Below are 112,371 nucleotides of genomic sequence, written 5' to 3'. Positions count from 1 at the left end.
GGTGATCCTCCAGCAATACGGCGTCGATCCCGCCAAGGTCGAGGTCATACAGTTCCCGGCCAATGAAGCCGCCGAGGCGATCAAGGCCCAGAAGGCCGATGCCTATCTCGCAGCCGGCCCCGTCAACAGCAAGATCACGTCGGATGCGATCGCGGCTTCCGCCAAGGACAGCGGCACGCCGACCTTCCTCGCGATCGATTCCGCGGACGCGATCGCGCAAAACCATCCCGTCTACGAAGCATCGGAGATTCCCGCCGGCACCTATGGCGGCTCGCCCGATCGCCCCGATGACGAGGTCAAGACCATCAGCTTCTCGCACCACATCGTGGCGCGCAAAGGGGTGTCCGATACCACCATCGCGGCATTCACGCGCCAGCTCTTCGCCGTGCGCCAGCAACTGGTGGCGGAATTCCCGATGGCGGCGAAGATCGAGACGCCCGACACCGACAAGGATGCGGTGATCCCCGTGCATCCGGGCGCCGCCGCCTTCGTCGACGGCGAGGAAAAGACCTTCCTCGACAAATACAGCGATTACATCTGGTGGACCCTGATGGCGCTCTCGGCGATGGGCTCGATCGGCGCCTGGTTCGCGGGCTACCTGAAGAAGGACGAGCGCGACAACAACAGCCATTTGCGCGACCGCCTGTTCGACCTGATCGCGGCGGCGCGCAAGAGCGAGACGACCGACGAGCTCGACCAGATGCAAACCGAGGCTGACGAAATCCTGCGCGACACGCTGCGCTGCTTCGATCACGGCGCGATCGAAGAGGGCGGGCTCACCGCCATCAACATCGTGCTCGACCAGTTCCACGCCGCCGTCGCCGACCGCAAGGCCGTGCTGTTTGCCATGCCGCAAAGCCTGCAGCGCGCAGGCGCGCAATTCAGGGCCGCCGGCAACGCGTAAACGCTTGCCGCGTTATTGCTGCGTCATACTGTCTCAGTATAGCTTTCGCTGTCATTCCGGAGCGCGCGCAGCGCGAGTCCGGAATCTCGAGATTCCGGGTCCGGTCGTTCGGACCGTCCCGGAATGACGACGCGAGATGCGCACGAGACAAAAAGCGAAGCCGCCATGAACATCAAATTCTCCCGCCGCCGCTTCCTCACCACCAGCGCCGGCGCACTCGGCGCGATCGCGATGCCCCATCTCTCGCGCGCGGCCGACCGGCCGGCGGTTACGCATGGCGTGCAGTCCGGCGACGTCACGGTCGACGGTGGCGTGGTCTGGGCGCGCACTGACCGGCCATCGCAGATGCTGGTCGAGGTGGCCACGACCGAGTCCTTCAAGGATGTCCGCGCACTGCCGCCGATCGCGGCACTGCCGGAGAGCGACTTCACCGCGAAGATGCTGATCGAGAACCTGCCGGGCGGACAGGACATCTTCTATCGCGTCCGCTTTCGCGATCTCTCGCATACCGCGATCGAGGGCGAGCCGGTGGTCGGCCGCTTCCGCACCGCTCCGGCCGACCGTCGCGACGTCAGCTTCGTCTGGGGCGGCGACGTCGCAGGGCAAGGCTGGGGCATCAATCCCGATGATGGCGGCATGTTCACTTTCTCCGCGATGCGCAAGCATCGCCCGGATTTCTTCCTGCATTCCGGCGACACGATCTATGCCGACGGTCCGATCGAATCCGAGGTGAAGCTCACCGACGGCAAGACCTGGAAGAACGTCACCATCCCCGAAAAGGCCAAGGTCGCGGAGACGCTGGACGAGTACCGCGCCGCACACAAATACAATCTCACCGACGACAACGTCCGCGCCTTCAATGCCGAAGTGCCGATCTTCGTGCAGTGGGACGACCATGAAGTGACCAACAACTGGTCGCTGTCGAAGGAGTTGCCGGCGTCCTACAAGGTGCGCGACATCTCCCTGCTGGCAGCCCGCGCCGGCCGCGCCTTTCACGAGATGTATCCGATGCGGGAGAGCATCGTTGAGCCGGGCCGCGTCTATCGCCAGATCTCCTACGGCCCGCATCTCGACGTGTTCGTGCTCGACGAGCGCAGCTATCGCGGCCCGAACGGCGCCAATCTCGAAACCGCTTACGGGCCCGCGAGCTATTTTCTCGGCCCGGACCAGGTCGCCTGGCTCAAGCGCGGCCTTCTGAATTCGCGTGCGACCTGGAAAGTGATCGCCTCCGACATGCCTATCAGTCTCGTCGTGTCGGACACGCCGAAGGGCGGATCGGAAGCCATTGCGCAGGGCGACGGCCCGGTGCGCGGCCGCGAGTTCGAGATCGCCGACATCCTGCGCTTCATCAAGATGGCGCCGATCAACAACACGGTGTGGCTGACCGCGGACGTGCACTACGCCGCCGCGCATTATTACGATCCGAACAAGGCGCAATTCCAGGAGTTCGAGCCGTTCTGGGAATTCGTCTCGGGCCCGCTGCATGCGGGCACCTTCGGTCCGAACGCGCTCGACAACACCTTTGGGCCAGAGGTGCGCTTCGTCAAAGCGCCGGGCAAGGACAACCAGAACCTGCCGCCGTCCGCAGGCATGCAGTTCTTCGGTCACGTCAAGATCGACGGCGCATCCGGCCAGATGACGGTGACCTTGCGCGACCGCGCCGACGTCGCGCTGTGGTCGACCACGCTCGATCCGAAATTGGCCTGAAGCCGGGAGAACGCCGACGGGCGATCAGGAGCCGCCCGAGCGCAGCGCGGCCTCCAGCGCTTCGCTCGAACACGGCTTTTGCAGCCGCGGCCGCGTCTTGAATTCGGGAGCGATCCGATCCTCGGCGCCGTAGCCCGTCACGAAGACGAAGGGAATTTGCGCAGCCGCCAGCCGGTCGGCGACGGCAAAGCTTTTCTCGCGGCCGAGCTCGACGTCGAGCAGCGCGAAATCCGGCGCGCGCGCTGCGATCGCCGCCAGCGCCTGCGCCACCGACCCCACGGTGCGCACGCTCCTCACGCCAAATCCGAGCAGGCGATCCTCGAAATCGATCGCAATGATCGGATCGTCCTCAACGATCAGAACATCGGCGGGCATGCCGGTCGAGCCGTCCGGGGGAGCAGGTATCATGATGGTGGATATCGAGGGCTGCATGTTCTTACCGATCGAGGACAGCCTCATCCCGACGCCTGCGCCCAGCGCATCGGAGGGTTCCCGGAACGAAACTCACCACAGAACAGTTTTCACGTCTGTCCACTTGTGCACATAGCCCATGATCGGACCTCGCTAGTGTTGAAAGGAGAGCAGGGGATTTACGATGGACGCGCGTATCAGCAAGACAACCGAAGTCGGCAGCCGGCCGGCCAACAATCTGCTGCGGCGCTTGAGTCCGGCTGACTACGCGCTGCTGGCACCGCACGTCACCCTGGACACCGCCGGGGCCAACGAGCTGCTCTACAGTCCCGGCGACGATGTCCAGGTCGTGCACTTCCCCTGTGGGCCGTCGCTCGCGACATTTCTCGTTCCCAATGAGGACGGCCGCGACGTCGAGACCATCCTGGTCGGCCGCGAAGGCGCAGTGGGCGGCATCGTCAGCGAGGGATTTTTGCCGGCCTATACCCGCATCTGCGTGAAATTCGGCGGACCATTCGCGCGCATTCACGTCGCCAAGCTGGACGCTGCCAAGATGCGCTCGGCCTCGCTGCGCAACATCTTCGCCCGCTATGCCGACTGCATGCTGGCGCAGATGTTCCAGTCCACCGCCTGTAACGCCATCCACTCCATCGAGCAGCGTACGGCCAAGTGGATCATTGCGGCGATGGAGCGGACCGGCGACGAGAGCAGCGTGCCGCTGACGCATGAGCAACTCGCGACGCTGCTCGGGGTCGGCCGCAGCTATGCGAGCCGCGTGCTCCAGTCGTTCAAGGCCGAGGGCGTGCTCGATACAAGACGCGGCGCGATCCTGGTCCGCAATCTCGACGGCTTGCGCCTGCGCGCCTGCCTGTGCAACGACGCGGTGAAGATGCACTTCGAGGAAGTGCTGCGCGGGGTCTATCCGACCGAGGAGACCAGCCCCGGCTCGGCGCAGGGCTGATCGAGGCCCCGTCCCCGAGCAAAGGCCGGTTTGGTGCTGAATTTACCCTAACCCCCGGAGATTCCCTGACAAAATTCAGTCAACCAACTAGCAAAGAACACATTGTTTTTTGGCGGTTTTTGCATATATTGCGCCGCAACGCGTAGGGTGCCTGGTCGAGATGACCGGGCGGCCCTTTTTGGGCGGAAAGCGCCCGTTTCCAGTCTTCCAGCGTTGTTTCGAGAAGAGGTCCCGGTCCGACCGGCGAGATCGCGCTTAACCCATTGTCCGACCGCAAAGAAGCTCACTCATGAACCTTCGTAACGTCGCCATCATCGCCCACGTCGACCACGGCAAGACGACCCTGGTCGACAAACTCCTCCAGCAATCCGGTACGTTCCGCGAGAACCAGAAGGTGACGGATCGCGCCATGGACTCCAACGATCTGGAGCGTGAGCGCGGCATCACCATCCTGGCCAAGGCGGCCTCGGTGCAGTGGAAGGACACCCGCGTCAACATCGTCGACACCCCCGGCCACGCCGATTTCGGTGGTGAGGTCGAGCGCATCCTAAACATGGTGGACGGCGCCCTGGTGCTGGTCGACGCCGCCGAAGGCCCGCTGCCGCAGACCAAATTCGTGGTCTCCAAGGCGCTCAAGGTCGGCCTGAAGCCGATCGTCGTCATCAACAAGGTCGACCGCCCCGACGCGCGCCCGACCGAAGTCATCAACGAGGTGTTCGACCTATTCGCGGCGCTCGACGCCAGCGAGGAGCAGCTCGACTTCCCGATCCTGTACGGGTCGGCCAAGCAGGGCTGGATGGCTGAAAGCCCCGAGGGTCCGCAGGACAAGGGTATGGAGCCGCTGTTCGACCTGATCCTGCGCCACGTCGCGCCGCCGACGGTCGAGGAAGGTCCGTTCAGGATGATCGGCACCATCCTGGAAGCCAACCCCTATCTCGGCCGCATCATCACCGGCCGCATCTCGTCCGGCGTGCTCAAGCCGAACCAGCAGGTCAAGGTGCTGCATGCCGACGGCAAGCTGGTCGAGTCCGGGCGCATCACCAAGATCCTGGCATTCCGCGGTCTCGAGCGCACGCCGCTCGATGAAGCCGAAGCCGGCGACATCGTCGCCATTGCCGGCCTGACCAAGGGCACCGTCGCCGACACCTTCTGCGATCCGACCGTCGAGGTGCCGCTGCCGGCGCAGCCGATCGATCCGCCGACCGTGTCGATGTCGTTCATCGTCAACAACTCCCCGCTCGCCGGCACTGAAGGCGACAAGGTGACGAGCCGCATGATCCGCGACCGTCTGCTGCGTGAAGCCGAAGGCAACGTCGCGCTGCGCGTCGTCGAAGCCTCCGACAAGGACGCGATGGAAGTCTCGGGCCGCGGCGAATTGCAGCTCGCGATCCTGATCGAGACCATGCGCCGCGAAGGTTTTGAGCTCTCGGTGTCGCGCCCGCGCGTCGTGTACCAGAAGGACGAAGCGACCGGCGCCACCATGGAGCCGATCGAGGAAGTCGTGATCGACGTCGACGAGGAGCATTCCGGCGTCGTCGTGCAGAAGATGAGCGAGCGCAAGTCCGAGTTGGTCGAGATGAAGCCGTCCGGCGGCAACCGCCTGCGCCTGGTGTTCTACGCGCCGACCCGCGGCCTGATCGGTTATCAGGGCGAACTGCTCACCGACACCCGCGGCACGGCGATCATGAACCGCCTGTTCCACGGCTACGCCCCGTACAAGGGCGAGATCCAGGGCCGCCGCAACGGCGTCTTGATCTCCAACGACCAGGGCGAAGCGGTGGCCTACGCCATGTTCAAGCTGGAAGACCGCGGCCCGATGATGATCGAGCCGGGCTGGAAGGTCTACAAGGGCATGATCGTCGGCGAGCACACCCGCGACAACGATCTCGAGATCAACGTGCTCAAGGGCAAGCAGCTCACCAACATCCGCACCACGTCCAAGGACGAAGCGGTGCGCCTGACCCCGCCGATCCGCATGACGCTGGAAAAGGCGCTCGCCTATATCGAGGACGACGAGCTCGTCGAGGTCACGCCGAAGTCGATCCGCCTGCGCAAGAAGCACCTCGACCCGAACGAGCGCAAGCGCGCGGAAAAGTCCAAGGAAGCGGTGGCGTAAGCCGCTCCATACCGTAGTGCCGTAGGGTGGGCCAAGCGTAGCGGGCCCACCACTTGAAATCCCGGTCGACAATGGTGGGCACGGCGCAAGAGCGCCTTTGCCCACCCTACGAAGATGGATCACTCGCCCCAGTGCACAACGTGCGCACAAGGCGGGTGATGACACCTCACTTTGTGGTGGCTTCAGCGCTCTTCGCGAACGTGCTAGAGCCCGCTGATGACCTCCCTGCCCTCCTCCGTCAACGTCGCGATCATCGGCGCCGGCGCAGCCGGCCTCGGCGCGGCGCATGCGCTGCATGGCTCCGGCCTCTCCATGATCGTGCTGGAGGCGCGCGACCGGATTGGCGGACGTGCCTGGACCGTGCAGGCCTCGCCTGAGGTGACCTTCGACGTCGGCTGCGGCTGGCTGCACTCGGCCGACAAGAATTCCTTCGTCGACATCGCCAAGCAGCTCGGCTTCGAGGTCAACAAGGACCTGCCGCCCTGGCGCGAGCGCGCCTTCGGCAACGCGTTTCCGCAGACCGAGCGCGACGATTTCATGCGCGCGATGGACGCATTCTACGAGCGGCTGTGGCAGGCCGCGCAAAAGGGCAAGGACGAGCCCGCAAGCCTGAGCCTCGATCCGGGCAATCGCTGGAATCCCATGATCGACGCCGTCTCGACCTACATCAACGGCTGCGAACTGAAGGACATGTCGACACTGGATTGGGACGCCTACGAGGACAGCGATCTCAACTGGCGCGTCCGCCGTGGCTATGGCGCACTGATCGCGGCCTATGGCGCCCCCTGCCCGGTGGCCCTGGGCTGCAATGTCACGCTGATCGATCATTCCGGCCAGCGCCTCCGCATCGAGACATCGCAGGGTACGCTGACCGCCGACAAGGTGATCGTCACCGTTCCGACCAATCTGATCGCCGATGAGGCGATCCGCTTCTCACCGCCGCTGCCCGCCAAGGTCGATGCGGCAGCCGGCCTGCCGCTCGGCGTCGACGACAAGGTGACGCTGGCGCTCGACGATGCAGAAGCCTTTCCGAAAGAGGGCAATCTGCGCGGCGCCACCATGCGCACCGAGATGGGCACCTATCACATCCGCCCGTTCGGACAGCCCTGCATCGAAGGCTTTTTCGGCGGCAGCTTTGCCCGCGGGCTGGAAGACGCCGGCGACGGCGCCATTGCCGCGCACAGCATCGACGAGATCGCAGGCTTCCTCGGCAACGACATCAGGCGAAAGCTCAAGCCGCTCTACGAGTCGCGCTGGGCCCACGACCCCTTCGCGAGAGGATCGTATTCACACGCACTGCCAGGGCACGCTGGAGACCGCGCGGTGCTGGCCGCGCCGGTGGATGGGCGGCTGTTCTTCGCGGGAGAAGCGACGTCGCCAAGCTTCTTCACGACGGCGCATGGCGCCAGGGACAGCGGGGAGCGCGCGGCGAAGGAAGTGCTGGCGGCTTCAGGCAAGCCGTAAGCGCCGGCTACGTCACTCAATCACCCGCGCCCGCAAATCCGCATCGGGAACGAAGCAGGCGTCGTACTTGCCGAAGATGCGGTAGCGATTGCGCGCGATGAGGCTGTACACGGGGTCTCGCAGCAGTTTTGGCACGGCGAACAACGCGCGCACCCAACGCCATCCCGGCAGATGCGACAGCACGATCAGCGCGGCGTCGGACTTCATAAAGACCTCTCCGTCATGAACCACGGCATTGGTGTCGGGATCGTCAGGATCGATGCCAAACGTACGGGCAAGCCGCGCCCCATAATCCGACTGGATCGGCGTGAAGCGAAACCGCTTCGACGTGTCGCGCTTGGCGACGAAGCGGACCCAGCGCGAGCAGAAGATGCAGACGCCGTCGAACAGAATTACGTCATCATCGGGCCATTTGCTCATCAGTCTCTCTATCTTACGCGTTTTCTGGGCGCGAACCGGGATCCACTTCGCGTGAAAACGCTATCGATTATCCAGCATCATAAGCGCGGCCAGCATCAGCACGATCGCGGGGCCTGTCTTCACCAGCGCGCCGAGCGGCTCGATCCAGAGGTCGGGCGTGAGGATTGCCGCGCCGAACATATAGCCGAGCGAGGCGACGATGCCTGCGAGCAGGCCGATCGCCGCGGTGCGGCGGAAGGCGATCAGCGCGCCGATGCTCATGTCCATCAGGCTGGTGCCGATGGTGATGGGATCGACCAGCGCGGGCGAAAAATTGTGCGCGGTCAGGATGCCGGCGGCGGCGCGGTAGGAGACGAACAGCGCGATGAAGCCGGAGACAAGCCAGAACGCAACGAGGCTGGCGAAGATCAGCGCCTTGATCAGGAACAGCCGCGCGAACCATTTGTCCTGGATGGTGGCGGGATGGCGCCCGATCGCATCAGTCAACGTCTTCGGCGCGATGCCCGTGGCGGCGATCCAGGCGGAGGGATCGCCAGTCACGCCGCGGCGCAGCTCGGCGATGGCGGTGGAGCGCATCGGCGGCACCCAGCCGAGATAATTGGCTAGATCGCCGATCTTCGCGCCGAGATCGAGCATGAAGGATGGCATCACGAGGCGCGGCCAGCCGGCTGTGCCGAAGGCGTGGCGGAACTGTTTGATGACGCCCACCATGGTGACCGGCTCGGCCTGCATCAGGTCCCACGTCACGGCTTTGACTGAGGCGTCGTCGATATCGCGCGCGGCGAGCCAGGCGATGGTGGCCGAAATGTCCTCGACTGCGACGGACTGGAATGGCGTCGACATCTCCTTCTGCGGCAGGTCGAGCGGGAAGGCGGCGAGCGCACGCAGCATGGCGCTGCCGCCATAGGCTGACGGTGCGACGACGAAGCCGGGCCGCAGGACAGCGTGGGGAATGCCGGAGGTTGCAATCAGGCGTTCGGCCTCGCGCTTGGTCGTCGCGAAGGCGGTGCGATCCGCCTCCGCGGTCCCGGGGATCGAGATGTGCACCAGCCGGATCGCGCGGCCGCTGTCGGCGATCGCCTCAAGCAGGCGCGCGACGAAATCGCGATGCACCGCGCCGGTGTCGCTGCCGGGACCATCCTGGAGCACGCCAAGACAGTTCACGACGACGTCGACGGCATGCTCGCGGAAGAGGCGCATCAGCGCGGCTGCGTCGAGCGACAAGATCGGCTGCTCGATGTCCCGTGCGCTCATCTTCTGCGCGGGCGACAGGCTGCGTGCGACGCCGACCACGCGAAATCCCCGCACGCGCAGATCGTCGGTGACGAAGCGCCCGATCAGGCCGGAGGCGCCGAGCACCAAAACGGTTGGCTGGGTCATCGCATCTCTCAAAACGGTTTCGCGATCATCAGCCACAGGATCAACATCGTCGCGCCGAAGCCGGGGAAACCGAACGCGAACCAGCGGCGGTAGAGCACGAAGTAGCGTTCAGGCAGAGCGCCGCGCTGCTCGGCCGCCTTGCGCGCGAGATCGCGCATCTCGATCTGCATGAAGACGACGGGGACCCAGAACAGGCCCGCAAAGACGTAGAGCCCAAGCGAGGCCAGCAGCCAGCGTTCCGTGATCGGCATGGCCGAAAGCATCATCAGCAGGCCGCCCGTCACCGGCTGGAGGATCACGGCCGACAGCGTGAAGATCGCGTCCGCAATCACCACCACCGAAGCGGTACGCGCGATGAATTCGGCGTCGCTCGTGCGGTGCGCCATCAGCATGAAGAAGGCGATGCCGGTGCCAGTGCCGAGAATGACGATGGCGCCCAGCACATGGAGGTATTTGACCAGGAGATACAGCGTCATGGCTTCTTGGCCGCCGCAGGTTTGGACTGGTTCAGCGCAAGCCCGAGCTCGCGGCTGGCGGCTTTGACGCCGGCTTCGCTCTCGATCATCCAATGCCCCTCGCTGCCGACGGCCGGCAATGTGCGGAAGTCCACCTTGCCGCCTCCACCGCGAAACGCATCGGCCAATTGGCGCGAGAACGCCGGCGCAAAATAGCTGTCATTGGTCGCCACGAGCCATGTGACCGGAATGCGCGCCGCCTTGCCGAACTCGGCCACCGCGGCGAGAAGCGTCTGCGGCGCGCAGATCCGGTTCGGTTCGTCGTTGGCGTGGCCACCGCGCCCCGGCGCAAGCGCGATGATCGCGGAGATCGCGTTCGGATCGGCGTTCGCGAGCGCCAACGCCCCCCAACCGCCGGCGGAATGGCCGAGCACGACGGCCGAGTCTTGACGAACGAAATCCTGCTTTCGCAAAAAATCCAGCGCGAGCGAAATTTCGGTGGCCGTCGCGCGACCCGAGCGCGCGTAATCCGCCTCGTCGCAGCCGCCCTGGTCCTCGACATAGCGGCCGCCGGTCGCACCATGGCCGAGCCGCTCCGGCACCAGCACGGCGAAGCCGTGCGCGACGAGAAACGCGACCAGCGCGCGGTATTCAGGCTGCGGCATTTGCGCCCGACGCAGCACATTCTGCGTCGAGGCATGCGCGATCACCGCAAGCCGGAACGGACCGGCGCCAACGGGACGAAACAGCAGCGCATGCGCGGCAACGTCGGTATCCGGCGATGGGACGCGCCATTGTTGCCGGCGAAGCGGCTCGCCCTCCTCACCCGATGACCCAAACGTGACCTGCGCGCACAGAGGGGACGCCATCAACAAGGCCAGCACAGGCAGGAGGGCGAAGATGTTGAAGAGGCGCATGAATCGCCGCAGGCGAACACGGACAGCGACGGATCTGCAGGAACGAATCATTTTCGGCGGACTTTTTGCGTTGCCATCGCGGTTCATTGGTTGCCGCAGGGCAGTTTTGCACCGGCAATGGCAGGCCGGTGCCGTTCGAAATGGCGTCTTGTCTTCTTTCGGTACAACATGGTTAAAATACTGATGCACAAAATCCACACGTTAACCGATAATTAACGATAGGTCTTGCCGCCGGCGCGGCGACTTGGTTTGATCGTATCCATGAGCACAACCCTGATCGAGGTCCGGCCGGCCAAAGCTGCAGATGCAACTGCGGTGGCGTCCACCCATGACGAAGCCTGGCGCTCCGCCTATCAGGGCATCATTCCCGGCGGCGAACTGGAAAAGCTGATCAACCGCCGCGGTCCGCAGTGGTGGGACAGTGCGATTCGCAAAGGCAGCCGCGTCAGCGTGCTCGTGTTCGGCGACAAGATCGCCGGCTATGCCAATTACGGCCGCAACCGCGCCCGCAGCCTGCACTTCGACGGCGAGATCTACGAGCTCTATCTGCGTCCGGAATTCCAGGGTCTCGGCTTCGGCCGCCGCCTGTTCACCGCAGCCCGCCGCGACCTGATGCAGAGCGGCCTGAAGAGCATGGTGGTGTGGGCGCTCTCGGACAACGATCCAGCGACCGAGTTCTACCGCGCCTTGGGCGGCCGCATGGTGGCGCGCTCCTCCGAGCGTTTCGGGCCGAAGTCGCTCGACAAGGTTGCCTTCGCTTGGACCAATTGAGCTGCTGAAAGTCTAGCCGGCAGCGCTTCCCATCCGTCGATACCGTTGCCTTTTGAGCCGGTAGTCGCTGGATTCATTATTTCACAAAAACACGATGGATTGGCGCGCCAAGCCCGCGTATGACAGCGCCAAAATCGCTGCCGGGCGCGATTTAACCTCGGCAACAACGGAGCCTTGAATGCGTATCGATGCGGTCTCGATCGGAAAAAACGTACCCCACGACGTCAACGTCATCATCGAAGTCCCCGTGGGCGGCGAACCGATCAAATACGAGATGGACAAGGAAGCCGGCACGCTCGTTTGTCGACCGCTTCCTCTACACGCCGATGCGTTACCCCGGTAACTACGGCTTCATCCCGCACACGCTGTCCGATGATGGCGATCCCTGCGACGTGCTGATCATCAACACCCGCGCCATCATCCCCGGCGCCGTCATGAGCGTGCGCCCGGTCGGCGTGCTGTTCATGGAAGACGAAGCCGGCGGCGACGAGAAGATTCTCGCGGTGCCGTCGTCGAAGCTGACGCAGCGCTACGACAAGGTGAAGTCGTACTCCGACCTGCCCGACATCACGCTGCAGCAGATCCAGCACTTCTTCGAGCACTACAAGGATCTCGAGAAGGGCAAGTGGGTGAAGATTCTGCGCTGGGGCGGCCCGGAAGACGCGCAGAAGCTGATCCTCGAAGGCATCGAGCGCGAGAAGAAAAAGAAGGCGTGAGCTCTGCTCCCTCGCCCCGCTTGCGGGGCCGCGACGAGCTTCGCTCGCGCTGAGAGGGTCGGGGTGAGGGGGGAGTCTCCGCAAGGACGGTGAGACTTAGATTCGCGGACAGTCCCCCTCACCCGGAATTCAGGCTACGCTTGAATTCCGACCTCTCCCCGCAAGCGGGGAGAGGTGAAGAAAACCTAACCCGCCGGCTTCGGCAGCCCTGCGATCGCGCACGCCGCGCGCAGCGTATTCACCAGCAGGCAGGCGACCGTCATCTGGCCAACGCCACCCGGCACCGGCGTGATCGCGCCGGCAACGGCGAGTGCTTCCTGATACGCGACATCGCCGACGAGACGGGTCTTGCCGTCGTCCTTGGGGATACGGTTGATGCCGATATCGATCACGGTCGCGCCCGGCTTCAACCAGTCGCCGCGCACCATCTCCGGCTTGCCGACCGCGGCATAAACAAGGTCGGCGCGCTTCACGAGCCCGGGCAGATCGCGCGAGCGCGAATGCGCGATGGTCACCGTGGCATTCTCGTTGAGCAGCAATTGCACCAGCGGACGGCCGACCAGATTGGAGCGGCCGATCACGATGGCATTCATGCCTTCAAGCGAGGCGTGGACGCTCTTGGTCAGGATGATCGAGCCGAGCGGCGTGCAAGGCGACAGCGCTTCAAAGCCGCCGGCGAGCCGGCCGGCATTGTTCGGATGCAGGCCGTCGACATCCTTGGCGGGATCGATGGCGTTGATGACGGCCTCGGTGTTCAGGCCCTTCGGCAGCGGCAGTTGCACCAGAATGCCGTGCACGGCGGGATCGCGGTTGAGTTTTGCGACGACGGCCAGCAGATCGGCCTGCGACACGTCGGCCGGCAGCTTGTGCTCGAACGAGGCCATGCCGGCCGCCTGCGTCTGGGTGTGCTTGGAGCGGACATAGACCTCGCTGGCGGGGTCGTTGCCGACCAGAACCACCGCGAGGCCCGGCACCAGATTGTGTTCGCGCTTGACGCGGGCAACCTCGTCAGCGACGCGCGCGCGGAGTTCCGCAGCGATGACTTTTCCATCGATGATCTTGGCCGTCATGTCAGTTCCCTTGGTCTGTCGGTTTGGCGTCTGCCGATCTGGCTTGGGCGAGCTTGCGCAGGGCTTCGCCGAGTCGCGCCGGATCGCCGTCGACCGCGATCTGCTTCAGCCGCGAGGTGGCACCGGATAGCAGCTTTACACTGGCCTTGGGGACGCCGAGCGATTTCGCCAATAGCACCAGAACGGCCTTGTTGGCCTCGCCGCCATCGGCGATCGCGCGCACCCGCACCTTGAGCACGCTGCGGCCGTCGGCCAATTGCTCGATCCCGTCGATGTCGTCGCGGCCGCCGCGCGGCGTCACCCGCAGCGCGATGCTGATTCCTGCGACCGAATAGCGCCAGGGTTCCTTGAAGGCCTCTTTCGCAACCAAGGCGCTCCCGCCTGCTTAGATCACGTTCGGGTAGATGTAATACAGGATCACCCGCTCGATGAACATGATGAGCAGGATCAGGATGATCGGCGAGATATCGAGGCCGCCGAGGCTGGGCAGGAAATTGCGAATCGGCGCCAGCACCGGCTCGGTGATCCGGTACAGGAACTCCGCCACCGCCGAAACGAACTGGTTGCGGGTGTTCACGACGTTGAAAGCGATCAGCCAGGACAGGATCGCGGAGGCGATCAGCAGCCAGACGTAGAGGTCGAGCACGATGATGACGATGTCGAGAACGGCACGCATTGAAGACTCTGGCTTTCGGTCGGGATTGACGCTTTTTGCTAGATATCGGTTCCCCCCGGCCCAAACAAGGGAAGTCAGTGCCGGGGATGGTTAAAACCGGGTCACACCCGTCCTTGACTTGACCTTGGCGGGGACTTAAATGGCGCCCGGTTGTCGGCCGCATTCACCAGAGCGGCCGCCAAACGGGGCCATAGCTCAGCTGGGAGAGCGCGTCGTTCGCAATGACGAGGTCGGCGGTTCGATCCCGCCTGGCTCCACCAGCCTTCGCTCGCTTCGCGAGCTACGGCTAGGCAAGCCAGCCGAGCTCCCTCGTAGCGAAGCGAGCGAAGGCTGTCCCGCCATAGCCCGAAGGGCGACGGCGGACCCCATCCACCATCACTGACATTCGCGAGCTACCGCTAGGCAAGCCAGCCAAGCTCCCTCGTAGCGAAGTGAGCGAAGGCTGTCCCGCCATAGCCCGAAGGGCGACGGCGGACCTTTTCCCCGAGTTCAGCCAGCCCCCCTACTTCCCCGTGAACCTCGGCGGCCGCTTCTCCATGAAGCTCGCGACCCCCTCCCGGAAATCGCTGCCGTTCAACGCGACCATCATCTCGCGGTTGGCCTCGATCGTGGCCTCCGCCAGGGTCTGGAACGGCACCTCGTAGAGCTGGCGCTTGATCACGGCCATCGCGCTCGGGGAAACCATGTCGGCGAGGTCGCGCGCATAGGCGTAGGTCTCCTCGCGCAGCTTCTCCGGCGAGCAGAGCCGGTTCACCAGGCCGATCCGCAGCGCCTCCTCGCTCGACACGCGGCGGGCCGAGAGCAGCAGATCCATCGCATTGGCGTGGCCGACGATGCGCGGCAGCATCCAGGACATGCCATGCTCGGCGATCAGTCCGCGCCGCGCGAAGGCTGTCGTGAAGACGGTATTGTCGGCGGCAAAGCGCAGGTCGCAATAAAGCGCGTGCACGAGGCCGATGCCGGCGGTCGCGCCGTTGAGCATGGCGATGACGGGTTTTCCGATCGATGGATAGAAGCCGTAACGCGTCTGCCAGTCCGGCCGGCGATTCATGTCGAAGGGCGGCAGGTTCGAGGCACGCCTGACGTCGTTGGGGTCGAGCCCCTTCAGCGCATCCATGTCGGCGCCGGCGCAGAAGGCGCGGCCCGCGCCGGTGAGCACGATGACGCGGACATCGTCATCGGCGCTCGATGCTTCCATCGCATGGCGCACGTCGCGCTCCATCGTCGGCGTCCACGCATTCATGCGATCAGGGCGATTGAGCGTGATGGTCGCGACCTTGTCGCTCACCTCATACAAAATGTGTTCATAGGCCATGACGCTCTCCCTGTGTCTGCCGGCACGCGTTCGCGCGCGCTCGTTAGGAACGAGCCTAGCATATCCAGGGATCAGGCAAGGCCTTGCGCGAAGGCCTTGCGCAGAGGCGCGATCACTCGGCGGCTTGCGCCAGCACCTGCCGGCGCGCCAGCCAGCCATCGATGAAATGATCGAGCCAGGCCCGCTCCGCAACGTCGTACACGGCACGGTCCGCGAAATGATGATGCCGCTCGCGCGCGCCGGGCGCGCTGAGGCCGTCATAGCCGCGCGTGGTCCAGCAATGCATCATCGCGCAGGTCACGTCAGGATGAAACTGCACCCCGAAAGCATTGCCGGTGCGGAACGCCTGGATCGGAAAATCATCGCCTTCCGCAAGCAGCTCAGCGCCGACGGGCAGTTCAAATCCTTCGCGATGCCAGTGATAGACCTGCGCCGGCCAATTCGGGCAGAGCGCGTGGCCCGCCGCGGTCGGGCGGATCGGATAGTAGCCGATCTGGGTCAGCGCCTGCGCATGCGGTGCGACGCGGGCCCCCAACTGCATCGCCAGCATCTGCGCGCCGAGGCAGATACCAAGGAACGGCCGCTGTTCGCGGAGCGGAATTTCGATCCAGTCGATCTCGCGGCGGATGTAGTCGTCGGGATCGTTGGCGCTCATCGGACCGCCGAAAAAAACAGCGCCGGCATGCTGGTCGAGCGTGTCGGGCAGGGGATCGCCGAAGCGCGGCCGGCGAATGTCGAGGCGATGGCCGAGCGCGCGCAGCCCATTGCCGACGCGGCCGGGCGTCGAGGATTCCTGATGCAGGATGATCAGAACCGGCAACCGGGCTTCGGAGGCGGCGGCGCTCGGCGTCCTTCTTGGGAAGGGCACCAATTCTGCGCCACCAAACCTGTCCGTCCGGAACGACATGGCCTCTGCGAGTGCTATCGGTTCAGACCGCCAGCATAACTAAGCGGTAGTTAACATCGTGTGAGTTCGCGCACACGCGTCCCGATATTGAAGCAAGCTCCGGGCCACTACGGAGCTCTGAGCTTTCTTTAAAGCGTTTTCGAGCGAAGTGGGTACCGGTTCGCGTAAAGAAAACGCGTCAAAACAAGGAATCAGTGCCTCTGCCTCTGGAACCGGCTGGTGGCGGACAGGATGAAGCCGCGCGGGAAGAAACGCAGCGCGAACGGCACGATCTTGATGCCGAGACCAGGCAACACTGCCCGTTTGTTGGCCATCAGGCCGCGATAAGCTTGTTGCGCAACTTCGGCGGCAGACACGTTGAGAAGAGCCGTATCATGACCGGACCCGACGCCGGCGCGCGCCTGGAATTCGGTGGGCACCGGACCCGGGCAAAGTACGGTGACGCGAACGCCGCGCGGCGCGAGCTCCGCCCGCAAGGCCTCGGTGAGGGAAATCACATAGGCCTTGGACGCGTAGTACACGGCCATGCCGGGGCCGGGCAGAAAGCCCGCGACCGATCCGACATTGAGAAGACCGCCCTTGTTCCTGATCAGCTGATCGGCAAAGCGCAGCGACAGATCCGTCAGAGCCCGGACGTTGACATCGACGATGCCGACCTGTTCGACGCGGTCGCGCTCGATCGCATCGCCGAACACGCCGAAGCCGGCATTGTTGACGAGATGGTCGAGCTCGACGTCTTCGGCGGCAAGCGCGGCGGCGATCTTCTCGCCCGCATCCGCCTCCTGCAGGTCGCAGGCGATCACGATCGGCTTCTTGCCACCCTTGGCGGCGAGCTCGTTCGCAAGCGCCTCCAGCCGGTCTGCGCGTCGCGCCGTCAGCGCGAGGCGATGCCCGTTGGCGGCGAACACACGCGCCAGCTCCGTGCCGATGCCCGCCGACGCACCGGTGATCAACGTTACCCGCTCAGTCACGATCGAAGTCTCTTGAATTGAAGTTTTTTGGCCCCGCAATGGCGGAACGAGAGCATAGGCCGAGCGCGACAGGCAAGCGTCACCGGCAGCATGGCTGCTTGAGCGGGCAACAGGGAAGCAGGAAAACCACGGATTTTACGGGGAAATCCGGGGCCGGGCTGGCCGACGGGGGTATATTAAAGTTTCGTCATGTGGTCAGCACAACCGCCGATAATACCGCGTCGAGACGGCTCAACCCCCGACGGCGCCGTCCTTGACCTGACCACCGGCGCGATTTGCGACCGCATGCTTGAGGTCGATCCGGTCGCGCTGGGCGATCCCGAGCAGGTCGGACGCGCGCCAGACGACGTTATCCTCGAACTCGGACACCTGGCCATCGGCATAGACCAGCTCCCACATCATCTGGACGATGCGCTTGCGGCCCTCTTCGTCGAGCGAGCGCATGATGACGCTGGTGAAGTGATAGAGGTCGACGGCCTCGCCCTCGACCTGGGTAGCGTCCGCAATCAGGCGATCGGCGGTACCGCGATCCAGCCCGAAATGGCTTTCGATCAGGCTGTGCAGCTTGCGCTGCTCGGTCGCCGTCGGCTGACCGTCCAGCGAGACCACGTGAACCAGCAGCGCGGTGGCCGCAAGCCGGTAATCGCCATCGCCGAAAGCACGATCCGCGGCATGAGGAGCCACAATGTCAGCGATGAATTGGCGCAGGCCGTCGAGCATAGGATCCTACCGAAAACGATGAAGCCGCGGGGGTGCGGCCGCCACCAGCGTTATATGAGTGGGAAACTCAACCGCCGCAACGTGCGTCAGCTCCGCGCGGGCATTACCTTTCGGCAATCTGTCACGGTATCTCGTACACCACCATCTTGTCGGCGATGCCGCGCAGGGCCGCCTGCTTCTGGATCGGCTTGATCGCGCGCTGCTCGAGCACCTCGGCGACTGCGGGCGCATCGAGCACGGGGCCCGTGATGTGGATCTCCTGCGCCGTCGACAGGCTCTGGACGCGAGCGGCGATGTTGACGGTCTGGCCGAAATAATCCTGGCGTTCGTTGAGCATCACCGCAAGGCACGGGCCTTCATGGATGCCGATCTTGACGATGAGATCGTCGGTGCCGCGCTGCCTGTTGAGCTCGTCCATCGCGGACCGCATGCGCAGGCCCGCGACGATGGCGTGCTCGGGGCGGACGAAGGTCGCCATCACGGCGTCGCCGATCGTCTTCACCACCGCGCCCTTCTCGGAGGAGATGATCTCGAGCAGCGCATGGAAATGCGCGCGCACGAGATCGAAGGCGGCGAGATCGCCGACGCGCTCGTAGAGCGCGGTCGAGCCCTTCAAATCGGTGAACAGGAATGTCAGCGACGTGATCTGGAGCCGCTGGTCGAGGCTGAGATTGTCCGCCTTGAAGACATCGCGAAACGTCTGGTTCGACAGCATGCGCTTGGCGGTGAGGAACGGCTTGCGCTTGCCGATGAGATGATGGAGCGCCTCGGCCGCGATGAACACCGACGGCAACACGCGCACGCCGGCCTGGTTCTCCAGCGACAGCCGCAGCGGCCCCGGCCGCATGGTCGTCGTCCCTGTCGGAGCCTGCACCTTGTTGTACATGATCGCGAACTGCTGGCGCTCCTTGGTCGGCTCGCCCTGGACGTCGATGAAATGGGCTGCGTGCGTCACCGGCTCGAAGATGATGATGAAGTCGCCCGGCAGTTGCAGCGACATGGTCGCTTTCTCGCCCGCCGGAAGCTCGAGTGTATCGAGCGTCACCTCGTTGGCGAGCGTCGCGAAGGATTCCTTGTTGAAGTCGACGCCGGAACTCCAGAATACCTGCTTGAAATATTCCCACACCGGAAGCGTATCGGGATCGTGCGCTGCGATGCGCCGCACGCGCGGATTGACGGTGAAGGAGACCTCGACCTGATCGTCGACCGACGCCTTGTAGCCGCAGGCGCAGAGCGCGCAGTGATAATCGTCCGGCTTGAGCGCCTTCAGCGTCGAATGGGCACCCAGCACGCCGCCGCAGCCCGGACAGAGCACATTCCAGCCGAGATCGAACAGTCCGAGCCGCGCCGCATGCAGGAAGGTGGAGATCGTGTGCTCTTCGTCGAGGCCATGCTGCCTGGAGAAATCGAGGACATTGACGCGGTTGAGCTCGTGATCCTCGCCGTTCTCGATGAGGTGTGCAATCGCGTCGACCACCTTGGCGTCGGCGGTCTGCTTCAGAACGGAAAACTGGGCCTGGATGTCGCTCATGGCGGAGGCTCTATCTGGGGTGGATCGCGCCATCGGGCAGACGAATGTCTGTCACCGACGCGTGATGCGGAACAAGGGTGAGTGGTCCGGCTGGGTCGTCACGACGCCGAGCGGGATCACCGGAACCCTGTCGGCAAGCTCGATACGGAAGGCGCCGATCAACCGGGCCAGCGCCAGCACGGATTCGGCTTGCGCGAACGGCGCGCCGATGCAGACGCGCGGACCCGCGCCGAACGGCAGGTAAGCGAAACGGTCGGGCGCCTCGTTCGACATGAAGCGTTTGGGAATGAAGGCGTTCGGCTGATCCCACAGCTTCTCATGCCGGTGCAGCAGCCAGGGCGCGATCATGATGATGTCGCCCTTGCCGATCTCGACGCCGGCCGGATTGTCCTTCTCGCGCGCGGCGCGCGCGACCAGGAAGGCCGGCGGATAGAGCCGCATGGTCTCCTCGATCACCGCACGGGTGAACTTCTGGCGATCGATGTCGGCCATGCTGTCGAGGTGCTCGCCGTGGGTCTCGGAGGCAACTTCCTCCTGCGTCTCCGGATCGAGCGCGAGCAGATAGAGCGCCCAGAACAGCGCCGTCGCCGTGGTCTCGTGACCCGCCAGGATCATGGTCGCGACCTCGTCGACGAGTTGCGCGTCCGAAAAGCCCTTGCCGGTTTCGGGATCGCGCGCCGCGTCCATGAGATCGAACAGGTCGCGCGGCGGCGCGCCGTCCTTCTTGCCCATCGTGCGGCGCTCGGCGATCAGCATCGCGACGAATTCGGTCCAACGCTTGCGGAAGCGCGCGCGGGCAAAATCCATCGGGGTCGGCCAGGACACCGGCAGCAGCATGTCGAGGAAATAGGGCCGTCCGAGCCGCGCGCCGTATTCCATGACGAAGTTGCGCAAGGTCGGGCCGTGACGGTCCATGCCGAACGAGAACATCGTGCGTCCGGCGATCTCCAGCGTCATACGCTGCATCGTCTCGCGCAGATCGACCGGCTCGCTTGTTCGCGCATCGAGCTTTGTGATGGTCTCGTCGAGCACCGCGGTCATATGCGGGACGAGATTTGCGGTCGCACGCGGCGTGAAGGCCGGCGCGAGCGTACGGCGCTGATGCGCCCAGGCGTGGCCTTCCGCGATCAGAACTCCTTCGCCGAGCACCGGACGCAGCATGCGGATCCCCGCCGGCGTGCGCGTGTAGTTTTCATAATTGCTGAGCAGGACATGCCGAATTGCATTCGGCTGATTCAGAATGAAGCTGTTGTGGAGGAAAAAGCGGCCCTTGATGACCTCTTCTTCGTAGGCACGCTGGCCCCAGGTCGCGATCATGTTCTGCTTGAGGACCGCGACCCGGCCGAGAAACGACATGTCGTCGGGCGCACGCGGCGGGGTCGGAGGGATGATGGGCCGACGCACACTGGCGATGTTCATGGCTCTCTCCCGCAGATATGACCCAAGCCAATAGCTAGTAAGTCAGCTCGGCAATCGCAATCCTGTTCTCGGAGGCGGGCCAGGCACGCGCCACAATTCGTTCTTCGCCGAACTGGGCCACGACGTTACGCCCGGCCTCCGCGGCCGGGAGCCGCAAGGTTGCTGCCGAATCCGTGGGCACACCCGGCTTGACGTCGGCCGGCTCCTTGCCGTCGAGCAGCACCACGTCCCGCGGCAGGCCGAAATAGCCGCGCGGGCGTGACATGATCACGACGGCGCCGGCATCCTTGTCCGCCGGCCCGAGCGGGCGCGCGGCACGCAGATGCACGACATCGGACGAGCGCGGGAAGGGCGTGCGGTAGATATGCGTCGTCGGCGCGTCCGGCGATGTCAGGACGAATTCGAGGAACCAGGAAGGCTCGACCTGCGCCGGACCCCAGCGGCCGTCGGCGCCGGTCTTCGCGCTGTGCACCGCGCTGCCTTTGCGCTCCCCGGTATCAGGATCAACGCGGAAGACATCGACGGTTGCACCTGCCACCGGGCGATTGGTCGACACGCCGCCTGGCGTACCGGTCACAAGGCCGCTCAAACTGACGCTCTGCTCCGGCACAATCGCGATGCGCGCGGGCTCGCGGCCGGCAATGAATTTGTAGATCTCGCGGAAGGCGCGCGGGTGAAACGCCACTTCGCGATGGTCGAGCGCGCCGAGCACGAGATTGGTGGCGCCCTTCAACTCCGGCCCTTCGACGGTAACACCGGTCGGCGTGCCGGGCTTGCCGATGAAGCGGCCATCCGCCTGGGCGTATTTGTCCATGCCGTCGCTGCGCAGCGTAAGGAAGGCAACACCCGGCGTCACCTCGCTCTCGCCCTCGTTGAGACCGCGCAGAAATGTGCCGCGGCCGTTGAACTCGTTGTTCGGCTGGTCATCGGTCGCGAACACGCCGTGATTGGGTGTGCCGCACAGCACGGCATGGCTGACATCGCCGGCACCGCCGTTCCTGATGACGTTGCGAATCGCATAGCCACCGCGCGAGCTGCCGACCAGCGCCACGCGGGCCGCGCCGGCGCGGCGCTTCAATTCCGCGATGGCCGCCGCGAGTTCGCGGCGCTGGTCCTCGGTCGAGGAGCGCCCCGCTTGCTCGACCTTGTCGTCGCTCCGCGCATTGGGATCAGTGAAGTTGATCGCCATCATGCGATCGCGCGCGACGCCGTTGGATTCCATTCGCCACAAGGTCGTCATCCAGAGCGCGTCGTACTCGCCATTGCCGTGGACGAACAGGACCGGCGGCACCTCGGCAGTCTGAGCCGCGGGCACGGTCTGGGCCAGCGCGCCTGTCCGCAAGCTCGCAACCGCGAAAGGCAAGCTGCCTACTCCCAGCAGGATCGACCGTCGCGACAGCTTCATATGTTTCTCCGGAAAAACCATGTCTTTGTGCCGCTTATAGCGGCCTAACCACTGGACAGCGAAGGACTTTCGCAGGCATCACTGGACTTGCCGGAATCACCCAAAGACCATTCCAAGACCACTTCTGCCAGCCCATATGGAAGGGGATATGACCGAGCAGCCGAACCGTCAGAAATTCGCCGGCGACGGCATCGCCGCACCCCTGCGGTACACCGTGTTCCGGCGCATCTGGCTCGCCAGCCTGCTCTCCAATCTTGGCCTCTTGATCCAGGGCGTGGGCGCGGCCTGGGCGATGACGCAGATGGCGGCCTCGGCCGACAAGGTGGCGCTGGTGCAGACCGCGCTGATGCTGCCGATCATGCTGATCTCGATGCCGGCCGGCGCCATCGCCGACATGTATGACCGGCGCATCGTGACCTTGATTTCGCTCGCGATCGCGCTGATCGGCGCGACTGCGCTGACGGTGCTGGCCTGGCTCAAGCTGATCACCCCGGAAACGCTGCTCGTGTTCTGCTTCGTGGTGGGCAGCGGCAATGCGCTGTTCGGGCCGGCGTGGCAATCCTCGGTCAGCGAGCAGGTGCCGCCCGAATCACTGCCGTCAGCCGTCGCACTGAACGGCATCAGCTACAATATTGCACGCAGCTTCGGTCCCGCGGTCGGCGGCGTCATCGTCGCCTCGCTCGGCGCGGTGGCCGCGTTTGCCTGCAACGCGATCCTCTATCTGCCGCTGCTGGTGGTGCTGCTGCTCTGGCGGCGCAACACCGAGCCCTCGCGCCTGCCGCGGGAGAAGCTCAACCGCGCGATGGTCTCGGGCTTCCGCTACATCACCAATTCGCCGCCGATCAAGATCGTGCTGTTGCGCACGCTGGTGATGGGCCTGATCGGCGGCGCCATCATGGCCCTGATGCCGCTGATCGCGCGCGATTTGCTGCATGGCGGCGCGCAGACCTACGGCATCATGCTGGGTGCCTTCGGCATGGGCGCCGTCGTCGGTGCGCTCAACATCCATGAATTGCGCAAGCGCATGAGCGGTGAAGCGGCGATCCGCGCCTGCACCATCTCGATGGCATTTGCGATGGCCGCGCTCGCCGTGAGCACGGAGCCGGTGTTGACGGCGGCGGCGCTTGTGCTCGCCGGTGCGGTCTGGATGGCGGCGGTCGCGCTGTTCAACATCGGCGTGCAGCTCTCGGCGCCGCGCTGGGTCGCGGGCCGTTCGCTCGCGGCGTTCCAGGCCTCGATATCCGGCGGCATTGCGATCGGCGCCTGGGGCTGGGGCCATCTCACCGATTATGCCGGCGTCGAGGTCGCGCTGCTGACGGCCGCCAGCCTGATGCTGATCTCGCCGGTGCTGGGCATTTGGCTGGCGATGCCGCGCGTCGGCGCCCGCAACGAGGACGCGGACGTGCTCGCCGATCCGGAAGTCAAACTGTCGCTCACGGCGCGCAGCGGGCCGCTGGTGGTCGAGATCGAATATAGGGTGAGCCAAGAGAATGCACGCGCCTTCCACAATGTGATGCAGGACGTGCAGCTCTCCCGGCAGCGCAACGGCGCCTATGGCTGGTCGATCGCGCGCGACATCGCCGACCCCGAATTGTGGACCGAGCGCTACCACTGTCCGACCTGGCTCGATTACTTGCGCCAGCGCAACCGCTCGACGCAGTCCGAACGCGCGTTGCATCAACAGGCGATCGATTTCCACATCGGCCCCGATCCGGTGCGGATCCGCCGCATGCTGGAGCGTCCGTTCGGCTCGGTGCGCTGGAAGGAAGAGACGCCGGATCGTGCCGGCGCCGAGGTGCTGCCGGTGGTCGCGAGCGCGGCGGGAAGCAGCACGTAGGTTTTGGCCTGTAGCCCGGATGGCGCGAAGCGCAATCCGGGACGATCTCACCGCGCGGGCAGACCCCGGATTTCGCTCAGCCGGGCTGCGACGGCACGTCTTACTGCCCGTGATCCGTCAACACCTTGTCGCAGGCTTTGCTGAGGCGGGTACGGTTCTGCTTGAGGCAAGCGAGCACGGCGCCATCGCCATTGTTCATCACGGCACGGCAGAAGCGCGTCACATCGCGCGCGCAGGCATCGTGGCCGGGCTGCTGTTGCGCTGAGGCGCTCGATGCGCACAGAATCAAAGAAACAATGAAAAGAAATCTGGTCATCGCGTAATGCCTCTTACCCCAAGGATGTGCGGGCGAAGCTAGTGCGACGATCCTGGAGCCGCAACGGCTTTATTGCCGAGCGGGACTGGCGCGCGTGGCCCCGGCTTGACGCCGGGAGCACATCGCGAGGGGAGCCAACAACGATCGCCGTTGCGCGTTGTCCTACTGCTTGTCCTGGGCGTCAGCGACCTTGCGTGAGGCGCCCTTTGCGAGGTCCTTGTCCATCACCGCGCGGCAGCCGGCGCTCAGATCAGAGCGATGCTTCATCATGCACGCCGTGATCTTCGGGACGTTGGGGATTTCCGAGGAGCACAGGCGGAAGGCATCGCCGGTGCACTGCTGCTGCGCCTCGGCCGAGAAGGCGAAGCTCGCGGTCGTCGCGACGATCGAGACGATCGCGGCAAAGCCCAGAGCCAGGCTGGTGTCGCGGATCCTACTCGTCAGCAATTTCGCAGAGAAAGACTTGGCCGAAGAAGATTTGGTCATTTGAAGCTCCCATTGGCGCCGCTGGAAGCGGGGCCCGTTGTTGGTGGGAACTACGATGCTCCGGCAAAACAGTTTCCACTGTGATGACGGTCACGGGTGGCCATCCATCTGTGACCTCCGTCACATGGCGCACCTCGCTGAAAATCCGGCGCAAACGCCGTCGTGTTGGTGTCACGTTAACTGTTCCTTCGCATTAATGGCTCGTCGCGCGGGAGATTCCGCAGGGTTGGTTGCGTAATTGGAAAGAATAGCGATGCGTAATGCGTTGGGCCTGATGCTGGCCAGTGTAGTTGCGGCGGTCGTGATCGCCGTCGGCGGTTGGTTTTATTATTCCGCGCGCGCCGATCAGGGCGCCCCCAAAACAACGGCCGCCCGTGCCGCCGATCAATTGCCGGCACAGGCGAAGCTCGCCGCCAAGGATGACGTCGAGACCACCGCGGCGATCGCGGCCAGGCCGACGGCAGTTGCTCAGGCAGCGGCGCCTGCGCCCGCTCCGGCCATGCCGGTGCAGCAGCGGTCGACCTGTGCCAATCCGAACGCGCTGGGCGTTGCCCGCGTGGTCGAGATCGACACCACCGGCGGACCCGGCTTCGGCTTCGAGCATTTCAAGCAGTTCGACTTCCTCACCGACAAGGAGGTCGTGCTGACCTTCGACGACGGTCCGTGGCCGGTCAACACGCCCGCGGTGCTGAAGGCGCTCGGGGATGAATGCACCAAGGGTCTTTTCTTCTCGGTCGGCAAGCACGCGACCTATCATCCCGAAATCCTGCGCCAGGTGCTGGCCCAGGGCCACACGGTCGGCACGCACACGTGGTCGCATGTCAACCTGAACAGCAAGAAGATGACGGAGCAACAGGTCAAGGACGAGGTCGAGAAGGGCTTCAGCGCGGTGAGGTTCGCGCTCGGCACCAATCCGGCACCGTTCTTCCGCTTCCCTCAGCTTCAGCACAATCCGGCGATGGTGAGCTATTTCGGCACCCGCAATGTCGCGATGTTCTCGACCGACATCGACTCCTTCGACTTCAGGAAAGGTGCCACGCCGGAGAAGATCGTCGACAACGTGATGACCAAGCTCGACAAGCTCGGCAAGGGCATCATCCTGATGCACGACTTCCAGAAGCACACCGGCGAAGCGATGCCGGCGCTGCTCGCGCGGCTGAAGGCTGGCGGATACAAGGTCGTGCAGATGAAGGCCAAGGCGACGCTCCAGACGCTGCCGGAATATGACGAGGCGCTGCTGAAGGACCTGAAGGTACCGACCTCGAGCGCGCGTCCGATAACGAGCGTGGTGCAGACGGTGTCGCAGTAAGCCCGAACCGCTTCCTCAATACGCGCATGGCCGGGCTCTTGCCCGGCCATTTGCTTTTGCAGCGGGTCGCGGCCTTACCAGTAGATGCCGTGGCGGTGCAGCTCGCTGATGATGCGGCCTTCGGTCCACGTGCGCTTGTGCTTCGGCTTGCCCGCCTTTGCGGTCTTCGTGGCAGTCGCCGCCGGCGCTGAGGTCGTCGTTGTCGCGGTCACGGCAGGAGCCGTCGCCGCGGCGGGAGCAGGGGCCGAGACTGCCGGCGGACGATCGACGTATTTCGGAGCTTCCGTGGCTGGCGCGACTTCGCTGATTTGTGTCATCGGGGCGATGGTCGTGGTGGCCTGCGGAGCGGCCGTCGCCGTGGCCAGCGACAGGCTGCGGTCGGCGGCATGGGCAGATGCAGAAGCCAGGACCATGGCGGCAACCAGAATGATCTTGCGCATGTGAAATCTCCCCGTGTTTGCGTGACCGGGAAATTAGGGGAGATCTGATCTGCGTTATGTGACTGTCATCACGTAGACTGCGCTCGGTCTTGAACCCGCGATCAGCATCCGCGGCGATCAACCCGCAACGTCATGTCGCGTTTGACGATTGTTTCCAAATATTTCTGATTGTGGCAGACGCTCGACACGTATCAAAAGGCGTGCCGAGTCCGCCCGTTGTGACCTTCATCAAGCGAGTGAAGCGTAAGCTGCTGCCGCCGCGAGAGGTTATTCAGGGGTACGAGAACCCGGAACTGGTTGAAACGATTTTCCTGAAGACAATCAACTACAACCCGGACAGCGACTGGCCGCTGGTCGCGGGCATAAACACGGTTCTGGATTTCGGCGGAGGCGCCGGCCTGCATTACAAGGTGGCGCGCCGGCAATGCCCGGACATTCGATGGGCGGTGGTTGAGACGCCAGCAATGGTGCAGCGCGCCAAGGAGCTTGGCACCGATAGGCTGATGTTTTTCGAGCGCATCGACCAGGCCGCCGACTGGCTCGGCACTGTCGATCTCATCCACTCGAATGGGACCATACAGTACGTCCCGGATGCATTGGAAACCGTCAGAACGCTGTGCTCGGTTCGGCCGGCAATGTTGGCATGGTACCGCGTTCCGATCAGCGAAGAGACCCGGCGAGAGGTTCAGACCTCGTACCTGAGCGACAACGGTCCAGGATCGTCGCTCGCCTCCAAGGAGAAGCTCGTCAGATACGAGCGCAACTGGATCTCCGAGCAAGCATTCATCCAGGCTCATGAGGGATTTCGCATCACTGAGCGGAGCCCGGATCCCACCGAGCGCGGCACGCAACAATTCAGGTTCGCGCGGGTCTAGCTTGCGACAATACGGGGGCGATGTGTTTGACAAGTTTGCAGACTGGTTACGTCAGACGGCCTTTTTCTCGACGGCTATCGACATCGCGCGCCAGACGTTACCGGAGCCCGCGCTGATCTGGTTGCGCACGCAGATGGTGCGCAATCTCCGTGGAACGCCTGGCGAGGTGTTCGGCGAGATCTATCGTCGCAACGTCTGGGGCTAAAAGGAAACCGCTTCCGGCGGCGGATCCACGCTGCACAATACCCAGAGGGTGCGAGAAAGCCTTCCTGGTCTGGTTGGCGACCTCGGGATCCGTACCCTGCTCGATTTGCCTTGTGGTGATTTTCATTGGTTGTCGAAGATCGAACTTCCAATTTCTCGCTACATTGGAGGAGACATCGTTCCGGAACTGATTGCGCGAACGGCTGACCAATACAGTCGCCCAGATCGCACGTTCCTCCGGATCGATCTCTGCAACGATCCGCTCCCGGAAGCTGACCTGCTGCTCTGCCGCGATTGCTTCATTCATCTGTCCGAAGAGATGATTTTTCAAGCAATCGACAACATTCGTCGATCCAACATCAAGTATCTCCTGACGACCACTTACCCGGCGGGCCGAAATCGTGCGATCCGCACGGGTGACTTCTTCTCCATCGATCTGAGCGCTCCGCCCTACAACTTCCCGCCGCCGATCAAGGTGCTGGACGACTACGCCCCACCGTTCGACCGGCGGCAACTGGCGCTGTGGGAAATCGAAAGCCTGCGCAAAGTCTGAGGCGATGGCACGCCGTCTCGCGGCGAGGCTGCTTCGGAGGATGAAACAACGGCGCGGAAAACAACGGAAAATCAGAGTGATAAATGGTGCCGCAAGAGGGATTCGAACCCCCGACCCCGTCATTACGAATGACGTGCTCTACCAACTGAGCTATTGCGGCGAACCCTACCGGGACCCGCGCAATGCAGGTCCCGATACGCGCGCTCCTGATATCGGGCATGGCCCGAATTGGCAAGGTGGAGCGGGCTTCGAAATGTGCCTCACGCGCCCCAGCGGGACCAGAATCCGCGCCAGCCGCCGGCCTGGGCCTTTGCATGGGTTCTGGGCGTGCCGATTTGTTCCGCAAATTCATCGCTCGGACCCTCGTCATCAATCCCGGGATCATCGGGGGCGCGGACTATCGGGATGACGGCCTGGATCGGGGCCGGCGCAGGCTTGCCGAGGTCGGCGCGGGTCCGGAACACCGGCGTTGCCGCCTCCGGCGATGATTCGGCCGCCTCAGGGGCGGGATTGACCGGCTCGGCAGCCGGCGTGACCGCAGGCTCTTCTTTGGCGGCCTCCCCGGTCGTTTCCTTGGCCTCAGGGGGCGAATTGTCCTGTGCGGCGGGGACCGGATCCGGTGCAGCCGCGGGCGGTTCCACCGGGGCTTCGCTCGGGGCTGCCGTCACCCGCTTCGGCGGCGGGGCGGCCAGCATGGCTTCCTCGAAGGCCGAGGATTCGATGGTGGCGCCCTTGTCGGAGGGCAGGCTCGCGACCGGCGTTTGCCACTGGAAGGCATCGAGACGGCCGGTGACCGGCGAGACCGGACGCCAGCGGTCGCTGACATAGCCGTCCGCGGTCCAGGCCGGATCGTGACGGGCGCGCACCGCGCGCAAGGTCCAGGCGCGGGCACGGCCGCCGTCGCCGTGCTCGGTGCGCTCGAGCTCGGCCATCAGCAGCGCGACGCGCTGGGTCGGATCATTGACGTAGGGTGCCAGCACCGCGCGCGCACGCGCGAACTCGGAGGCGTCGATCGCGGCGCGCGCGATCGCGAGCTGGCCCTCGACATGGCCCGCCTTGTCGGCGGGCGTCTTGGCCGCCAGCGTCTCGACCCGCTGCAAGCGCTGCCGCGCAGAATCGCCGAGCTTCACATGCGCGTAGGCGTCAGCGAGATCCGGATGCGGATTGGCGAGCCACGCGGCCTCGACCAGCTTCATGGAGCGGCGCACCTGATGCGCTTCGCTCTCGAACTTCGCCGCAAGTACCGCGGCCGGCACCAGCGTCGGCGCGAGCTTGATGGCCTCCATCACGCTCTCGCGCGCCACGTCGCGGTCCATGGTTTCCAATTCCAGCGCGCGGGCCGTGAGCAGCACGCCGCGCTGGCGACGATAGGCCGCCTTGTCGATCAGGCCCGCGGACAGATTCGAATCGAGGATCGCGAGTGCGCCGCTCCAATCGCCGCGCGCGCAGCGGAAGCCGAGCACCGCGTGCGAGGCCCAGGTCGAGGACGGCGACAGCTTGATCGCCTCCTCCGCGATCATCACGGCGCCGACCGCATCGTCGGCACGCTGCGCCTCGATGAACAGGCCGCGCAGGCCGAGCAGCCGGGTATCCTCGCGCTCAGCCATGACGCGGAAGACGCGCTGGGCCTCGTCGCGATTGCCTTCGAGCTGGGCCGACTGCGCGTGCAGCAGCAGTGCGAGCGGATCGTTCGCGGCCAGCCGCCGCGCGGTATCGGCGTGGCGGCGGGCGAGGGCGGTATCGCCATGACCGATCGCGAGCAGGCCGTGGGTGATGGCATGGCGGCCGCGCGCATGGCGTTTCTCGTGACGGCGGCGGCGCAGGCGTCCCGGCGCGCGCCAGATCATCGTCACGATGCTCCAGACCAGCACGACCGCCGCCGCAAAGACGCCGAGCAGAAACACGAACCTCGGAAGCGTCGTTGACGCGCGGAAACCGCCCGCGGTCAGGACGAGATCACCGGGCTGATCGGCAACCCAGGCCGCGCCGGCCGCCGCCAGCGCGATCAGGACGAGGAAGAGGACGATGCGAAGCATGGCGATCCCTATTACGCGCTGATTATTGCGCGAACCTTTACTGAGCAGGCTTGACCAGATCGGGCTTGGCGAGATCCGCCATGGCATCGTCGGCGAATTTGCGGGAGGCGCCGAGCGCGGCGTCGCGCGCATCGGCCTTGTCGAGCCAGGCCTGTGCCGGTGCACGATCGGCCTCGGGCAGCGTCTTCAGCTCGCGCCGCGCTTCCGCGAAATCGTTGCGAAGCGCCGCCGCCGTCACCCGTGCGACGATGGCGCCGCGATCATTGCCGACGCCGTCGGTGCGCTCGATACGAACGAGTTTCGAGGCCCCCGCCTGGAGGCGCTCGACGATGCCGGCACCGGCGGCCGGGGCTTCCGCCGGCGGCGAGAGCTTGGGCACGATGTTGAGCAATTCGCGGCTCAGCGCGACCGGCGTCGGAATGCCTGACGACGCAAAGGTGTCGAGCGGCTTCAGCATATCGGGCTTGGCCGCGAGCGACCGCGCCGTGGCCAATTGCGATTCGTAGGGATCGCCATGCCGAACCGCGACGTCGAGCAGAGCCGCCGCCACGACATGGCGCAGGGGCTTGTCATTCGTCGCCTTGTTGTCGGCAATCTTCTCGCCCTGCTGTGCGAGCTCGGCGCGCTCCGTCTTGCTGGCGCGCTCCAGCTGCGCAATGCGGTCGCTGAGCGCGGCAAGATCGGGCGCTGCAGCGCGCGGTGCCGATTTCACGTCGTTGGCGGTCTTGTCGGACTGTGCGCGCAGATTGGCGATGTCACTGCGCAAGGCATTTGCGGATTTCTCCAGTGCATCGATCCGCGCCACCGTGGCCGGATCGGCGGCGGGCTTGCCCGCCTTGGCTTCGACCGCGGCGACACGTCCGCTGAGCGCGTCGACCGTCGCGCTCGTGACTTGCGGCGCGGCCGGCGGCGCCTCCACGGCGGGCCAGCCCAGCATCCAGCCGACGGCAATCACGATTGCGGCTGCGACCGCGCCGGAGAACGGCGCAATGACCCAGGGCGAAACCGGCGCCGACGCGGGAGCGGAAGCAACCGCGGCCTCCGCATGCGCGGGCTCCGGGTCGGGCCTGGCCTCTTCGGATTTGGACTCTTCGACCGTGGCCTGCTCTGGCGTGGCCTGCTCCGGCGTTGGCTGAACCTCCGGTTCGGCGGCCGCCGTTGGCTGCGGCTGGGTCGAGATTTCGGTTGCCTCAAGGTCGATGGTGGGCGGGGTGCGCTTGGCACGGCCTGACTCGGGAGCCAATCCTGCGTCTTCAGGCTTGTCGTCGGCCATCGTGACGGTTCCTCACACTCAAATGCCCTGAACGGACCCGATCGCGTCGGATTCGGCCCGACCTCTTACGCCAAACGGGTCCGCAAAGCACGCTCCAAGGTATCAAATAGGGCATTTTCGTCCGGCGTCGCAGCCCCCAGAACCTGCGACGCGCCGGCATCGCGCAGCACGCTGGCGACCGTCTCGGACAGGCAGCATTGCGGGATCGCCAGCGCCGAGATTTCGACGCCTTCGTCCCGTGCCGCATCCAGGAAGGCCCGCGCGCTGCGGCGGGAGTAGTGCAGCACCGCCTCGATCCCATGTGCGGCAAAGCCATCGCAGACATCGCGCGGCAGGATCTTGACCGGAGTCATGCGATAGGTGGTCTGCGTCACCACGCTGAAGCCCTCCGCGCCAAGCTCGCCGCCGAGATCGCGCGACAGATCCGCGCCCGCGAGATAGAGCAGCGTGCTTTTCTTCTTCAGCAGCTTCTCGCGCGCGCTCTGCATCACCTTGTCGCGCAAGGCCGCGGCATCGCCGCCGGCGACGATCACCTCGGCGAAGCCGGCGTCGCGCGCCGCAGCAGCCGTGTGCTCGCCGACCGCAAACAGCGGCAGCTCCAAAAGGCCAAGGTTCTTTAAGCCAAGATCCTGCAATTGCGGCGCGACGGCGCGGATCGCGTTGGCCGACGTGACGATGATGGCGCCGTAGTCGGCCTCACTCTCGTCATGGAAGGCGACCGGCTCGAACTTGAGCATCGGGGCGGAGCAGCACCACATGACCCCGCGCCCTCAAATTTTCCGCCGTTGCCTCATTGTCGGGATGCGGCCGTGTGACAAGAATGGACATCGCTTGTGTTCCCGAACCGCGTGGCGGTGACGCATTCACGAAGGCGGCTGCGCGTGACGATTGCGCAAGTGGACCCCGGAATGCTACCGGACGTACCAGAACTCTGCTTTACGGATGAGCGCAAGGGCGCAAATTGGATAACAATTCGCCAATGCTGGTACTGGGCATCGAAACCACCTGCGACGAGACCGCCGCGGCCGTGATCGAGCGCGCGCCCGACGGCAGCGGCAAGATCCTGTCCAACATCGTGCGGTCCCAGATCGAGGAGCATGCCCGCTTCGGCGGCGTGGTGCCGGAGATTGCCGCACGCGCGCATGTCGACGTCCTCGACGGCATCATCGACCGGGCCATGCACGAGGCCGGCATCGACTATGCGCAGCTCAACGGTGTCGCCGCCGCGGCGGGGCCGGGGCTGATCGGCGGCGTCATCGTCGGCCTCACCACCGCCAAGGCGATCGCGATGGTGCACGACACGCCGCTGGTCGCGGTCAACCACCTCGAGGCGCATGCACTGACGCCGCGCCTCACCGACGGAATTGAATTTCCCTACTGCCTGTTCCTCGCCTCGGGCGGGCATACCCAGATCGTCGCCGTCACCGGGGTCGGCCAATATGTACGGCTCGGCACCACCGTCGACGACGCGATGGGCGAAGCTTTCGACAAGGTCGCGAAGATGCTGGGCCTGCCCTATCCGGGCGGGCCACAGGTCGAACGCGCGGCGGCAACCGGCGATACCACGCGCTTCGCCTTCCCGCGCCCGATGCAGGGACGGCCCGATGCCAATTTCTCGCTGTCGGGATTGAAGACGGCGGTGCGCAACGAGGCGAGCCGGTTAACCGAGATCGCGCCGCAGGATATCAGCGATCTCTGCGCGAGTTTTCAAGCCGCAGTGCTCGACTCGACCGCCGACCGGCTGAGCGTCGGCCTGAGGCTTTTCCGCGAGCAGTTCGGCGCTCCGCATGCCCTCGTCGCCGCCGGCGGCGTCGCGGCCAATCAGGCGATCCGCGGCGCCCTGCATGACGTCGCGCGGCAGGCCGGGACGCAACTGATCATGCCGCCGCCCGCGCTCTGCACCGATAACGGCGCGATGATCGCCTGGGCCGGCGCCGAGCGCCTGGCGCTCGGCATGATCGACACGATGGAAGCCCAACCCCGCGCACGCTGGCTGCTCGATGCCAACGCCACGGCGCCGGCCGGTTACGGCAACACGCGGGCGGGATTCTAGCTATGACGGCGTTCCGGTCCGTCGCGGTGATTGGTGCGGGCGCATGGGGCACGGCACTGGCGACGGTCGCGGCGCGCGCCGGGCGGAACGTGACGCTCTGGGCGCGCAACAGCGAACATGCCGCGCGAATCGCCTCGACCCGCGACAATCTGCGGCTGCCCGGCGTGCGGCTGGCGCCGGAGATCGTCGTGACGCACGAGCTTGCGGAGGCCGCGCGCGCGGACATGGTGCTGATCGCGACGCCCGCACAGCATTTGCGCGGCGCAGTCAACATGCTCGCCTCGCATCTGACAAAGCCGGTGCCGATCGTCGCCTGCGCCAAAGGCATCGAGCACGGCACCCATAAATTCATGACCGACGTCATCGCGGAAGCCGCACCTCACGCGCCGCCGGCGATCCTGTCGGGCCCGAGCTTTGCCGACGACGTCGCGCGCGGCTTGCCGACCGCGGTGACGCTGGCGGCGAAGGATGAAGCGCTGGCGAGCGCGCTGGTGCAGGCGCTGGGCTCGGCGACCTTCCGGCCCTATCACACGACAGATGTCCGCGGCGTCGAGATCGGCGGTGCGGCCAAGAACGTGTTGGCGATCGCGGTTGGCATCGCGGTCGGGCGCAAGCTCGGCGCCTCCGCCCAGGCTGCGCTGACGACCCGCGGCTTTGCCGAACTCACGCGCCTCGGCCGTGCCCTCGGCGCGCGCGGCGAGACGCTCACGGGCCTGTCCGGCCTCGGCGATCTGATCCTGACCTGCTCGAGCCCGCAATCGCGCAATCTCGCGCACGGCCTTGCGCTGGGCCGCGGCGAGCAGCCTCCCGCGGGCAAGCTTGCCGAGGGCGAGTTCACCGCACCTGTGTTGATCGAACTCGCAGCTTCGCACAACATCGAGATGCCGGTATCAGAAGCGGTCGCTTCGATCCTGAGCGGCCGGAGCACGATCGACGCCGCGATCTCGGGGCTGTTGACGCGCCCCTTCAAGGCAGAGGAATGACGTCTTTCTCGTCATGCCCGCGCTTGTCGCGGGCATCCACGTCTTGATATTGAATTGGTGGCAGAGACGTGGATGGCCGGGACAAGCCCGGCCATGACGAACGGATAGGACGCGCGATGAACTACTGGCTGGTGAAATCCGAACCGTCGGTATGGTCCTGGGACCAGCAGGTGGCGAAAGGCGCCAAGGGCGAGGCCTGGACCGGCGTGCGCAATTACACCGCGCGCATAAACCTCGTGAACATGAAGAAGGGCGACAAGGCGTTCTTCTATCATTCCAACGAGGGCAAGGAGATCGTCGGCATCGCCGAGATCATCAAGGAGGCCTACCCCGACCCGACCGACAAGACCGAGAAATTCGTTTGCGTCGATATCAAAGCCGACAAGCCCTTGAAGACGCCGGTGACGATGGCCGCGATCAAGGCGGACAAGAAGCTCGCTGATATGGCGCTGGTGAAATATTCGCGCCTGTCGGTGCAGCCGGTGACGGCGGAAGAGTGGAAGCTCGTCTGCAAGATGGGCGGGATGTAATCGACTTCAACGGTAGGGTGGGCAAAGCGTAGCGTGCCCACCAATCGAAACCGGAGCTTGCCGTGAGATGGTGGGCACGGCGCGCAAGAGCGCACTGCGCTTCGCTCCGTCGGGGCTACGATATCCGGGCTTGCGTCGCCGGTAGCGTAAACACCTCGCATGGCGAAGCGATGCCGCGCAGCGGATGCGATCCGAGCGCGACGAGAGGCGTGTCCGTCTCCGCGGCAAGCGCCCCCGATACCAGGACGGTCCGTTCCAAGGGCTTGCACAATCCCTCGAGCCGGCTGGCGAGATTGACGGCGGGACCGATCGCCGTGAAATCGAGCCTGTTGGCGGCGCCGATATTGCCCCAGAGTATTTCGCCGAGATGAAGGGCCGCTCCGAACGCAAGCGGCGGCAGTCCTTGAGCGCCGCGCTCCCCGTTGAGATACGCCATGCCGGCTTCGGCTGCGCCTGCGGCACGCAGGGCGGCGTCGCAGGCGCGGCGCGGTGAGGCCTCGACCACCGGGAAGATTGCGAGCACGCCGTCGCCGATGAATTTCAGCACCTCGCCGCCGAAGGCATGAACGGCACCGGCGATGCGATCGAACCAGGCGTCGAGCGCTGCGATGACGTCGGCCGGCGGTGTGGTTTCCGACAAGGTCGTGAAGTTGCGCAGATCCGCATAGAGCAGCGCGGCTTGAATGGTCTCGCCGAGATCGCGCCGCAGCGGCGCCGCCAGCACCCGCTCCGCGCTGCGCTTGCCGAGATAGGCATCGAGCGGCGCGCGCAACGTGGCGCGCGCGGCGAGTACGGCAAGCGGCGTCGCGGCGAAACGCGCAGCCTGGCGCAATTGCTCGATCTCGTCTGCGGTGAACGGACGCGGCCCGATCCAGCCGAGCTGCGGCCCATCCTGTCGCCCGACCACCTCTTCGTGCACCTCGCCGCCCGCGATGTCGCGCAGCCAGCGGCGGCCGGCATCATCGGGCGGGTCGGGCGCCAGCCCACTTGGTGCGAAGCCGAGCGCCTCGATGACCCGGCCGTTCTCCGCGCGCCACAGCCAGGTCCGCTTCGCGATCAGCGGATGCGGCACCTCCAACGTCAGGCTGCCTGCCGCAAGCGGCACACCGTCGGCGACCAGATGAGCGCCGAGTTCCGCGAGCAGACGGTCGGCCCCGGGGCAGTCCGAGGCGGCATCGACGAGCCAGGCGAGGGTCCGGGAGAGTTGCATGGCCCGATGATGGCGAAGGTGGCCCGTCTTTGTCACGGGCAATCCTTGACGCACCGCTCCACCGCCGCCATGTGGCCAGTGTCAGCCCAGGGATGATCGCCGATGACCGAGCCGTTCGTAGTGCGACGCGAAACCCAGATCGCAGCCCCCCGCGCCACCGTCTTCGCCTATTTGACCGACCCCGAGAAAATCCTGAGCTGGATGGGCTCCGACGCGACCACGGAGCCGCACCCTGGCGGGCTCTATCTCCTCAAGGGCATCGGCCCGCGTGGCGGCGTCGGCCGCGGCACCTTCCGCGAGGTCGTGCCGGTGCATCGTCTGGCCTACACGTTCGGCTGGGAGGGCGGTCAGGAAGTGCCGCCCGGCTCGAGCCTGATCGAGATCGACCTGATCGAGCGCGACGGCGGCACGCTGCTGCGCATGACCCATAGCGGGCTCCCGACCGAGGAACAGGCCGCCGCGCACGCGAAAGGATGGGCGCATTATCTGGGCCGGCTCACGAGCGCAGCCGCGGGCCGCGATCCCGGTCCGGACAAGGGTATCTCAGACAAGATGTAGCTCTCGTAGGGTGGGCAAAGCGAAGCGTGCCCACGCGGCCTATCAACAATGTCGTGAGAATGGTGGGCACGGCGCTTCGCGCCTTTGCCCACCCTACGGCACTCCCGCTTAAACCGCCGCGGTCGCCACCACCTGCTGCAAAAGTTGCTCGCGCCTGGCCTGTGAACGCTGGCCCTTCATGGTCGCGGCGAAGCGTTCGAGGATGCCGTCCTCGAAGGCGGTGACGATGGTGTCGTGGACGTAGCTCTTGCGGCAGATGGCCGGCGTGTTGGAGAGCTTGTCGGCAGCGGCGCGGATCGCGTCCAGCACCTGCTTCTTGCGGCCGCGCTGGCTGGTCGCCGGCGTGATCCGCGACAGCGATTCCACCACGACTGCGGACGCCATCAGCGTGCGAAAATCCTTCAGCGAAATCTTGATGCCGGCGATCTCGCGCAGAAACGCGTTCACCTGCGTGGTGCTGACCGCGCGCACGATGCCGTAGGCGTCGCGATACTGGAACATGCGCTTGCCGGGAACGCCGTTCAGAATGCCGATGGCGCGCACCAGCTTCGCAGCGTCGCACTCTTTCCGCACCGCCTTGCCGCCCTTGGCCTTGAACGTCAGCACGAAGGAGTCGTCCTCGAGCGTAACGTTCGACTTCAGCATCGTGGTGGCACCGCGGGTGCCGTTGAGGCGGGCATAGGATTCGTTGCCGGGACGGATCGCGGTGCGCGCGATCAGCTCAATCACGGCCGAGAGTGCGAATTCACGCGTCGGCTCGTCGCCCGACAGGAACGCGGAGACCTTGCGCCGGATCTTTGGCAGCGCGCCAACAAGCTTTTCCAGCCGGTGCGCCTTGCGGTGCTCGCGGACCTTTTCCCAATCGGCGTGGTAGCGGTATTGCAGCCGGCCCGCGGCATCGCGTCCCACCGCCTGGAGATGCGAGCTCGGATCGGCGGAGTAGCGCACCTGGCGATAGGCCGGCGGCACCGCCATGGCGTGCAGCCGGCGGATAGTGCGGGCGTCGCGGATATGCGCGCCGTTGGGACGGACGAAGGAATAGCCCTTGCCGCGCTTGATGCGCCGGATGGTCAGCTCGTTCTGGTCGCCGAGCCGCAGGCCCAGCTCCTTGGCGATCGCCTCAACCGAGGTCGCAGGCGCGGTGTCGAAGACCTTTTTCGGGCTGAGACGGGCGGAACCGGCCGGTTTCGGCCATTGTCCGAGGGCTTTCGCCAGCGCGACAGCAGCAGGATCGGCCGAAGCGAGCCGCATCGTCCCGAGATTCTGCTGATCCATCATAGTCTTAAGCCTTAGCCCTGTCTGTTATCGGTCAATGCCGCTGTTCTGATTTTTGTTCCAAGGGTCTCTTGGACGGTCTCGTTGGACCCGGGTTGGCCATTTAGGGTGTTCCGAACCGCATTGCGAGTCCCGAATCAGTGAGAGACGGTTTCTAAATACCTCCTGCGGCGCATGGGCGCCCTGCACGGGCCTCTTCCGGCGATTTGGTAAAGACCTGGAAAGCCGCGCCGGCCTGTTTCAGATCTGCGACAGTCGCGCCAGGCGGCGTTGATCTTCCGCATGGCTGGCCGCTCGCCGAAGGTCCAGCTTGTGCTCCTTGTCGGGTCCGGTTAGGCGGACGCATAATCGGTTCAACGATGACGTCGGCTCGCCAGTCGCCTGGGCTCGGCTTGCCGTATCTGGAGGGAAGCATGTCCGAGAAGACCTACGACGTCCCCGCGGAATGGGCCAAGCGCGCCTGGATCGACCAAGCCAAGTACAAGGACATGTACGCCCGCTCGATCGCGGACCCGAACGCCTTCTGGGCCGAGCAGGCCAAGCGTATCGACTGGATGCACGCGCCGACGAAGATCGAGAACGTCTCCTTTGCCCCCGGCAACATCTCGATCAAATGGTTCGAGGACGGCATCCTCAACGTCGCCCATAATTGCATCGACCGGCACCTGCACAAGCGCGCCAACCAGACCGCGATCATCTGGGAGGGCGACGATCCCTCGCAATCCCGGCACATCACCTACAAGGAGCTGCACGACGAGGTCTGCCGGATGGCCAACATCCTGCGCACCCGCAACGTCAAGAAGGGCGACCGCATCACCATCTACCTGCCGATGATTCCCGAAGCGGCCTACGCGATGCTGGCCTGCGCGCGGATCGGCGCAATCCACTCCGTGGTGTTCGCGGGCTTCTCGCCCGACAGCCTCGCCCAGCGCATCAACGACTGCCAGTCCAAGGTGATCATCACTGCCGACGAAGGTCTGCGCGGCGGCAAGAAGGTGCCGCTGAAGGCCAATGTCGATGCAGCGCTCGCCAAGGCCGATGGCGTCGACTGGGTCGTCGTTGTCAAGCGCACCGGCGGCACGGTCGAGATGAATCCGTCGCGCGATCTCTGGTATCACGACGCCGCCAAGATGGTGACGACGGAATGCCGGGCCGAGCACATGCACGCCGAGGATCCGCTGTTCATCCTCTATACGTCGGGCTCGACCGGCCAGCCCAAGGGCGTGCTGCACACCTCGGGCGGCTATCTCGTATTCGCCGCGATGACGCATCAATACGTCTTCGACTATCACGACGGCGACATCTACTGGTGCACCGCCGACGTCGGCTGGGTCACCGGACACAGCTATATCCTCTATGGGCCGCTGGCGAACGGTGCGACCACGCTGATGTTCGAAGGCGTGCCGAATTATCCGGACAATTCCCGTTTCTGGAACGTGATCGACAAGCACAAGGTCAACATCTTCTACACCGCACCGACCGCGATCCGCGCGCTGATGCAGAGCGGCGACGAGCCCGTGAAGAAGACGTCGCGCGCAAGCCTCCGGCTGCTTGGCTCGGTCGGCGAGCCGATCAATCCCGAAGCCTGGGAGTGGTATCACCGCGTCGTCGGCGACGACCGCTGCCCGATCGTCGACACCTGGTGGCAGACCGAGACCGGCGGCATCTTGATCACGCCGCTGCCGGGCGCGACCAAGCTGAAGCCGGGCTCGGCGACGCAGCCGTTCTTCGGCGTCGTGCCTGAGATCGTCGATGCCGACGGCAAGGTGCTGGACGGCGAGACATCAGGCAATCTCTGCCTGACGCGATCATGGCCGGGCCAGATGCGCACGGTCTATGGCGATCACGCCCGCTTCGAGCAGACCTATTTCTCGACCTACAAGGGCAAGTATTTCACCGGCGACGGCTGCCGGCGCGACGCCGACGGCTATTACTGGATCACCGGCCGCGTCGACGACGTCATCAACGTCTCCGGCCACCGCATGGGCACCGCGGAAGTCGAGAGCGCGCTGGTCGCGCATGAGAAGGTGTCGGAAGCCGCCGTGGTCGGTTACTCGCACGACATCAAGGGCCAGGGCATCTACGCCTATGTCACCCTGATGGCCGGCGTCGAGCCGACCGACGAATTGCGCAAGGAGCTCGTCACCTGGGTGCGCAAGGAGATCGGCCCGATCGCCGCGCCCGACCAGATCCAGTTCTCGCCCGGCCTGCCCAAGACCCGCTCCGGCAAGATCATGCGCCGCATCCTGCGCAAGATCGCCGAGGACGAGCCGGGCAGCCTCGGCGATACCTCGACGCTCGCCGATCCGGCCGTCGTCGACGATCTCGTCAAGAACCGGCAGAACAAGAAGTCGGCGTAAGCCACGCTCTCGTGCCCCGGAGTCAGCGCAGCGCTTCTTCAACGGTGCGCTGCAGAGCCGGGGGCCGATCCAACGGCAGAGCGCGTGGCCTCCTGGGTCCCGGCTCTGCGCAGCAGCGCCAAGGCGCTGTGGCGCGTCCGGGACACAGAGCCCCCCTCGAAACAACAGCCATTCACACCCTCACGCACTTGTCAGGGCGCGCGGCGCCGCGCCCGCGTCTTTCCAGCCAAGTGTTGTTTTCTTGTCATTTACTTTATTTCGAACATTTTCTTTGTTCCGCGTGCTGGCGGGCCCTTGGCGGCCGCGCGTGGAAACCATCCGGTTAACAGGCGCGATTAAGAATATCCGGGTAAGCGGGCAATTGCCGGTGCTGCGTAGTTTTGGACGATCCGTTCGGGGCAGAGGAAAAATTGATGTCGGTAAGGATTGCTGTGGCGCTCGCCGCCACCATCGGGGCAGGGGTCTTGATGTCGACGGCCGCAGAGGCGCGGCCGGAAATGGTTGGGACGCACGTCGCCAACTATTCACCCGGTACCATCGTGGTCAAAACCAACGAGCGGCGGCTCTATCTCATCCTCGATGACGGCCACGCCGTGCGCTACCCGGTCGGCGTCGGCAAGTCCGGCAAGCAGTGGGCCGGCACCACCCGCATCGACGGCAAGTATCGCAATCCGGCCTGGTCGCCGCCCGCCGAAGTGAAGCGCGACAAGCCGCAGCTTCCCGACGTGATCCCGGGCGGCTCACCGCATAACCCGATGGGCGTCGCCGCGATGACGCTGGCCGGCGGCGAGTATGCCATCCACGGCACCAATGTGCCGGGCTCGGTCGGCGGCTTCGTCTCCTATGGCTGCATCCGCATGCTCAACGACGACATCACCGATCTCTACAGCCGCGTCTCGGTTGGCACGACGGTGGTCGTGACGCGCTGATCTCCAAACTCGTAACAGAATTGAAAGAGCCGCGTCCATCGACGCGGCCTTTTGTTACCAGAAGCGCCAGCCGCGCGCGCACCAGCCGTCGCGATGGCCGCCATTGTAGCTCCGCGCGTAACCGCCCGCGAGCAACGCGGCAGATACGTCCGCAGTTCGCCTTGTCGCGACATTGGCGAGAACACGGCCGTATTTGTCGGGGCCGAGATTGGTGATCGTCACGCCGCCCTGGCCGAGCAAATCGCGCAGGGCGCCGGTCGCCGCTTGAGCCTTGTCCAATTCATCCTGGCAGGATGCCTTCATCTCCGGCGCATCGATACCGCGCAGGCGAACGCGCGCAACGAGAACGCGTCCGTCGCGCTGGTGCACGCGAGCGAGAAAGGTATCGCCGTCGATCGTGCGAATGACGTCGACCGGCTGACGGATGTCCGGATTGGCCTGCTGCAAAATGATCTGGGCATCTCGCGATTGACCGTCGATCGCATGCGGGAAGGGCCAGTTCATCCCGTGCCGGAACGTAAGCACGACGGCCACCACGATTCCGACCACGAACATCCACGGCAACAGCCCCGAGAAGTGACGGCCGAACGGCGAACCACTGTATGAGGGCCGGTATGGATGGCTAGGATCGAAGCGCGGCATCCGCGCACGCTAGGGCTGAGTCGGGCGATCCGGCAAGATAGCCTCAAAAGACAGCCTCAAAAGTCCGAGGCGATACCTTTGCGCTCCCAATCGCCGTAGCGGGTGGGCTCAGGTCCCTTCGGTCCCTGCAATTCCTTCGGCGCCGCCGCGGCGTGGGCAGCAGCAGCCTGCCGGCGCGCTTCCGCCTCGGCCAGCGCGCGCTGGGCGGCCGGCGGGAGCGGCTTGCGATCGGAAACGGGGGGCTGGTCACTCATCTCGGCGGTTCCTAGCGCAGGATCACGGGGTGTGCGACGTCCAATAACGCATTGCTGAGATGGTCATGGTGGGCTGTAAACGCGAGAGGCCATTCTTACATTTGGCATATTCGCATGCCAAAGATAGGTCTCTCGAGGCATGCGCCCATTGCGGCGGAACTGCCGCTCGCCAAGAACCTTAAGCCGCATGCCATCTCAACGTTTCGCTCCTCCGTCCGAAGTGCCCGGTCTCGCGGCGCGGCGGATCGCCGCTGACATCGTCGACGGCGTGCTGCACAAGCACCGCACGCTTGACGATCAGCTCGACGGCAGCGGTGCCCATCCCGGATTGAAGACGCTCGCCGACCGCGACCGCGCGCTGATGCGCCGCCTGGTCGCGACCGTACTGCGTCGGCTCGGCACGCTCGGCCATGTGCTGTCCCGCTTGCTCGACAAGGGCATTCCGTCCGAAGCGCCGCGCGCGCAGAGCGCGCTCCTGATCGGCGCCGCCCAGATCCTCTGGATGGACGTGCCCGATCACGCCGCGGTCGATCTTTCCGTCCGCCTCGTCCAGTCCGACCGGCGTGCCGCGCGTTATGCCGGCCTCGTCAATGCCGTGCTGCGCCGCTGCGCGCGCGAGGGCAAGGCGCTGGTGGATGAAGTTGCCACGCAATCGCTGGACCTGCCGCCCTGGCTGCTCGCGCGCTGGAGCGCGCATTACGGCGAGGCGACCGCAAGAGACATGGCGTTGGCGCTCGGCCACGAGCCCTCGCTCGACCTCACCGTGAAATCAGACGCCGCGCAATGGGCGAGCCGGCTGCACGGTGAAGTGCTGCCGACCGGATCGGTGCGCACGGTGCTGCACGGCGCCGTGTCCATGCTGCCCGGCTTCACCGAGGGGCAATGGTGGGTGCAGGATGCCGCCGCCGCGTTGCCGGCTCGGCTATTTGGCGACATCAAAGGCAAGTCCATTGCCGATCTCTGCGCCGCCCCGGGCGGCAAGACCGCGCAACTGGCACAGGCCGGCGCGCATGTCACGGCGATCGACCGCTCACCCGCCCGGGTGGCGCGTCTGCGCGAGAATCTGACGCGGCTGTCGCTCCAGGCCGAGACTGTCGTCGCCGACGCCGTGGAATGGGCCGGCCCTGCCGAGGGTTTTGACGGCATCCTGATCGATGCGCCCTGCACATCGACCGGCACGATCCGCCGCCATCCCGACGTCGCCTGGCTCCGGCAGGAATCCGACGTCGCCGCCCTGACCGCGCTCCAGCAGCGGCTGCTGAAGAAATCCGTCTCGCTGCTCAAGCCGGGCGGGACGCTGGTCTACTGCACCTGTTCGCTGGAACCCGAAGAGGGCGAGCAGGCGATCGCGGCGCTGCTGGCCACGGAGGGCGGCCTGCGCCGCGTGCTGATCGAAGCTTCCGAGGTCTCGGGGCTCAGCGAGATCATCACCACGGAAGGCGACCTGCGCACGCTGCCCAGCCACCTGCCGAACGCCGATCCCAAGCTCGGCGGGCTCGACGGTTTCTACGCAGCCCGGCTCGTTAAATCCTGATTTTGCACCGGTTTTTGCGCCAGCGCTGATTCGCGACGCTTCAAGGTGGTGTCAGACGTCCGATTTTGGGATTAAGAAGGATTCGTCGTTCATCCTCTCCCCCTTCAAGGCAAGGCGTGTCGGTCGCTCAACGCAGACGTATCTCGACGCTGGTGATGAACCGCTTCGCGCGGAACATGCTCGCGCGCGCGAGCGGCGGTTCCGTTGCGCTATCGCGGGTCTGGCCCGGCCGTACCGACCGGCTGATCATCGCGCCGCATGACCTGCGCACCGCGGATGCGACCCGCGCCGCTGAGATCTATGCCGGCCGCTTCGTCTTCGCCGGCAAGATCGTCAATTGCCACGGCCGCTCGATCTTCGATCTCGAACCGCCGTCGGAAGACTGGGAGGTCGCGCTGCTCGGCTTCGGCTGGCTGCGCCATCTGCGCGCCGCCGACACCGCGCTGACGCGCGCCAATGCGCGCGCGCTGGTCGAGGACTGGATCGCCAACCCCGCCAACAAGCGCCGCGCCGTCGCGCGGCGTGCCGACGTGCTGGCGCGGCGTGTGATCTCGCTGCTGTCGCAGGCGCCGCTGGTGCTCAACGACACCGACAACAAATTCTACCGCCGCTATCTGCGGGCGCTGGCGCGGGAGATCCGCCTCCTGCGCTACACCATGGTCAACATGCCCGACGGGGTGCCGAAGCTCCAGGTGCTGATCGCACTGTGCTACGCGGCGCTGTGCCTTGCCAACCAGGCGGGACAGATCCGCAGTGCCTCGAAAAAGCTCTCGGACGAGTTGCAGCGGCAGATCCTGCCCGACGGCGGCCACATCTCCCGCAATCCGGGCGCGCTGATCGAGCTCCTGATCGACCTGTTGCCGCTGCGGCAGACCTTTGCCGCGCGCAACATCGCGCCGCCGCCGGCGCTGCTCAACGCGATCGACCGCATGATGCCGATGCTGCGCTTCTTCCGGCACGGCGACGGCAATTTCGCGCTGTTCAACGGCATGAGCGCGACGCCCTCGGACCTGCTCGCCACGCTGCTCGCCTATGACGACACCCACGGCGCGCCGATGGCGAACATGCCGCATACCGGCTTCCAGCGCCTCGACGCCGGCCAGACCACGCTGATCATCGACACCGGTCCGCCGCCGCCGGCCGGCGTCAGCCACGACGCCCATGCCGGCTGCCTGTCGTTCGAATTGTCTTCCGGCATCAGCCGCATCGTCACCAATTGCGGCATGCCGACCACGGGCCGCGACAATTGGCGGCCGTTCGCACGCGGCACCGCGGCGCATTCGACGCTGACCTATCACGAGACGTCCTCATGCCAGTTCGTCGAGATGTCGGCGATGAAGCGCCTCCTGCACGGTTCACCCGTCACCAGCGGCCCCGTCGAGGTCGAGAGCTATCGCGAGACCGTTCAGAACGGCACGCTGCTCACGACCTCGCATGACGGCTATCTCGCGAAGTTCGGCGCGATCCATCGCCGTGTGCTGATGATCGCCAATGACGGCGCACGCATCGACGGCGAGGACACGCTGTCGCCGCCGCAGGGCGGACGCTTCAAGGGCGCGGATGCCGATTTCGCGCTGCGCTTCCATCTGCATCCGGCGGTGAAGGCGAGCCGGCTGTCGGATGCCCGTGGCGTCATGCTGGTGCTGCCGAACCGCGACGTCTGGACCTTCGAGGCGCTCGACGACAAGGTCGACCTCGAGGACAGCGTGTTCCTGGCCGGCAATGACGGCCCGCGCCGCACCGCGCAGATCGTGATCCGGCAGGATGCGCGGCAGGCGCCGTCGATCCGCTGGAGCTTCGTCCGCTCCACTGCATCGCCTGCGGTCACCAATGCCCGCCGCAACGCCCGGCGCGAGCCGGAACTTCCGCTGTAAACGCGCACGATTCGGCCCCATCTCATCGTTGTGAAAACGGCCGAAAGCTGCTATCGAGCCCTCGCTCGCGCGACTGGCGACCTTGGATGGAGCACCATCGGGAAGCGCGAGATATAGAAGCCGCGCGCCTGGGCATAGACACTCCTTAAGACAGAGGATCTTGCTCATGACTGACCATCCCCGCCGCGTCACCCGTGCTCTTCTCTCCGTCTCCGACAAGACCGGCCTGATCGAGTTCGCAAAGGCGCTTGCCGCGCACGATGTCGAGCTGGTCTCGACCGGCGGCACCGCCAAGGCGATCGCCGCGGCCGGCCTCAAGGTGAAGGACGTTTCCGACCTCACCGGCTTCCCCGAGATGATGGACGGCCGCGTCAAGACGCTGCATCCGAAGGTGCATGGCGGCCTGCTCGCGATCCGCGACAACAAGGAACATGCGGAGGCGATGAAGGCGCACGGCATCGCGCCGATCGATCTCCTGGTCGTCAACCTGTATCCGTTCGAAGCGACCGTCGACAAAGGCGCGGGCTTCGAGGATTGCATCGAGAACATCGACATCGGCGGCCCCGCGATGATCCGCGCCGCGGCGAAGAACCATGACGACGTCGCCGTCGTGGTCGAGGCCGAGGACTACAAGGCCGTGCTCGACGAGCTCGCCGCCAACAACGGATCGACGACGTTGAAACTGCGCCGGCGGCTTGCCGCAAAGGCCTATGCGCGCACCGGAGCTTATGACGCAGCGATCTCGAACTGGTTCAACCGCCAGCTCGAGATCGACGCGCCCGATTTCCGCGCCTTCGGCGGCAGACTGATCCAGTCGCTGCGCTATGGCGAGAACCCGCACCAGACCGCGGCGTTCTATGCGACGCCCGACAAGCGGCCGGGCGTCTCGACCGCGCGCCAGCTCCAGGGCAAGGAGCTCTCCTACAACAACATCAACGACACCGATGCGGCCTACGAGTGCATCGGCGAGTTCGACGCCAAGCGCACCGCGGCCTGCGTCATCGTCAAGCACGCCAATCCGTGCGGCGTGGCCGAAGGCTCCGATCTCGTCAGCGCCTATCGCAAGGCGCTCGCATGCGATTCCACTTCGGCGTTCGGCGGCATCATCGCGATGAACCGCGCGCTCGACGCCGAGACCGCGCGCGAGATCACAAAGATCTTCACCGAGGTGATCATCGCGCCCGACGCCAGCGAGGAGGCGATCGCGATCATCGGCGCGCGCAAGAATCTGCGCCTGCTGCTCGCCGGCAGCCTGCCCGATCCGCGCGCGCCTGGCCTCACCGCCAAGACGGTGGCCGGCGGCCTCCTCGTGCAAAGCCGCGACAACGCGGTGGTCGACGACATGACCTTCAAGGTCGTGACCAAACGTGCGCCCACCGACGCCGAGATGCGCGATCTGAAATTCGCGTTCCGGGTCGCAAAGCACGTCAAGTCCAACACCATCATCTACGCCAAGGATCTCGCCACCGTCGGCATCGGCGCGGGCCAGATGAGCCGGGTGGATTCGGCGCGGATCGCGGCGCGCAAGGCGCAGGACGCGGCGAATGAGCTCAAGCTCGCAGAGCCGCTCACCAAGGGCTCGGTGGTGGCGTCGGATGCGTTCTTCCCGTTCGCCGACGGCATGCTCGCCTGCATCGAGGCCGGCGCCACCGCCGTGGTGCAGCCCGGCGGCTCCATGCGCGACGACGAGGTGATCAAGGCCGCCGACGAGCACGGCATCGCCATGGTGTTCACGGGCACGCGGCACTTCCGGCACTAACGCGATTTGCGTAGCCCGGATGGAGCGTAGCGAAATCCGGGTCTCACGTCTCAGCAACAGCGGCCCCGGATTGCGCTTCGCTCCATCCGGGCTACGCCACTAATCTCGCACCCGCATCAACAACCCCAGCCCCGCGACGAAAAACACCACCAGCACGGCCATGCCGGCCTTCTGGCTCGCCGTCACCGCGGTGATCATGCCGATCAGCAGCGGGCCGATGAAGGACGTTACCTTCCCCGTCAGCGCGAACAGGCCGAAATACTGCGCGATGCGATCCTTCGGCGCGAGACGGATCAGCAGCGTGCGCGAGGCGGCTTGAAGCGGGCCGCCGGCAGCGCCGATGAGACAACCCAAAACGAGATAAGCGCGCTCGGCCGCGCTCGAGAACAGGGGCGCGCCCGGAAGAGGCGGCGCAACCTTGACGAACAGGACGCTGTCCTTGTCGACCAGAAGAATCGCCGCCACCGCCAGCAACAGAACAAGCAGGCTGCCTGCGATGACGCGCTTCGGCCCGAGACCATCGTCGAGCTTGCCACCAAGCCATGCGCCAAGGGCGCCGGCAATCGCGAGCATGATGCCGAAGGTGCCGATCTGGATCGTGTGCCAGCCGAAGGTGCCGGCGGCATAGATGCCGCCGAACGCGAACAGCGACACCAGGCCGTCGGTGTAGATCATGTTGGCGAGCAGGAATGCCGCGAGCGATTTCCGCTGCGGCAGGCCCTTAATCGATTGCTTGAGATCCGACAATCCCTCGCGCAGCGCCTCGCGCACCGGATGCTTCGCCGGATAATCCGGCGTGAACAGGAACAATGGCGTCACGAAGATGATGAACCACAGCCCGGTCAGCGGTCCCACGATGCGGTCGCCCTGATGGCTGACCGGATCGAGCCCGAACAGCGGCTTGAAGCCGAGCAACGTGCGGCCGGTCTCGGGATTGGCGGCGAGGAAGCCGAGCACGATGACGAGGCTGACGATGCCGCCGATGTAACCCGTGGCCCAGCCGGTGCCGGAGAGCCGGCCGATCCGCTCAGGCGGCACCAGGGTCGGCATCATCGCGTTGTTGAAGACGGTGGCGAATTCCGCGCCGACGCTAGCGAGCGCGACCGCGGTGAGCAGCGGCGCAATGATGGTGGGATCGCCGGGCTTGCCGATCCACAGCGTGCAGGCCGCCAGCACCAGCAGTGTACCGAATCCCGCGATCCACGGCTTCCTGCGGCCCGAGGCATCGGCAATGGCGCCGAGCACCGGCGACATCAGCGCGATCGCGAGGCCTGCGGCCGCCATCGCAAAGCCCCACAACGACTGGCCGGTGGCGGCATCTGGCGCAATGCTGGTGGCGAAATAGGGTGCGAAAACAAAGGTCGTGATCAGCGTGAAATAAGGCTGCGCGGCCCAATCGAAGAAGATCCAGCTGATAACAGCGGCGCGCGGCGGATAGGTCCGCTGCGCGCCGGCCAAGCGCGCATCCGAGGCGATCGTCGTCATATTCCAGTCCCCATCACGAACAGTTTTGCCTCTGTTGGGGCAAAGCGTATAGCATTGAAGCGACGCGTGGGAACTGGCCTGAGGCCGCGACGGAAGCTTGATGATGTCGTCATATCCGACACGGCGGACATTTTTCGCCTTCATTGCCACTCTGGCGTTTGGTTTTTCGTCTGCCACCGCACAGGATGCGCGGCGAGCCTATGTCCCACCCGCGCTCGACACGGTGCACGCCGTTCCGTCCGAGCACGGCATGGTGGTGGCGCAGGAAAAGATATCGGCGCAAGTCGGCGCCGACATCCTGCGCGGCGGCGGCAACGCGGTCGATGCCGCGGTCGCCACCGGCTTTGCGATGGCCGTAACGTATCCGCGCGCCGGCAATATCGGCGGCGGCGGATTCATGGTGATCCATTCGGCCGAGCGCAACGAGGACATCACGATCGACTATCGCGAGACCGCGCCGGCTGCGACCACCCCGCAGATATTCCTCGGCGCTGACGGCAAGCCCGATGCCGCGAAGTCGCGGGATTCCGCGCTCGGCGTCGGCGTGCCCGGCACCGTCGCAGGTCTTGTGCTGGCCTTGGAAAAATACGGCTCGGGCCGGTTCACGCTGGCACAGCTGCTCGAGCCCGCGATTGGGCTCGCCCGCGACGGTTTTGTCGTCACCGACGACCTTGCCGACACGCTGCCGGGTTGGCACCGGCGGCTGGCGCGCTGGCCGTCGTCGGCCAGGATCTTCTCGCGCCCCGACGGCACACCGCTCGGCGAAGGCGACAGGCTGGTGCAGAGCGATCTCGCCGAAACGCTGTCGGCCGTCGCCGCACAGGGGCCGCGCGGCTTCTATGAGGGACCGGTCGCGGACAAGCTCGCCAAGGCCGTGACTGACGCCGGCGGCATCATGACGCCGGCCGATCTGAAATCCTATCAGGCGATGATCCGTGCCCCGGCGCACGGCACCTATCGCGGCTACGACATTGTCTCGATGCCGCTGCCTTCCTCCGGCGGCGTGGTGCTGGTGGAGACGCTCAACATCCTCGAGGGCTTTCAGCTGGCCGATCTGAAACAGGGGTCGCCGGCCTCGCTGCATCTGCTGATCGAAGCCATGAAGCGCGCCTATGCGGATCGTGCGCGCTATCTCGGCGATCCCGCCTTCGTCAATGCGCCGATCGACACGCTCACTGCAAAGGACTACGCCGCCAAGCTGCGCGCCGGCATCTCCACGGAGCGCGCCACGCCGTCGAAGCAGCTCGTCTCCGCCCCTCCCGCGCCGCGCGAGGGCACCAACACCACGCACTTTTCCGTCGTCGACGCCGGCGGCAATGCCGTCAGCAACACCACCACGCTGAATTTCAGCTATGGCGTCGGCCTGGTTGCCGACGGAACCGGCGTGCTGCTCAACAACGAGCTCGACGATTTCACCGCCGCGGTCGGCGCTTCCAACGCCTACGGCCTCGTCGGTTTCGAGCCCAATCTGCCCGGACCCGGCAAGCGGCCGTTGTCCTCGATGTCCCCGACCATCGTGCTCAAGGACGGCAAGCCGGTGCTGGTGACGGGCTCGCCCGGCGGCAGCCGCATCATCTCGACCGTGCTCCAGGTCATCGTCAACGTGCTCGACTACAAGATGGATGTGGCCGCCGCCGTCGCTGCGCCGCGGCTGCATCACCAATGGCTGCCGGACGAGGTGCGTATCGAGAGCGGCTTTCCCGGCGATGTGCTGTTCGAGCTGAAGGCGATGGATCACCTCATCGTCGAGCCGATGGGACAGACCTCGGCCAATTCGATTCTGGTGACGCCGAACGGTCCACTCGGCGCGCCGGATCCGCGTACCCGCGGCGCGGAAGCCGCGGGACAGTAGTCTCGCCGTTGCATGGCACGGCAGCGCGCGCCTGCTTGCGCGGGCTGCCCTGCGTGCTACCACCGCGCAGCTTTAAGGAACCGCCGGGGAAACGCACATGAGCACAGCCGATCCGACCCAGCGCATTGAGCGCGCGGAGATCGAAGACACCAGCCTTCTCGCCTTCTATCGCGACATGAACGCGCCGGAGCGGCGGACGTTCTGGGCCTGCGCCGCGGGCTGGGCGCTCGACGGCATGGACTTCATGATCTATCCGCTGGTGATCGGCACCATCATCGCGCTGTGGAAGGTCGATGCGGCCTCGGCCGGACTCGCCGGCACCGTGACACTGCTGGCCTCCGCAATCGGCGGCTGGCTCGGCGGCTATCTCTCCGATCATATCGGACGTGTCAGGACGCTCCAGATCACCATCATCTGGTTCTCGTTCTTCTCGCTGGTCTGCGCGGTCGTGCAGAATTTCGACCAGCTCCTGATCGCACGCGCCGTGCTCGGCCTCGGCTTCGGCGGCGAGTGGGCGGCGGGCGCCGTGCTGATGGGCGAGGCGATCCGGCCGCAATATCGCGGACGCGCAGTCGGTTCGGTGCAGTCGGGCTGGGCGGTCGGCTGGGGTCTCGCCGTGCTGTCGCAGGCAATCCTGTTCTCGGCTTTGCCGCCGGAGACGGCGTGGCGCTGGATGTTCGTGATCGGCGCACTGCCGGCGCTGCTGGTGTTCTACATCCGCCGCTCCGTCACCGAGCCGGAGATCGCGGCCGAGGCCCGCGCAAAACAGGCCGCGAGCGGCGATCGTCCGGCGCTCTGGGAAATCTTCTCCGGCCCGATCCTGAAGACCACGATCCTGGCCTCGCTGATGGCGACGGGCTGCCAGGGCGGCTACTACGCCGTCACCTTCTGGGTGCCGCAGTTCCTGACCAAGGAGCGGCATCTGTCGATCGTCGGTTCGACCGGCTATCTCTCGACGCTGATCATCGGCTCTTTCATCGGCTATCTCGTCGGGGCCTGGCTCGCGGATCGCATCGGCAGGCGCAATCTGTTCCTGATCTTCTCGATCGGCGCCATGGCCGTGGTGCTGCTCTACACGCAGCTGCCGCTCACCAACGAGATCCTGTGGGTGCTCGGCTTCCCGCTGGGCTTCTTCGCCTCGGGCTATTTCTCAGGGATCGGCGCGTTCCTGACCGAGCTCTATCCGACGCGGCTGCGCGGCTCCGGCCAGGGCTTCTGCTACAATTTCGGCCGCGGCATCGGCGCGCTGTTTCCGTTCCTGGTCGGCGCGCTCTCGGCGACGACGTCGCTCGCAAATGCGATCGCGATGTTCGCGGTGGTGGCTTACGTGCTGTTCTTCATTGCCGCCTTCGCGCTGCCGGAGACGCGCGGGCGCGTGCTGCACGCGGACTAGTCCGGCGTTATCACCCCGGGGCGGTGAGGAACCTTACCGTCCCACCTGGTACGGCCCGCCCTTTTCCAGCGCTCTGGCGTAGGCCGACCGCGCGTGGATGCGCTCCAGGAATGCCATCGCCTTTGGATGGCCGAGCTCGAGCCCGCCACGCGCTTGCGCGGCTTCGAGCGGGAAGCTCATCTGGATATCGGCGGCGGTGAACTCGCTGCCGGCGAACCACTCGCTCTTGCCGAGCTCGCCTTCCCAATAATCCATGTGCTGCTTGAGCTGCGGATTGACCAGCGCGGTGAGCGCCTGGTTCGAGACCTTGCGCACCAGTGGGCGAAGCAGCGCGGGTGCGCGCTTCGGCATCAGCGTGAACAGCAGCTTGAGCAGCAGCGGCTGCATCGCCGAGCCCTCCGCATAGTGCAGCCAATAAGTGAAGCGCAGCCGCTCCGGCGTGTTCGGCGGCGGAATCAGCCGGCCGTTGCCGTAGGTCGCAATGAGATATTCGATGATCGCGCCTGACTCGGCGATGGTGTTGCCGTTGTCGGTGATGACGGGCGACTTGCCGAGCGGATGGATGGCGCGCAGCTCCTTCGGCGCGCGCATATCCGGCTGGCGCTGATAGCGCACGATCTCGTAGGGCACGCCCAACTCCTCGAGCAGCCACAGCACCCGCTGCGAGCGGGAATTGTTGAGGTGGTGAACGGTCAGCATCGTTGAGGTCCCCAGGCTAGGCGTGGTCGGTCGGCCGCGCCGTTCGTGCCAGCCCGGGAACACAATGTCGAGCCATCCAGACGGATAATTTCACCCGGGTATATTGACGTCAGCAATTTACCCGGATATTAAAAGGCCAACGTCATCAATATGGCAATGATTTCAATGCAACGGACTTTCACTGCGTTCCAGGGCCATCGCCGCCTGGCGTCCGGGCCAGCGGGAGAGATCGCGCTGGTCGTCAAGCGGATCACGCCACCGCCGGACGAGCCCATCATCATCTTCGAGGACAGCACGGGCCGACCGATCGACTTCGATCTGCGCGGCGGGGATCGCGAGGTGCTGGCGCGGGTGGCAAAGCTTGTCCCGCCACCGGTCGAGGAGTCCGCGCCACCGAGCGAGCCGCGCGGGCGCGGCCGGCCGAAGCTCGGCGTGGTCGCGCGCGAGGTGACGCTGCTGCCGCGGCACTGGGAGTGGCTCGGAGCCCAGCCGGGCGGCGCCTCGGTCGCGCTGCGAAAGCTCGTCGACGAGGCAAGACGCGTAAGCGGCGACAAGGACCGCGAGCGGCAGGCGCGCGATGCGGCCTATCACTTCATGTTGACCATGGCGGGTAATCTGCCGCAGTTCGAAGAAGCGTCGCGCGCCCTGTTCGCGGACGACCGGCGGCGCTTCACCGGACTGATCGCCGACTGGCCGGTCGACGTCCGCGACCACATCGTCAAGCTCGCCTACAGCGACCGCGCTTAGGCGCAGCACTTTCTCTCACCCCATCGACGGCCGAGCCGCGCGCGCATCGCGCGGCAACGGCTTCGCACGCCCCGATGAAAGGCCTATCCATGTCCGCGCCAAAGCCGCTCTGGACGACATTCCTCCGCTTCCTCGCGCCGCTGGTGCTGAGCAACGCGCTGCAATCGCTGTTCGGGACCGTCAGCAACGTCTATCTCGGCCAGATGATCGGCGTCGACGCGCTCGCAGCGGTGTCGGCGTTCTTCCCGGTGATGTTCTTCCTGTTCGCCTTCGTCATGGGCCTGAGCACCGGCGCCACTGTGCTGATCGGCCAGGCCTTTGGCGCTGGCGAGCATGGCAGGATCAGGATCGTCGTCGGCACGACGCTCGCGATCGGCCTGCTGCTCTCGCTTTCGGTTGCATTGGTCGGCGGCTTCTTCAGCCGGCAATTAATGACGATGCTCGCGACGCCTCCGGACATCCTCGACCAGGCGAGTGCCTATGCGCGCATCATGCTGCTCACCATGCCGCTCGGCTTCGTCTTCCTGCTGATGACGGCGATGATCCGCGGCGTCGGTGATGCCGTGACGCCGCTGCTGGCGTTGGCCTTGTCGACCACCATCGGACTGATCCTGACGCCGATGCTGATCCGCGGCGCGTTCGGGATACCTGCCGCCGGAATCACCAGTCCGGCCTGGGCGGCAGCGATTTCCAACGCACTGACACTCATCGCACTGGCCGTCTATCTGCTGCGGACGAAGCATGCACTGGCACCGGATGCCGCGCTGCTGCGTCATCTGCGGCTCAATCGTGCCGTGCTCGGAAAGATCCTCGGCATCGGACTGCCGAGCGCGGTCGGCATGGTGGTGATGGCAGTCGCCGAGCTGGTGCTGCTCGGGCTCGTCAATGGCTTTGGATCGGATGCCACCGCCGCGTATGGCGCAGTCAACCAGGTGATGGGCTACACGCAGTTCACGGCAATGTCGATTTCGATCGCGGTCTCGATCCTCGGCGCGCAGGCCATCGGCGGCGGCAACAGGGCGCTGCTCGATGGCATCGTGCGCACCGGCCTCCTGTTCAACATTGTCCTGACCGGCGGGCTGGTGGGGCTGATCTATCTGGCGCCGCGGGCCGTGCTCGGCCTCTTCATCACCGACAGTGCCGTACTCGACCTCGCCGGGGGACTGCTTCACATCGCACTGTGGAGCTCGGTGCCGTTCGGCTTGGCCACCGTGTTTTCCGGAGCCATGCGCGCGGCCGGCGTCGCCTTGACGCCAATGCTGCTCTCGATCTTCGCCATTGTCGCAATCGAGCTGCCGGCCGCTGTGATCCTGAGCCGCACGATCGGCCTGAAAGGTGTGTGGGCCGCCTATCCGATCGTGTTCTGCGCCATGTTCGTTTTGCAGATGGGCTATTACCTCACGGTGTGGCGCAGGCGCGCGATCCAGCGTCTGATCTGACCGGATCATCAAGATATTATGGCCATCATTAAACGGTGGACCCGTGGCGCGCCCTGCGCCACAATGGATGAAAAGCCAGATCAAAAGCCAGGTCAGGGAGAACGATTTTGACCCGCACAGCCCCGCAATTCCTGTTCGATTTCGGCAGCCCGAACGCCTATCTCAGTCATCTCGCGATCCCGGCGATCGAGCAGCGCATCGGCGTCAAATTCGAGTACGTGCCGATCCTGCTCGGCGGCATCTTCAAGTCGACCAACAACAAGTCGCCGGCCGAGACGCTCGCCGGCATCAAGAACAAGCGCGAATTCCAGGCGGTCGAGACCGAGCGCTTCGTCAAGCGCTTCAAGGTCCAGCCCTATGTCATGAATCCGTTCTTCCCGGTCAACACGCTGAACCTGATGCGCACGGCGATCGCGGCACAGGCGGAGGGCGTGTTCGAAAAGTATGTCGAGGCCGCCTTCCACCACATGTGGCGCGAGCCGAAGAAGATGGACGACCCGGAAGTCGCGGCGAAGGCGCTGGCGTCCTCCGGCCTCGATGCCCAAAAACTGTTCGCGCGTGCCCAGGAGCCAGAGGTCAAGGGCAAGCTGATCAAGAACACCGAGGACGCCGTTGCCCGCGGTGCGTTCGGCTCGCCGACCTTCTTCGTCGGTAACGAGATGTTCTTCGGCAAGGAGCAGCTGCGCGAGGTCGAGGAGATGGTGTCGGGAAAGTGAAGCGCGCGAATGGCGCCTAGCGAATAGCGAGTGGAAATCGCGCCTGCTATTCGCTACTTCCTGTTCGCCATCCGCCAAAAATAAAGCCAAGTATAAAGCCAGGAATAAAACGGAGTTCTCCCATGCGTATCCTCGTGGTCGGCGCCGGCGCCATCGGCGGCTATTTTGGTGGCAGGCTGTTACAGGCCGGCCGCGACGTCACCTTCCTGGTCCGGCCGCGGCGCGCCAGCGAGCTCGCGAGCGCCGGCCTCGTCATCAAGAGCCCGAACGGCGACGTGACGCTGAAGAATCCGCCGACCGTTCAGGCCGACGCGCTCAAGGAAAAGTTCGACGTCGTGCTCTTGAGCTGCAAGGCGTTCGACCTCGACGACGCCATCAACTCGTTCGCGGCCGCGGTCGGGCCTGATACGGCGATCATCCCCATGCTCAACGGCATGAAGCATCTCGACACGCTCGACGAAAAATTCGGCAAGGAGCGCGTGCTCGGCGGCCTCTGCGCCATCGCGGCGACCCTGAACGAGAAGCGCGAAGTGGTGCAGCTCCAGCCGATGCAGTCGCTCAGTTACGGCGAGCGCGACGGCAAGCTCTCGGACCGGGTCAAGGCGATCGACGAGGCCTTCAAGAGCGGCATCAATGGCGCCGCCGCCAGCCAGAACATCATGCAGGACATGTGGGAGAAGTGGGTGTTCCTGTCTTCGCTCGCCGCAAGCACCAGCCTGATGCGCACCTCCGTCGGCAACATCCTCGCGGCCCCCGGCGGCAGGGACTTTTTGCTCGGCATGCTGGACGAGACCAGCGCGATCGCCACCGCGTCGGGCTACACGCCGGGCGGCCCGTTCTTCGAGCGCGTGAAGGGCAACCTCACCACCGAGGGATCGCCGATGACGGCATCCATGTTCCGCGACATCAAGGCGGGCCTGCCGGTCGAGGCCGATCACGTCGTCGGCGATCTCATCGCGCGCGCCGACGCCGCCAAGGTGCCGGTGCCGAAGCTGCGCATCGCGTATACGCATCTGAAGGCGTATGAGAGGCAGCGGGCGGGGTAGCTCCAAGCTCCGCTGTCGTCCCGGGGCGCGCAGAGCGCGAGCCCCGGGACGACAGCGGCGCTTGCCGCAACGACTCCGCGTTACTTGAAATACGCGAGATAGTGCGAGACGGCGGTGATTTCCTCATCGCTCATGTGATAGGCGACATCGGCCATCGCAGCACCACCGCCGCCGACGCGCTGGCTGCTCTTGTAGTCGTGCAGCGCCTTGACGAGGTATTCCTCGCGCTGGCCGGCGAGCCGCGCAACCGCCTTGGTGCCGGCGAAGCTATCCGTATGGCACGAGGCGCAGCGGCGGCCGACGGCGACTTGCGCGCCTTTTTTCGACAGGTCCGGATCCCCGTCTTCCGCGGCCTTCGGCGGCGTCATCTGCGCGAAATAGGCGCCGAAATTGCGGATGTCCTCGTTGGTGATCTCCTCGGCGATCGGCTGCATCTGGTCGTTCTTGCGCGAGCCGGCGCGGAAGAACACGAGCTGCCACTGGATGAATTGATCGGGCTGGCCGGCCAGCGAGGGGATGTTCTCCGTCTGCGAAATGCCGTTCTCGCCGTGACAGCCGGAGCAGACGGCGGCCTTCTCCTGGATCGCGGCATTATCGGCCGCCTCGGCTCGGACGAATGCAAGTGCTGCTAGCGAAAGCGTCACAGACAGAATTCCAAACCGAACGGCTCGCATGGTTGATTTCTCCGACTGTCATTGCCGGGCTTGACCCGCCTGCTTGGCGTAGGCCCGGCAATCCATCCTGTTTGCAAAGAGGTTTCTCGTTTGATGGATGCCCGGATCAAGTCCGGGCATGACGAACGCGTTCCGCTGCAAGCCTGTCACAAACAAACGAGGCTGCGACCGTCATCCGGTCGCAGCCTCGTGTCGTCCTACGCTACTTCTTGCTGTAGCTGATGCGATAGATCGCGCCGGCCCAGTCGTCGGCGACGAGGATCGAGCCATCCTTGGCGAGGATGATGTCGTTGGGACGGCCGAGATAGCCCTGGTCGCCCTCGATCCAGCCGGAGGCGAACACCTCCTTCTTGGCGTTCTTGCCGTCGGGGCCGACGATCACGCGCGTGATATTGCCGCCCTGGTACTTGTGACGATTCCAGGAGCCATGCTCGGCGATCAGGATGTTATTCTTGTACTCGGCGGGGAATTGATCGCCGGTATAGAACTTCATACCGAGCGGAGCGACATGCGCGCCGAGGTTCAGCACGGGCGGCGTGAACTCGGAGCACTTGTGACCCATCGCGAACTTCGTATCCAGCAGGTCGCCCTGGTGGCAGTAGGGATAGCCGAAATGCTCGCCGATCTTCGAGATCATGTTCAGCTTGTCTGAGGGCAGATCGTCGCTGATCCAGTCGCGCGCGTTCTCGGTGAACCAGTATTTGCCGGTGCGCGGATCGACGTCCCCGCCGACCGAGTTGCGAACGCCGAGCGCGTAGATCTCGGCGTTGCCGGTCTTGGGATCGACGCGGCGGATCTGCGAGACACTAGTCGGGGGCACGCCGACGTTGAAGGGCGGTCCGAACGGCAGGTAGAACCAGCCTTCCTTGTCGACCGCGATGTACTTCCAGCCATGCGCGGCATAGGAGGGCATGTCGTCATAGACGACCTTGCCGTCGCCGAGCTTGTCGAGATTGGCTTCGGCGTTGTCGTAACGGATCAGCTTGTCGACCGCGATGACGTAGAGCGCGCCATCCCTAAAGGCGAGACCGGTGGGCATGTTCAGCCCCTTCAGGATGGTCTTGACCTCTTTCTTTCCGTTGTTGTCCTTGATGGCATAGACGTTGCCGAGGCCGAACGAGCCAACGAACAGCGTGCCCTTGTCACCCCAGGCCATCTGCCGCGCGGCGAGAACGCCGGGCGCATAGACTTCGATCTTGAAGCCGGCCGGCAGCTTGATCTTCTTCATCATCGCGGCGAGCTCGGCCTCCGACGCGCCGGTCGGCGGGCCTGATGGCGGCGCGAGGCCCTTCTGCGCCTCGGTCTCGTCGCCGAGGAACCAGTCGTCCGGCGGATGGGTCCAGAACTCCTTGGTGCCGGATTCGTATTTCTTCAGCTGGCGGTTCTTGTCCTGCTGTTGCGCGCTGACTGCGCTTGTCCCCGCGAGAAGGGCAACCGCTGCAAGCGCCAGGACGGATTGAAAGACGGATTGATGGAATTTCATCACGTCACTCCCCTAAGGCAGCCGTCAGGGCTGCACGTTATTTTGTTTTGCTAGTCGAGAGGCGAAGTTCGGAGTCTGTCAGGACGACAGACGCAAAAAGGTTAGCACATCTGCGGACGGTGAGAAGCGCGTCGGGAGCACTGCAGTCAGACTCAATAGAAATTGAGACTGAACGCCACGAAGATTTGCACGGCGACGATCACGGTCTCGCTGCAACGCGGAATCAAAAAATGGTGCGTGACTGATTTGCAGGCAGCAGGAAGAGCGGTCGCACAAAATTGCGAAAACAACCCCATGCACAGTAGAACGGCTCACCCCGGTCTGCTCCCGGTGACGCCGGGCAGACATTTGATGCGTCGAGCAAAACGGCAAAGACGGCGATTACGAGGCGACGGGATAGGGTCCGTCGTCGAATACCGTGTCGTGATAGCCTTTCGACCCGATCTCGCGTGCCAGCGTGCTGCGAAAATCCGTCCCATCGCGCAGGCTGTTCAGGACATGCGCGAAGTCGAATTCGGGCCGCCAGCCCAGCTCGTGCCGCGCACGGTCGTTGACATAGACGCGGTCGATCTCGGGGAATAGCCGCCATCCGCGCGCCGCATAGAGCTGCGCGCAATCCGGGTAGAGCTCGCGCACGACACCGGCCGCGTCGCGCGCGAGCGCCGCGAGATGACGGGGCTCGAACGGGCTCGTCGCGGAGATGATGTAACGGGCAAAACCGATCTTCGGCGCGCGCTCGACGCCGAGGAGATGGGCGCTCACCGCGTCCGCTATATCCAGCCGTCTATAGAGCAGCTCGTTGGCCTGTGCGTTGTCCAGCGGGTAAGCCGAGCGCATCGCGGGATCGTCATCGTCCTCAGGGAAGAAGCGCGAGGTCCTCAAGATCACGACGGGCAGGCCGCGCTCGCGAAAGAACAGCTCGCACAGAGTCTCGGCCATCAGCTTGGTCGTGCCGTAGATGTTCTTCGGCACCGGCGCCAGATCCTCGGTGACCCACACCGCAGCCTGTCCGGCTCCGGGTCGAAGCTGCGAGCCGAATGCGCTGGTGGTGCTGGTGAAGACGAAGCTGCGCACGCCAGCGGCTAGGGCCGCCTCGAGCAGATTGAGCGTGCCGGTGACGTTGGTGTCGACAAAATCCTGCTTGCCGTGGGTCGCCACATGCGGCTTGTGCAGCGTCGCGGTGTGGATCACGGCGGTGACGCCCTCCATCTGGCGCCGCACGAAATCGGGATCGACGATCGAGCCGACGGCATCGGTGAAGGGCGATGGCTTCAGATCGATTCCACGCGCGGGGAAACTGCGTCCCCGGAGCATACGGAGAACGGCCTCCCCAAGGTGGCCCGCGCTGCCCGTGACCAGAATTGTCATTTGAGACCCAATACAGCCGCCAGCGGCGTGGAAAACCACGGCCCGACCCGGTTTGGCTGGATGCGTTCGGAAAAATTGGAGCGGGCGAAGGGGCTCGAACCCTCGACCCCGACCTTGGCAAGGTCGTGCTCTACCACTGAGCTACACCCGCATCCTGTGTCGGTCGCATGACGCGCCGGCAACGGCTGTCGTATGCCAAAAGCGGACGGCGAATGCAACAGCTACCGGCAGCATAGATTCGCAATTGAAGGGCCATATGGACCCCGAACGCGGCCAAATCGCCCGAAAACGTCCCGGAACCGGCGAATCGGCCCTGATGGATTGAAATTCGGCCCATTCGGCCCAATCTAGGAGCCGACAACGAAGCATATGATTTGGCGACGTGCTAAAGAGCCGCCATTCCAGACATCAGACGAGGGGATCCCGTGACGATCATCGACCAGGGTAACGGAGCGGCGGGCGCGGCCGCGGCCGATTTGATCAAGGACACCACCACCCAGACCTTCGTGAAGGACGTCATCGAGGAATCGAAGCGCCAGCCGGTGCTGATCGACTTCTGGGCGGAGTGGTGCGGCCCCTGCAAGCAGCTCACGCCCGTATTGGAAAAGGCGGTCAAGGCGGCCAAGGGCAAGGTCAAGCTGGTCAAGATGAACATCGACCAGCATCCGGCGATCCCGGGCCAGATGGGCATCCAGTCGATCCCGGCCGTGATCGCCTTCGTCAACGGCCAGCCGGCCGACGGCTTCATGGGCGCAGTGCCGGAGAGCCAGGTCAACGCCTTCATCGAAAAGGTGACCAAGGGCGTGACGGCGCCGGGCGAGCCCAATATCGCCGAGATCCTGCAAGAGGCCGAGGCGGTGCTCGCCGAGGGGGACGCCGCCGCCGCGGCGCAGATCTATGCCGAGGTGCTGCAGCACGATTCGACCAACATCGCGGCCCTTGCCGGACTCGCGAAATGCTACGCCGTCTCCGGCGCGATGGAGCAGGCCAAGCAGACGCTGGCGATGGTGCCGGAATCCAAGCGCAACGACCCCGCCGTGAAGGCCGTGCAGACCGCGATCGATCTCGCCGAGCAGGCGGAGCAGCTGGGGCCGGTGGCCGAGCTGGAACAGAAAGTCGCCGCAAACCCGCTCGATCATCAGGCACGCTTCGACCTTGCGACCGCGCTGAATGCGCAAGGCAACCGGGCGGCGGCCACCGAGCAGTTGCTGGCGATCATCAAGCGCGACCGCAAGTGGAACGACGACGGCGCCCGCAAGCAGCTCGTGCAATTCTTCGAGGCGTGGGGTGGCACGGATGATGCTACCGTCGAGGGACGAAAGCGCTTGTCGACGATCCTGTTTTCGTAAGGGTTATTGTTGGAGCATGATCTTGTCGGAAAGCCGCTTCACACTTTGCGCTAACGCGGCCCTCCGGGTCCGGATCATGCTCTAGCGGTCTAGCGGGGTCCAGATGCCGATCAACATCGAATATCGCGGCCCCGCCGACCTGCCGGAGATCATTCCGGTATTTCCGCTGCCGGGCGCGCTCTTGCTCCCGCGCGGCCAGATGCCGCTCAACATCTTCGAGCCGCGTTACCTTTCGATGGTCGACGATTCCTTGCGCGACGGCCATCGCCTGATCGGCATGATCCAGCCCGACATCGCGCACTCGCCGAAGAATTCCGACAGGCCGGCGCTGTTCCGCGTCGGCTGCGTCGGCCGCATCACCCAGCTCGCCGAATCCGGCGACGGCCGCTACCTCCTCGAGCTCACCGGCGTCTCGCGCTTCAAGGTGGTCAAGGAGCTCGAAGTGCTGACCGCCTACCGCCAGTGCAAGGTGGACTTCTTCACCTTCGTCGACGACTTCACCGCGCGCATGGGCGAGGACGAGGTCGATCGCGAGGCGCTGCTGACCGTGCTGGCGGATTTCCTGAAGGCCAACAATCTCAAGGTCGACTGGGAAGGCGTCGAGAGCGCGCCTAACGAAGCGCTCGTCAACGCGCTGGCGATGATGTCGCCCTATGGCCCCGCGGAAAAGCAGGCCATGCTGGAGGCGCCGGATTTGAAGACCCGCGCCGAAATCCTGATCGCGGTGACCGAGATGGATCTCGCCAAGAAGCGCACCAGCGGCGATCCGCCATTGCAGTGAGGGGCGCGCTGCCGCGTCACGCTCCGTCATGCCCGGGCATAGCCGTCCGAAGGACGGCGTCGCTTCGCTCGCCGATGACCCGGGCATCCACGTCTGAGAGGCACAAAAGAACGTGGATGGCCGGGACAAGCCCGGCCATGACAAGGAGAGAGCGCCGCCTCAAAAACCCTATTGATGATGGCGGATGCGCTTGCGTCCGGTGAACATCGCGCGGATCAGGTTCTCGCGCTGGAGAAGCCCCATCAGCACGACGCCCAGCACGTGTACCACGGCCAGCACGATGACGGCGTCGGATGCAATCGCGTGGGTATCCTCGACCCACCACAGGCCGAAGAAGGTGACGGTCACCGACATCGCCCCCGTGATGGCCGAGATGGCGATCGCCAGCAGCAGCGCTACCAGCATCAAGGTGCCGGCTGGATTGAGGCCGATATAGCGGCCGGTCATGCCGCGGCGTAGATTCCAGAGATAGTGTGGCGCGACCCGAAGCCGGACGCCGACCATGCGGAAGCGCGAATAGCGGCTTCCCCAAAAACCCCAGACCAGGCGGAAGGCGAGAAGCCCGAGCACCGTATAGCCGACGATGCGGTGAAGGGTATCGTAGACGGAGGGCGTGAACCACGCGGCCAAGATGCTGACCGCGAGGGCCCAGTGCCAGAGGCGTAGCGGGAGGTCCCAGACTGCGACCGTCCGCGAAGCCGTTCGATCCGCGGGGGTCCCGTCGGACGCCCCGCGCGTTTCTGGCACCGCTTCGTCGATCAAGCCGTGACTATCCTCAAGCCTTGCTCAAGCCCTTGCTTGAAACCTTACTTGGCAACCGTCTTCTTCAGGCTAAGATCTTCCGGGCTGTAGAACAGCTCGTAGAGCTTGCCTTCCTTGACGCCGTAGACCTCATAGCACGAGCCTTCGATCTTGGAGCGCCGCACTTCGTAACCCAGCGCCTTGGCCTTGGCTTCGGCTTCGGCGGCCGGCTTCCACGACGCCTTGTCGAGCTTGGTGCAATCCTTGAACCCGTCGGCCATGGCCGCCGAGCTCATACCCATGCCGACCGTCAGTGCAATTGCAACAACACGAATGACCTTCACGAACGTCTCCTCCTCTGTCGTGTGCGCGCGTGGCGCGAAGCGGGAGCGAGGGAAGCAAAGGCGATGATGAAGTCAATCCGGTTTGGACGCGGATGGCTTTAGAGTTATTCTAACGATCCGGAAAAGATCAGTTGGCTCCGTAGGCAGCAGGCATTTGAGCGGCCGCTGCGGCCTTACGCCTCACGGTTTGACGGCCGGCATTCTGGGCGCGGCACCTCAATAGCCGGCAACCGCCATCGCAACGACGGCACTGAGCGCCATCCAGCCGAAATGCCGGCCGCGCGTGGCCCACGCGTTGGCGACAGCCGAGAAACCGAACACACAGACCATGGTGATGACGATCCAGCGGCGCGCCAGCTCCGAGTCCATCCAGGGCGCCGCGATCAGGAGCACACCACCACCGATCCAGGCGACGGTCGAGGCCTGCCAGACCAGGCGAATTAGGGTGCGGAGCCGTTCCGGCTCGATGCGGGCGCGGGCAAAGACCTTGGTCTCGCCGAGAACACCATGGATGAGGGCCACGGCAATGGCCACGACGCCGGAGCACTGGAGCAAGAGATCACGCATCGGCACAGCTCCCTGAAGCTTCGTCCATACAGTTGTGTATAGTGAGATAGGCGCTGGCCCGCCGCCTGTCAATACACTAGTGTATGGCCAATTTCCGGAACCGGTCATGACCGAACAACTCTCCGCCGACGACTGGATCAAACAGGGCCTGAAGGCGCTGGCCAAGAACGGCTTCACGGCCCTGAAAGCCGATCGGCTCGCAAAGGCGATGGGCGTCTCGCGCGGCAGCTTCTATTGGCATTTCGCCGATCTCGGCGCGTTCCACGCCGAAGTCCTGAAGCGCTGGCGCGAGATCGCGGCCGAACAGATCATCGCCGACGTCGAGGCCGCCGGCGACGAGCCGCTGAAGGCGCTGCTGCGGAGATCCTTTGGCGCGCGGCTCGACCTGGAGCGCGCCGTGCGCAGCTGGGCGGCGTTCGATACGGCCGCGCAAGGCGCGGTCCGCGCGATCGACCGCCGCAGGATCGACTATATCGAGACGCTGCTTGCGATGCGGGGCCTTGAGCCGGCGAAGGCGCAGGCCCGCGCGCAGATCCTGTACTGGACATTCCTGGGCTTTGCCTTGTCGGGCACGCCGGTACCGGCGGCACGGCTCCAGGGCCTGCTCGACGAGATCATGCGGATGGTCTCTGCCTAGATTCTTGTTTTGACGCGTTTTCTTTATGCGAGCCGGTACCCACTTCGCTCGAAAACGCTCTGGTGGCGCAATGGGCGGCCGCGATTTTCTGTGCTAGAGGCAAGCGATCTTCGGAGACCCCAATGAACGCGCCCACCGAACGCCCCGAAACCAGCGTCGATCCCAAATTGCTGGAGATCCTGGTCTGCCCGCTGACCAAGGGTCCGCTGGAGTTCGATTCCGCAAAGCAGGAGCTGATCTCGCGCAGCGCCAAGCTGGCCTACCCGATCCGCGACGGCATCCCGATCATGCTGCCGGAAGAGGCGCGCAAGATCGATTGATCAGGCGGCCCTCATGGTGAGGAGGCGCGATAGCGCCGTCTCGAACCATGAAAGCCCGGCTCTCTCACCTCGGCCTTCATCCTTCGAGACGCGCGCAAGCGCGCTCCTCAGGATGAGGAGTTAGAGCTTGCGCGATTGCTACAACGCCTCACCTTTCAGCAACCGCGGGATCTCACCGGTCAAACCAGCGGCCTGGCGGATGAAGAGGTTCTTCAGCGGCGGGGCGCGGTCGACGAGGCCGAGGCCGATGTCGCGCACCGTGCGCAGCAGCGTCGACTGGTTGGAGAACAGGAAGTTCAGCGAGTTGGTGGCAACGCCCATCGCCATGGTGTCGAAGCGGCGCCAGCGCTGATAACGTTCGAGCACGTCGACGCCGCCGAGATCCATGCCGAGCCGCGCGGCATCGACCACGACTTCGGCCAGTGCTGCGACATCCTTCAGCCCCATGTTGAGGCCCTGGCCCGCGATCGGATGGATGACATGCGCGGAATCGCCGACCAGCGCGAGACGCTCGGCGATGAAGGAGCGCGCCACGAAATAGGACAGCGGGAACGCACGCGGCTTGTCGAGCGCCTTGACCTCGCCGAGATGCAGGCCGAACCGGCGCTCGAGCTCGCCGTGGAACTCCTCGTCGCTCAACGCGATGATGCGCGCGGCCTCGCTGCGGCGCTCGGTCCACACCAGCGAGGATCGTTTTCCGGAGAGCGGCAGAATCGCGAAGGGACCCGCGGGCAGGAAGTGCTCCTCGGCGCGGCCGTCGTGATCGCGCTCATGGCCGACGGTGACGACGATGCCGGATTGATCGTACTCCCAGCCATGGGTGACGATACCGGCGCGCTCGCGCAGTTTCGACCGCGCGCCATCGGCGGCGACCAGCAGGCTTGCCGCAATCACGCTGCCGTCGCCAAGCGTCACGTCGACGCCTTCCGGGCGCGCGTCATAAGACGCGACCGTCGTGGCGCGGAGATCGATGCCCTCGGCTTCGGCCCGCACCACCAGCGCGTCGATCAAACGGCGGTTCTCGACCATATGCGCAAACGGTTCGCCCGGCGCGACATCGCCGGCAAAGTTCAGAAAAACCGGACGGGTGGCGTCTTCCAGCTTTGAATCGGTGACGACCATGTCGAGGATCGGCTGCGCCTCGCCCCTGACGGCGTCCCAGGCGCCGATGGCCTCGAACAGGCGGCGGCAGGCGGCCACGATCGCGGTCGCGCGCGGGTCGCGGCTCGGACGGGTCGCGAGCGCGGGGTCGGCGACGATGACGGGAATCTCGGGCCCGAGCCCCTGGCGCAGCGCCAGGGCCAGCGCGAGGCCGGCAAACGCGCCGCCACCAATGACAATGCTACCCTGTACCGGCATACCAAATTCCTGGTTCACACTTCGGCTTTTCCAGGCCTTGCTAGCAGACTTGAGGTGGGCGAAACAGTGCGGTGAAACAAGGGCGGAACTGCCTCATTCCGTCATTCCGGGGCGCGCAAAAGCGCGAACCCGGAATCCAGAGGTTATCGGCTCGGGATTCCGGGGTCATCGCTGTCGCGATGCCCGGGAATGACGAGATGCTTCGAAAGCACCATCATGTCCAAAGGCCTGATCGACCTGATCTCGATTCTCGACCTCGAACAGCTCGAGGTGAATCTGTTCCGCGGCAACAGCCCGAAGACGGGCTGGCAGCGGGTGTTCGGCGGCCAGGTGATCGGGCAGGCGATGGTTGCGGCCTGCCGCACGGTCGAGGGCCGGCTGCCGCATTCGCTGCATTGCTATTTCATCCTGCCGGGCGATCCGCAGATCCCGATCATCTACCAGGTCGAGCGCCTGCGCGACGGCAAGAGCTATTCGACCCGCCGCGTCACCGCGATCCAGCACGGCAACGCGATCTTCTCGATCATGGTGTCGTTCCACACCGACGAGGAGAGCGCGTTCGATCATCAGGACAAGATGCCCGACGTGCCGCCGCCGGAAAAGCTGACGGCGGAGGAGGTGGCGAAGCAGCCGATGTTCAAGGAGATGCCGGAGTTCATCCGCCGCTACTACGAGTCCGATCGTCCGATCGAGCTGCGCCCGGTCGAGCTCGGCCGTTATTTCGGCCAGAAGATCGAGGACGGCCGCATTCACGTCTGGATCAGGACCGCGGCAAAGCTGCCGGACGATCCGGCGCTGCACATGTGCGCGCTGGCCTATGCCTCGGATTTTTCGCTGCTCGACGCGATCATGGCGCGCTACGGCCGCACGCTGTTCGACAAGCGCATGATGCCCGCGAGCCTCGACCACGCGATGTGGTTTCATCGCCCGTTTCGCGCCGACGAATGGCTGCTCTACGCGCAGGATTCGCCGAACGCACGCGGCGGCCGCGGCTTGACCCGCGGCTCGATCTTCAAGCCCGACGGCACGCTGGTCGCCTCCGTCGCGCAGGAAGGTTCTGTGCGCGAGCGGAAGTCCTAGCGCCCAGGCGCGAGTTCGTCGCGCCTGGGATTTGCGATCAAGCTCCGAGCGACCCGCGCGGAGCGAGCTCGGTCTGCGACGCGAACCAGTTCATGATCCAGCGATACACCCACGGGATCGGGATGATGAGGCTGGACAGGATCGCGGCGACGATGCCGCGCCAGAGAATGCCGAGACCGCTGCCCTTGAACACGATCTCACGGCGCGTGCCTTCGATGCTGCGGCAGAACCAGCGCATCTGCGCCGCGGCGACCCAGGCCCAGCCGATGATCGTGATGATCGAGATCGCGAACAACAGATTCCAGCCGATATAGGCCCAAGCTGAGCCGGAGAAGCTGAGCCCGAGCGGCTGCTCGTTGGAGGCGAGGTTCGCGACCATCCATTTGATCAGCAGCCAGTAGAGCACGATCTGCGCGATGAACAGCAGATTGCTGAGCAGCGCACTGCCGATGACGCCGATCGCGATCGCCAGGACGATGAAGCCGAAGAACCAGGGCACCAGCGTCATCGCATTGCCGGTGAAGCTGAGATTGGGCCGGCCGGGCACCTTCACGCAGGACACGATCCATTTCGTGTACCAGACGAACACCCACGGCACCGGAATGATGAGGCACATGCCGATCAGCATCACGATGCTGCGCCAGGTGAACTCGAGGATGCCGAAATCGACCGACAGCGCTCCTCCGCTGCCACCGCCACCACCAGCGTAGCCGGCGCCAGCGTAACCACCGGAGCCCATCATCGGCGGACCGCCGGCCGGCATCATCGGGGGCGCACCGCCACCGCCGATCAGGCCGGGAATTTCGGCGGCCTTCTGCCAGCCGGCCATGCCCTCGGACCACACCAGCGTATCCGGGCGCACAACTCCCTGCGCGACCAGGTCGCGGAATTGCCCTTCCGGATAGGGTCCCTGTTGCTTGCCCTCGGATGCGTAGAACCAACTCGCCATGAAGCGTCCCCCTCAAACATACTTTTGTACCGGCCGGGACGCTTCGGTTCACCGCATCCATGCCAAAAACGCATTGTGAAGGATGAACGGATGCCCTGTACAGAGGCGGCGGTTCACATGGCCAAACGTTTTTCCGCTTCAGTCTGCAAGTTTTTTATGCCATTTGCCCGGAAAGATGCCAGATTGACGCTGCGCCGGGGACATACGGCGTGGCGCATCCCCGGGGAATAGGCCTGACCATGAAACTCGTCGTCGCGATCATCAAACCCTTCAAGCTCGATGAAGTCCGCCAGGCGCTGACCGCGATCGGCGTCCACGGCATGACCGTGACCGAGGTGAAAGGCTACGGCCGCCAGAAGGGTCATACCGAGATCTATCGCGGCGCGGAATATGTCGTGAACTTCCTGCCGAAGCTGCGGATCGAGATCGCGGTCGCCTCCGACGTCGCCGACAAGGCGGTCGCCGTGATCACCGCGACGGCGCGCACCGGGCAGATCGGCGACGGCAAGATCTTCGTCACGCCGATCGACCACGCGCTGCGCATCCGCACCGGCGAAACCGACAGCGACGCGCTTTAAGGCTTTTTGTTTTGACGCGTTTTCTTCACGCGAACCGGTATCCACTTCGCTCGAAAACGCTTTGATCCTTCTTCGATCGCACCGGGCAACGACGCCACAGCGTGCGACGCCAATTGATGCCGGGGGGAATGACATGGCGGGATTGTTGCGCCGCGCAGCTGCTATGGCTGCGCCGCTCGGATTTGTGACGTTCGTTGCGGCGCCCGCATACGCCGCGGGCTCTGAGATCAACACCGCCGACACCGCCTGGATGATCGTCGCCACCGCGCTGGTGCTGATGATGACGATCCCCGGCTTGGCGCTGTTCTATTCCGGCATGGTGCGCAAGAAGAACGTGCTCGCCACCATGGCGCAGAGCCTCGCCGCGGTGACGATGATCTCGATCCTCTGGGTGGCGTTCGGCTATTCGCTCTGCTTCGTCGGCGACGGGCCTTGGATCGGAACGCTCGACCGCTGGTTCCTCGCGGGCATGACGATGGACAGCGTCAACCCGGCGGCGAAGACGATCCCGGAAGCGCTGTTCATGCTGTACCAGATGACCTTTGCCATCATCACGGTGGCGCTGGTCGCGGGCTCGGTCGCCGACCGGATGCGATTCTCCGCCTATCTGGTGTTCTCGGTCGCCTGGTTCATTTTCGTCTACATTCCGCTGGCGCATTGGGTGTGGGGCGGCGGCTTCCTCGCCAGCATGGGCGTGCTGGATTTCGCCGGCGGCCTCGTCGTGCATCTGTCGGCCGGCACCGCCGGCCTCGTCGCCGCCAAGGTGATGGGCCGCCGCCACGGCTACGGCACCGAAAATCTGTCGCCGTTCGATCTGTCGCTCGCGGTGATGGGCACCGGCCTGTTGTGGGTCGGCTGGTTCGGCTTCAACGGCGGCTCGGCGGGCGCAGCCAATTCGCGCGCGGTGCTGGCGATCATCGCGACGCATCTTGCGGCCTGCTCCGGCGCGCTGACCTGGGGCGCGATCGAATGGTCGACCCGGCGCAAGCCGTCGGTGCTCGGCATGATCTCCGGCGCGGTCGCCGGGCTCGGCACGATCACGCCGGCTTCGGGCTTCGTCGCGCCCTGGCATGGCATCGTCATCGGTATTGTCGCCGGCGCCGTCTGCTACTGGGCCTGCACCTGGCTCAAGCACCGCTTCAACTATGACGATTCCCTCGACGTGTTCGGCGTCCACGGCATCGGCGGCCTGACCGGCACGCTGCTGGCCGGCGTGTTCGCGACTTCCGCGATCGGCGGCACCGCCGGCCTGATCGAGGGCCATCCGCAGCAATTGCTGATCCAGCTCTACGGGGTCGCCGTCACCTTCGTCTGGGCGGCCGGCGTGAGTTTCGTCCTGCTCAAGCTGGTCTCCCTGTTCGTGCCCTTGCGCGTATCCCGTGAGCACGAGCTGGAGGGACTGGATATTTCGCAGCACGGAGAAGCGCTTCAGTAATCGGGGGCTTGCGCGACACATAAGCAAATGCTTATGTATTGGCATGATCGAAGCCGACATCTTCAAGGCACTGGCCGACCCGACGCGCCGAAAGGTCTTTGAGAAGCTCGCCGGCGGAAGCCTGAATGCCAGCGCTTTGCGCGACGGTTTGGAGATCAGCCAGCCGGCGATGTCGCAGCATCTTTCGGTGCTGCGCGCGGCAGGCCTCGTACGCGAACAGCGGCAGGGCCGCTTCGTGAACTACGAAGTCGACCCGGACGGAATCGTGGCCATCGGCACATGGCTTGCGCGCTACCGTGCCTACTGGCCGAAGCGCATGGAAGCACTCGCCGATCTCCTCAAGGACATGGATCAATGAGCGACGCAGCGAAACCTGATCCCTCCGACGCAAAACTGGTGCTCGAATATGAATTCGACGCGCCGCCAGCAAAGGTCTGGCGCGCCGTCACCATTCCGGCCTTGCGCGAGCGCTGGTTGCCGGATTGCGACCTTGCAGGCGCCGAGCCTGAATCAACGATCGCAGGCGAAGAGGTGCGCTACCGGCTTCGCGATTCAGAGCCGCCGTTTCGCGAGAGCCACGTCATCTTCCGGATCGAGCCGAACGAGGACGGCGGCACGCGCTTCCGCATCATCCAGCAAGCCTGCGAAGAGCGAACAAAGCTGCCGCAGCCGGCCAACAGCAATTGCTGCCTGATGCGCGCGGCGGCTTAAACACCAACAAGACTTCGTCACCTGCAAACATGGAGGTCGCCAATGCGCGACATGCTTCAGCTCGTCCCTATGGTTGTCGAGCAATCCGCCCGCGGCGAGCGATCCTTCGACATCTATTCGCGGCTCCTGCGCGAGCGCATCATCTTCCTCAACGGCGAGGTCAATGATGCGATGTCCGGACTGGTGTGCGCGCAATTGTTGTTCCTGGAGGCGGAGAATCCGAACAGGCCGATCAATCTCTACATCAACTCCTATGGCGGCGTGGTCACCTCTGGTCTCGCCATGTACGACACCATGCAGTTCATCAAGGCGCCGGTTCATACGCTGTGCATGGGCACCGCGCGCTCGATGGGCTCGTTCCTGCTGATGGCCGGCGAGCCAGGTCACCGCGCCGCGCTGCCCAATGCGAGCCTTCACGTGCATCAGCCGCTCGGCGGCTTCCAGGGCCAGGCGTCCGACATCCTGATCCATGCCAACGAAATGCAGAAGACCAAGCGGCGCATCACCCGGCTCTACGCGCAGCATTGCGGGCGCACCGAGGCGGAGGTGGAACGGACCCTGGACCGCGACCACTTCATGACCGCGCAGCAGGGGGTCGAGTGGGGATTGATCGACCGGGTCTTTGCGGAGCGCGAGGCCGCCTGACGATTCAGGCCGGTTGCGCGCATCCCGTGAGCACGCCGAGGGCCGGTTCGATATTTCGCAGGGCGGCGGGGCCCTTTGTCGGACCCCTTCTGTAATAAAATACCTTCTTGCTGCCCGACACGTGAGCAGCAATTGTGTCGACAGCCTGTCGTGCCCGCTTTTTGATCAGGCGTGACCACGTTTTGAGCGCGACGTATTAGCGCACTGCACCGCAGCACGCGTCAAACGCGAAAACACCCGTTTTCATAGTCCGTTAGGCAACGCGCCCGATCTGGCACGGCATTTGATTCTAAGGGTGCTGGCTGTGCCCGCGTAGTGAACTTCTCCCTCGTGGCGAACCAGTCGAGAAACGCCCGGCCACGTCCGGACCGGGCCAAGCGGGGATAGGACCCATGAAAATTGTTATGGCGATTATCAAGCCATTCAAGCTGGAAGAAGTCCGTGACGCCCTGACCGCCATCGGCGTTCACGGTCTCACGGTGACGGAAGTCAAGGGATATGGCCGCCAGAAAGGCCATACGGAAATCTATCGCGGTGCCGAATACGCCGTGAGCTTCCTGCCCAAGATCAAGATCGAGGTCGCTGTCGCCTCCGACCAGGTCGACAAGACCATCGACGCCATCACGTCCGCCGCGAAAACCGGGCAGATCGGCGACGGCAAGATCTTCGTCATCAACCTCGACCATGCGGTTCGCATCCGCACCGGCGAGGCCGATGCCGCGGCCCTTTGATTTCGCGCTCAACCTTTACCAATCAGGAGTGAATAAAATGACGTTTAAGCGTCCCTATGGCGCGGGATTGGCGGCTCTCGCAGTCGGCATGTTCGCTGCGACCGCGGCCTATGCCGAGCCAACGGTCAACAAGGGAGACAACGCCTGGATGCTGACATCGACAGTGCTCGTGCTGTTGATGACGATCCCCGGCCTCGCGCTGTTCTACGGCGGTCTTGTCCGTTCCAAGAACATGCTCTCCGTGCTGATGCAGGTGTTCTACACCGTCTGCGTCGTCACGGTAATCTGGGCCGTGTACGGCTACAGCCTCACCTTCACCGGCGGCTCCGACTTCATCGGCGGCTTCTCCAAGGCCTTCATGATGGGCGTCACCACCGACTCGAAGGCCGCGACCTTCTCGGTCGACGCCAACATCTCGGAGCTCATCTATATGTGCTTCCAGATGACCTTCGCGGCGATCACGCCGGCCCTCATCGTCGGCGCCTTCGCCGAGCGCATGAAGTTCGCGGCAATCGCGCTCTTCATCCCGCTCTGGGTCACGCTGATCTACTTCCCGATCGCGCACATGGTCTGGTACTGGCCCGGCCCGGACATGATCCAGGACGCTGCCAAGGCACTCGCTGCTGCCACTGATGCGGCTGCGAAGACCGCGGCGCAGGCCAAGCTCGACGAGATCAACGCCGACGCCGGCTGGATCTTCAAGAAGGGCGCGATCGACTTCGCTGGCGGCACCGTGGTGCACATCAACGCCGGCATCGCAGGTCTCGTCGGCGCTCTGCTGATCGGCAAGCGCGTCGGCTACGGCAAGGAGCTGATGGCTCCGCACTCGCTGACCATGTCGATGATCGGCGCCTCGCTGCTCTGGGTCGGCTGGTTCGGCTTCAACGCCGGCTCCAACCTCGAAGCCAACGGCGGCGCAGCCCTCGCCATGACCAACTCCTTCGTCGCCACCGCGGCCGCCGCGCTGTCGTGGATGTTCGCGGAGTGGATCGTGAAGGGTCACCCGTCGGTGCTCGGCGTCATCTCCGGCGCTGTCGCGGGCCTCGTGGCCGTCACGCCTGCCGCCGGCTTCGCCGGCGTGATGGGTGCGATCGTCCTCGGCCTCGTGGTCGGCGTGGTCTGCCTGTTCTTCTGCACCGTCGTGAAGAACGCGCTCGGCTACGACGACAGCCTCGATGTGTTCGGCGTGCACTGCGTCGGCGGCATCGTCGGCGCCCTCGGCACCGGCATCCTCGTCAATCCGGCGCTGGGTGGTGCGGGCATCATCGACTACACCGCGATCCCGCCGAAGGTTGCCGATTACGACTTCGCGGCGCAGATGGTCTCCCAGCTCTGGGGCGTCTGCACCACGCTGGTGTGGTCGGGCATCGGTTCGGCGATCCTCTACAAGGTCGTCGATGTGATCGTTGGCCTCCGCGCCAATGTCGAGACCGAGCGTGAAGGCCTCGATATCACCGAGCACACCGAGCGCGCCTACAACATGTAACTCTCCTCCCGGGCGCGGCCTCCGCGGGGGCCGTGCCCACAACTACGGTTTGGGGCACATACCCGGCAATGTCCCGACCGTTGAGGGGCTCCAGCGCAAGCTGGAGCCCCTTTCTTTTTGCCTTCTTTTGTCCTGCGCGACAAAGAAAGCGATTGCCATTTCAGATTGCCGGCGCAGAAATATCGACCACAACGAAAAACAAACCGGGAGGTCGTCATGCGTTTGGAAGGCGGATGCTATTGCGGCGAAGTGCGCTACGTGGCCGAAGGTGATCCGATGATGCAGGCCCAGTGTCATTGCCGCGAGTGCCAGTACATCTCGGGCGGCGCGCCCAACACCTTCATCGCGATGCCGGCGGCCGGCTTCAGCTACATCACCGGGCAGCCCAAGCAATTCACGCGCAAGGACCTCGAACGCGCCGTCACGCGCGAATTCTGCGCCGAATGCGGCACCCATCTGGTGACCAAGGTTCCGGGCCTGCCGGCGGCGATCCTGAAGGTCGGCACCTTAGACGAGCCCGCGCAGTTCCATCCGCAGATGGCGATCTACACCTGCGACATGCAGGAGTTCCACGCGATCCCGGTGGGCATGAAGACATTCGAGAAGCTGCCGGGGCACTAGGCGCGCCCATATCCGGAAACTCGCCATGCCCGGGCTTGCCCCGCCTGCGCGGCCGAAGCCCGCTTCGGCGAGGCGAAGGCCCGGGCATGAACGTTCTTGGGTACGGTAGAATGGGCCGGGGGATGGCCGGGACAGGCCCGGCCATGACGGGACCCGGGCCCGCCATGCGTCCGCTCTATCCGGCCTCATTATTCCCGCTCCGGACGGACCGGACCTCAAATCCAGGTCACGGAAATGACTCTTGATGGCGCGGAAAGCCGATGGTTAATCGCGTCTTAACCTCGCCCTATCTATGGTGAAGTGAACCGCTTCCCGCCGGCGCCTTGGTGCGACCGGCTGTTCCAAGAGTGCTGGCGTCCAGAATGGCTATAACCGCTTCATCCCGTGCGCCGCAGGACAGTGGAAGCTCCGATAGCGAACGCTCGCCCTTCGTCCGGCTGAACGAGCTGCTGGCACCCCATCAGCCGGGTAAGCCATTGATTACGCTTGCAGTCGGCGAGCCCCAGCATCCCGTGCCTGACTTCGTCGGCCCGGTGCTGGCCAAGCACATCGCCGATTTCGGCCGTTACCCCGCGAACAAGGGCACCGACCCGTTCCGCATGGCAGCGGGCGCCTGGCTGTCGTCGCGCTTCAAGCTGCCGCGGCCGCTCGACCCCGAGAACGAGATTCTCGTCCTCAATGGCAGCCGCGAGGGGCTGTTCCTCGCCGCGATCGCGGCCGCGCGCTATGTCGGCCCGCGCCCCGGCAAGCCCGCCATCCTGATGCCGAACCCGTTCTATCCGGTCTATGGCGCCGGCGCCCGCGCCGCGGCCTGCGAGCCGGTCTACCTGCCGACCACCGTCGAAAACGGCTTTCTGCCCGATCTCGATGCCATCGACGAAGCGACGCTGGCGCGCACGGTGGCGTTCTATCTGGCCTCGCCCGCCAATCCGCAGGGCTCGGTCGCCAAACCCGACTATTTCAGGCGGTTGAAGCAGCTCGCCGACCGCTACGGCTTCGTGATCCTCAGCGACGAGTGCTATTCCGAGATCTACACCCGCGAGGCCCCGGGCAGCGCGCTCGAATGCGCCGGCCCTGATTTCACCCGCGTGGTTGCGTTCCAGTCGCTGTCGAAGCGCTCCAACCTGCCGGGCCTGCGCGTCGGTTTCGCCGCCGGCGACAAGCGATTCATCGGCATGTTCCTCGAGCTGCGCAACATCGCGGCGCCGCAGGTGCCGGTGCCGCTCCAGCATGTCGCGACCGTTGCCTATGGCGACGAGGCGCATGTCGAGGAGAACCGCAGGCTCTACCGGATCAAGTTCGATCTCGCCGACCAGATCATCGGCGATCGTTACGGCTATCGCCGACCTGACGCAGGCTTCTGCGTCTGGCTCAACACGTCCGCGCTCGGCGACGACGTGTCGATCACGCTCAGGCTCTTCAAGGAAGCAGGCGTACGCGTGGTGCCCGGCAGCTATCTGGCGCGGCTCCAGCCCGACGGCTTCAATCCGGGCGCAGGTTTCATTCGCCTTGCGCTGGTGCAGGATGGCGAGACCACGGCGCAGGCGCTGCACCGCCTGGTCGAGACTCTGGGTTAGGCGGGGCCCATGAGCATGTCGGCAATCGAACGTGTCATTCCACTGGTCGGCCATCTGCCACCGTCGATCCGCGAGGGGCTGGCGCGGCGTATGCGCGAGCTCACCGGTTTCGGCCTGATTGCATTGTCCGGCGTCGCCTCGGCCGCGCTGATGACCTGGTCGGTGCAGGATCCAAGCCTCAGCCACGCGACCTCACGGCCGATCCGCAACATTCTCGGCTATGCCGGCGCGATCGGCGCCGACCTTGCGATGCAGATCCTCGGGCTCGGCGCGATTATGCTGGTCCTGACGGTCGCGGTCTGGGGCTGGCGCATGATGACCCATCGCCCGTTCGACCGCGAGGCGCTGCGGCTCGGTTCCTGGACTCTCTGCACCGTGATCGCTGCGGGCTTTGCCAGCTGCTGGCCGCATGGCGGCGCCTGGCCGCTGCCGACCGGCCTCGGCGGCGTGGTCGGCGATGCGCTGGTGCGCGCGCCCGCGGTGATTTTCGGACCGGCGGGCACGATCTATCGCATGGTGCTGGGCACGATCCTGTTCGCCGCGATCGGCGCGACCTTCCTGATCGCCTGCGGCCTCGGCGCGCGCGCGCATGACGACGAGTTCGCGGAGATCGAGGACGACGACAAGCCGCTCGACGAAGACGAGGAGAGCGATCGCGGCTCGGTGTCGCTGGGGTGGCTGTTCCACGCATTGATGAGCACGAAGGCGCGGCTGATCTGGCTGCTCGGCACCGCTTACCGCTCGCTGGTCTCGAGCGGACCGAAGACCAAAGCCGTTGCGTTCAGCCGCCAGGAGCCGAATCTCGGCGGCGGCCGCGCCGCGCCGTCGATCTCGCCGCAGTCCGAAGACGAAATTGACGAGGACGAGCACGAAGAAGAGGAAGACGAGGAGGAGGAAGAGGAGGAGCCGGCCGCGCGCGCGCCGCGCAAGAAGGCTGCACCAAAGGCCGCCTCCAAGAAATCCTCCGACAAGTTCGAGCTTCCGTCCGTGTCCGTGCTGGCCGCGCCCAAGGCGGGCGATCGCCAGCCGCTCAGCAAGGCTGAGCTGGAAGCCAATTCGCGTTCGCTCGAAGGCGTGCTGCAGGATTTCGGCGTGCGCGGCGAGATCGTGAAAGCCAATCCGGGTCCCGTGGTCACACTGTACGAGCTGGAGCCGGCGCCCGGCATCAAGTCATCGCGCGTGATCGGTCTCGCCGACGATATCGCCCGTTCGATGAGCGCGCTGTCGGCACGCGTCGCCGTCGTGCCCGGCCGTAACGCCATCGGCATCGAGCTACCGAATGCGCATCGCGAAAAGGTCTATCTGCGCGAGCTGCTGGTCGCCAAGGAGACTGTCGATTCGGTTGCGAAGCTGCCGCTCTGCCTCGGCAAGACCATCGGCGGCGACCCCGTGATCATCGACCTCGCGCGCACGCCGCACATGCTGATCGCCGGCACCACCGGCTCCGGCAAGTCGGTCGCCATCAACACCATGATCCTCAGCCTGGTCTACCGGCTGCGCCCGGACCAGTGCCGCCTGATCATGGTCGATCCGAAAATGCTCGAACTCTCCGTCTATGACGGCATTCCCCATCTGCTCACGCCTGTTGTGACCGACCCGAAGAAGGCGGTGGTCGCGCTGAAATGGGCCGTGCGCGAGATGGAAGAGCGCTACAAGAACATGGCCAAGCTCGGTGTGCGCAACATCGACGGCTACAATACGCGCCTGCTCGAATTGAAGGCCAAGGGCGAGGAACCGACGCGCACGGTGCACACCGGCTTCGACAAGGAAACCGGCAAGGCGATCTACGAGGAAGAGAAGCTCTCGCTCGACCCGCTGCCCTACATCGTCATCATCGTCGACGAAATGGCCGACCTGATGATGGTCGCCGGCAAGGACATCGAAGGGGCGGTGCAGCGCCTCGCGCAGATGGCGCGCGCCGCCGGCCTGCACGTGATCCTCGCGACGCAGCGTCCGTCGGTCGACGTCATCACCGGCACCATCAAAGCGAACTTCCCGACCCGCATCGCCTTCCAGGTGACGTCCAAGATCGACAGCCGCACCATTTTGGGCGAGATGGGCGCCGAGCAGCTGCTCGGGCAGGGCGACATGCTCTACATGGCGGGCGGCGGCCGCATCAGCCGCGTGCACGGACCTTTCGCGTCGGACGAGGAAGTCGAGAAGGTGGTGCGTCACCTCAAGACGCAGGGCCAGCCCGAATACCTCGAGGCCGTCACGGCCGAAGAGCCGACCGAGGACGAGGACGGTGGCGCCGTGTTCGACGCCAGCGGCATGGGAGCGGATGGCGGCGGCGATCTCTTCCAACAGGCCGTGGCCATCGTCAAACGCGACCGCAAGGCCTCGACCAGCTACATCCAGCGCCGGCTCCAGATCGGCTATAACCGCGCCGCTTCGCTGATGGAGCGCATGGAACTCGAGGGCATCGTCGGACCCGCCAACCACGCCGGAAAGCGCGAGATTCTGGTCGAGGAAGAAGATAGCCATATGTGAGGCGAGCCGCCTCTGAACATAATTTCACGCAAAATCGATATCTGCAGTAGCGAAATCACGCTAAAAGGGCGCCCAGCCACACAGGACGACGCGTTGATCAGACATCCGGACATTCGATTCGCTGCCACCATCGCTGCGCGAAGCGCGCGCATGGCCGGTGTGCTTCTCGTCACCGCCGCGATGGTGACCGCGGCGTCGTTCGCGCAGACCGTGCCTGTGCCGAAGCCCGCGCCGAAGGGCCGCGATGGCGGTTCGGCCGGTGGGCCCGCCGTCACCGGCGCGACCCAGACGCCGCCGAACCCGGTCATCCCGGATCCGCGCCGCAACGTGCCGACCAGCATCTTCCAGACGTTTGACGCCAACCAGAAGGCGCAGGCGGCCAAGGTCAGCGCCTATCTGTCCTCGTTGTCGACGCTGGTTGGAAATTTCGTCCAGGTCGGCCCCGACGGCAGCAAGACGCAGGGCGACTTCTACATCCAGAAGCCCGGCAAGGTGCGCTTCGAATATGACGCGCCGAGCCCGATCGACATCGTCGCCGACGGATCCTCGCTGGTGGTGCGCGACCGCAAGCTCGCGACCCAGGACGTCTATCCGCTGTCGCAGACGCCGCTGCGCTTCCTGCTGTCCGATCGCATCGACCTGATGAAGGACACCAACGTCGTCAACGTCTCGGCCGACGACGTCTTCGTCAGCGTCACGATCGAGGAGAAGCAGGCGCTGGTCGGCACCAGCCGCCTCCTGCTGATGTTCGGCGCCAAGGACGGCCAGTTGAAGCAGTGGACCGTCACCGACCCGCAGGGCTACGACACCACGATCGCGGTCTACAATCTCGATGCGGGCAAGAAGCTTGATCCTGCCATGTTCAAGATCGATTTCACCAATTACGGCCCATCGCCGGGTTGAAAGCTCTACTGCCGTAGGGTGGGCAAAGGCGCATTAGCGCCGTGCCCACCATCTCTCCTTGCGGCAGGCATTGGTGGGCACGCTTCGCTTTGCCCACCCTACGAGGGCTCGCAACGAACCTTGCACCCACCCCCGAAAAGACGTGGGCACGGCGCTTTGCGCCTTTGCCCACCCTACGAGAGCTTGCTAAGACGCAGGCCTCATGCGTCTTTCCCTGACAACCTGGAACATCAACTCGGTGCGGCTGCGCATCGACTTGGTCGCGAAGTTTCTCAAGAGCGCGCGGCCGGACGTGCTGTGCCTCCAGGAGACCAAGTGCATCGACGATGCCTTTCCCCTGAAGCGTTTCAAGCGGCTCGGCTATGAGCATGTCGCGCTGAACGGGCAGAAGGGTTATCACGGCGTCGCCATCGTCTCGAAGATCCCGTTCGAATCGAAAGACATCCGCACCTTCTGCGACAAGGTGGATTCGCGCCACATCTCGGTCTCGTTCGGCGAGAAGGCCAGCATCGCAAAGCCGCTGGTGCTGCATAATTTCTACGTGCCCGCCGGCGGCGACATTCCCGATCCCGCGCTGAACGAGAAATTCGACCACAAGCTTCGCTTCCTCGACGAGATGAAGGCCTGCGAGCCGCTGCATCCGCGCGGGGAGGATCGCCACATCCTGGTCGGCGATCTCAACGTCGCGCCGCACGAGAACGACGTCTGGTCGCACAAGCAGCTTCTGAAAGTGGTTTCGCATACACCTGTGGAGACAGAGAAGTTGCAAGCCGCGCTGGCAGCCGGTGAGTGGGTCGACGTCGCGCGCGAGCGTTTTCCGATGTCGGAGAAGGTCTATACGTGGTGGAGCTATCGTTCCGCGGACTGGACCGTCGGTGATCGCGGCCGCAGGCTCGACCACATCTGGGTCTCGCGCGCATTGAAGGACGCGGTCAGCGATTTCAAGATCCTGCGCGACGCGCGGAGCTGGGAGCGCCCGTCGGACCACGTGCCGGTGACGGTGACGCTGGAGGTGTAGCGGCGCCGTCCGGGCTACGACGACGTCAGCTTCGCGCCCGCCATCAGGATATCGCTCGCGATCTGGCTGGAGCGCACCGCGAATTCGTCACGCAGGCGCACCGCAGCCGCGGGGTCACTCTCGAGCACACGTTGAAACAGGCTGCGCGCGACGCGGATGACGGAGGCGTGCTCCAGCGCGACCGCGCTCGATGGCCGCTTCATCGGCACCACCAGCGCGAGCTCGCCGATCAGCGCACCGGGACCTGCGATCATCTCCGCGCCGGCGCCGTCGTCGACCCGAAAGGCGCCGCGTTGAACCACGTATCCGGCATCGGCGTCGTCGCCGAGATTGAAGAGGACGTCGCCGCGAACGAAATTACGCTGCTCGGAGCCGATCGCCAGCATGCGCAACGACGCGTCTCCCAACAAGCGCAGTGTCGGGACACGCTCGAGAAGCGCTACGTCGTCGTCGATTGACATTCAGGTCCGGGGCTCAAAGGGCATGCGATCTAAAACGATTCGCACGCCCCTAAAGCGTATCACGGCACCAGCTTGTAGCCACCGGCTTCCGTGACCAGGATCTCCGGATTGGCGGCGTCCTTCTCGATCTTCTGGCGGAGGCGGTAGATGTGCGTTTCCAGCGTGTGGGTGGTGACGCCGGAATTATAGCCCCAGACCTCCTGGAGCAGGGTCTCGCGCGAGACCGGCATCTGGCCGGCCCGGTAGAGGAAGCGGAGGATGGCGGTTTCCTTCTCGGTGAGCCGGACCTTGCGGGCATTGGCCGCGGTCAGCATCTTCGAGCCCGGGCGGAAGGAGTAGGGGCCGACCGAGAACACCGCGTCCTCGCTCGCCTCGTGCTGGCGAAGCTGGGCGCGGATGCGGGCCAGCAGCACGGCGAAACGGAAGGGTTTTGCGACGTAGTCGTTGGCGCCGGATTCCAGCCCCAAAATCGTGTCGGAATCGGTGTCATGCCCGGTGAGCATGATGATCGGGGCCTTGAAGCCGCCCTTGCGCAAGGAACGAACCACCTCGCGGCCATCGGTGTCGGGCAGGCCGACATCCATCAGGACGAGATCGGGGGCATTGGCCTTCGCGGCGCTCGCGCCCTTGGCCCCGGTATCGACGGCGGAGGCCTCAAATTCTTCGTGCAGCGATAATTGCTCCACCAACGTATCGCGCAGATCGGTATCGTCATCCACGATGAGGATCTTGCGGGCATTGGCCATAGGGGGTCATCCTTTTGGAGTCCGGCTCGGCGCGCATGCATGCTGCACCCAGCCGCGAGGGAAAGTTAGGGGGGTCGCCGTTATTATTGTTGTTCGTGTTGAAGTAGTGGGCTGTTACCGATTCACAAGCCAGAAGCACTCTAACTCAAAATCTCAGGCCGTTTTGATGAATGTCCTGTAATGAATTCGACATCGCACGTTCACATGAAAAGCAAAGCGGATTCAGCTAGTTACCCAAAGAATCGAAGCTCCGGACCGCTTCAAGCGATCCGCGTTAAACCTGCTGCCGGGAATCCGCGCCGTGGCTGGCTGACGGCCGGCGCGCTGACGATCCCGGTGGCGCTGGGGCGGGGCGGAATCCTGGCAAACAAGCGCGAGGGCGATGGCGGCACCCCGCGGGGCAGCTTCCGTCCCAGGCAATTGTGGTGGCGGGGCGACCGTCACAGCCGTCCGCGGACCTTTCTTCCGGCCCGGACCATCGGCGACACGGACGCCTGGTGCGAGGACGCCGGAGATCGCCACTACAATCAGGCGATCCGGCTCGGACCGGAGCAGGGCGGTGACCGTCTCAAGCGGACCGACCATCTCTATGACTTCATCATCGAAATCGACCACAACACCAGACCGCGCGTCGCCGGCCGCGGCAGTGCGGTGTTTTTGCATCTGGCGCGCGACAATTTCGGGCCGACCGCAGGCTGCGTCTCGATGACCAAAGCGGCGATGCTGCAATTGCTGCGGCGCCTGGGACCAAGAACCAGAATCATCATCGGGTGAGGGCACATGCTCGACAAGGATCAGATCGCCGCCGCATCGCAGGTCCTGGTCAAACATTGGCGCGACGGCACCAAGTTTGACGCGCTGGAGCCGCGGTTGCGGCCGCAGAGCCGCGCTGATGGCTATGCCATCCAGGCCGCCCTCGAAAACCAATCACTTGGAACACTGTTCGGTTGGAAGATCGCGGCGACAAGCGAGGCCGGACAAAAGCACATCAACGTCGCGGGACCGCTGGCCGGCCGCATCATGAGCGACACCGTGATCGCCGACGGCGGCACGGCGTCGATGAAGGGCAACGAGATGCGCGTCGGCGAGCCGGAGTTCGCCTTCCGCATGGGCCGCGATCTGCCGCCGCGCGCGACGCCGTACAGTGTCGACGACGTGCTCGCCGCCGTCGACACCTTGCATCCCGCGATCGAGATTCCCGACTCGCGCTTTGGCGATTTCGCCGGCGCCGGCGAGGCACAGCTCATCGCCGACAATGCCTGCGCGCATCTGTTCGTGCTGGGCGCCGCGACGACTGCGAACTGGCGCGCCATGGATCTCGTCGAGGAGCGGCCGCAGATCACGCTGCGCGGCCAGCGCTATCTCGGCCACGGCAAGAACGTGCTCGGCGATCCCCGTGTTGCCTTGGCCTGGCTTGCCAACGAGCTGCGCGGGCTCGGCATCACCTTGCGGGCAGGGGAGGTGGTGACGACAGGCACGTGCCATCCGCCGCTGCCGATCCAGGCCGGCGATCATTTCGCGGTGGATTTTGGTGTGCTGGGGCAGGTGTCGGTGGGGTTTGCGTAACCACCGCACACACCGCCGTCGTCCCTGCGGACGCAGGGACCCATAACCCCAGGGAGAAGTTTGGCGAAGACTGGCAGTTACCTCACTTTCGCCGGTACGAAGACCACCCACCAATCAGAGATCACGCGGTATGGGTCCCTGCGCCCCGTGCGCAATTGCGCACTAGGCAGGGACGACAGCAACTACCGGTGCCCGAAGATCGCGCTCCCAACGCGCACATGGGTGGCGCCGAGCATGATCGCGGTGGCGAAGTCCGCGCTCATGCCCATCGAGAGATTCTTCAAGCCATTGCGCGCCGCGATCTTGGCGGTCAGCGCGAAATGCGCCGCCGGCGGCTCGTCGACCGGCGGGATGCACATCAGGCCGGAGATCGTCAGCCCATAGCTGTCGCGGCAGCTCGCGATGAAGGCATCGGCCTCGCCGGGAGCGATGCCGGCCTTCTGCGGCTCCTCGCCGATGTTGATCTGGACGAACAGCTCCGGGTGCCTGTTCTGGGATTCGATTTCCTTGGCTAACGCCTGGCAAATGCTCGGGCGGTCAACCGAATGGATGGCATCGAACAGCGCCACCGCCTCCTTCGCCTTGTTGGACTGCAGCGGCCCGATCAGATGCAGCGCGATGCCGGAATAAGCGGACGTTAACGCCGGCCACTTGCCTTTGGCCTCCTGCACCCGATTTTCGCCGAATACGCGCTGTCCGCCGTCGATGACCGGGATAATTGCATCCGCGGCGAACGTCTTGGACACCGCGATCAGCGTCACGGAGGCGCGACTGCGCCGCGCTTCCTTGCAGGCGCGGGCAATTTCGGCTTCGACCGCGGCGAGCGCGTTTGGTGAATGGCCGGTTACCGGCGCGGCGTTGGTTTCGGTCATGACGTCGGTTCGGACTGGATTGTTGCGGAGCTAGTTCTAATTTTACCGAGTTCAAGAAAGAGTTTTTGAACCCTTCGCTTTACCTTGGCCGATGGGGTGGGCAGCGAAGATGGCAAACGTCAGTTTCAACCGCAAACGAGTGAAACTCAAGCAGGTTCTCGGAATCCGGGCACGGCTTGCGTTGCTCGCGGTGATTCTGGTGACGCCTTTGATGTTCGAGCGCATCCGTTCGCTCGAGGACACGCGCGCGCGGCAGATCGCGCAGGCCGCGACCGAATTCACCACCGTTGCAAGACACAGCGCCGATGCGCAGCGCGAAGTGATCTCGTCGGTCGAAACCATCCTGAAATCTGAAGCCTTCATCCGCGCCTCCGCCGGCGGCATCAGCAAGAGCTGCGACGTGCTGCGCGCGAGCCTGCCGTCGAACCTTCCCTGGATCCGCACGCTGTTGATCGCCGGCCAGGACGGACGCATCCAGTGCGCCACCAACAACATGTATGTCGGCCTCGACCTCAGCGACCGGCCATACTTCCAGCAGGCGCAGGAAACCGGCCGCTTCGTGCTGAGCGACTTCATCCTGTCGCGGCCTGTGCCGTCGCCGACCGTCATGGCGGTTTATCCGGTGTCGGCCTTCAGCGGCGTGGCGGATGCCGTCGTGCTCGCCACCGTCAACCTCGACTGGATGTCGAAGGTCATGAGCAATCTCGGCGGCCGCGCCGGCATCACCGCCGTGCTGGTCGACAGCGCCGGCACCGTGCTCGCCGCGCCGGCTGATCAGCACAGCGCAATCGGCCGTCCGCTCGACAACATGCCGCTGATGTCGGCGATCGCCGACAGGGCGCTGCGTTCGGACCAGGACGAGGGCTCACTCTCTTTCCTCGCCGCTGACGGCTCCCGCCGCGCGGTGAGCTATATCCGCATCGCCGGCACCAACGCCCGCCTGATTGCCAGCATCGACGAGGACAAGGTGTCCGCGGCGGTCAGCCGCGACATCCGCACCGCCTATCTCCAGCTCGCGTTCGTCGTCCTGTTCGTCCTACTCGGCGCGCTGATCGCCGCCGAGAAGCTCGTGATCAAGCCGATCGAGATGCTGGCCGACATGGCCAAGCGCCTCGGCGAAGGCGACCTCTCGGCCCGCGCCGCGCGCAACCGTCTGCCGGCCGAGTTCGTGCCGCTGGCCCGCGCCTTCAACGCGATGGCCGCGCAGCTCAGCCAGCGCGAGCGCGAGCTGATCGCGAGCAACGACCGCCTGACCGTGATGGCCTCGATCGACATGCTGTCGGGGCTGGCCAATCGCCGCGGCTTCCAGAGCCGGCTCGACTTCGAATGGATGCGCGCGCAGCAGTATGACAGCGAGCTTGCGCTCCTGATGATCGACGTCGACCACTTCAAGCTGTTCAACGACACCTACGGCCATCTCGAAGGCGATTCCTGCCTGACCCGGCTCGGCGAATCCTTGTCCGGCATCGCCGCCGACACGATGGGCTTTGCGGCCCGCTATGGCGGCGAGGAGTTCTGCCTGCTGCTGCCGAACACCGATGTGAACCGCGCCGTCGAGATCGGCGAGCAGGTGCGCGCGGCCGTGCTGAAGCTGTGCCTGCCGCACATCACCTCCGCCCACATGATCGTCACCGTCTCGATCGGCGTTGCCGCAACGAAGCCGAACGAGACGCTGCGCCCCGGCGATCTCATCGAAGCCGCCGACGCCGCGCTCTACGCCGCAAAACACCGCGGCCGCAACAATGTCATGGAGCACGGCATCCAGGTGATCGAGAACAGCGCGGCCGCCATGATGCTGGCGGCGAGCGCCTAGCCCGCAGCCGCGGCGCGATCGAGCTCGACCTCCGTCACTACGCGATTGCGGCCGCCGCCCTTGGCGAGATAGAGCGCGCGGTCGCAACGCTCGATCAGATCGGTGATCGCCTCGCCCGCACGATACTGCGCTACGCCGATCGACACGCTGATGCCGGGCAGGGTCTCGCCGGTCGAGCGGCGCGTGATCGTGCATTCGGCGATCGCGCGCCTGATACGCTCGGCGATCTCGGCGCAAGTGGCGAGATCGGCATCCGGCAGCACGGCAATCAGCTCCTCGCCGCCATAGCGGGCCGACAGATCCTGCTCGCGAACTTTTTCGCGCAGCACTTTCGCAATCAGGCGCAGCACCTGGTCGCCGACGCCATGGCCGAAATTGTCGTTGAAGGTCTTGAAGTGGTCGATGTCGAGCATCAGCACGCCGAGCGGCTCGCCCCAATCCGCGGTCGTCTGTGCCTTGCGCAGGAATTCATCGAGCGCCCGCCGGTTTGCCAGCCCCGTCAGCGTATCGGTCCGGGCGCGCTCTTCGGACTTGGAGAGCGAGTCGCGGATCACGTCGAGCTCGCGGGTCTTTTCCGCAAAGCCGGCCTCGAGCCGGGTCGCCCTCGTGGCGGCCCGGGCCAACTCATTCATGAGCTGGGCGACCAGCGCCTTCGGATCGACGCCGGCCCTGCCCTGATCAGCGACTTCGCTGATCGCCTGCATCTGGGAACGATTGTCGGCCATGGCCGTCGCCAGAAACTCCTTCGCCGCCCCCATGAGGGCATGCAGCCGATCGGACGTCTCGGAGGCGACGGCGCCCGCCCGGGGCGCGACATAGGTCTCGAACAGATCCTGGTTGGTCCTGGCGTCGAAGGGACGGTTGTGGTCGATCAGGAGATCGATGGCATTGCGCAGGTCGTCATGGCTGCCTGCGAAATAGTGGAACCGGACGGCAAAATTGGTCGGCGTCGGCGGAATCCGCTGCTCGGCCATGCTCCGCACCGCCCGTCCGGCGACGGACGCGGCATAGTCGTAATCGAGATCGTCGAAGCCTGATTCCATCGCCTGGCGGGGTGCTGTCGGCGGCCAACCTCGCACCGACCCCTTAATCCGATCCCAATGGGCCGTCCGTACTTTAGCGGAGCAGCCTTGCGGGGGGCCGCCGCCAGCGGCAACCCATTGACCCCCTAAGGACTTCTATGGCCTAGTCCGCCGTCTTTAGACGGCCGAATCCACGAAAACCCAACGATTCCATGACCTCCGAACGCTACAACGCCCGCGACGCCGAACCGCGCTGGCAAGCCGCCTGGGACCAGCAGGCGATCTTCGTCTCCAAGAACGACGATTCGCGGCCCAAATACTACGTGCTGGAGATGTTCCCCTACCCGTCCGGGCGCATCCATATCGGCCATGTCCGCAATTACACGCTCGGCGACGTGCTGGCCCGCTTCATGCGCGCCAAGGGGTTCAACGTGCTGCACCCGATGGGCTGGGACGCCTTCGGCCTTCCGGCCGAGAACGCCGCCATCGAGCGCAAGGTCGCGCCGAAGGCCTGGACCTACGACAACATCGCCGCGATGAAGAAGCAGCTCCGCTCGATCGGGCTGTCGCTGGACTGGTCGCGCGAATTCGCGACCTGCGACCCCAGCTACTACAAGCATCAGCAGAAGATGTTTTTGGACATGCTCGCCGCCGGCCTGGCCGAGCGTGAGAAGCGCAAGCTCAACTGGGATCCGGTCGACATGACCGTGCTCGCCAACGAGCAGGTGATCGACGGCCGCGGCTGGCGCTCGGGTGCCGTTGTCGAACAACGGGAAATGAGCCAGTGGGTCTTCAAGATCACGAAGTACTCGCAGGAACTGCTGTCCGCGCTGGATGGGCTCGACCGCTGGCCCGACAAGGTGCGGCTGATGCAGCGCAACTGGATCGGCCGCTCCGAGGGCCTGCTGGTCCGCTTCGCGCTGGATCAGGCGACGACGCCCGCCGGCGAGAGCGAGCTGAAGATCTTTACGACGCGCCCGGACACCCTGTTCGGCGCCAAATTCATGGCGATCTCGTCGGATCATCCGCTGGCTCAAGCAGCAGCCGCGAAGAACCCGAAGCTTGCCCAGTTCATCGCCGACATCAAGAAGATCGGCACCGCGCAAGAGATCATCGACACCGCGGAAAAGCAGGGTTTTGACACCGGCATCCGCGCGGTGCACCCGTTCGACCCGAGCTGGAAGCTGCCGGTCTATGTCGCGAACTTCGTGCTGATGGAATACGGCACCGGCGCGATCTTCGGCTGCCCCGCGCACGACCAGCGCGACCTCGACTTCGTCAACAAGTACAATCTCGGCAACATTCCGGTGGTGTGCCCCGAGGGTCAGGACCCGAAGACGTTCGTCATCACCGACACCGCCTATGACGGTGACGGCCGCATGATCAATTCGCGCTTCCTCGACGGCATGACCATCGAGCAGGCCAAGGACGAGGTCGCAAAGCGGCTGGAAGGCGAACTGCGCGGCAATGCGCCGGTCGGCGAGCGTCAGGTCAATTTCCGCCTGCGCGACTGGGGCATTTCGCGCCAGCGCTATTGGGGCTGCCCGATTCCGGTCATCCACTGTCCGAAGTGCGATGTGGTGCCGGTGCCGGACGCCGACCTGCCGGTGACGCTGCCTGATGACGCGACCTTCGACAGACCGGGCAACGCGCTCGATCATCACCCGACCTGGAAGCACGTCACCTGCCCCAAATGCGGCGGCAAGGCCCAGCGTGAAACCGACACCATGGACACCTTCGTGGATTCGTCCTGGTATTTTGCGCGGTTCACCGATCCCTGGAACGAGAACGCGCCGACGACGCCAGCCGTCGCCAACCGGATGCTGCCGGTCGACCAGTATATCGGCGGCGTCGAGCACGCGATCCTGCATCTGCTCTACAGCCGCTTCTTCACCCGCGCGATGAAGGCGACCGGGCACATTGCGCTGGACGAGCCGTTCGCCGGCATGTTCACCCAGGGCATGGTGGTGCACGAGACCTACCAGAAGGCCGACGGCACCTATGTGCAGCCGGCCGAGGTGAAGATCGAGGTCGGCGGCAACGGCCGGCGCGCGACGCTGCTGACGTCAGGCGAAGACATCCAGATCGGTCCGATCGAGAAGATGTCGAAGTCGAAGAAGAACACGGTCGACCCCGACGACATCATCGAGACCTACGGCGCCGATGTCGCCCGCTGGTTCATGCTGTCGGACTCCCCGCCCGACCGCGACGTGATCTGGAGCGACGAGCGCGTCCAGGGTGCCTCGCGCTTCGTGCAGCGGCTGTGGCGGCTGGTGAACGATGCAGTGGAGCTCGGCCAGGCCGCGCCGGCAGATCGTCCGGGCTCGTTCGGCCCGGATGCGACCGCCTTGCGCAAGGCCGCCCATGGCGCGCTGGACAAGGTCACCACCGGCATCGAGCGGCTGCACTTCAATGTCTGCCTTGCCCATATCCGCGAATTCGCCAATGCGTTTTCGGAGGTGCTCCAGCGCCCCGGCCAGCCCACAGCTGACCTCGCCTGGGCGGTCCGGGAGGCCAGCCAGATCCTGGTCCAGCTGTTCTCCCCGATGATGCCGCATCTGGCCGAGGAGTGTTGGCAGGTTCTGGGCAATAGCGGGCTGGTTTCCGAGGCCGATTGGCCCCAAATCGAACGCGATTTGCTGGTTGAAGACGCCGTGACCCTGGTGGTCCAGGTCAATGGCAAGAAGCGGGGTGAGGTCACAGTTGCAACAGCGGCCCAGAATCCGGAAATCGAGGCTGCCGTTTTGGCACTCGATGCGGTAAAACTGGCCCTGGACGGCAAGCCCGTCCGCAAGGTGATCATCGTCCCCAAGAGGATCGTGAATGTTGTCGGCTAGGATCCGCATCGCAGCCCGCTTGCTGGCGGTCGCCGCATTGGCGGCCCTGACGGCTGGCTGCTTCCAGCCGATGTACGCCGAGCGTGGCGACGGGACACCCGGCCTGCGCGAAAAGCTGATGGGGGTCGACCTTCCGCCGATCAACAAGGCCAATGCCTCCCGCGAGGCCCGTGTCGGCGTCGAGGTCCGCAACGCCTTGGCCTTCAAGCTCTACGGCACGGCCACCGGCATGCCGCCGACCCATCGCCTGGAAATTCGCTTCGCGAGCAGCAAAACGTCGCTGATCGTCGATCCCAATACCGGCCTGCCGAACAGTGAAAACTACGGCATCGACGCCCAGTACAATTTGATCGAGGTCGTCAGCGGCAAGTCGGTCATGACCGGCACGACGTTCGCGCGCGTGTCCTATGACATGCCCGGCTCCTACCAGCGCTTTGCCCGCAACCGGGCCCTTCGCGATGCCGAGGATCGTGCCGCCAACGAGATCGCCGAGAACATCAACACGCGCCTCGCCTCGTTCTTCATCGCCGGCACTTAAGTCATCCCCGTCATTCCGGAGCGCCCGCAGGGCGGATCCGGAATCCAGAGATTATTGATCGAGATTCTCAGGCGCGCAATTGCGCGCCGTAGTTCGCGCTTCGTGCGCCCTGGAATGACAGTCAGGTCCGATGGTCGCGCTGCGCGGAAAAGAGATCGACGCCTTCCTCGCCCGTCCCGACGGGGGCCGACCGATCATCCTGCTCTACGGTCCCGATGCCGGCCTCGTGCGCGAGCGCGCCGATGCACTGATAGCCTCGGCCGTCGACGACCCCAACGATCCCTTCTCCCTCGTCAAGCTCGACGGCGACGAACTCTCCGCCGAGCCGTCGCGGCTCGTCGATGAGGCCATGACGGTGCCGTTGTTCGGCGGCCGCCGCGCCATCCGCGTCCGCGCCGGCTCGCGCAGCTTTGCCAGCGGCATCGATACGCTGGCGGAGATGGGCGTGAAGGATTGCCGCATCGTGATCGAGGCCGGCGAGCTGCGCCCGGAATCGCCGCTGCGCAAAGCCTGCGAGCGCGCCAAGACGGCCGTGGCGATCGGCTGCTATCCCGACACCGAGCGCGACCTTGCCAAGCTGATGGACGACGAGCTCCGCATCGCCAATCTGCGCATCGCGCAGGATGCCCGCGCGGCGCTGATGTCATTCCTCGGCGGCGACCGCCAGGCCTCGCGCAATGAGCTGCGCAAGCTGACGCTCTATGCGCATGGCAAAGGCGAGATCACGCTGGATGATGTGATGTCCGTCGTTGCCGATGCGTCCGAGCTGAAACTCGATCCCATCGTCGACGGCGCCTTCGCCGGCCGGCCCGACATCGTCGAGACCGAATTTGCAAAGGCCATGATCGCCGGCACCTATCCCGGCGTGATCATCTCCGCCGCGCAGCGCCAGGCCGCGTGGCTGCACAAATCTGCGCTCGCGATCGCCGACGGCCAGCCTGCCTCCGCGGTGCTCGAGGGCGGCTATCCGCGCCTGCATTTTTCGCGAAAGCCGGCGGTGGAAACGGCGCTGCGCAATTTCAGCGTGGCGCGGCTCGCCGCAATCATCGAGCAGCTCGCGACCGCCGCGCTCGACACCCGCAAGCAATCGACGCTAGCCGCCGCCATCGCCCAGCGCACGTTGATGGCCATCGCCGTGAATGCGAAGCGGCGCAGCTGAGGCACCGCTCTCTCCACGTCATTGCGAGGAGCGCAAGCGACGAAGCAATCCAGAGTCCCTCCGCGGAAAGAATCTGGATTGCTTCGCTTCGCTCGCAATGACGATGTGGAAACAGATGCGCCCGCAAAGACGGAACGAAGCGCCTACTCCTCATCCTGAGGAGCGCGCCTTGCGCGCGTCTCGAAGGATGAAGGCCCGGGCCCTCGCCCTTCGAGACGCCGCTTTGCGGCTCCTCAGGGTGAGGGAGACAGACTGTGAATGACGTCTACAGCGCGCCCTTCGCCAGCCGCCTCATCACCTCGTCGAGCTGATCGAGGTTGCGGTAGTTGATCTGGACGGAGCCGCCGGGGTCGCGGTGATTGACCGTGACCTTGAGGCCGAGCGCATCGCTGACGCGCCTTTCGAGATCGACCGTATCAGGGTCCTTTTCCTTACCGCCGGTGCTGCGCGCCTTCTGCGGCTTGCGCTCCGGCACACCCTCTTCATGCGCGAGCGCCTCGGCCTGGCGGACGTTAAGGCCTTCCGCGACGATGCGCCTGGCTGATGCGAGCGGATCGGGCACGCCGATCAGCGCGCGGGCGTGGCCGGCGGTCAGCTCGCCGCTCGTGATCAAGGCCTGCACTTCGGCCGGCAGTTTCGTCAGCCGCATCATGTTGGCGATGTGGCTGCGGCTCTTGCCAACGACCTTTGCGATGTCGTCCTGGCTGCGTTTGAACTCGTTGGCGAGCGCGTGATAGCCGAGCGCCTCTTCCATCGGGTTGAGGTCTTCGCGCTGCACGTTCTCGACGATCGCGAACTCCAGCGCATCGCTGTCGCTGATGTCGACCGGCACGATCGGCACCTCGTGCAGGCCGGCCATCTGCGACGCGCGCCAGCGCCGTTCGCCGGCGATGATCTCGAAGCGATCCTGCGCGCCCTTCACCGGACGCACGACGATCGGCTGGATCACGCCGTGCTGTCTGATCGAATCAGAGAGCTCCTTGAGCTCTGTTTCCGAAAAGGCGCGGCGCGGGTTGCGCGGATTGGGCTTGATGAATTCGATCGGCACCTTGCGCTGCGCGCGCGGACGATCGACATGCTGAGCCTCGCCGCCGACATCACCGATCAGACTCGCAAGACCCCGGCCCAGTCGCGAACGCGCTTCGTCGGCCATCGCCAGCTCCCTTGGATTCACGGTGCAACACTCCAGAACTGAATTATCGTAGGGTGGGCAAAGCGAAGCGTGCCCACCAGTTGTGTGCAGAAGATGGTGGGCACGGCGAAGACGCCTTTGCCCACCCTACGGCAGCGTCAATGCGTGGTGCGCAGCTCGCGCTCGCGCTGGATCACTTCCGTGGCGAGCCGCAGATACGCTTCGCTGCCGACGCATTTGAGATCGTAGACCAGGACCGGCTTTCCGTAGGACGGCGCCTCCGAGATGCGCACATTGCGCGGGATCATGGTCTTGTAGACCTTCTCGCCCATGAACTGACGGACGTCGGCGACGACTTGGTTCGAGAGGTTGTTGCGCGAGTCGAACATGGTCAGCACGATGCCGTGGATCGACAGGTTCGGATTGAGCGTCGAGCGCACCTGCTCCACCGTCTGCAGCAATTGCGACAGACCCTCGAGCGCGAAGAACTCGCACTGGAGCGGCACCAGGATCGCATCGGAGGCCGCCATCGCATTCACCGTGAGCAGGTTGAGCGAGGGCGGGCAGTCGATCAGCACATAGGTGTAATCGGCGTCCGGCGAGACGTTGTTGTTGAGCGCGCCGATGGCGTCGCGCAGCTTGAACGCGCGGCCGGGCGTGGTGCCGAGCTCGAGCTCGAGGCCGGAGAGATCCATGGTCGAGGGTGCGATGTGCAGCCGCGGCACCGCGGTCGAGACCACCGCCTCGCGCAAGCTCGATTCGCCGATCAACACGTCATAGGTCGAGCAGGAGCGGTTGCGGCGATCGATGCCGAGGCCGGTCGAGGCGTTGCCCTGCGGATCGAGATCGACGATCAGGACGCGCTCGCCGATCGCAGCGAGTGCCGTGCCAAGATTGATCGCCGTGGTTGTTTTTCCCACGCCGCCCTTCTGATTCGCCAGCGCCAGGATGCGCGGGTGGCCCTGCGGGACTTCGCCGGTCTGTTGCTGCTGCGGTTCGTCAATCACGCTCATCGCAAATTCCCCACTCGACCCCTGAACGCCTCAGCCGCGCTGCTCGACGGACGTCAGCTCGACGATCCAACCGTCGCCGGTACGGCTTTGGTGAAGCTGCGGTTGAATATTCCAATATTTAGCGGCTTCGGTCAATTCAGCCTCTACATCTTGCCCCTTCGGAAACAGCGCTTTTGCACCCTGGCGCATCAGCGGCTCCGCAAAGCCGATGAGTTGATGTAGCGGAGCCAGCGCACGCGCGGTGACGCAATCCACGGGGCCGGTGATTCTATCCACATTATCCCCGATCTCCGCGAGATGTACGAGCCCCGGAGATGCGGTGACGCGAACTGCTTCGCGCAGAAAGGCCGCCTTCTTGGCGATTCGCTCGACGAGGTGGACGCTGGCGCCAGGCGTCCCGGCCATGGCACAGGCGAGGACGATTCCGGGGAAGCCGCCGCCGCTACCGAGGTCGGCCCAGCGTTTGGCCAAAGGGGCGAGATCGACGAGCTGGAGCGAGTCGGCGATGTGCCGGGTCCAGAGCTGCGGCAGGGTCGAGGGCGCGACCAGATTGGTCTTGGCCTGCCACTCCCGGAGCAGCGCGATGTAGCGATCGAGTCGTTCCTCGGTTTCACGTGAAACGGGGGCGAGCCTGAGGGCCGCGAGCTTGTCCGCGGCGATGATCGCGTCCAGCGACCGATCGTTGGCGCTGGCCTTGTCGATCTTCGGCTTGATCGGCGTCGACTCGGATCGGCGACTCGCGCCCTCGCCCGCCGATGGTTTCCCTGATGACGATCTGCCGCCCGGCCCGCGCTGTTTCACGTGAAACGCCTATGCGATCGCCTTTGAGGTCTTCCGTGCCTCGCGCCGGAGGTAGGCCGCGAGGATACCGAGAGCCGCCGGCGTCATGCCGTCGATCCGGCCAGCCTGGCCAACGGTGAACGGCCGCGCCTTCTCAAGCTTGGCCCGCACTTCATTGGAAAGACCAGGGACCTGCTGGTAATCGACGTCCGACAGCACCATCCCCTCGTCTCGCCTGAAAGCTTCGACGTCGGCGCTCTGGCGCTCGAGATAGACGTCGTACTTCGCGTCGATCTCCAGATGGGTGGCGATGACCGGGTCGATCGCCGACAGCTCCGGCCAGATGGTCCGGACCTGGCTCCAGCCGATGTCGGGATAGGCCATCAACTCGAACGCCGAACGGCGCTGGCCGTCCCGGTTCAGGGACAGGCCGTGCTTGATCGCCTCGTTCGGCGTGATGGTCAGGGACTTCGACAGCGCCCTGGCCGCATTCAGAGCGTCCATCTTGGCGCGGTGATGCTGCGTCCGGGCGCTCCCGACGCATCCGAGCTCAATCCCCTTCTCGGTGAGACGCTGATCGGCGTTGTCGGCGCGCAGGGTCAGCCGGTACTCGGCCCTGGAGGTGAACATCCGATAGGGTTCGCTGATCCCGCGGGTGACGAGGTCATCGATCATCACACCGAGATAGCCATCGGCACGGTCGAACACTGTCAGGGCGGCGCCGCTCGCGGCCAAAGCTGCGTTCAGGCCGGCCACGATGCCCTGCCCGGCAGCTTCCTCATATCCGGTGGTGCCGTTGATCTGACCCGCCAGGAAGAGGCCACGCAGACGCTTGGTCTGGAGGGTCGGATCGAGCTCGCGGGGATCGATGTGGTCGTATTCGATGGCGTAGCCCGGGCGAACCATCTTCACCTGCTCCAGGCCAGGAATGCTGGCGAGGATCGCGAGCTGGACCTCCTCCGGCAGCGAGGTCGAGATGCCGTTGGGATAGACAGTGCTATCGTCGAGCCCTTCCGGCTCCAGGAAGATCTGATGCCCGTCGCGGTCGCCAAAGCGGACGATCTTGTCCTCGATCGAGGGACAGTAGCGCGGTCCGGAACTCTTAATCTGGCCGGAGTACATCGGAGAGCGATGGACGTTCGCGCGAATCACCTCATGGGTCGCGGAGGTCGTTCGGGTGATCCCGCACTGGATCTGCGGGGTCGTGATCCGCTCGGTCATCACCGAGAACGGCTCCGGCGGCTCATCTCCGGGCTGCATCTCGACCGCTGACCAGTCGATCGTGGTGCCGTCCAGACGCGGCGGAGTTCCGGTCTTAAGCCGTCCAAGGGTGAAGCCTGCCCGCTCAAAGGAGGCGGAGAGACCCATCGCCGGGGCCTCTCCGACCCGCCCAGCCGGCCAGTTCTTCTCGCCGAGATGGATCAGACCGCGGAGGAAGGTGCCGGTGGTGACGACGACGGCCCCTGCCCGAAGCTCGCGGCCGTCTGCCAGGCGTAGGCCGGTCACCCGGCCCTCGGCCACGATCAGCTCGTCTGCCTCGCCCTCGATGACGGAAAGACCTTCGGTGTCCCGGATCGCAGCCTGCATGGCTGCGGCATAGAGCTTCCGGTCGGCCTGAGCCCGGGGGCCTCGGACAGCCGGTCCCTTGCGGCGATTGAGGACGCGGAACTGGATGCCGCCGGCATCGCCGACCCGGCCCATCAGACCATCCAGCGCGTCGACCTCGCGGACCAGATGGCCCTTGCCGAGGCCGCCGATGGCGGGGTTGCAGGACATCGCGCCGACCGTGGAGAAACGGTGCGTCACCAGAGCGGTCGTCGCACCCATCCGGGCGGAAGCAGCCGCGGCTTCACAGCCGGCATGGCCGCCGCCAATCACGAGGACGTCGAAACTCTCTCGCTCTGTTCGCATGGGCGGACTTCTATCTCAGAGGTGGAGAAGCCGGAAGTAGAAACTGGGTGAGGCGGTTGTTTCACGTGAAACGGTGCGGCCAAGTAGGCGATGCGCATTTTCGCGAAAACAACCCCATGCACAGTAGAAGGGACATTGAGAGGACTGCTGTTTCACGTGAAACAGGATGGGTCTGACCGGGAGAGAACTCCTGGCGAGATCTCGCACGGTTCTGGACGGGGGTAGAGAGGGCACAAGCGATGGGTCTGCTCCGTCATTGCGAGCGGAGCGAAGCAATCCAGAATCCCTCCTTGGAGGCAGTCTGGATTGCTTCGTCGCAAGGGCTCCCCGCAATGACGGGCTTCGGGGACGACCGGCGGCCAAGACCCTCACTGCCCGTCAGGCGATCAGACCGTGCGTACGAACACTGCGACCAGGGCGGTCCAATCGTCCCGCGGTTTCACGTGAAACAGGCCGGAGCCTGCAAGGCACGTGGTCCACGTGAAACGGACCGGAACCGACCCCGCCGCTGTTTCACGTGAAACGCAAGGAGCGTGACAAGCTTGTAGCCTGGATGGAGCGCAGCGAAATCCGGGAAAGGTGTTCCGGCTGCGGAGCCGTCCCCGGATTGCGCTTCGCTTCATCCGGGCTACGAAACGAGCCCCCGTTTCACGGGAAACGCAAGGACTGGAACAAGCTCTAGTTCTACAATGAAGAACTAGTCCTATTTTCCGATGCAGAATTTCTGGAAGATGGCCCCGAGGACGTCCTCGACGTCGACCCGGCCCAACAGCCGACCCAAGGCATAGGCCGCAGCGCGCAGCTCTTCGGCGGCAAGCTCTTCGCCGTCTTCTACAAGCTCCAGGCTCCGGCGCAAGCTGTCTGAGGCCCGGCGCAACAGATCTCGCTGGCGGGCCCGGGTCACCAATGCGCCCTCGGTGGTCCCGAAAAACTCGGCGGCGAATTTCACGAGAGCGTCGATCAGGTCGGGAACGCCGTCCCCCCGGCTCGCCGAGATCCCGAACTCGCCGCGCGGCCCGACCTCCCCCGCCTCGCCCAGATCGATCTTGTTGCGGACGATCCAGACCGCGCCGCTCGATTGATCACGCCCGGGGCCGGACTTCACCAGCGATTGCATCGCGCCCGGATCGACGGCGTGGCCACCCTCGACTAGCCACAGCACGAGGTCGGCGTCTTCGGCTCGGGCTCGCGCTCGGCGCACGCCTTCCTGCTCCACGGGATCGTCGGTCTCCCGGATGCCAGCCGTGTCGATCACCGTGACCGGGTAGCCGTCGAGATCGAGCTGCACCTCGATCACGTCGCGCGTGGTGCCGGCGTAGGGCGAGACGATCGCGACCTCGCGGCGCGCGAGCTGATTGATCAGCGTCGACTTGCCGACATTCGGCTCGCCGGCGATCGCGACCACCAGGCCGTCGCGCAGGCGTTCAGAATGTCCCTGTGCCGCAAGGACTTCTGTGATTTCGTCATACAGCGCTTTGATCGCTTTCACCGCTGGCGCCCTCAACTCGGCTGGCACATCGCCCTCGTCGGAAAAATCGATGCCGGCCTCGATCAGCGCCGACGCCTCGATGATGCGCTCGCGCCAGTCGCGCGCGCGATCGCCGAGCAGGCCCTGCAACTGGCGCAGCGCCTGGCGGCGCTGACGATCGGTATCGGCATGGATGAGATCGTCGAGACCCTCGGCCTCCGTGAGATCGAGCTTGCCGTTCTCGAAGGCGCGCCGCGTGAATTCGCCGGGCTCGGCCGCGCGCGTATTCGGAATAAGGGAAACCGCGGAGAGGAGCGCCGCGAGCACCGCGCGGCCGCCATGGACGTGAAATTCGGCGACGTCCTCGCCGGTCGCGCTGGCCGGCCCCGGAAACCAGAGCACGACCGCGTCGTCGATCGCCTGGCCCGCGCCATCGCGGAGCAGCCGGCGGCTGGCCTGTCTCGGCGCCGGCTGCTTCCCCGCCAGCGTCGTGAGTGCGAGGCCGGCCTGCGGGCCCGAGACGCGCACCACGGCGATCGCGCTGGGCGCACGGCCGGACGACAGCGCAAAGATGGTCTGGTCTCGCGGATGCATGGCCTATTTGTCCGGCTGGCGGGGAAAAGGCAAACGGCCCGTTCTCGCGATGCCGACGCCCCCCCTTTTGCTGCGCTCTGGCCCGCAGCAACGGCTCTATTGCGATGCAACATAAAGCGCAGCATTTTGCTGCAGAGGCAGCCTCGCCCAAGCACCAAATGGTCAGGCAGCGTCAAGTATTATGTAAATATATCAATAACTTACGGAAGATCCGATTTTCCTTTCGTCCCATCGCCATGCTGCATTTCTTCCGCAGCAAAGCCGCACAAACGAAAAAGGGCGCCCGGAGGCGCCCTCTGATCTCATGCTGCATCGCACTCAGGTGTTCATCGAGTCGAAGAACTCTGAATTGCTCTTGGTCGAGCGCAGCTTGTCGAGCAGGAAGTCGATCCCATCCATGGTGCCCATCGGGTTCAGGATGCGGCGGAGCACGTACATTTTCTTGAGCACCTGCGGATCGGTGATGAGCTCCTCCTTGCGGGTGCCGGAGCGCGAGATGTCGATCGCCGGGAAGGTGCGCTTGTCCGAGACCTTGCGGTCCAGGATCAGTTCGGAGTTACCGGTGCCCTTGAACTCTTCGAAGATGACTTCGTCCATGCGGCTGCCAGTATCGACCAGCGCGGTTGCAATGATCGTCAGCGAACCACCCTCCTCGATATTGCGGGCGGCACCAAAGAAGCGCTTCGGGCGCTGGAGCGCGTTGGCGTCGACACCACCGGTCAAGACCTTGCCGGATGACGGCACCACGGTGTTGTAGGCGCGGCCCAGGCGCGTGATCGAATCGAGCAGGATGACGACGTCGCGGCCATGCTCGACCAGACGTTTTGCTTTTTCGATCACCATCTCGGCGACCTGGACGTGACGAACCGCCGGCTCGTCGAAGGTCGACGAAACGACCTCGCCCTTCACCGAGCGCTGCATGTCCGTGACTTCTTCCGGACGTTCGTCGATCAGCAGCACGATCAGATAGCATTCGGGGTGATTGTGCGCGATCGAATGCGCGATGTTCTGCATCAGCACGGTTTTACCCGTGCGCGGCGGCGCGACGATCAGCGCGCGCTGGCCCTTGCCGATCGGCGCGACGATGTCGATCACCCTTGCAGAAAGGTCTTTCCGCGTCGGATCGTCGATTTCCATGCGGAAGCGCTGATTCGGAAACAGCGGCGTGAGGTTGTCGAAATTGACCTTGTGCTTGGCCTTTTCCGGGTCCTCGAAATTGAGTGTGTTGACCTTCAGCAGCGCGAAATAGCGCTCGCCCTCTTTCGGGCTGCGAATGTGGCCTTCGATGGTGTCGCCGGTGCGCAGACCGAAGCGGCGGATCTGCGAGGGCGAAACGTAGATGTCGTCCGGTCCCGGCAGATAATTGGCGTCCGGCGAGCGGAGGAATCCGAAGCCGTCGGAGAGCACCTCGACGACGCCCTCGCCAACGATGTCGGTTTCAGCAATCGCGAGCTGCTTGAGGATGGCGAACAGCAGCTCCTGCTTGCGCATGGTGCTGGCATTCTCGACCCCATTCTCTTCCGCGAACGAGACAAGCTCGGCCGGCGTCTTCGACTTGAGGTCCTGGAGTTTAATTTCCCGCATTGGGGTGGTCCTGTGGGGTAACCTTGGGAGGGGGTGCGAGGAGGCTCTGAAATGCGGACGCGAGAAGGTAAGGTCCGCAGGTCTGGCAAGGAGAGCGCCGGTGAGGCTTCAAACCTGATGCGGTGTCCGGCCTCTGGAAAGCTCAGACAAAACCACATCCGCCTGCGTTGGGTGGGATGTCGCCAATATAGAAAATCGCTTTCCACTCCGCAAGCCGAAGCGCTGAGCGATTCATCGCAAGCCTTGCCTAGAACGGCTTCACGATCACCATGATGACGATCAAAATCATCAGAGCAGTCGGCACCTCATTGATAATTCGATAGAATTTCTGGCTACGCGGACGCCGGTCGGCGGCGAAATCCTTGCACCAGCGTGAAAAAAAGCCGTGGACCCCAGACATCGCCAGGACCAGTGCCAGTTTTACGTGCAGCCAGCCGAAAGAGAACCAGTGGCCGGACCAGGCGAGATAGAGCCCGGCAAGCCATGTGACGATCATGGCGGGGTTGATGATCGCCTTGAGCAGCCGGCGTTCCATCACTTTGAACGTTTCCGACTGCTTCGAGCCGATCTCGGCCTCGGAGTGATAAACGAACAGCCGCGGCAGATACAGCATGCCCGCCATCCAGGAGATGACGGCGATCACGTGCAGCGCCTTGATCCAGAGATAGACGTCTTCGAACATTTTCTGCGCCCGGCTTTCTGTCCAGCGCAGGGAACGCTGGGGATAGTAAGAACTCGTTAAGGTCTCACCCTACACACTTATCCGTCCGTAGCGCCTTCCTCTAATCTAGAATCTTAGATTCTTAAGGTTTGAGTCTATGTGACCGTGAATAGGACTCACACAATTCCGTCCGCACGTTCACGTGCGCTTGTTCACATCCATCAACATATCCCTGATGCTTCCTGCGGCCTTCGATAAGTCGGCCAGCTTCAAAGGCTTGCGCGTTTCTGTCGGCAGCTTATCAAGGGGGTTGTCCGCGCAATCCCGTTTTCCTCTCAACAGGTCGCCGGACTTGTTCCGATGGGCAGTGGTGTGAAGAAAATTGGCACTTGTCCCGCCCCTGGTGTCGCGCAACCCTTTCCGAGGGGTTAAGGTCCACAGAAATCCACAAACCACACCGCCTCCATACAAAGGGCTTTTGTGCCGACCTCGAACAATTATTTCCATCTCCACCTGGTCTCCGACTCCACCGGAGAGACGCTGATCACCGTCGCGCGCGCCGTCGCGGCGCAGTACGCCAACGTCACCCCGGTCGAGCATGTCTATCCCCTGGTGCGCAGCCAGAAGCAGCTCGATCGCGTGCTCGACGAGATCGAGGAGGCGCCGGGGATCGTGCTGTTCACGCTGCTGGAGAAGGATCTGGTCTCTCGGCTCGAGGACAAGTGCAAGCAGATCAACGTTCCGAGCCTGTCGATCATCGGGCCGGTGATGCAGTTGTTCGAAGCCTATCTCGGCGCCGCGACCACGGGCCGCGTCGGCGCCCAGCACGTCCTCAATGCGGAATATTTCAAGCGCATCGACGCGCTGAACTACACGATGATCCACGACGACGGCCAGCATGTCGAAGGCCTCGACGATGCCGACGTGGTGCTCGTCGGCGTCTCACGCACCTCCAAGACACCGACGTCGATCTATCTAGCCAATCGCGGCATCCGCACCGCCAACGTGCCATTGGTTCCGGGCATTCCGGTGCCGGCACAATTGGAGACCCTGACGCGGCCGCTGGTGGTGAGCCTGCATGCGACGCCGGAACGCCTGATCCAGGTGCGCCAGAACCGCCTGCTCTCGATGGGTGCCGATACCAGCGGCGACACCTATACCGACAGGCAGGCGGTCGCCGACGAGGTCGCGTTCGCGCGCAAGCTGAGCGCCAAGCACGACTGGCCGCTGCTCGACGTCACGCGGCGATCGATCGAGGAAACCGCCGCGGCGATCATGAAGCTCTACAGTGACCGCCAGCGCAACCGGCCTACGGGATAGTTTCGGCGATGTCTCTCTGGCGCGGCGAAACTCCGTTGATACTGGCCTCGCAGAGCAGCGCGCGAAAGATGCTGCTGGCTAGTGCCGGACTGGAGTTCAAGGCGATTGCGGCCGATATCGACGAGCGCGGCATTCAGGCCGCCTCGAAACTTTCAGGCCCGCATGACATCGCCCTGCTGCTGGCGCGTGAGAAGGCCAAGGCGGTCTCGGCCGGTCATCCGGGGAGCTATGTGATCGGTGCCGACCAGACCCTGGCTCTCGGCGAGCGTCTCTTCAACAAGCCTGCAGGCCGCGCAGAGGCGATGGCGCAATTGCTCGACCTCGCCGGCAAAAGCCACGCGCTGAATTCCGCGGTGGCCGTGGCGCGAGATGGCAAGATCGTTTTCGAGGATGTTTCGGTGGCCCGCATGACCATGCGGCCGATGACCGAGACGGAGCTTTCCGCCTATCTCGACGCCGCCGGCGATGCGGTGACGACCAGTGTCGGCGCCTATCAGCTCGAAGGTCTCGGCAGCCATCTGTTCGAGCGCATCGAGGGTGACCATTTCACCATTCTCGGGCTGCCGCTGCTGCCGTTGCTTGCGTTCCTGCGGCGCGAACGGCTAGTTGCAGTGTGAACGACAGGAACGGCTGCCTGCTGATGCGGATCCTTGGACTGACCGGCTCGATCGGGATGGGAAAATCCACCACCGCGAAATTGTTCGCGGAGGCCGGCGTTCCCGTCTATGACGCCGATGCCGCTGTCCATCAGCTCTACGAGGGCGAGGCCGCGCCCGCGATCGAGGCCGCCTTTCCCGGCACTACCTCGAACGGCAAGGTTGATCGCCCAAAACTGTCCGCGCGCGTCGTGCATGATCCGGCCGCGATCAAGCAGCTCGAACAGATCGTTCATCCGATGCTCGGCGCCTCCCGGCAAAAATTCTTCGCCGATGCGGAAGCAGCCAAGGCGCCCGTCGTGGTCCTGGATATCCCGCTGCTGTTCGAAACCGGCGGCGAGAAGCGGGTCGACGCCGTCGTCGTGGTGTCGACCTCGCCGGAACTCCAGCGCAAGCGTGTGCTGGAGCGCGGCACGATGGACGAGGCCAAGCTCGACGCGATCATCGCCAAGCAGACGCCGGATGCCGAGAAGCGCAAGCGGGCCGATTTCGTAGTGGATACGTCACACGGACTTGAACCCGTGCGCGCCCAAATCACGCACATTCTGGCCGAGGTCGTTAAGATGCCGCAGCGGCGAGCCTGATTCGCTGCCTCACACGGCCTCTTGATCATGCGTGAAATCGTTCTCGACACCGAAACCACTGGCCTCGATCCGCTCCGCGGCGATCGGTTGGTCGAAATCGGCTGCGTCGAGATTGTCAACCGTATGCCGACGGGCCAGACGTATCACGTCTATATCAATCCCGAACGGGACATGCCGGCGGAAGCCTTTGCGGTACACGGGCTGTCGGCCGAGTTCCTGTCGACCAAGCCGCTGTTCCACGAGGTCGTCGACCCGTTTCTGGAGTTCATCGGCGATGCGCCGCTGGTGATCCACAACGCTTCGTTCGACATCGGCTTCATCAACGCCGAGCTCGACAAGGTCAAGCGCGTCGCGATCCCGCGCGAGCGGCTGGTCGATACGCTGCTGTTGGCGCGGCGCAAGCATCCGGGCGTGTCGAACCGGCTCGACGATCTCTGCTCGCGCTATTCGATCGACAATTCACACCGCACCAAGCACGGCGCGCTGCTCGACGCCGAACTCTTGGCCGAAGTTTATGTCGATCTGGTCGGGGCGCGGCAATCGCAATTGCTCCTCGCTTCGGAAGGCGAGGACATTCGCGCCAATGCGGCTGGCGATGTGCCGCGGCGGCAGCGGACCGTGCCGCTCGCGCCGCGGATTTCCGATGCCGAGCGCGAGGCCCATCGGGCCTTTATCGCAACGCTCGGCGACAAGGCGATCTGGAACGAGTTCCTGCCCGCTCCAGCCGCCCCTCCGGCTGTTTAGGCCTGACCGCTCGTCTGCTGAGCGGCCATTTGCCGCTCCATGTTCTGACGATAGAGACCGACGAAGTCGACCGGATCCAGCATCAGGGGCGGGAACCCGCCGTCGCGCACGGCGGTCGCGATGATCTCGCGGGCGAACGGGAACAGCAGACGCGGGCACTCGATCATGACCAGCGGATGCAAATTCTCCTTCGGCACGTTGGTGATGCGGAACACGCCGGCATAGGCGAGCTCGAACGAGAACATGATCTTACCGGCGGTCTCGGCCTTGCCCTCGACCGACAGCGTCACCTCGAACTCGGTTTCGCTGAGATTGATGGCGCTGACATTGATCTGGATGTTGATCTGGGGCGGCTGGCCCTGCTGCTGGAGCGAGGTCGGCGCGTTCGGATTCTCGAACGAAAGGTCCTTGATATACTGCGCCAGAACGTTGAGCTGGGCAGCCTGGGCCGCCTCGGGAGGGGTGCCGTTGCCGTTGGTCATGAGAGTCTCTCCTTACCCGATTTGGGCTGAATTTCGCGGCGGTTGGCTAACATAGGGCCGCCTCACTCCACAAGGACGAACGGCCCCGGATCGGGTATCCGCGCCGCCCCCGCAATTGTGACGTTCACCCGGCCCTCCTGACGAAATCGCGCGTTAAACGATTGAAGATGCGCGATTTCCGGGCAGGATCGGGTTTCCCCTTAAGCATAAAACGCGCTACACTCGGCGCTGTGCCAAAAGGCGCCATTGGCCGGGCAAGATTTCGTGCCTACATCCCGAGGACCAGACGCGCGGACCTAAAATGGTGATGTAGACTTGCCGTTCCCGTATGGAACGGTCTACTGGCCGGATTGATTTTCCCGGCGACGACCCGAGACGGCCCCTTTCAGCGAAGACCAGAAAGCGAATACGACGTGGACATCTACACCATCATCTTCCTGGCGCTGGCGGTCTTCATCTTTCTGAGGCTGCGCAGCGTGCTGGGACAGCGGACGGGTAACGAGCGGCCGCCGTTCGACCGCACCGCCGCCCGCAATGCGCTGGGGGGTGCCCAGGACAAGAACGTCGTGACCATGCCGGGCAAGGTGATCGACCAGGCCCCGCTGGCGCCGACCGCCGAGCCGGCTCCGCCCTCCGACCGCTGGAAGGGCCTGACCGAGCCGGGCACCGCGCTCGCCCAGGGTCTCGATGCCATCGTCGACAAGGATTCCACCTTCGACCCGCGCCATTTCATCTCGGGCGCCCGCGGCGCTTATGAGATGATCGTGCTGGCCTTTGCCAATGGCGACCGCCGCGCGTTGCGCGACCTGCTGTCGTCGGAGGTCTATGATAGCTTCGACGCCGCCATCAAGGAACGCGAGAAGTATGAGCAGAAGACCGAGACGCGTTTCGTCTCGATCGACAAGGCCGAGCTCGTCGGCGCCGAGCTGCGCGACCGCACGGCTCAGCTCACCATACGATTCGTCTCGCAGATGATCTCGGCCACCCGCGACAAGAGCGGCAATATCGTCGACGGTAGTGCGGACACGGTCGCCGACATCACCGACATCTGGACCTTCGCCCGCGATATCACCTCTCGCGATCCAAACTGGAAGCTGGTTGGCACCGGAAGCGCGAATTAAGAATTTCCTGAAGAACAGCGCGACGGCGCTTTGCGCAGGTGCCGTCGTGCTGTCGTCGTTTTCGCTCGGCGCCGAGGCGGCGCGGCGTCACTATCGCAGCCATCACCATCATCTCCCGGCACTTGCCGCCGCCCCGCCGCGCGCCTTGCCCTATCCGCAGCTCCCTTTGCCGTTCGAAATCCCCGGTGCGCAATATCTGCCGCTGACCTGGACGGACGTGAAAGGCTGGAGCGACGACGACCATCTCGCCGCCTACAAGACGTTCCGCGCGAGCTGCCGGACGATCAACGCGCAGACCGGTGCGGCCGAACCGAAGGCGCTTGGCGGCTCGCTGAGCGAGCCCTGCAGGGCCGCCAAGTCGCTCGAGCTCACCGACGACGGCAAAGCCAGGACCTTCTTCGAGGAGAATTTTGCACCGCTGCGGATCTCGCGCCTCGGCGAGCCCGACGGTTTCGTCACCGGCTATTACGAACCGGTGCTGGAGGGATCGCGGACGCAGACCGACGTCTTCAACGTGCCGGTCTATCGTCGCCCGTCGAACCTGTTCGTGCGCGGCTACAAGCAGGACTCGGTCAGCTTGCCCAACAAGGGCCCGGTCTACCGCAAGATCGGCCGCCGCAAGCTGGTGCCCTATTACGATCGCGGCGAGATCGAGGACGGCAAGATCGCCGGCCGCGGGCTGGAGATCGCCTGGCTGAAGGACCCGACCGATCTGCTGTTCGCCCAGATCCAGGGCTCGGCGCGGATCAAGTTCGACGACGGCGGCACGGTCCGGCTGAATTACGACGCCTATAACGGCTATCCCTACACGGCCGTCGGCCGTGTCCTGATCGAGCGCGGCATCATTCCGAAGGAGGAGATGTCGATGCAGAAGATCAGGGAGTGGATGGCGCAGAACCCCGATGGCGCCAAGGATCTGCGCCGCCAGAACCGATCCTACATCTTCTTCCGCGAGGTCAATCTGTCCGACAAGGAAGAAGCGGTGGGTGCGCAGGGCATTCCGCTGACCGCCGGCCGTTCGATCGCGGTCGACAAGGCACTGCACGTCTACGGCACGCCGTTCTTCATCGAGGGCGAGCTGCCGATCGATTCCGAACGCTCCAAGACGCCGTTCCACCGGCTGATGATCGCGCAGGACACCGGCTCGGCCATCATCGGCCCCGCGCGCGCCGATCTCTATTTCGGCGCCGGCGCGGATGCCGGCCGTGTCTCGGGACGGCTGCGCCATCCCATGCACTTCGTCATGTTGGTACCGAAGGGCCTCGATCCCGCAGTACGCGCCGCGAAGTTGCCGGTGCCGGACCCGCGTCCCTCGGAGAAGATCGCAAGGCTGTTTCCGCAGACCGATCCTGCCAAGGATTCGCCCAAGGATCAGACCAAGCCCGCGGCTCCGGCCGCAGCCGTGGCGCAAGGTAAGGGTGAGACCGTCGCCGTTGCCAATCCGGTCCCGTTGCCGGTGCCGCGTCCCGTGATAGAGCCCGTTCAGGAGCCGCGGCGGCCAGTCAAGAATCGTCCCCATCGGCAGCAATGAAGCGATCGTCCCGTCCGCCCGTGCTGGAGCCTCGTACCTCGCCGCGCCGCCGTGCGCTGAGCGAGGAGGAGCGCGCGCTGTGGGATGCGGTCGCAAAACAGGTCAAGCCGCTGCGGAAGCATCGCGTGGCAAAGACACACGCCCCGCCGCGCACTGAGCCTTCACCGGCAGCGCCGGCTACGCGATCTGCGCCATCGCCACGGCCGATCGCTGCCGCGCCGGCGGTGCGCATGGCAAAGCCGGCCATGCCGCCGCTGGCACCGCTGGGCAAGCGCGAGCGCACAAAATTGTCGCGCGGCCGCAGCGAGATCGAGGCGCGGCTCGATCTGCACGGCATGACCCAGATACGCGCCCACCGGGCCTTGACCGGCTTCCTGCACCGCGCCCATGATGACGGCCTGACCTTCGTGCTCGTCATCACTGGCAAGGGACGGAGCGGCGGCGAAAGCGGCGTGCTCCGCCGCCAGGTGCCGGAATGGCTGAGCCTGCCGGAATTCCGCGCCTTCGTCGTCGGCTTCGAGGAGGCGCATATCGGCCATGGCGGCGAGGGCGCGCTCTATGTGCGGATACGCCGGGCGAGGTATTAGAACGGCCGGACGATTCCGACGCGCGGGATCAGCGTGAGGATCAGGCCGAAGATATTTGTCTTCCGATCCTCCGACGCGATCAGCGGTGCATTGTACTTGGCCGGCAGCATCTTCACCGCGTGCAGGATCAGGAACAGGCAGACCGCCCAGTTCGAGATCCAGCGCGAATAGTCGAACACCATCGCGAACATCACGAGATAGGCGAGACTGATGCCGATCAGCGCCGCGATGACGAGGCGCCGGTGCAGGTCGTTCGCGAGCGCGCCGATCACGCCGGCAAAATAGCGCCAGAGTGGCGTGTGCAGCCAGATCAGCAGGGCAAACACCGGCACGCCGAGGATGTTGTGCGGCAGGCGGCCCCAGGTATCCGAAACCTCCTTCGCCAGCGGCTGGTACCAGATGTAGGCGAATTGCAGCAGGTCGGTCCGCGCCGGATCAGCCATCCGGGTCTTCAGGTAGGCAACGAAATCCGCTTCCGGGATCGGCATCGTTCCCAGGAATTGCGCCGCGAAGAACAGCGCGCTCACGCCAAGCAATGCCACCAAACCAAACGCGACATTCGTCTTGGTGACGCTGTAGGCGAGGTAGTGCCTGATCACGACGATGGCGATGATCGTCGGCACATACATCAGCAGATGAATGTGGTGGATCAGCACGAGGACGATCGAGAACAGCGCGGCCATTGCGACGAACAGCAGCGAGCCCGCCGGCATCAGCAGCAGGATGATCGCCAGCGCGCAGCCATAGATGTCGAAATGGCCGAGCGTGTGCATGAAGTTCTTGAGAAAGAACGGCGAGCCCGCGATGAAGACGAACAGCGGCAGCGTTCTCGCGGTGAAGCCGAACGTTTTCTGGAATAGCCTTGCGTACAGCCCCAGCGTCACCAGCCACGTCGCTCCGCCGAGCGCGAACACCAGCCAAACCGGCACCTTGTCCGTGAACAGCGCGACGATGGCCCCGATCAGCGCGCGCTTGATGAAGCCGAAATGATAGTCGACGAGGAGGTGGATGTAGGGGACGTAAGGCGGCAGCTGGATCTTGTGGACGAACACGCCGACGATGACCGCGGCGTTGATCGCGAGCAGGAGACGCCAGGGATTTTTCTGAATCTGGGCGATCACGCCGCACCCGAACTGACGCGATCTACCTCCGCCGTCGTCCCCGACAAGCGAGCACAGCGAGCGCAGATCCGGGACCCATAACCACAGGAAGTCGTTCGAGCCGGGATCGTGGTCGCCATCTGTTTCAACAAGAGCCGCTGGTGGTTATGGGTCCCTGCTTTCGCAGGGACGACAGCGGCATCCATAGCGTGGCCGCAGCCGAATTACAAAATGAACCGGCTCAGATCGGCGTTCTTGGCGAGGTCGCCGACGTGCTTCTGCACGAAATCCGCATCGACCTTGACGGTCTCGCCGCTGCGGTCGGGGGCGGTGAAGGAGATTTCGTCCAGCACCCGTTCCATCACCGTCTGGAGCCGCCGCGCGCCGATGTTCTCGACGGTGGAATTGACGGCGACCGCGACGTCGGCCAGGGCGTCGATGGCGTCGGCGGTGATGTCGAGCGTCACGCCCTCGGTCTGCAGCAACGCGATATATTGCTTGATCAGCGAGGCCTCGGGCTCGGTCAGGATGCGCCGCATGTCGTCGCGGGTCAGTGCCTGCAGTTCGACGCGGATCGGCAGGCGGCCCTGCAATTCCGGCAACAGGTCGGACGGTTTCGCGACGTGGAAGGCGCCGGACGCGATGAACAGGATGTGATCGGTCTTCACCGCGCCGTGCTTGGTCGAGACCGTGGTGCCTTCGATCAGCGGCAACAGGTCACGCTGCACGCCCTCGCGCGAGACGTCGCCGCCGACCCGGCCGTCGCGTGCGCAGATCTTGTCGATCTCGTCCAGGAACACGATGCCGTTGTTCTCGACCGCGCTGATCGCCTCCAGCGTGAGCTGGTCGGTATCCAGCAGCTTGTCGGATTCCTCATTGACGAGGATCTCGTGCGAGTTCTCCACCGTCAGTCGCCGCGTCTTGCTGCGCCCGCCCAGCTTGCCGAAGATGTCGCCGAGCGACACCGCGCCCATCTGCGCGCCGGGCATGCCCGGGATCTCGAACATCGGCATGCCGCCGCCCGAGGACTGCGTCTCGATCTCGATTTCCTTGTCGTTGAGCTCGCCAGCGCGCAGCTTCTTGCGGAACGATTCGCGCGTTGCCTGGCTGGAATTGGCGCCGACCAGCGCGTCGAGCACGCGCTCCTCGGCGGCGAGCTGCGCGCGTGCCTGCACGTCCTTGCGCTTGCGCTCACGCACCTGGGCGATCGCGACCTCGACGAGATCGCGCACGATCTGCTCGACGTCGCGGCCGACATAGCCGACCTCGGTGAATTTCGTCGCTTCCACCTTCAGGAACGGCGCGTTCGCGAGCTTGGCGAGCCGTCGCGCGATCTCCGTCTTGCCGACGCCGGTGGGGCCGATCATCAAGATGTTCTTCGGGAGTACCTCTTCGCGCAAGGAGCCGGAGAGCTGCTGCCGGCGCCAGCGGTTGCGCAGCGCGATCGAGACCGCGCGCTTGGCATCGGCCTGGCCGACGATGAAACGGTCGAGTTCGGAGACGATTTCGCGGGGAGAGAAGTCTGTCATGGGACCTTAGCTAGGATCAGATGCGGGTCGGGACAAGCCGCATTTTACGTCAGATGATGGGCGGGCCCGATTGCCACTGTTTCACGGCGTCGATCGGATGGATCAGCATCAGGATATTGAGCGTCAGATTGTCGCGAATGTGAAGCGCGAGCATGATCTCGAAGGCGAGCCCGAGCAGGACGGTCACCGAGACTGGCAGCACGCGCGCGGCGAGGAACCCCATCATCATGGCCAGATTGTCAGAAATCGAATTGACGATGCTGTCGCCGAAATAATCCAGCGAGATCGTGCCGGCACGGTAGCGTTCGATGATGAAGGGCGAGTTCTCGACGATCTCCCAGGCGCCTTCGATCAGCATGGCGACGATCAGCCGTGCCGGCCAGGACAGTTGTAGGAAGGGCAGGCGCGCGAACAGCAGCCAGGTCAAGCCGTAGAACAGGAAGCCATGCAGGATGTGAGAGAAGGTGTACCAGTCGGCGATGTGCTGCGAATTCTCGGAGCTGTTCACCACGCCATGCCAGAGCTTTACATAGCCGCAGGTGCAGATCGGCACCCGCCCCATCGCGAACAAGATCGAGGCCTGCAGCGCCAGCAGCAGCAGTGCGATGCCGACCCAGGCCAATGGCGGTACGGCGACCTTGCTCTCGTGCGTGCTCGTCAGCGTCACGGCTCGCGCACCATCAGCAGCGCCGTCCCGTCCGGCGTCTCGACCATGCGGTCGCGGACGAAGCCGGCCTTCTCATAAGCGCGCACGGCGCGTGCGTTGAGCGGATCGGGATCGGTGACAATGCGTGGCAGGCCCTGCCGCAACTGGCCGTCGACGAACTGGCGGATGAACGCGGAGCCGTGGCCGCGCGCGATCATGTCGCTTTCGCCGATGAACTGGTCGATCCCACGGGTGCCCTCCGGTTGCGGCCCGAAGCCGGTATTCCAGGCTGTCAGGCGATAGCATTGAAGATAGCCGAACGGGTGGGTGCCAGCCAACACGATGAACTGGTCCATCGCCGGCTCATCGAGATCGCCGCTCACCAGCAAGAACTGCTCGTCCGGATCGCCCCACCACTCCCGCACATGCACCTCGCCCAGCCACCGCCGGATCAGCGGCAAATCGGCCGGGCTCATCGGGCGGAAGGTGTAGGCGGGCGCCATGTCCTGTTCGGTCTGGCCTAGCCGGTCGCCAGGCTTTCGATGGTCAGATTGCGGTTGGTGTAGACGCAGATGTCGGCGGCGATATCGAGGGAGCGGCGGACGATGGTCTCGGCATCCTTGTCGGTGTCGATCAAGGCCCGCGCAGCGGCCAGGGCGTAATTGCCGCCAGAGCCGATCGCCATGACCCCGGCCTCGGGCTCCAGCACGTCGCCGGTGCCCGTCAGGACCAGGGAGACGTCCTTGTCGGCCACGATCATCATAGCCTCCAGGCGGCGCAGATAGCGGTCTGTCCGCCAGTCCTTGGCGAGCTCCACCGCAGCCCGGGTCAGCTGCCCCGGATACTGCTCGAGCTTGGATTCGAGCCGCTCGAAGAGCGTGAAGGCGTCAGCCGTGGCGCCGGCAAAGCCGCCGATGACGTCGCCCTTGCCGAGTTTTCGCACCTTCTTGGCGTTGGACTTGATCACGGTCTGGCCGATCGAGACCTGGCCGTCGCCGCCGATCACCACCTTGCCGCCCTTGCGGACCGTCAAAATCGTGGTGCCGTGCCAGCCCGGTGCGCTGTTCTGGGAATCCTGCATCAAATACCTCGTTGTCGGACCTGATTTAGGCGGTCGGGACCGACCGTACAACGGGCCGCTCCGGGCCCATTTCGCTCACCATA

Annotated in this window: 107 protein-coding genes, 3 tRNA genes, 2 pseudogenes and 1 riboswitch (1 of these 113 only partly in view); of the genes and pseudogenes, 58 read left to right on the top strand and 54 right to left on the bottom strand. The window is 64.7% G+C overall.

From position 1 onward, the window contains the following. On the top strand, positions 1-904 hold the 3' portion of the coding sequence (locus ACVJ5M_RS04790; RefSeq protein ID WP_084794917.1) for a TAXI family TRAP transporter solute-binding subunit. Its footprint begins 542 nt before the window's first position; only the last 904 of its 1,446 coding nucleotides appear in the window; its start codon lies off the left edge, out of view; it ends in the stop codon at positions 902-904. 165 nt (positions 905-1,069) lie between these two features. Next, positions 1,070-2,611, top strand: a complete 1,542-nt coding sequence (locus ACVJ5M_RS04785; RefSeq protein ID WP_063985982.1) for an alkaline phosphatase D family protein — start codon at positions 1,070-1,072, stop codon at positions 2,609-2,611. Between the two features lie 24 nt (positions 2,612-2,635). On the opposite strand, the gene ACVJ5M_RS04780 is transcribed toward ACVJ5M_RS04785, so the two are convergent. Beyond that, entirely contained in the window at positions 2,636-3,070 is a 435-nt protein-coding gene (locus ACVJ5M_RS04780; RefSeq protein WP_231143759.1) for a response regulator, read from the bottom strand. Between the two features lie 136 nt (positions 3,071-3,206). On the opposite strand from ACVJ5M_RS04780, the gene ACVJ5M_RS04775 reads away from it, so the two are divergent. The 3 genes from ACVJ5M_RS04775 to ACVJ5M_RS04765 all read left to right on the top strand — a co-directional run bounded on the left by ACVJ5M_RS04775 (position 3,207) and on the right by ACVJ5M_RS04765 (position 7,563). Then, positions 3,207-3,983 (top strand): Crp/Fnr family transcriptional regulator, encoded by a 777-nt coding sequence (locus ACVJ5M_RS04775; RefSeq protein WP_135213906.1) that lies wholly within the window; start codon positions 3,207-3,209, stop codon positions 3,981-3,983. Positions 3,984-4,272: 289 nt separating this feature from the next. Then, positions 4,273-6,099 carry a translational GTPase TypA gene (typA, locus tag ACVJ5M_RS04770; RefSeq protein WP_063980349.1) on the top strand — a complete coding sequence of 609 codons (1,827 nt, stop codon included), beginning with the start codon at positions 4,273-4,275 and terminating at the stop codon, positions 6,097-6,099. Positions 6,100-6,315: 216 nt separating this feature from the next. Next, positions 6,316-7,563 (top strand): flavin monoamine oxidase family protein, encoded by a 1,248-nt coding sequence (locus ACVJ5M_RS04765; RefSeq protein ID WP_063980348.1) that lies wholly within the window; start codon positions 6,316-6,318, stop codon positions 7,561-7,563. A 12-nt stretch (positions 7,564-7,575) separates the two neighbouring features. Here the strand turns inward: ACVJ5M_RS04765 and ACVJ5M_RS04760 are convergent, their stop codons facing one another. From ACVJ5M_RS04760 to ACVJ5M_RS04745, 4 genes are read right to left on the bottom strand one after another with little or no spacing between them, the layout of a single operon-like run. Beyond that, entirely contained in the window at positions 7,576-7,983 is a 408-nt protein-coding gene (locus ACVJ5M_RS04760; RefSeq protein WP_063980347.1) for a thiol-disulfide oxidoreductase DCC family protein, read from the bottom strand. A 60-nt stretch (positions 7,984-8,043) separates the two neighbouring features. After that, a complete protein-coding gene (locus ACVJ5M_RS04755; protein ID WP_063980346.1) occupies positions 8,044-9,363 on the bottom strand; it encodes an SDR family oxidoreductase in 1,320 nt (439 codons plus the stop codon). Between the two features lie 8 nt (positions 9,364-9,371). After that, positions 9,372-9,839 carry a DUF2269 family protein gene (locus ACVJ5M_RS04750; RefSeq protein ID WP_063980345.1) on the bottom strand — a complete coding sequence of 156 codons (468 nt, stop codon included), beginning with the start codon at positions 9,837-9,839 and terminating at the stop codon, positions 9,372-9,374. Beyond that, on the bottom strand, positions 9,836-10,735 hold the full coding sequence (locus ACVJ5M_RS04745) for an alpha/beta hydrolase family protein (protein WP_231143758.1): 900 nt from the start codon (positions 10,733-10,735) through the stop codon (positions 9,836-9,838). The genes ACVJ5M_RS04750 and ACVJ5M_RS04745 overlap by 4 nt, the downstream gene beginning before the upstream one ends. A gap of 261 nt (positions 10,736-10,996) precedes the next feature. Here ACVJ5M_RS04745 and ACVJ5M_RS04740 point away from each other — a divergent pair, with 261 nt between their 5' ends. Continuing rightward, positions 10,997-11,506 (top strand): GNAT family N-acetyltransferase, encoded by a 510-nt coding sequence (locus ACVJ5M_RS04740; protein WP_014490714.1) that lies wholly within the window; start codon positions 10,997-10,999, stop codon positions 11,504-11,506. A gap of 178 nt (positions 11,507-11,684) precedes the next feature. Continuing rightward, positions 11,685-12,222, top strand: a pseudogene (gene ppa, locus ACVJ5M_RS04735) (inorganic diphosphatase). Between the two features lie 185 nt (positions 12,223-12,407). On the opposite strand, the gene folD reads toward ppa, so the two are convergent. Genes folD through ACVJ5M_RS04720 form a run of 3 tightly spaced genes read right to left on the bottom strand, consistent with a single transcriptional unit; the run spans position 12,408 to position 13,968 of the window. Next, the gene (gene folD / locus ACVJ5M_RS04730; protein WP_231143756.1) at positions 12,408-13,292 is read right to left on the bottom strand and encodes a bifunctional methylenetetrahydrofolate dehydrogenase/methenyltetrahydrofolate cyclohydrolase FolD; all 885 of its coding nucleotides are present in this window, start codon (positions 13,290-13,292) and stop codon (positions 12,408-12,410) included. A 1-nt stretch (position 13,293) separates the two neighbouring features. Then, complete coding sequence (locus ACVJ5M_RS04725) at positions 13,294-13,662, bottom strand: DUF167 domain-containing protein (RefSeq protein WP_063980343.1); 369 nt, start codon at positions 13,660-13,662, stop codon at positions 13,294-13,296. A 15-nt stretch (positions 13,663-13,677) separates the two neighbouring features. Further along, a complete protein-coding gene (locus ACVJ5M_RS04720; RefSeq protein ID WP_007598721.1) occupies positions 13,678-13,968 on the bottom strand; it encodes a YggT family protein in 291 nt (96 codons plus the stop codon). Between the two features lie 184 nt (positions 13,969-14,152). Between ACVJ5M_RS04720 and ACVJ5M_RS04715 the strand changes: the two genes are divergently transcribed. Next, positions 14,153-14,228: transfer RNA gene (locus ACVJ5M_RS04715), tRNA-Ala, on the top strand. 242 nt (positions 14,229-14,470) lie between these two features. On the opposite strand, the gene ACVJ5M_RS04710 is transcribed toward ACVJ5M_RS04715, so the two are convergent. From ACVJ5M_RS04710 to ACVJ5M_RS04680, 7 genes are all read right to left on the bottom strand, one after another. Then, the gene (locus ACVJ5M_RS04710) at positions 14,471-15,283 is read right to left on the bottom strand and encodes an enoyl-CoA hydratase (RefSeq protein ID WP_063980342.1); all 813 of its coding nucleotides are present in this window, start codon (positions 15,281-15,283) and stop codon (positions 14,471-14,473) included. A gap of 112 nt (positions 15,284-15,395) precedes the next feature. After that, positions 15,396-16,190: a glutamine amidotransferase gene (locus ACVJ5M_RS04705; RefSeq protein WP_063980341.1), complete on the bottom strand. Its 795-nt coding sequence runs from the start codon at positions 16,188-16,190 to the stop codon at positions 15,396-15,398. Between the two features lie 191 nt (positions 16,191-16,381). Beyond that, complete coding sequence (locus ACVJ5M_RS04700; RefSeq protein ID WP_063980340.1) at positions 16,382-17,161, bottom strand: SDR family NAD(P)-dependent oxidoreductase; 780 nt, start codon at positions 17,159-17,161, stop codon at positions 16,382-16,384. 231 nt (positions 17,162-17,392) lie between these two features. Further along, entirely contained in the window at positions 17,393-17,881 is a 489-nt protein-coding gene (locus ACVJ5M_RS04695) for a tellurite resistance TerB family protein (RefSeq protein WP_063980339.1), read from the bottom strand. Between the two features lie 121 nt (positions 17,882-18,002). Further along, entirely contained in the window at positions 18,003-19,412 is a 1,410-nt protein-coding gene (locus ACVJ5M_RS04690; protein WP_063980338.1) for an adenylate/guanylate cyclase domain-containing protein, read from the bottom strand. Positions 19,413-19,463: 51 nt separating this feature from the next. Next, positions 19,464-20,831: a cytochrome P450 gene (locus ACVJ5M_RS04685; protein ID WP_456679261.1), complete on the bottom strand. Its 1,368-nt coding sequence runs from the start codon at positions 20,829-20,831 to the stop codon at positions 19,464-19,466. 34 nt (positions 20,832-20,865) lie between these two features. Then, positions 20,866-22,236 (bottom strand): hypothetical protein, encoded by a 1,371-nt coding sequence (locus ACVJ5M_RS04680; protein ID WP_063980336.1) that lies wholly within the window; start codon positions 22,234-22,236, stop codon positions 20,866-20,868. 148 nt (positions 22,237-22,384) lie between these two features. Between ACVJ5M_RS04680 and ACVJ5M_RS04675 the strand changes: the two genes are divergently transcribed. Beyond that, positions 22,385-24,073 carry an MFS transporter gene (locus ACVJ5M_RS04675; RefSeq protein WP_063980335.1) on the top strand — a complete coding sequence of 563 codons (1,689 nt, stop codon included), beginning with the start codon at positions 22,385-22,387 and terminating at the stop codon, positions 24,071-24,073. Positions 24,074-24,173: 100 nt separating this feature from the next. Here the strand turns inward: ACVJ5M_RS04675 and ACVJ5M_RS04670 are convergent, their stop codons facing one another. Together ACVJ5M_RS04670 and ACVJ5M_RS04665 are read right to left on the bottom strand one after the other, a co-directional pair. Beyond that, positions 24,174-24,389 (bottom strand): hypothetical protein, encoded by a 216-nt coding sequence (locus ACVJ5M_RS04670; protein WP_063980334.1) that lies wholly within the window; start codon positions 24,387-24,389, stop codon positions 24,174-24,176. A gap of 162 nt (positions 24,390-24,551) precedes the next feature. Further along, positions 24,552-24,875, bottom strand: a complete 324-nt coding sequence (locus ACVJ5M_RS04665) for a hypothetical protein (protein WP_063980333.1) — start codon at positions 24,873-24,875, stop codon at positions 24,552-24,554. A gap of 253 nt (positions 24,876-25,128) precedes the next feature. On the opposite strand from ACVJ5M_RS04665, the gene ACVJ5M_RS04660 reads away from it, so the two are divergent. Next, entirely contained in the window at positions 25,129-26,184 is a 1,056-nt protein-coding gene (locus tag ACVJ5M_RS04660; RefSeq protein ID WP_063980332.1) for a polysaccharide deacetylase family protein, read from the top strand. A gap of 74 nt (positions 26,185-26,258) precedes the next feature. Here the strand turns inward: ACVJ5M_RS04660 and ACVJ5M_RS04655 are convergent, their stop codons facing one another. Then, positions 26,259-26,624, bottom strand: a complete 366-nt coding sequence (locus ACVJ5M_RS04655; RefSeq protein ID WP_063980331.1) for a hypothetical protein — start codon at positions 26,622-26,624, stop codon at positions 26,259-26,261. 218 nt (positions 26,625-26,842) lie between these two features. On the opposite strand from ACVJ5M_RS04655, the gene ACVJ5M_RS04650 reads away from it, so the two are divergent. The 3 genes from ACVJ5M_RS04650 to ACVJ5M_RS04640 all read left to right on the top strand — a co-directional run bounded on the left by ACVJ5M_RS04650 (position 26,843) and on the right by ACVJ5M_RS04640 (position 28,256). Then, on the top strand, positions 26,843-27,499 hold the full coding sequence (locus ACVJ5M_RS04650) for a class I SAM-dependent methyltransferase (RefSeq protein WP_187387859.1): 657 nt from the start codon (positions 26,843-26,845) through the stop codon (positions 27,497-27,499). A 22-nt stretch (positions 27,500-27,521) separates the two neighbouring features. After that, on the top strand, positions 27,522-27,704 hold the full coding sequence (locus tag ACVJ5M_RS04645; RefSeq protein ID WP_187387858.1) for a hypothetical protein: 183 nt from the start codon (positions 27,522-27,524) through the stop codon (positions 27,702-27,704). 129 nt (positions 27,705-27,833) lie between these two features. Continuing rightward, positions 27,834-28,256 carry a class I SAM-dependent methyltransferase gene (locus ACVJ5M_RS04640; protein ID WP_063980328.1) on the top strand — a complete coding sequence of 141 codons (423 nt, stop codon included), beginning with the start codon at positions 27,834-27,836 and terminating at the stop codon, positions 28,254-28,256. 84 nt (positions 28,257-28,340) lie between these two features. Here ACVJ5M_RS04640 and ACVJ5M_RS04635 read toward each other — a convergent pair. The 4 genes and pseudogenes from ACVJ5M_RS04635 to ACVJ5M_RS04620 form a co-directional block, all read right to left on the bottom strand. Further along, a tRNA-Thr gene (locus ACVJ5M_RS04635) sits at positions 28,341-28,416 on the bottom strand. 100 nt (positions 28,417-28,516) lie between these two features. After that, entirely contained in the window at positions 28,517-30,292 is a 1,776-nt protein-coding gene (locus ACVJ5M_RS04630) for a heme biosynthesis HemY N-terminal domain-containing protein (RefSeq protein WP_063980327.1), read from the bottom strand. A 37-nt stretch (positions 30,293-30,329) separates the two neighbouring features. Further along, entirely contained in the window at positions 30,330-31,565 is a 1,236-nt protein-coding gene (locus tag ACVJ5M_RS04625; RefSeq protein ID WP_063980326.1) for a hypothetical protein, read from the bottom strand. A gap of 65 nt (positions 31,566-31,630) precedes the next feature. Then, positions 31,631-32,393, bottom strand: a pseudogene (locus ACVJ5M_RS04620) (uroporphyrinogen-III synthase). Between the two features lie 151 nt (positions 32,394-32,544). Here ACVJ5M_RS04620 and tsaD point away from each other — a divergent pair. The 3 genes from tsaD (at position 32,545) to ACVJ5M_RS04605 (ending at position 35,131) form a co-directional block, all read left to right on the top strand. Next, positions 32,545-33,618 (top strand): tRNA (adenosine(37)-N6)-threonylcarbamoyltransferase complex transferase subunit TsaD, encoded by a 1,074-nt coding sequence (gene tsaD / locus ACVJ5M_RS04615; protein WP_063980324.1) that lies wholly within the window; start codon positions 32,545-32,547, stop codon positions 33,616-33,618. A 2-nt stretch (positions 33,619-33,620) separates the two neighbouring features. Next, positions 33,621-34,601, top strand: a complete 981-nt coding sequence (locus ACVJ5M_RS04610) for an NAD(P)H-dependent glycerol-3-phosphate dehydrogenase (RefSeq protein ID WP_354099899.1) — start codon at positions 33,621-33,623, stop codon at positions 34,599-34,601. Positions 34,602-34,717: 116 nt separating this feature from the next. Next, complete coding sequence (locus tag ACVJ5M_RS04605; RefSeq protein ID WP_063985980.1) at positions 34,718-35,131, top strand: EVE domain-containing protein; 414 nt, start codon at positions 34,718-34,720, stop codon at positions 35,129-35,131. 115 nt (positions 35,132-35,246) lie between these two features. Here ACVJ5M_RS04605 and ACVJ5M_RS04600 read toward each other — a convergent pair whose 3' ends face one another. Further along, positions 35,247-36,341, bottom strand: a complete 1,095-nt coding sequence (locus ACVJ5M_RS04600) for an adenylate/guanylate cyclase domain-containing protein (RefSeq protein ID WP_283018948.1) — start codon at positions 36,339-36,341, stop codon at positions 35,247-35,249. 102 nt (positions 36,342-36,443) lie between these two features. On the opposite strand from ACVJ5M_RS04600, the gene ACVJ5M_RS04595 reads away from it, so the two are divergent. Further along, positions 36,444-36,899 carry an SRPBCC family protein gene (locus ACVJ5M_RS04595; RefSeq protein WP_063980321.1) on the top strand — a complete coding sequence of 152 codons (456 nt, stop codon included), beginning with the start codon at positions 36,444-36,446 and terminating at the stop codon, positions 36,897-36,899. 108 nt (positions 36,900-37,007) lie between these two features. Here ACVJ5M_RS04595 and ACVJ5M_RS04590 read toward each other — a convergent pair whose 3' ends face one another. Continuing rightward, on the bottom strand, positions 37,008-38,177 hold the full coding sequence (locus tag ACVJ5M_RS04590) for a DNA topoisomerase IB (RefSeq protein WP_063980320.1): 1,170 nt from the start codon (positions 38,175-38,177) through the stop codon (positions 37,008-37,010). Positions 38,178-38,587: 410 nt separating this feature from the next. Between ACVJ5M_RS04590 and acs the strand changes: the two genes are divergently transcribed. Together acs and ACVJ5M_RS04580 are read left to right on the top strand one after the other, a co-directional pair. Beyond that, positions 38,588-40,534: an acetate--CoA ligase gene (gene acs / locus ACVJ5M_RS04585; RefSeq protein WP_354099898.1), complete on the top strand. Its 1,947-nt coding sequence runs from the start codon at positions 38,588-38,590 to the stop codon at positions 40,532-40,534. A 413-nt stretch (positions 40,535-40,947) separates the two neighbouring features. Next, positions 40,948-41,463, top strand: coding sequence for a L,D-transpeptidase (locus ACVJ5M_RS04580; RefSeq protein WP_063985979.1), 516 nt, complete (start codon positions 40,948-40,950; stop codon positions 41,461-41,463). 54 nt (positions 41,464-41,517) lie between these two features. Here the strand turns inward: ACVJ5M_RS04580 and ACVJ5M_RS04575 are convergent, their stop codons facing one another. Together ACVJ5M_RS04575 and ACVJ5M_RS04570 are read right to left on the bottom strand one after the other, a co-directional pair. Continuing rightward, on the bottom strand, positions 41,518-42,105 hold the full coding sequence (locus ACVJ5M_RS04575) for a thermonuclease family protein (RefSeq protein WP_084794916.1): 588 nt from the start codon (positions 42,103-42,105) through the stop codon (positions 41,518-41,520). 56 nt (positions 42,106-42,161) lie between these two features. Then, positions 42,162-42,359, bottom strand: a complete 198-nt coding sequence (locus tag ACVJ5M_RS04570; protein ID WP_063980317.1) for a DUF1674 domain-containing protein — start codon at positions 42,357-42,359, stop codon at positions 42,162-42,164. Between the two features lie 187 nt (positions 42,360-42,546). Between ACVJ5M_RS04570 and ACVJ5M_RS04565 the strand changes: the two genes are divergently transcribed. From ACVJ5M_RS04565 to purH, 3 genes are all read left to right on the top strand, one after another. Then, the gene (locus ACVJ5M_RS04565; RefSeq protein WP_354099897.1) at positions 42,547-43,893 is read left to right on the top strand and encodes an RsmB/NOP family class I SAM-dependent RNA methyltransferase; all 1,347 of its coding nucleotides are present in this window, start codon (positions 42,547-42,549) and stop codon (positions 43,891-43,893) included. 155 nt (positions 43,894-44,048) lie between these two features. Continuing rightward, a complete protein-coding gene (locus ACVJ5M_RS04560; protein WP_231145448.1) occupies positions 44,049-45,767 on the top strand; it encodes a heparinase II/III family protein in 1,719 nt (572 codons plus the stop codon). A gap of 59 nt (positions 45,768-45,826) precedes the next feature. Beyond that, positions 45,827-45,908: riboswitch (ZMP/ZTP riboswitch) on the top strand. A 25-nt stretch (positions 45,909-45,933) separates the two neighbouring features. After that, the gene (gene purH, locus ACVJ5M_RS04555) at positions 45,934-47,526 is read left to right on the top strand and encodes a bifunctional phosphoribosylaminoimidazolecarboxamide formyltransferase/IMP cyclohydrolase (protein ID WP_283017910.1); all 1,593 of its coding nucleotides are present in this window, start codon (positions 45,934-45,936) and stop codon (positions 47,524-47,526) included. A 99-nt stretch (positions 47,527-47,625) separates the two neighbouring features. Here purH and ACVJ5M_RS04550 read toward each other — a convergent pair whose 3' ends face one another. Next, the gene (locus ACVJ5M_RS04550) at positions 47,626-49,011 is read right to left on the bottom strand and encodes an MFS transporter (RefSeq protein ID WP_063980313.1); all 1,386 of its coding nucleotides are present in this window, start codon (positions 49,009-49,011) and stop codon (positions 47,626-47,628) included. 100 nt (positions 49,012-49,111) lie between these two features. Between ACVJ5M_RS04550 and ggt the strand changes: the two genes are divergently transcribed. Together ggt and ACVJ5M_RS04540 are read left to right on the top strand one after the other, a co-directional pair. After that, entirely contained in the window at positions 49,112-50,863 is a 1,752-nt protein-coding gene (gene ggt / locus ACVJ5M_RS04545; protein ID WP_354098218.1) for a gamma-glutamyltransferase, read from the top strand. 97 nt (positions 50,864-50,960) lie between these two features. Beyond that, complete coding sequence (locus ACVJ5M_RS04540; RefSeq protein WP_063980311.1) at positions 50,961-52,256, top strand: MFS transporter; 1,296 nt, start codon at positions 50,961-50,963, stop codon at positions 52,254-52,256. A gap of 33 nt (positions 52,257-52,289) precedes the next feature. Here ACVJ5M_RS04540 and ACVJ5M_RS04535 read toward each other — a convergent pair whose 3' ends face one another. Next, on the bottom strand, positions 52,290-52,955 hold the full coding sequence (locus ACVJ5M_RS04535) for a glutathione S-transferase family protein (RefSeq protein WP_063980310.1): 666 nt from the start codon (positions 52,953-52,955) through the stop codon (positions 52,290-52,292). 165 nt (positions 52,956-53,120) lie between these two features. Between ACVJ5M_RS04535 and ACVJ5M_RS04530 the strand changes: the two genes are divergently transcribed. The 4 genes from ACVJ5M_RS04530 (at position 53,121) to panE (ending at position 56,903) form a co-directional block, all read left to right on the top strand. Next, positions 53,121-53,702, top strand: coding sequence for a DUF2239 family protein (locus ACVJ5M_RS04530; RefSeq protein ID WP_063980309.1), 582 nt, complete (start codon positions 53,121-53,123; stop codon positions 53,700-53,702). Positions 53,703-53,791: 89 nt separating this feature from the next. Beyond that, the gene (locus tag ACVJ5M_RS04525; protein ID WP_187387856.1) at positions 53,792-55,141 is read left to right on the top strand and encodes an MATE family efflux transporter; all 1,350 of its coding nucleotides are present in this window, start codon (positions 53,792-53,794) and stop codon (positions 55,139-55,141) included. A gap of 107 nt (positions 55,142-55,248) precedes the next feature. Continuing rightward, positions 55,249-55,857, top strand: a complete 609-nt coding sequence (locus tag ACVJ5M_RS04520) for a 2-hydroxychromene-2-carboxylate isomerase (protein ID WP_063980307.1) — start codon at positions 55,249-55,251, stop codon at positions 55,855-55,857. A gap of 122 nt (positions 55,858-55,979) precedes the next feature. After that, a complete protein-coding gene (panE, locus tag ACVJ5M_RS04515) occupies positions 55,980-56,903 on the top strand; it encodes a 2-dehydropantoate 2-reductase (RefSeq protein WP_063980306.1) in 924 nt (307 codons plus the stop codon). Positions 56,904-56,983: 80 nt separating this feature from the next. Here the strand turns inward: panE and ACVJ5M_RS04510 are convergent, their stop codons facing one another. The 4 genes from ACVJ5M_RS04510 to ACVJ5M_RS04495 form a co-directional block, all read right to left on the bottom strand. Continuing rightward, entirely contained in the window at positions 56,984-57,577 is a 594-nt protein-coding gene (locus ACVJ5M_RS04510; RefSeq protein WP_063980305.1) for a c-type cytochrome, read from the bottom strand. Positions 57,578-57,779: 202 nt separating this feature from the next. Next, positions 57,780-59,060, bottom strand: coding sequence for a PQQ-dependent sugar dehydrogenase (locus ACVJ5M_RS04505; protein ID WP_166104978.1), 1,281 nt, complete (start codon positions 59,058-59,060; stop codon positions 57,780-57,782). 381 nt (positions 59,061-59,441) lie between these two features. Then, the gene (locus ACVJ5M_RS04500) at positions 59,442-60,428 is read right to left on the bottom strand and encodes an NAD-dependent epimerase/dehydratase family protein (RefSeq protein ID WP_063980303.1); all 987 of its coding nucleotides are present in this window, start codon (positions 60,426-60,428) and stop codon (positions 59,442-59,444) included. Positions 60,429-60,504: 76 nt separating this feature from the next. After that, positions 60,505-60,579: transfer RNA gene (locus tag ACVJ5M_RS04495), tRNA-Gly, on the bottom strand. A 274-nt stretch (positions 60,580-60,853) separates the two neighbouring features. Here ACVJ5M_RS04495 and trxA point away from each other — a divergent pair. Both trxA and ACVJ5M_RS04485 read left to right on the top strand, forming a co-directional pair. Then, complete coding sequence (trxA, locus tag ACVJ5M_RS04490; protein WP_063980302.1) at positions 60,854-61,777, top strand: thioredoxin; 924 nt, start codon at positions 60,854-60,856, stop codon at positions 61,775-61,777. Between the two features lie 103 nt (positions 61,778-61,880). After that, positions 61,881-62,558 (top strand): LON peptidase substrate-binding domain-containing protein, encoded by a 678-nt coding sequence (locus ACVJ5M_RS04485; protein ID WP_063980301.1) that lies wholly within the window; start codon positions 61,881-61,883, stop codon positions 62,556-62,558. Between the two features lie 168 nt (positions 62,559-62,726). Here ACVJ5M_RS04485 and ACVJ5M_RS04480 read toward each other — a convergent pair whose 3' ends face one another. The 3 genes from ACVJ5M_RS04480 to ACVJ5M_RS04470 form a co-directional block, all read right to left on the bottom strand. Next, complete coding sequence (locus tag ACVJ5M_RS04480) at positions 62,727-63,320, bottom strand: cytochrome b/b6 domain-containing protein (protein WP_084794915.1); 594 nt, start codon at positions 63,318-63,320, stop codon at positions 62,727-62,729. A gap of 44 nt (positions 63,321-63,364) precedes the next feature. Beyond that, positions 63,365-63,643: a PepSY domain-containing protein gene (locus ACVJ5M_RS04475; protein ID WP_028150199.1), complete on the bottom strand. Its 279-nt coding sequence runs from the start codon at positions 63,641-63,643 to the stop codon at positions 63,365-63,367. A 216-nt stretch (positions 63,644-63,859) separates the two neighbouring features. Next, on the bottom strand, positions 63,860-64,210 hold the full coding sequence (locus ACVJ5M_RS04470; RefSeq protein ID WP_063980300.1) for a hypothetical protein: 351 nt from the start codon (positions 64,208-64,210) through the stop codon (positions 63,860-63,862). A 106-nt stretch (positions 64,211-64,316) separates the two neighbouring features. Here ACVJ5M_RS04470 and ACVJ5M_RS04465 point away from each other — a divergent pair, with 106 nt between their 5' ends. Next, a complete protein-coding gene (locus tag ACVJ5M_RS04465) occupies positions 64,317-64,847 on the top strand; it encodes a TetR/AcrR family transcriptional regulator (protein ID WP_063980299.1) in 531 nt (176 codons plus the stop codon). Positions 64,848-64,969: 122 nt separating this feature from the next. Continuing rightward, complete coding sequence (locus tag ACVJ5M_RS04460; protein ID WP_011083431.1) at positions 64,970-65,167, top strand: Trm112 family protein; 198 nt, start codon at positions 64,970-64,972, stop codon at positions 65,165-65,167. A 138-nt stretch (positions 65,168-65,305) separates the two neighbouring features. Here the strand turns inward: ACVJ5M_RS04460 and ACVJ5M_RS04455 are convergent, their stop codons facing one another. Beyond that, on the bottom strand, positions 65,306-66,526 hold the full coding sequence (locus tag ACVJ5M_RS04455) for a ubiquinone biosynthesis hydroxylase (RefSeq protein WP_063980298.1): 1,221 nt from the start codon (positions 66,524-66,526) through the stop codon (positions 65,306-65,308). A 216-nt stretch (positions 66,527-66,742) separates the two neighbouring features. Between ACVJ5M_RS04455 and tesB the strand changes: the two genes are divergently transcribed. Beyond that, positions 66,743-67,606: an acyl-CoA thioesterase II gene (tesB, locus tag ACVJ5M_RS04450; RefSeq protein ID WP_063985977.1), complete on the top strand. Its 864-nt coding sequence runs from the start codon at positions 66,743-66,745 to the stop codon at positions 67,604-67,606. 37 nt (positions 67,607-67,643) lie between these two features. Here the strand turns inward: tesB and ACVJ5M_RS04445 are convergent, their stop codons facing one another. Then, positions 67,644-68,555 carry a DUF4339 domain-containing protein gene (locus ACVJ5M_RS04445; protein WP_063980297.1) on the bottom strand — a complete coding sequence of 304 codons (912 nt, stop codon included), beginning with the start codon at positions 68,553-68,555 and terminating at the stop codon, positions 67,644-67,646. Between the two features lie 239 nt (positions 68,556-68,794). Between ACVJ5M_RS04445 and ACVJ5M_RS04440 the strand changes: the two genes are divergently transcribed. The 12 genes from ACVJ5M_RS04440 to xth all read left to right on the top strand — a co-directional run bounded on the left by ACVJ5M_RS04440 (position 68,795) and on the right by xth (position 80,750). Further along, entirely contained in the window at positions 68,795-69,133 is a 339-nt protein-coding gene (locus ACVJ5M_RS04440; protein ID WP_008142802.1) for a P-II family nitrogen regulator, read from the top strand. 133 nt (positions 69,134-69,266) lie between these two features. Next, positions 69,267-70,568: an ammonium transporter gene (locus ACVJ5M_RS04435; protein WP_063980296.1), complete on the top strand. Its 1,302-nt coding sequence runs from the start codon at positions 69,267-69,269 to the stop codon at positions 70,566-70,568. Positions 70,569-70,611: 43 nt separating this feature from the next. After that, positions 70,612-70,926, top strand: coding sequence for an ArsR/SmtB family transcription factor (locus ACVJ5M_RS04430; RefSeq protein WP_014490770.1), 315 nt, complete (start codon positions 70,612-70,614; stop codon positions 70,924-70,926). Then, positions 70,923-71,279, top strand: a complete 357-nt coding sequence (locus ACVJ5M_RS04425; protein WP_063980295.1) for an SRPBCC family protein — start codon at positions 70,923-70,925, stop codon at positions 71,277-71,279. The genes ACVJ5M_RS04430 and ACVJ5M_RS04425 overlap by 4 nt, the downstream gene beginning before the upstream one ends. A gap of 42 nt (positions 71,280-71,321) precedes the next feature. After that, the gene (locus tag ACVJ5M_RS04420) at positions 71,322-71,924 is read left to right on the top strand and encodes an ATP-dependent Clp protease proteolytic subunit (RefSeq protein ID WP_354100295.1); all 603 of its coding nucleotides are present in this window, start codon (positions 71,322-71,324) and stop codon (positions 71,922-71,924) included. A 392-nt stretch (positions 71,925-72,316) separates the two neighbouring features. Continuing rightward, positions 72,317-72,655 (top strand): P-II family nitrogen regulator, encoded by a 339-nt coding sequence (locus ACVJ5M_RS04415; protein WP_008142813.1) that lies wholly within the window; start codon positions 72,317-72,319, stop codon positions 72,653-72,655. 37 nt (positions 72,656-72,692) lie between these two features. Then, a complete protein-coding gene (locus tag ACVJ5M_RS04410; RefSeq protein WP_063980294.1) occupies positions 72,693-74,141 on the top strand; it encodes an ammonium transporter in 1,449 nt (482 codons plus the stop codon). A 216-nt stretch (positions 74,142-74,357) separates the two neighbouring features. After that, positions 74,358-74,762, top strand: a complete 405-nt coding sequence (locus tag ACVJ5M_RS04405) for a GFA family protein (RefSeq protein WP_063980293.1) — start codon at positions 74,358-74,360, stop codon at positions 74,760-74,762. Positions 74,763-75,124: 362 nt separating this feature from the next. Then, the gene (locus tag ACVJ5M_RS04400) at positions 75,125-76,339 is read left to right on the top strand and encodes an aminotransferase class I/II-fold pyridoxal phosphate-dependent enzyme (protein WP_456679260.1); all 1,215 of its coding nucleotides are present in this window, start codon (positions 75,125-75,127) and stop codon (positions 76,337-76,339) included. Positions 76,340-76,348: 9 nt separating this feature from the next. Then, on the top strand, positions 76,349-78,829 hold the full coding sequence (locus tag ACVJ5M_RS04395) for a DNA translocase FtsK (protein WP_063980291.1): 2,481 nt from the start codon (positions 76,349-76,351) through the stop codon (positions 78,827-78,829). A 150-nt stretch (positions 78,830-78,979) separates the two neighbouring features. Beyond that, on the top strand, positions 78,980-79,732 hold the full coding sequence (locus ACVJ5M_RS04390) for an outer membrane lipoprotein carrier protein LolA (protein WP_063980290.1): 753 nt from the start codon (positions 78,980-78,982) through the stop codon (positions 79,730-79,732). Between the two features lie 202 nt (positions 79,733-79,934). Next, the gene (xth, locus tag ACVJ5M_RS04385; RefSeq protein WP_014490778.1) at positions 79,935-80,750 is read left to right on the top strand and encodes an exodeoxyribonuclease III; all 816 of its coding nucleotides are present in this window, start codon (positions 79,935-79,937) and stop codon (positions 80,748-80,750) included. Between the two features lie 14 nt (positions 80,751-80,764). Here the strand turns inward: xth and ACVJ5M_RS04380 are convergent, their stop codons facing one another. Together ACVJ5M_RS04380 and ACVJ5M_RS04375 are read right to left on the bottom strand one after the other, a co-directional pair. Further along, positions 80,765-81,211 carry a cyclic nucleotide-binding domain-containing protein gene (locus ACVJ5M_RS04380; RefSeq protein ID WP_063980289.1) on the bottom strand — a complete coding sequence of 149 codons (447 nt, stop codon included), beginning with the start codon at positions 81,209-81,211 and terminating at the stop codon, positions 80,765-80,767. A gap of 59 nt (positions 81,212-81,270) precedes the next feature. Continuing rightward, positions 81,271-81,957 (bottom strand): response regulator transcription factor, encoded by a 687-nt coding sequence (locus ACVJ5M_RS04375; protein ID WP_007598630.1) that lies wholly within the window; start codon positions 81,955-81,957, stop codon positions 81,271-81,273. A gap of 204 nt (positions 81,958-82,161) precedes the next feature. Between ACVJ5M_RS04375 and ACVJ5M_RS04370 the strand changes: the two genes are divergently transcribed. Beyond that, complete coding sequence (locus ACVJ5M_RS04370) at positions 82,162-82,731, top strand: L,D-transpeptidase family protein (protein ID WP_063985976.1); 570 nt, start codon at positions 82,162-82,164, stop codon at positions 82,729-82,731. A 6-nt stretch (positions 82,732-82,737) separates the two neighbouring features. Beyond that, positions 82,738-83,523, top strand: coding sequence for a 2-keto-4-pentenoate hydratase (locus tag ACVJ5M_RS04365; RefSeq protein ID WP_063980288.1), 786 nt, complete (start codon positions 82,738-82,740; stop codon positions 83,521-83,523). A gap of 182 nt (positions 83,524-83,705) precedes the next feature. On the opposite strand, the gene ACVJ5M_RS04360 is transcribed toward ACVJ5M_RS04365, so the two are convergent. Further along, the gene (locus tag ACVJ5M_RS04360) at positions 83,706-84,395 is read right to left on the bottom strand and encodes a YggS family pyridoxal phosphate-dependent enzyme (protein WP_063980287.1); all 690 of its coding nucleotides are present in this window, start codon (positions 84,393-84,395) and stop codon (positions 83,706-83,708) included. Between the two features lie 109 nt (positions 84,396-84,504). Between ACVJ5M_RS04360 and ACVJ5M_RS04355 the strand changes: the two genes are divergently transcribed. Beyond that, a complete protein-coding gene (locus ACVJ5M_RS04355) occupies positions 84,505-86,208 on the top strand; it encodes a diguanylate cyclase domain-containing protein (protein ID WP_063980286.1) in 1,704 nt (567 codons plus the stop codon). On the opposite strand, the gene ACVJ5M_RS04350 is transcribed toward ACVJ5M_RS04355, so the two are convergent. Next, positions 86,205-87,251, bottom strand: coding sequence for a GGDEF domain-containing protein (locus tag ACVJ5M_RS04350; RefSeq protein ID WP_354100296.1), 1,047 nt, complete (start codon positions 87,249-87,251; stop codon positions 86,205-86,207). The genes ACVJ5M_RS04355 and ACVJ5M_RS04350 overlap by 4 nt on opposite strands. A gap of 191 nt (positions 87,252-87,442) precedes the next feature. Between ACVJ5M_RS04350 and leuS the strand changes: the two genes are divergently transcribed. The 3 genes from leuS (at position 87,443) to holA (ending at position 91,764) form a co-directional block, all read left to right on the top strand. Further along, positions 87,443-90,067 (top strand): leucine--tRNA ligase, encoded by a 2,625-nt coding sequence (gene leuS, locus ACVJ5M_RS04345; RefSeq protein WP_063980285.1) that lies wholly within the window; start codon positions 87,443-87,445, stop codon positions 90,065-90,067. Further along, a complete protein-coding gene (gene lptE / locus ACVJ5M_RS04340; RefSeq protein WP_028150179.1) occupies positions 90,054-90,605 on the top strand; it encodes an LPS assembly lipoprotein LptE in 552 nt (183 codons plus the stop codon). Before leuS ends, lptE begins: the two co-directional genes overlap by 14 nt. Positions 90,606-90,735: 130 nt before the next feature. Then, on the top strand, positions 90,736-91,764 hold the full coding sequence (holA, locus tag ACVJ5M_RS04335) for a DNA polymerase III subunit delta (protein ID WP_063980284.1): 1,029 nt from the start codon (positions 90,736-90,738) through the stop codon (positions 91,762-91,764). A gap of 265 nt (positions 91,765-92,029) precedes the next feature. On the opposite strand, the gene ACVJ5M_RS04330 is transcribed toward holA, so the two are convergent. The 7 genes from ACVJ5M_RS04330 to hemJ all read right to left on the bottom strand — a co-directional run bounded on the left by ACVJ5M_RS04330 (position 92,030) and on the right by hemJ (position 100,928). Continuing rightward, complete coding sequence (locus ACVJ5M_RS04330; protein ID WP_063980283.1) at positions 92,030-92,917, bottom strand: ParB/RepB/Spo0J family partition protein; 888 nt, start codon at positions 92,915-92,917, stop codon at positions 92,030-92,032. A gap of 137 nt (positions 92,918-93,054) precedes the next feature. Next, on the bottom strand, positions 93,055-93,909 hold the full coding sequence (locus ACVJ5M_RS04325) for a ParA family protein (protein ID WP_063980282.1): 855 nt from the start codon (positions 93,907-93,909) through the stop codon (positions 93,055-93,057). Positions 93,910-93,939: 30 nt separating this feature from the next. Then, on the bottom strand, positions 93,940-94,710 hold the full coding sequence (gene rsmG / locus ACVJ5M_RS04320; protein ID WP_063980281.1) for a 16S rRNA (guanine(527)-N(7))-methyltransferase RsmG: 771 nt from the start codon (positions 94,708-94,710) through the stop codon (positions 93,940-93,942). A gap of 9 nt (positions 94,711-94,719) precedes the next feature. Next, the gene (gene mnmG / locus ACVJ5M_RS04315; RefSeq protein ID WP_354100297.1) at positions 94,720-96,600 is read right to left on the bottom strand and encodes a tRNA uridine-5-carboxymethylaminomethyl(34) synthesis enzyme MnmG; all 1,881 of its coding nucleotides are present in this window, start codon (positions 96,598-96,600) and stop codon (positions 94,720-94,722) included. 703 nt (positions 96,601-97,303) lie between these two features. Continuing rightward, on the bottom strand, positions 97,304-98,662 hold the full coding sequence (gene mnmE / locus ACVJ5M_RS04310) for a tRNA uridine-5-carboxymethylaminomethyl(34) synthesis GTPase MnmE (protein WP_063980279.1): 1,359 nt from the start codon (positions 98,660-98,662) through the stop codon (positions 97,304-97,306). A gap of 318 nt (positions 98,663-98,980) precedes the next feature. Further along, the gene (gene rho, locus ACVJ5M_RS04305; protein WP_045004625.1) at positions 98,981-100,246 is read right to left on the bottom strand and encodes a transcription termination factor Rho; all 1,266 of its coding nucleotides are present in this window, start codon (positions 100,244-100,246) and stop codon (positions 98,981-98,983) included. A gap of 247 nt (positions 100,247-100,493) precedes the next feature. Then, a complete protein-coding gene (hemJ, locus tag ACVJ5M_RS04300) occupies positions 100,494-100,928 on the bottom strand; it encodes a protoporphyrinogen oxidase HemJ (RefSeq protein ID WP_028150172.1) in 435 nt (144 codons plus the stop codon). 459 nt (positions 100,929-101,387) lie between these two features. On the opposite strand from hemJ, the gene ACVJ5M_RS04295 reads away from it, so the two are divergent. Genes ACVJ5M_RS04295 through dnaQ form a run of 4 tightly spaced genes read left to right on the top strand, consistent with a single transcriptional unit; the run spans position 101,388 to position 104,211 of the window. Then, positions 101,388-102,227, top strand: coding sequence for a pyruvate, water dikinase regulatory protein (locus ACVJ5M_RS04295; protein ID WP_028150170.1), 840 nt, complete (start codon positions 101,388-101,390; stop codon positions 102,225-102,227). A gap of 8 nt (positions 102,228-102,235) precedes the next feature. After that, positions 102,236-102,844, top strand: a complete 609-nt coding sequence (locus ACVJ5M_RS04290; RefSeq protein WP_063980276.1) for a Maf family protein — start codon at positions 102,236-102,238, stop codon at positions 102,842-102,844. 23 nt (positions 102,845-102,867) lie between these two features. Then, complete coding sequence (gene coaE / locus ACVJ5M_RS04285; RefSeq protein WP_063985974.1) at positions 102,868-103,467, top strand: dephospho-CoA kinase; 600 nt, start codon at positions 102,868-102,870, stop codon at positions 103,465-103,467. 27 nt (positions 103,468-103,494) lie between these two features. Beyond that, entirely contained in the window at positions 103,495-104,211 is a 717-nt protein-coding gene (gene dnaQ / locus ACVJ5M_RS04280) for a DNA polymerase III subunit epsilon (protein WP_354100298.1), read from the top strand. Here the strand turns inward: dnaQ and secB are convergent. Further along, positions 104,208-104,693 carry a protein-export chaperone SecB gene (gene secB / locus ACVJ5M_RS04275; protein ID WP_028150166.1) on the bottom strand — a complete coding sequence of 162 codons (486 nt, stop codon included), beginning with the start codon at positions 104,691-104,693 and terminating at the stop codon, positions 104,208-104,210. The two genes, dnaQ and secB, sit on opposite strands and share 4 nt — an antisense overlap. A gap of 413 nt (positions 104,694-105,106) precedes the next feature. Between secB and ACVJ5M_RS04270 the strand changes: the two genes are divergently transcribed. From ACVJ5M_RS04270 to ACVJ5M_RS04260, 3 genes are read left to right on the top strand one after another with little or no spacing between them, the layout of a single operon-like run. Beyond that, entirely contained in the window at positions 105,107-105,814 is a 708-nt protein-coding gene (locus tag ACVJ5M_RS04270) for a Tim44/TimA family putative adaptor protein (protein ID WP_063980275.1), read from the top strand. Beyond that, the gene (gene mltA, locus ACVJ5M_RS04265; RefSeq protein WP_063980274.1) at positions 105,792-107,345 is read left to right on the top strand and encodes a murein transglycosylase A; all 1,554 of its coding nucleotides are present in this window, start codon (positions 105,792-105,794) and stop codon (positions 107,343-107,345) included. The genes ACVJ5M_RS04270 and mltA overlap by 23 nt, the downstream gene beginning before the upstream one ends. Next, on the top strand, positions 107,342-107,932 hold the full coding sequence (locus ACVJ5M_RS04260; RefSeq protein ID WP_063980273.1) for a Smr/MutS family protein: 591 nt from the start codon (positions 107,342-107,344) through the stop codon (positions 107,930-107,932). The genes mltA and ACVJ5M_RS04260 overlap by 4 nt, the downstream gene beginning before the upstream one ends. On the opposite strand, the gene ACVJ5M_RS04255 is transcribed toward ACVJ5M_RS04260, so the two are convergent. The 5 genes from ACVJ5M_RS04255 to hslV all read right to left on the bottom strand — a co-directional run bounded on the left by ACVJ5M_RS04255 (position 107,929) and on the right by hslV (position 112,288). Then, a complete protein-coding gene (locus ACVJ5M_RS04255) occupies positions 107,929-109,053 on the bottom strand; it encodes a hypothetical protein (RefSeq protein ID WP_063980272.1) in 1,125 nt (374 codons plus the stop codon). The genes ACVJ5M_RS04260 and ACVJ5M_RS04255 overlap by 4 nt on opposite strands. A gap of 203 nt (positions 109,054-109,256) precedes the next feature. Next, on the bottom strand, positions 109,257-110,561 hold the full coding sequence (gene hslU, locus ACVJ5M_RS04250; RefSeq protein ID WP_063980271.1) for an ATP-dependent protease ATPase subunit HslU: 1,305 nt from the start codon (positions 110,559-110,561) through the stop codon (positions 109,257-109,259). 49 nt (positions 110,562-110,610) lie between these two features. Beyond that, complete coding sequence (locus ACVJ5M_RS04245; RefSeq protein WP_063980270.1) at positions 110,611-111,228, bottom strand: DUF2585 domain-containing protein; 618 nt, start codon at positions 111,226-111,228, stop codon at positions 110,611-110,613. Then, on the bottom strand, positions 111,225-111,710 hold the full coding sequence (locus ACVJ5M_RS04240) for a GNAT family N-acetyltransferase (RefSeq protein ID WP_063980269.1): 486 nt from the start codon (positions 111,708-111,710) through the stop codon (positions 111,225-111,227). Before ACVJ5M_RS04240 ends, ACVJ5M_RS04245 begins: the two co-directional genes overlap by 4 nt. 17 nt (positions 111,711-111,727) lie before the next feature. Beyond that, entirely contained in the window at positions 111,728-112,288 is a 561-nt protein-coding gene (gene hslV / locus ACVJ5M_RS04235) for an ATP-dependent protease subunit HslV (protein ID WP_028150159.1), read from the bottom strand. Between the last annotated feature and the right edge of the window lie 83 nt (positions 112,289-112,371).

The sequence above is a fragment of the Bradyrhizobium sp. S3.7.6 genome (assembly GCF_054061875.1).
The sequence above is the reverse complement of the archived record's forward strand: the minus strand, read 5'-3'. Positions and strand labels throughout refer to the sequence as shown.

Bases quoted from the DNA above. Each gene is read 5' to 3' on its own strand.
- ACVJ5M_RS04785 (WP_063985982.1), top strand. From the start codon at position 1,070: ATGAACATCAAATTCTCCCGCCGCCGCTTCCTCACCACCAGCGCCGGC.
- ACVJ5M_RS04780 (WP_231143759.1), bottom strand. From the start codon at position 3,070: ATGAGGCTGTCCTCGATCGGTAAGAACATGCAGCCCTCGATATCCACC.
- ACVJ5M_RS04775 (WP_135213906.1), top strand. From the start codon at position 3,207: ATGGACGCGCGTATCAGCAAGACAACCGAAGTCGGCAGCCGGCCGGCC.
- typA (WP_063980349.1), top strand. From the start codon at position 4,273: ATGAACCTTCGTAACGTCGCCATCATCGCCCACGTCGACCACGGCAAG.
- ACVJ5M_RS04765 (WP_063980348.1), top strand. From the start codon at position 6,316: ATGACCTCCCTGCCCTCCTCCGTCAACGTCGCGATCATCGGCGCCGGC.
- ACVJ5M_RS04760 (WP_063980347.1), bottom strand. From the start codon at position 7,983: ATGAGCAAATGGCCCGATGATGACGTAATTCTGTTCGACGGCGTCTGC.
- ACVJ5M_RS04755 (WP_063980346.1), bottom strand. From the start codon at position 9,363: ATGACCCAGCCAACCGTTTTGGTGCTCGGCGCCTCCGGCCTGATCGGG.
- ACVJ5M_RS04750 (WP_063980345.1), bottom strand. From the start codon at position 9,839: ATGACGCTGTATCTCCTGGTCAAATACCTCCATGTGCTGGGCGCCATC.
- ACVJ5M_RS04745 (WP_231143758.1), bottom strand. From the start codon at position 10,735: ATGCGCCTCTTCAACATCTTCGCCCTCCTGCCTGTGCTGGCCTTGTTG.
- ACVJ5M_RS04740 (WP_014490714.1), top strand. From the start codon at position 10,997: ATGAGCACAACCCTGATCGAGGTCCGGCCGGCCAAAGCTGCAGATGCA.
- folD (WP_231143756.1), bottom strand. From the start codon at position 13,292: ATGACGGCCAAGATCATCGATGGAAAAGTCATCGCTGCGGAACTCCGC.
- ACVJ5M_RS04720 (WP_007598721.1), bottom strand. From the start codon at position 13,968: ATGCGTGCCGTTCTCGACATCGTCATCATCGTGCTCGACCTCTACGTC.
- ACVJ5M_RS04710 (WP_063980342.1), bottom strand. From the start codon at position 15,283: ATGGCCTATGAACACATTTTGTATGAGGTGAGCGACAAGGTCGCGACC.
- ACVJ5M_RS04705 (WP_063980341.1), bottom strand. From the start codon at position 16,190: ATGTCGTTCCGGACGGACAGGTTTGGTGGCGCAGAATTGGTGCCCTTC.
- ACVJ5M_RS04695 (WP_063980339.1), bottom strand. From the start codon at position 17,881: ATGCTCGACGGCCTGCGCCAATTCATCGCTGACATTGTGGCTCCTCAT.
- ACVJ5M_RS04690 (WP_063980338.1), bottom strand. From the start codon at position 19,412: ATGAGCGACATCCAGGCCCAGTTTTCCGTTCTGAAGCAGACCGCCGAC.
- ACVJ5M_RS04685 (WP_456679261.1), bottom strand. From the start codon at position 20,831: ATGAACATCGCCAGTGTGCGTCGGCCCATCATCCCTCCGACCCCGCCG.
- ACVJ5M_RS04680 (WP_063980336.1), bottom strand. From the start codon at position 22,236: ATGAAGCTGTCGCGACGGTCGATCCTGCTGGGAGTAGGCAGCTTGCCT.
- ACVJ5M_RS04675 (WP_063980335.1), top strand. From the start codon at position 22,385: ATGACCGAGCAGCCGAACCGTCAGAAATTCGCCGGCGACGGCATCGCC.
- ACVJ5M_RS04670 (WP_063980334.1), bottom strand. From the start codon at position 24,389: ATGACCAGATTTCTTTTCATTGTTTCTTTGATTCTGTGCGCATCGAGC.
- ACVJ5M_RS04665 (WP_063980333.1), bottom strand. From the start codon at position 24,875: ATGACCAAATCTTCTTCGGCCAAGTCTTTCTCTGCGAAATTGCTGACG.
- ACVJ5M_RS04660 (WP_063980332.1), top strand. From the start codon at position 25,129: ATGCGTAATGCGTTGGGCCTGATGCTGGCCAGTGTAGTTGCGGCGGTC.
- ACVJ5M_RS04655 (WP_063980331.1), bottom strand. From the start codon at position 26,624: ATGCGCAAGATCATTCTGGTTGCCGCCATGGTCCTGGCTTCTGCATCT.
- ACVJ5M_RS04630 (WP_063980327.1), bottom strand. From the start codon at position 30,292: ATGCTTCGCATCGTCCTCTTCCTCGTCCTGATCGCGCTGGCGGCGGCC.
- ACVJ5M_RS04625 (WP_063980326.1), bottom strand. From the start codon at position 31,565: ATGGCCGACGACAAGCCTGAAGACGCAGGATTGGCTCCCGAGTCAGGC.
- tsaD (WP_063980324.1), top strand. From the start codon at position 32,545: ATGCTGGTACTGGGCATCGAAACCACCTGCGACGAGACCGCCGCGGCC.
- ACVJ5M_RS04610 (WP_354099899.1), top strand. From the start codon at position 33,621: ATGACGGCGTTCCGGTCCGTCGCGGTGATTGGTGCGGGCGCATGGGGC.
- ACVJ5M_RS04605 (WP_063985980.1), top strand. From the start codon at position 34,718: ATGAACTACTGGCTGGTGAAATCCGAACCGTCGGTATGGTCCTGGGAC.
- ACVJ5M_RS04600 (WP_283018948.1), bottom strand. From the start codon at position 36,341: ATGCAACTCTCCCGGACCCTCGCCTGGCTCGTCGATGCCGCCTCGGAC.
- ACVJ5M_RS04595 (WP_063980321.1), top strand. From the start codon at position 36,444: ATGACCGAGCCGTTCGTAGTGCGACGCGAAACCCAGATCGCAGCCCCC.
- ACVJ5M_RS04590 (WP_063980320.1), bottom strand. From the start codon at position 38,177: ATGATGGATCAGCAGAATCTCGGGACGATGCGGCTCGCTTCGGCCGAT.
- acs (WP_354099898.1), top strand. From the start codon at position 38,588: ATGTCCGAGAAGACCTACGACGTCCCCGCGGAATGGGCCAAGCGCGCC.
- ACVJ5M_RS04580 (WP_063985979.1), top strand. From the start codon at position 40,948: ATGTCGGTAAGGATTGCTGTGGCGCTCGCCGCCACCATCGGGGCAGGG.
- ACVJ5M_RS04575 (WP_084794916.1), bottom strand. From the start codon at position 42,105: ATGCCGCGCTTCGATCCTAGCCATCCATACCGGCCCTCATACAGTGGT.
- ACVJ5M_RS04570 (WP_063980317.1), bottom strand. From the start codon at position 42,359: ATGAGTGACCAGCCCCCCGTTTCCGATCGCAAGCCGCTCCCGCCGGCC.
- ACVJ5M_RS04565 (WP_354099897.1), top strand. From the start codon at position 42,547: ATGCCATCTCAACGTTTCGCTCCTCCGTCCGAAGTGCCCGGTCTCGCG.
- ACVJ5M_RS04560 (WP_231145448.1), top strand. From the start codon at position 44,049: ATGAACCGCTTCGCGCGGAACATGCTCGCGCGCGCGAGCGGCGGTTCC.
- purH (WP_283017910.1), top strand. From the start codon at position 45,934: ATGACTGACCATCCCCGCCGCGTCACCCGTGCTCTTCTCTCCGTCTCC.
- ACVJ5M_RS04550 (WP_063980313.1), bottom strand. From the start codon at position 49,011: ATGACGACGATCGCCTCGGATGCGCGCTTGGCCGGCGCGCAGCGGACC.
- ggt (WP_354098218.1), top strand. From the start codon at position 49,112: ATGATGTCGTCATATCCGACACGGCGGACATTTTTCGCCTTCATTGCC.
- ACVJ5M_RS04540 (WP_063980311.1), top strand. From the start codon at position 50,961: ATGAGCACAGCCGATCCGACCCAGCGCATTGAGCGCGCGGAGATCGAA.
- ACVJ5M_RS04535 (WP_063980310.1), bottom strand. From the start codon at position 52,955: ATGCTGACCGTTCACCACCTCAACAATTCCCGCTCGCAGCGGGTGCTG.
- ACVJ5M_RS04530 (WP_063980309.1), top strand. From the start codon at position 53,121: ATGCAACGGACTTTCACTGCGTTCCAGGGCCATCGCCGCCTGGCGTCC.
- ACVJ5M_RS04525 (WP_187387856.1), top strand. From the start codon at position 53,792: ATGTCCGCGCCAAAGCCGCTCTGGACGACATTCCTCCGCTTCCTCGCG.
- panE (WP_063980306.1), top strand. From the start codon at position 55,980: ATGCGTATCCTCGTGGTCGGCGCCGGCGCCATCGGCGGCTATTTTGGT.
- ACVJ5M_RS04510 (WP_063980305.1), bottom strand. From the start codon at position 57,577: ATGCGAGCCGTTCGGTTTGGAATTCTGTCTGTGACGCTTTCGCTAGCA.
- ACVJ5M_RS04505 (WP_166104978.1), bottom strand. From the start codon at position 59,060: ATGAAATTCCATCAATCCGTCTTTCAATCCGTCCTGGCGCTTGCAGCG.
- ACVJ5M_RS04500 (WP_063980303.1), bottom strand. From the start codon at position 60,428: ATGACAATTCTGGTCACGGGCAGCGCGGGCCACCTTGGGGAGGCCGTT.
- ACVJ5M_RS04485 (WP_063980301.1), top strand. From the start codon at position 61,881: ATGCCGATCAACATCGAATATCGCGGCCCCGCCGACCTGCCGGAGATC.
- ACVJ5M_RS04470 (WP_063980300.1), bottom strand. From the start codon at position 64,210: ATGCGTGATCTCTTGCTCCAGTGCTCCGGCGTCGTGGCCATTGCCGTG.
- ACVJ5M_RS04465 (WP_063980299.1), top strand. From the start codon at position 64,317: ATGACCGAACAACTCTCCGCCGACGACTGGATCAAACAGGGCCTGAAG.
- ACVJ5M_RS04460 (WP_011083431.1), top strand. From the start codon at position 64,970: ATGAACGCGCCCACCGAACGCCCCGAAACCAGCGTCGATCCCAAATTG.
- ACVJ5M_RS04455 (WP_063980298.1), bottom strand. From the start codon at position 66,526: ATGCCGGTACAGGGTAGCATTGTCATTGGTGGCGGCGCGTTTGCCGGC.
- tesB (WP_063985977.1), top strand. From the start codon at position 66,743: ATGTCCAAAGGCCTGATCGACCTGATCTCGATTCTCGACCTCGAACAG.
- ACVJ5M_RS04445 (WP_063980297.1), bottom strand. From the start codon at position 68,555: ATGGCGAGTTGGTTCTACGCATCCGAGGGCAAGCAACAGGGACCCTAT.
- ACVJ5M_RS04440 (WP_008142802.1), top strand. From the start codon at position 68,795: ATGAAACTCGTCGTCGCGATCATCAAACCCTTCAAGCTCGATGAAGTC.
- ACVJ5M_RS04435 (WP_063980296.1), top strand. From the start codon at position 69,267: ATGGCGGGATTGTTGCGCCGCGCAGCTGCTATGGCTGCGCCGCTCGGA.
- ACVJ5M_RS04430 (WP_014490770.1), top strand. From the start codon at position 70,612: ATGATCGAAGCCGACATCTTCAAGGCACTGGCCGACCCGACGCGCCGA.
- ACVJ5M_RS04425 (WP_063980295.1), top strand. From the start codon at position 70,923: ATGAGCGACGCAGCGAAACCTGATCCCTCCGACGCAAAACTGGTGCTC.
- ACVJ5M_RS04420 (WP_354100295.1), top strand. From the start codon at position 71,322: ATGCGCGACATGCTTCAGCTCGTCCCTATGGTTGTCGAGCAATCCGCC.
- ACVJ5M_RS04415 (WP_008142813.1), top strand. From the start codon at position 72,317: ATGAAAATTGTTATGGCGATTATCAAGCCATTCAAGCTGGAAGAAGTC.
- ACVJ5M_RS04410 (WP_063980294.1), top strand. From the start codon at position 72,693: ATGACGTTTAAGCGTCCCTATGGCGCGGGATTGGCGGCTCTCGCAGTC.
- ACVJ5M_RS04405 (WP_063980293.1), top strand. From the start codon at position 74,358: ATGCGTTTGGAAGGCGGATGCTATTGCGGCGAAGTGCGCTACGTGGCC.
- ACVJ5M_RS04400 (WP_456679260.1), top strand. From the start codon at position 75,125: ATGGCTATAACCGCTTCATCCCGTGCGCCGCAGGACAGTGGAAGCTCC.
- ACVJ5M_RS04395 (WP_063980291.1), top strand. From the start codon at position 76,349: ATGAGCATGTCGGCAATCGAACGTGTCATTCCACTGGTCGGCCATCTG.
- ACVJ5M_RS04390 (WP_063980290.1), top strand. From the start codon at position 78,980: ATGGCCGGTGTGCTTCTCGTCACCGCCGCGATGGTGACCGCGGCGTCG.
- xth (WP_014490778.1), top strand. From the start codon at position 79,935: ATGCGTCTTTCCCTGACAACCTGGAACATCAACTCGGTGCGGCTGCGC.
- ACVJ5M_RS04380 (WP_063980289.1), bottom strand. From the start codon at position 81,211: ATGTCAATCGACGACGACGTAGCGCTTCTCGAGCGTGTCCCGACACTG.
- ACVJ5M_RS04375 (WP_007598630.1), bottom strand. From the start codon at position 81,957: ATGGCCAATGCCCGCAAGATCCTCATCGTGGATGACGATACCGATCTG.
- ACVJ5M_RS04370 (WP_063985976.1), top strand. From the start codon at position 82,162: ATGAAAAGCAAAGCGGATTCAGCTAGTTACCCAAAGAATCGAAGCTCC.
- ACVJ5M_RS04365 (WP_063980288.1), top strand. From the start codon at position 82,738: ATGCTCGACAAGGATCAGATCGCCGCCGCATCGCAGGTCCTGGTCAAA.
- ACVJ5M_RS04360 (WP_063980287.1), bottom strand. From the start codon at position 84,395: ATGACCGAAACCAACGCCGCGCCGGTAACCGGCCATTCACCAAACGCG.
- ACVJ5M_RS04355 (WP_063980286.1), top strand. From the start codon at position 84,505: ATGGCAAACGTCAGTTTCAACCGCAAACGAGTGAAACTCAAGCAGGTT.
- ACVJ5M_RS04350 (WP_354100296.1), bottom strand. From the start codon at position 87,251: ATGGAATCAGGCTTCGACGATCTCGATTACGACTATGCCGCGTCCGTC.
- leuS (WP_063980285.1), top strand. From the start codon at position 87,443: ATGACCTCCGAACGCTACAACGCCCGCGACGCCGAACCGCGCTGGCAA.
- lptE (WP_028150179.1), top strand. From the start codon at position 90,054: ATGTTGTCGGCTAGGATCCGCATCGCAGCCCGCTTGCTGGCGGTCGCC.
- holA (WP_063980284.1), top strand. From the start codon at position 90,736: ATGGTCGCGCTGCGCGGAAAAGAGATCGACGCCTTCCTCGCCCGTCCC.
- ACVJ5M_RS04330 (WP_063980283.1), bottom strand. From the start codon at position 92,917: ATGGCCGACGAAGCGCGTTCGCGACTGGGCCGGGGTCTTGCGAGTCTG.
- ACVJ5M_RS04325 (WP_063980282.1), bottom strand. From the start codon at position 93,909: ATGAGCGTGATTGACGAACCGCAGCAGCAACAGACCGGCGAAGTCCCG.
- mnmG (WP_354100297.1), bottom strand. From the start codon at position 96,600: ATGCGAACAGAGCGAGAGAGTTTCGACGTCCTCGTGATTGGCGGCGGC.
- mnmE (WP_063980279.1), bottom strand. From the start codon at position 98,662: ATGCATCCGCGAGACCAGACCATCTTTGCGCTGTCGTCCGGCCGTGCG.
- rho (WP_045004625.1), bottom strand. From the start codon at position 100,246: ATGCGGGAAATTAAACTCCAGGACCTCAAGTCGAAGACGCCGGCCGAG.
- hemJ (WP_028150172.1), bottom strand. From the start codon at position 100,928: ATGTTCGAAGACGTCTATCTCTGGATCAAGGCGCTGCACGTGATCGCC.
- ACVJ5M_RS04290 (WP_063980276.1), top strand. From the start codon at position 102,236: ATGTCTCTCTGGCGCGGCGAAACTCCGTTGATACTGGCCTCGCAGAGC.
- coaE (WP_063985974.1), top strand. From the start codon at position 102,868: ATGCGGATCCTTGGACTGACCGGCTCGATCGGGATGGGAAAATCCACC.
- dnaQ (WP_354100298.1), top strand. From the start codon at position 103,495: ATGCGTGAAATCGTTCTCGACACCGAAACCACTGGCCTCGATCCGCTC.
- secB (WP_028150166.1), bottom strand. From the start codon at position 104,693: ATGACCAACGGCAACGGCACCCCTCCCGAGGCGGCCCAGGCTGCCCAG.
- ACVJ5M_RS04260 (WP_063980273.1), top strand. From the start codon at position 107,342: ATGAAGCGATCGTCCCGTCCGCCCGTGCTGGAGCCTCGTACCTCGCCG.
- hslU (WP_063980271.1), bottom strand. From the start codon at position 110,561: ATGACAGACTTCTCTCCCCGCGAAATCGTCTCCGAACTCGACCGTTTC.
- ACVJ5M_RS04240 (WP_063980269.1), bottom strand. From the start codon at position 111,710: ATGGCGCCCGCCTACACCTTCCGCCCGATGAGCCCGGCCGATTTGCCG.
- hslV (WP_028150159.1), bottom strand. From the start codon at position 112,288: ATGCAGGATTCCCAGAACAGCGCACCGGGCTGGCACGGCACCACGATT.